Origin of the sequence: Methylobacterium durans (genome assembly GCF_003173715.1) — a bacterium.
GTDB lineage: Bacteria > Pseudomonadota > Alphaproteobacteria > Rhizobiales > Beijerinckiaceae > Methylobacterium > Methylobacterium durans.
In genome coordinates this window covers 4276997-4389627 of the sequence record NZ_CP029550.1, presented here as the reverse complement: position 1 = coordinate 4389627, position 112631 = coordinate 4276997, and the positions used below count along the sequence as shown (strand labels likewise).

Annotated in this window: 107 protein-coding genes, 2 tRNA genes and 4 pseudogenes (1 of these 113 cut by a window edge); 55 read left to right on the top strand and 58 right to left on the bottom strand. The window is 67.7% G+C overall.

Annotation, left to right across the window (positions count from 1 at the left end; all coding sequences use genetic code 11):
* A pseudogene (dxs, locus tag DK389_RS20120) lies at nt 1-353 on the top strand (1-deoxy-D-xylulose-5-phosphate synthase); it begins 1626 nt to the left of the window's first position.
* A 7-nt stretch (nt 354-360) separates the two neighbouring features.
* Here the strand turns inward: dxs and DK389_RS20115 are convergent.
* Entirely contained in the window at nt 361-2205 is a 1845-nt protein-coding gene (locus DK389_RS20115) for a chloride channel protein (protein ID WP_109892202.1), read from the bottom strand.
* 205 nt (nt 2206-2410) lie between these two features.
* Here DK389_RS20115 and DK389_RS20110 point away from each other — a divergent pair.
* A tRNA-His gene (locus DK389_RS20110) sits at nt 2411-2487 on the top strand.
* A gap of 291 nt (nt 2488-2778) precedes the next feature.
* Here the strand turns inward: DK389_RS20110 and DK389_RS20105 are convergent.
* On the bottom strand, nt 2779-3045 hold the full coding sequence (locus DK389_RS20105; RefSeq protein WP_109892200.1) for a hypothetical protein: 267 nt from the start codon (nt 3043-3045) through the stop codon (nt 2779-2781).
* A gap of 23 nt (nt 3046-3068) precedes the next feature.
* Nucleotides 3069-3824, bottom strand: a complete 756-nt coding sequence (locus tag DK389_RS20100; RefSeq protein ID WP_109892198.1) for a Crp/Fnr family transcriptional regulator — start codon at nt 3822-3824, stop codon at nt 3069-3071.
* A gap of 175 nt (nt 3825-3999) precedes the next feature.
* On the opposite strand from DK389_RS20100, the gene DK389_RS32640 reads away from it, so the two are divergent.
* Complete coding sequence (locus DK389_RS32640) at nt 4000-4533, top strand: DUF6894 family protein (RefSeq protein WP_162560739.1); 534 nt, start codon at nt 4000-4002, stop codon at nt 4531-4533.
* Here the strand turns inward: DK389_RS32640 and DK389_RS20090 are convergent.
* The gene (locus DK389_RS20090) at nt 4451-4690 is read right to left on the bottom strand and encodes a DUF6894 family protein (RefSeq protein ID WP_109892194.1); all 240 of its coding nucleotides are present in this window, start codon (nt 4688-4690) and stop codon (nt 4451-4453) included. The two genes, DK389_RS32640 and DK389_RS20090, sit on opposite strands and share 83 nt — an antisense overlap.
* A 176-nt stretch (nt 4691-4866) precedes the next feature.
* Nucleotides 4867-5478, bottom strand: coding sequence for a chemotaxis protein CheB (locus DK389_RS20085; RefSeq protein WP_109892192.1), 612 nt, complete (start codon nt 5476-5478; stop codon nt 4867-4869).
* 346 nt (nt 5479-5824) lie between these two features.
* On the opposite strand from DK389_RS20085, the gene DK389_RS20080 reads away from it, so the two are divergent.
* The 3 genes from DK389_RS20080 to DK389_RS32635 all read left to right on the top strand — a co-directional run bounded on the left by DK389_RS20080 (nt 5825) and on the right by DK389_RS32635 (nt 6814).
* Nucleotides 5825-6052 (top strand): hypothetical protein, encoded by a 228-nt coding sequence (locus DK389_RS20080; RefSeq protein WP_109892190.1) that lies wholly within the window; start codon nt 5825-5827, stop codon nt 6050-6052.
* A gap of 93 nt (nt 6053-6145) precedes the next feature.
* Nucleotides 6146-6328 carry a hypothetical protein gene (locus tag DK389_RS20075; protein WP_109892188.1) on the top strand — a complete coding sequence of 61 codons (183 nt, stop codon included), beginning with the start codon at nt 6146-6148 and terminating at the stop codon, nt 6326-6328.
* Nucleotides 6329-6649: 321 nt separating this feature from the next.
* Nucleotides 6650-6814, top strand: a complete 165-nt coding sequence (locus DK389_RS32635) for a hypothetical protein (RefSeq protein WP_162560738.1) — start codon at nt 6650-6652, stop codon at nt 6812-6814.
* Between the two features lie 66 nt (nt 6815-6880).
* On the opposite strand, the gene DK389_RS20070 is transcribed toward DK389_RS32635, so the two are convergent.
* On the bottom strand, nt 6881-8221 hold the full coding sequence (locus DK389_RS20070; protein ID WP_109892186.1) for a dicarboxylate/amino acid:cation symporter: 1341 nt from the start codon (nt 8219-8221) through the stop codon (nt 6881-6883).
* A 286-nt stretch (nt 8222-8507) separates the two neighbouring features.
* Between DK389_RS20070 and DK389_RS20065 the strand changes: the two genes are divergently transcribed.
* The 7 genes from DK389_RS20065 to DK389_RS20035 all read left to right on the top strand — a co-directional run bounded on the left by DK389_RS20065 (nt 8508) and on the right by DK389_RS20035 (nt 16495).
* Nucleotides 8508-10367 carry a sensor histidine kinase gene (locus DK389_RS20065; protein ID WP_236960192.1) on the top strand — a complete coding sequence of 620 codons (1860 nt, stop codon included), beginning with the start codon at nt 8508-8510 and terminating at the stop codon, nt 10365-10367.
* The gene (locus DK389_RS20060; RefSeq protein WP_418291956.1) at nt 10364-11716 is read left to right on the top strand and encodes a sigma-54-dependent transcriptional regulator; all 1353 of its coding nucleotides are present in this window, start codon (nt 10364-10366) and stop codon (nt 11714-11716) included. The genes DK389_RS20065 and DK389_RS20060 overlap by 4 nt, the downstream gene beginning before the upstream one ends.
* A gap of 141 nt (nt 11717-11857) precedes the next feature.
* Nucleotides 11858-13009 carry a transglycosylase SLT domain-containing protein gene (locus DK389_RS20055; RefSeq protein ID WP_109892184.1) on the top strand — a complete coding sequence of 384 codons (1152 nt, stop codon included), beginning with the start codon at nt 11858-11860 and terminating at the stop codon, nt 13007-13009.
* Between the two features lie 210 nt (nt 13010-13219).
* Nucleotides 13220-13762 (top strand): response regulator, encoded by a 543-nt coding sequence (locus tag DK389_RS20050; RefSeq protein WP_109896632.1) that lies wholly within the window; start codon nt 13220-13222, stop codon nt 13760-13762.
* Nucleotides 13763-13840: 78 nt separating this feature from the next.
* A complete protein-coding gene (locus DK389_RS20045) occupies nt 13841-14773 on the top strand; it encodes a transglutaminase family protein (RefSeq protein WP_109892182.1) in 933 nt (310 codons plus the stop codon).
* A gap of 71 nt (nt 14774-14844) precedes the next feature.
* On the top strand, nt 14845-15663 hold the full coding sequence (locus tag DK389_RS20040) for a transglutaminase-like domain-containing protein (RefSeq protein WP_109892180.1): 819 nt from the start codon (nt 14845-14847) through the stop codon (nt 15661-15663).
* 157 nt (nt 15664-15820) lie between these two features.
* On the top strand, nt 15821-16495 hold the full coding sequence (locus tag DK389_RS20035) for a L,D-transpeptidase (protein WP_109892178.1): 675 nt from the start codon (nt 15821-15823) through the stop codon (nt 16493-16495).
* 239 nt (nt 16496-16734) lie between these two features.
* Here the strand turns inward: DK389_RS20035 and DK389_RS34390 are convergent, their stop codons facing one another.
* Entirely contained in the window at nt 16735-16935 is a 201-nt protein-coding gene (locus DK389_RS34390) for a hypothetical protein (protein ID WP_162560414.1), read from the bottom strand.
* A gap of 158 nt (nt 16936-17093) precedes the next feature.
* A complete protein-coding gene (locus DK389_RS20025) occupies nt 17094-17582 on the bottom strand; it encodes a phasin (protein WP_109892174.1) in 489 nt (162 codons plus the stop codon).
* A 217-nt stretch (nt 17583-17799) separates the two neighbouring features.
* Here DK389_RS20025 and DK389_RS32625 point away from each other — a divergent pair, with 217 nt between their 5' ends.
* The 5 genes from DK389_RS32625 to DK389_RS20005 all read left to right on the top strand — a co-directional run bounded on the left by DK389_RS32625 (nt 17800) and on the right by DK389_RS20005 (nt 25233).
* On the top strand, nt 17800-19077 hold the full coding sequence (locus DK389_RS32625; protein WP_162560737.1) for a hypothetical protein: 1278 nt from the start codon (nt 17800-17802) through the stop codon (nt 19075-19077).
* A complete protein-coding gene (locus tag DK389_RS20020) occupies nt 19077-20564 on the top strand; it encodes a PAS domain-containing sensor histidine kinase (RefSeq protein WP_236961014.1) in 1488 nt (495 codons plus the stop codon). The genes DK389_RS32625 and DK389_RS20020 overlap by 1 nt, the downstream gene beginning before the upstream one ends.
* A 411-nt stretch (nt 20565-20975) precedes the next feature.
* The gene (acs, locus tag DK389_RS20015; protein WP_109892170.1) at nt 20976-22925 is read left to right on the top strand and encodes an acetate--CoA ligase; all 1950 of its coding nucleotides are present in this window, start codon (nt 20976-20978) and stop codon (nt 22923-22925) included.
* A gap of 209 nt (nt 22926-23134) precedes the next feature.
* The gene (locus DK389_RS20010) at nt 23135-23512 is read left to right on the top strand and encodes a DUF485 domain-containing protein (RefSeq protein WP_109892168.1); all 378 of its coding nucleotides are present in this window, start codon (nt 23135-23137) and stop codon (nt 23510-23512) included.
* On the top strand, nt 23509-25233 hold the full coding sequence (locus tag DK389_RS20005; protein WP_236960191.1) for a cation acetate symporter: 1725 nt from the start codon (nt 23509-23511) through the stop codon (nt 25231-25233). The genes DK389_RS20010 and DK389_RS20005 overlap by 4 nt, the downstream gene beginning before the upstream one ends.
* Nucleotides 25234-25378: 145 nt before the next feature.
* On the opposite strand, the gene DK389_RS32620 is transcribed toward DK389_RS20005, so the two are convergent.
* On the bottom strand, nt 25379-25630 hold the full coding sequence (locus tag DK389_RS32620) for a hypothetical protein (protein WP_162560412.1): 252 nt from the start codon (nt 25628-25630) through the stop codon (nt 25379-25381).
* On the opposite strand from DK389_RS32620, the gene DK389_RS20000 reads away from it, so the two are divergent.
* Nucleotides 25557-27293 carry an MFS transporter gene (locus DK389_RS20000; protein ID WP_109896628.1) on the top strand — a complete coding sequence of 579 codons (1737 nt, stop codon included), beginning with the start codon at nt 25557-25559 and terminating at the stop codon, nt 27291-27293. The genes DK389_RS32620 and DK389_RS20000 overlap by 74 nt on opposite strands.
* 217 nt (nt 27294-27510) lie before the next feature.
* Here the strand turns inward: DK389_RS20000 and purH are convergent, their stop codons facing one another.
* Nucleotides 27511-29109 carry a bifunctional phosphoribosylaminoimidazolecarboxamide formyltransferase/IMP cyclohydrolase gene (gene purH, locus DK389_RS19995; protein ID WP_109892166.1) on the bottom strand — a complete coding sequence of 533 codons (1599 nt, stop codon included), beginning with the start codon at nt 29107-29109 and terminating at the stop codon, nt 27511-27513.
* A gap of 73 nt (nt 29110-29182) precedes the next feature.
* Nucleotides 29183-30904 (bottom strand): heparinase II/III family protein, encoded by a 1722-nt coding sequence (locus DK389_RS19990; protein WP_109892164.1) that lies wholly within the window; start codon nt 30902-30904, stop codon nt 29183-29185.
* A gap of 183 nt (nt 30905-31087) precedes the next feature.
* Between DK389_RS19990 and DK389_RS19985 the strand changes: the two genes are divergently transcribed.
* On the top strand, nt 31088-31363 hold the full coding sequence (locus tag DK389_RS19985; RefSeq protein WP_109892162.1) for a hypothetical protein: 276 nt from the start codon (nt 31088-31090) through the stop codon (nt 31361-31363).
* 135 nt (nt 31364-31498) lie between these two features.
* On the opposite strand, the gene DK389_RS19980 is transcribed toward DK389_RS19985, so the two are convergent.
* Entirely contained in the window at nt 31499-31777 is a 279-nt protein-coding gene (locus tag DK389_RS19980) for a hypothetical protein (protein ID WP_109892160.1), read from the bottom strand.
* A 266-nt stretch (nt 31778-32043) separates the two neighbouring features.
* Here DK389_RS19980 and DK389_RS19975 point away from each other — a divergent pair, with 266 nt between their 5' ends.
* Nucleotides 32044-32271, top strand: coding sequence for a hypothetical protein (locus DK389_RS19975; RefSeq protein ID WP_109892158.1), 228 nt, complete (start codon nt 32044-32046; stop codon nt 32269-32271).
* Nucleotides 32272-32291: 20 nt separating this feature from the next.
* On the opposite strand, the gene DK389_RS19970 is transcribed toward DK389_RS19975, so the two are convergent.
* Nucleotides 32292-33674, bottom strand: coding sequence for an RsmB/NOP family class I SAM-dependent RNA methyltransferase (locus DK389_RS19970; RefSeq protein WP_109892156.1), 1383 nt, complete (start codon nt 33672-33674; stop codon nt 32292-32294).
* 74 nt (nt 33675-33748) lie between these two features.
* Here DK389_RS19970 and DK389_RS19965 point away from each other — a divergent pair, with 74 nt between their 5' ends.
* A complete protein-coding gene (locus DK389_RS19965; protein ID WP_236960190.1) occupies nt 33749-34012 on the top strand; it encodes a DUF1674 domain-containing protein in 264 nt (87 codons plus the stop codon).
* Nucleotides 34013-34100: 88 nt separating this feature from the next.
* Nucleotides 34101-34409, top strand: coding sequence for a cupin domain-containing protein (locus DK389_RS19960; protein ID WP_109896626.1), 309 nt, complete (start codon nt 34101-34103; stop codon nt 34407-34409).
* Between the two features lie 21 nt (nt 34410-34430).
* Here the strand turns inward: DK389_RS19960 and DK389_RS19955 are convergent, their stop codons facing one another.
* Nucleotides 34431-34958 carry a L,D-transpeptidase gene (locus tag DK389_RS19955; protein ID WP_109892152.1) on the bottom strand — a complete coding sequence of 176 codons (528 nt, stop codon included), beginning with the start codon at nt 34956-34958 and terminating at the stop codon, nt 34431-34433.
* A gap of 186 nt (nt 34959-35144) precedes the next feature.
* Complete coding sequence (bluB, locus tag DK389_RS19950; RefSeq protein ID WP_109892150.1) at nt 35145-35777, bottom strand: 5,6-dimethylbenzimidazole synthase; 633 nt, start codon at nt 35775-35777, stop codon at nt 35145-35147.
* A 383-nt stretch (nt 35778-36160) separates the two neighbouring features.
* On the opposite strand from bluB, the gene DK389_RS19945 reads away from it, so the two are divergent.
* The gene (locus DK389_RS19945) at nt 36161-36547 is read left to right on the top strand and encodes a DUF2794 domain-containing protein (protein ID WP_109892148.1); all 387 of its coding nucleotides are present in this window, start codon (nt 36161-36163) and stop codon (nt 36545-36547) included.
* A gap of 180 nt (nt 36548-36727) precedes the next feature.
* Here the strand turns inward: DK389_RS19945 and DK389_RS19940 are convergent, their stop codons facing one another.
* The 3 genes from DK389_RS19940 to DK389_RS19930 form a co-directional block, all read right to left on the bottom strand.
* The gene (locus DK389_RS19940) at nt 36728-37846 is read right to left on the bottom strand and encodes an NADH:flavin oxidoreductase/NADH oxidase (RefSeq protein ID WP_109892146.1); all 1119 of its coding nucleotides are present in this window, start codon (nt 37844-37846) and stop codon (nt 36728-36730) included.
* Nucleotides 37847-37908: 62 nt separating this feature from the next.
* On the bottom strand, nt 37909-39843 hold the full coding sequence (locus tag DK389_RS19935; RefSeq protein WP_109892144.1) for a propionyl-CoA synthetase: 1935 nt from the start codon (nt 39841-39843) through the stop codon (nt 37909-37911).
* 165 nt (nt 39844-40008) lie between these two features.
* Entirely contained in the window at nt 40009-40194 is a 186-nt protein-coding gene (locus DK389_RS19930) for a YdcH family protein (protein WP_109892142.1), read from the bottom strand.
* Nucleotides 40195-40418: 224 nt separating this feature from the next.
* On the opposite strand from DK389_RS19930, the gene DK389_RS19925 reads away from it, so the two are divergent.
* From DK389_RS19925 to DK389_RS19910, 4 genes are all read left to right on the top strand, one after another.
* Nucleotides 40419-40637 carry a YdcH family protein gene (locus DK389_RS19925; protein ID WP_109892140.1) on the top strand — a complete coding sequence of 73 codons (219 nt, stop codon included), beginning with the start codon at nt 40419-40421 and terminating at the stop codon, nt 40635-40637.
* A 126-nt stretch (nt 40638-40763) separates the two neighbouring features.
* On the top strand, nt 40764-41264 hold the full coding sequence (gene purE / locus DK389_RS19920; RefSeq protein WP_109892138.1) for a 5-(carboxyamino)imidazole ribonucleotide mutase: 501 nt from the start codon (nt 40764-40766) through the stop codon (nt 41262-41264).
* Complete coding sequence (locus DK389_RS19915) at nt 41261-42358, top strand: 5-(carboxyamino)imidazole ribonucleotide synthase (RefSeq protein WP_109892136.1); 1098 nt, start codon at nt 41261-41263, stop codon at nt 42356-42358. The genes purE and DK389_RS19915 overlap by 4 nt, the downstream gene beginning before the upstream one ends.
* Before the next feature lie 308 nt (nt 42359-42666).
* On the top strand, nt 42667-43539 hold the full coding sequence (locus DK389_RS19910) for a tetratricopeptide repeat protein (RefSeq protein ID WP_109892134.1): 873 nt from the start codon (nt 42667-42669) through the stop codon (nt 43537-43539).
* Between the two features lie 91 nt (nt 43540-43630).
* On the opposite strand, the gene glpX is transcribed toward DK389_RS19910, so the two are convergent.
* From glpX to DK389_RS19895, 3 genes are all read right to left on the bottom strand, one after another.
* Complete coding sequence (gene glpX, locus DK389_RS19905) at nt 43631-44623, bottom strand: class II fructose-bisphosphatase (protein ID WP_109892132.1); 993 nt, start codon at nt 44621-44623, stop codon at nt 43631-43633.
* 159 nt (nt 44624-44782) lie between these two features.
* Entirely contained in the window at nt 44783-46105 is a 1323-nt protein-coding gene (locus DK389_RS19900; protein WP_109892130.1) for a homoserine dehydrogenase, read from the bottom strand.
* 158 nt (nt 46106-46263) lie between these two features.
* The gene (locus tag DK389_RS19895) at nt 46264-46995 is read right to left on the bottom strand and encodes a ceramidase domain-containing protein (protein WP_109892128.1); all 732 of its coding nucleotides are present in this window, start codon (nt 46993-46995) and stop codon (nt 46264-46266) included.
* Nucleotides 46996-47087: 92 nt separating this feature from the next.
* On the opposite strand from DK389_RS19895, the gene xth reads away from it, so the two are divergent.
* Nucleotides 47088-47882: an exodeoxyribonuclease III gene (xth, locus tag DK389_RS19890; protein ID WP_109892126.1), complete on the top strand. Its 795-nt coding sequence runs from the start codon at nt 47088-47090 to the stop codon at nt 47880-47882.
* A gap of 13 nt (nt 47883-47895) precedes the next feature.
* Here xth and DK389_RS19885 read toward each other — a convergent pair whose 3' ends face one another.
* From DK389_RS19885 to DK389_RS19830, 12 genes are all read right to left on the bottom strand, one after another.
* Nucleotides 47896-48840: a tetratricopeptide repeat protein gene (locus DK389_RS19885; RefSeq protein WP_109892124.1), complete on the bottom strand. Its 945-nt coding sequence runs from the start codon at nt 48838-48840 to the stop codon at nt 47896-47898.
* Nucleotides 48827-50557 (bottom strand): dihydroxy-acid dehydratase, encoded by a 1731-nt coding sequence (gene ilvD / locus DK389_RS19880; RefSeq protein WP_109892122.1) that lies wholly within the window; start codon nt 50555-50557, stop codon nt 48827-48829. The genes DK389_RS19885 and ilvD overlap by 14 nt, the downstream gene beginning before the upstream one ends.
* 399 nt (nt 50558-50956) lie before the next feature.
* Entirely contained in the window at nt 50957-51742 is a 786-nt protein-coding gene (gene eutC / locus DK389_RS19875) for an ethanolamine ammonia-lyase subunit EutC (protein ID WP_109892120.1), read from the bottom strand.
* On the bottom strand, nt 51739-53121 hold the full coding sequence (locus DK389_RS19870; RefSeq protein WP_109892118.1) for an ethanolamine ammonia-lyase subunit EutB: 1383 nt from the start codon (nt 53119-53121) through the stop codon (nt 51739-51741). Before DK389_RS19870 ends, eutC begins: the two co-directional genes overlap by 4 nt.
* An 89-nt stretch (nt 53122-53210) precedes the next feature.
* Nucleotides 53211-54071, bottom strand: a complete 861-nt coding sequence (locus tag DK389_RS19865) for a transglutaminase-like domain-containing protein (protein ID WP_109896624.1) — start codon at nt 54069-54071, stop codon at nt 53211-53213.
* 117 nt (nt 54072-54188) lie between these two features.
* Nucleotides 54189-54782, bottom strand: coding sequence for a LutC/YkgG family protein (locus DK389_RS19860; RefSeq protein WP_109892116.1), 594 nt, complete (start codon nt 54780-54782; stop codon nt 54189-54191).
* Nucleotides 54779-56389, bottom strand: coding sequence for a lactate utilization protein B (locus DK389_RS19855; protein ID WP_109892114.1), 1611 nt, complete (start codon nt 56387-56389; stop codon nt 54779-54781). Before DK389_RS19855 ends, DK389_RS19860 begins: the two co-directional genes overlap by 4 nt.
* Nucleotides 56386-57129, bottom strand: coding sequence for a (Fe-S)-binding protein (locus tag DK389_RS19850; protein ID WP_109892112.1), 744 nt, complete (start codon nt 57127-57129; stop codon nt 56386-56388). Before DK389_RS19850 ends, DK389_RS19855 begins: the two co-directional genes overlap by 4 nt.
* Nucleotides 57130-57289: 160 nt before the next feature.
* Nucleotides 57290-59023 carry a ubiquinone-dependent pyruvate dehydrogenase gene (gene poxB, locus DK389_RS19845; RefSeq protein WP_109892110.1) on the bottom strand — a complete coding sequence of 578 codons (1734 nt, stop codon included), beginning with the start codon at nt 59021-59023 and terminating at the stop codon, nt 57290-57292.
* A gap of 87 nt (nt 59024-59110) precedes the next feature.
* Nucleotides 59111-59710 (bottom strand): cysteine hydrolase family protein, encoded by a 600-nt coding sequence (locus DK389_RS19840; protein ID WP_109892108.1) that lies wholly within the window; start codon nt 59708-59710, stop codon nt 59111-59113.
* Between the two features lie 330 nt (nt 59711-60040).
* Nucleotides 60041-60109: transfer RNA gene (locus tag DK389_RS19835), tRNA-Ser, on the bottom strand.
* A complete protein-coding gene (locus DK389_RS19830) occupies nt 60103-61446 on the bottom strand; it encodes a tyrosine-type recombinase/integrase (RefSeq protein WP_162560735.1) in 1344 nt (447 codons plus the stop codon). The genes DK389_RS19835 and DK389_RS19830 overlap by 7 nt, the downstream gene beginning before the upstream one ends.
* Before the next feature lie 142 nt (nt 61447-61588).
* On the opposite strand from DK389_RS19830, the gene DK389_RS32615 reads away from it, so the two are divergent.
* A complete protein-coding gene (locus DK389_RS32615) occupies nt 61589-62212 on the top strand; it encodes a hypothetical protein (protein ID WP_162560734.1) in 624 nt (207 codons plus the stop codon).
* Nucleotides 62213-62246: 34 nt separating this feature from the next.
* Here DK389_RS32615 and DK389_RS19825 read toward each other — a convergent pair whose 3' ends face one another.
* Nucleotides 62247-63908 carry an IS1182 family transposase gene (locus DK389_RS19825; RefSeq protein WP_109892104.1) on the bottom strand — a complete coding sequence of 554 codons (1662 nt, stop codon included), beginning with the start codon at nt 63906-63908 and terminating at the stop codon, nt 62247-62249.
* A gap of 320 nt (nt 63909-64228) precedes the next feature.
* On the opposite strand from DK389_RS19825, the gene DK389_RS32610 reads away from it, so the two are divergent.
* The 4 genes from DK389_RS32610 to DK389_RS19815 all read left to right on the top strand — a co-directional run bounded on the left by DK389_RS32610 (nt 64229) and on the right by DK389_RS19815 (nt 66773).
* Entirely contained in the window at nt 64229-64666 is a 438-nt protein-coding gene (locus DK389_RS32610; RefSeq protein WP_162560733.1) for a hypothetical protein, read from the top strand.
* On the top strand, nt 64663-64917 hold the full coding sequence (locus DK389_RS35705; RefSeq protein WP_418291955.1) for a DUF6074 family protein: 255 nt from the start codon (nt 64663-64665) through the stop codon (nt 64915-64917). The genes DK389_RS32610 and DK389_RS35705 overlap by 4 nt, the downstream gene beginning before the upstream one ends.
* Nucleotides 64918-65741: 824 nt before the next feature.
* A complete protein-coding gene (locus DK389_RS32605) occupies nt 65742-66170 on the top strand; it encodes a hypothetical protein (protein WP_162560732.1) in 429 nt (142 codons plus the stop codon).
* 204 nt (nt 66171-66374) lie between these two features.
* Nucleotides 66375-66773, top strand: a complete 399-nt coding sequence (locus DK389_RS19815; protein WP_109892102.1) for a transcription initiation factor IIE subunit beta family protein — start codon at nt 66375-66377, stop codon at nt 66771-66773.
* A 2043-nt stretch (nt 66774-68816) separates the two neighbouring features.
* Here the strand turns inward: DK389_RS19815 and DK389_RS19810 are convergent.
* The gene (locus tag DK389_RS19810; protein ID WP_109896622.1) at nt 68817-69830 is read right to left on the bottom strand and encodes a SphA family protein; all 1014 of its coding nucleotides are present in this window, start codon (nt 69828-69830) and stop codon (nt 68817-68819) included.
* Between the two features lie 421 nt (nt 69831-70251).
* Between DK389_RS19810 and DK389_RS32600 the strand changes: the two genes are divergently transcribed.
* Complete coding sequence (locus tag DK389_RS32600) at nt 70252-70539, top strand: hypothetical protein (protein ID WP_162560731.1); 288 nt, start codon at nt 70252-70254, stop codon at nt 70537-70539.
* Nucleotides 70540-70637: 98 nt separating this feature from the next.
* Entirely contained in the window at nt 70638-71744 is a 1107-nt protein-coding gene (locus tag DK389_RS19805) for an AraC family transcriptional regulator (protein ID WP_162560730.1), read from the top strand.
* 52 nt (nt 71745-71796) lie between these two features.
* Here DK389_RS19805 and DK389_RS19800 read toward each other — a convergent pair whose 3' ends face one another.
* Nucleotides 71797-72027, bottom strand: coding sequence for a hypothetical protein (locus tag DK389_RS19800; protein ID WP_109892098.1), 231 nt, complete (start codon nt 72025-72027; stop codon nt 71797-71799).
* A gap of 130 nt (nt 72028-72157) precedes the next feature.
* On the opposite strand from DK389_RS19800, the gene DK389_RS19795 reads away from it, so the two are divergent.
* From DK389_RS19795 to DK389_RS19765, 7 genes are all read left to right on the top strand, one after another.
* On the top strand, nt 72158-73075 hold the full coding sequence (locus DK389_RS19795; protein WP_162560994.1) for a formylglycine-generating enzyme family protein: 918 nt from the start codon (nt 72158-72160) through the stop codon (nt 73073-73075).
* 32 nt (nt 73076-73107) lie between these two features.
* Nucleotides 73108-74934 (top strand): arylsulfatase, encoded by a 1827-nt coding sequence (locus DK389_RS19790; protein ID WP_109896620.1) that lies wholly within the window; start codon nt 73108-73110, stop codon nt 74932-74934.
* Between the two features lie 208 nt (nt 74935-75142).
* Entirely contained in the window at nt 75143-76897 is a 1755-nt protein-coding gene (locus tag DK389_RS19785) for a di-heme-cytochrome C peroxidase (protein ID WP_162560729.1), read from the top strand.
* Between the two features lie 75 nt (nt 76898-76972).
* Nucleotides 76973-77359 carry a DUF4331 domain-containing protein gene (locus tag DK389_RS32595; RefSeq protein WP_162560410.1) on the top strand — a complete coding sequence of 129 codons (387 nt, stop codon included), beginning with the start codon at nt 76973-76975 and terminating at the stop codon, nt 77357-77359.
* Nucleotides 77360-77406: 47 nt separating this feature from the next.
* Nucleotides 77407-78963 carry an arylsulfatase gene (locus DK389_RS19780; protein WP_236961008.1) on the top strand — a complete coding sequence of 519 codons (1557 nt, stop codon included), beginning with the start codon at nt 77407-77409 and terminating at the stop codon, nt 78961-78963.
* Between the two features lie 33 nt (nt 78964-78996).
* Nucleotides 78997-80040, top strand: a complete 1044-nt coding sequence (locus tag DK389_RS19775; protein WP_109892090.1) for an HAD family hydrolase — start codon at nt 78997-78999, stop codon at nt 80038-80040.
* A 963-nt stretch (nt 80041-81003) separates the two neighbouring features.
* The gene (locus DK389_RS19765; RefSeq protein ID WP_236960189.1) at nt 81004-81420 is read left to right on the top strand and encodes a hypothetical protein; all 417 of its coding nucleotides are present in this window, start codon (nt 81004-81006) and stop codon (nt 81418-81420) included.
* Between the two features lie 179 nt (nt 81421-81599).
* On the opposite strand, the gene DK389_RS19760 is transcribed toward DK389_RS19765, so the two are convergent.
* On the bottom strand, nt 81600-81836 hold the full coding sequence (locus tag DK389_RS19760; protein WP_109892086.1) for a hypothetical protein: 237 nt from the start codon (nt 81834-81836) through the stop codon (nt 81600-81602).
* 152 nt (nt 81837-81988) lie between these two features.
* Entirely contained in the window at nt 81989-82384 is a 396-nt protein-coding gene (locus tag DK389_RS19755; protein ID WP_162560728.1) for a hypothetical protein, read from the bottom strand.
* Between the two features lie 547 nt (nt 82385-82931).
* Between DK389_RS19755 and DK389_RS33620 the strand changes: the two genes are divergently transcribed.
* Nucleotides 82932-83327, top strand: coding sequence for a pseudouridine-5'-phosphate glycosidase (locus DK389_RS33620; protein WP_210206694.1), 396 nt, complete (start codon nt 82932-82934; stop codon nt 83325-83327).
* A 13-nt stretch (nt 83328-83340) separates the two neighbouring features.
* Here DK389_RS33620 and DK389_RS32590 read toward each other — a convergent pair whose 3' ends face one another.
* From DK389_RS32590 to DK389_RS19730, 5 genes are all read right to left on the bottom strand, one after another.
* Complete coding sequence (locus tag DK389_RS32590) at nt 83341-83511, bottom strand: hypothetical protein (RefSeq protein ID WP_162560727.1); 171 nt, start codon at nt 83509-83511, stop codon at nt 83341-83343.
* Between the two features lie 667 nt (nt 83512-84178).
* Nucleotides 84179-85051 (bottom strand): outer membrane protein, encoded by an 873-nt coding sequence (locus DK389_RS19745; protein WP_109892080.1) that lies wholly within the window; start codon nt 85049-85051, stop codon nt 84179-84181.
* Between the two features lie 667 nt (nt 85052-85718).
* Nucleotides 85719-88091, bottom strand: a complete 2373-nt coding sequence (locus DK389_RS19740) for an efflux RND transporter permease subunit (RefSeq protein WP_109892078.1) — start codon at nt 88089-88091, stop codon at nt 85719-85721.
* An 85-nt stretch (nt 88092-88176) separates the two neighbouring features.
* Nucleotides 88177-88752, bottom strand: a complete 576-nt coding sequence (locus DK389_RS19735; protein ID WP_162560726.1) for a hypothetical protein — start codon at nt 88750-88752, stop codon at nt 88177-88179.
* 55 nt (nt 88753-88807) lie between these two features.
* Entirely contained in the window at nt 88808-89203 is a 396-nt protein-coding gene (locus DK389_RS19730) for a hypothetical protein (RefSeq protein ID WP_109892074.1), read from the bottom strand.
* A 556-nt stretch (nt 89204-89759) separates the two neighbouring features.
* Between DK389_RS19730 and DK389_RS32585 the strand changes: the two genes are divergently transcribed.
* From DK389_RS32585 to DK389_RS19720, 3 genes are all read left to right on the top strand, one after another.
* Nucleotides 89760-90215 carry a hypothetical protein gene (locus DK389_RS32585; protein WP_162560725.1) on the top strand — a complete coding sequence of 152 codons (456 nt, stop codon included), beginning with the start codon at nt 89760-89762 and terminating at the stop codon, nt 90213-90215.
* 636 nt (nt 90216-90851) lie between these two features.
* Complete coding sequence (locus DK389_RS19725) at nt 90852-91658, top strand: GAF domain-containing protein (protein WP_109892072.1); 807 nt, start codon at nt 90852-90854, stop codon at nt 91656-91658.
* Nucleotides 91659-91801: 143 nt separating this feature from the next.
* On the top strand, nt 91802-93499 hold the full coding sequence (locus tag DK389_RS19720; RefSeq protein WP_109892070.1) for a methyl-accepting chemotaxis protein: 1698 nt from the start codon (nt 91802-91804) through the stop codon (nt 93497-93499).
* Between the two features lie 9 nt (nt 93500-93508).
* Here DK389_RS19720 and DK389_RS34385 read toward each other — a convergent pair.
* From DK389_RS34385 to DK389_RS19705, 4 genes and pseudogenes are all read right to left on the bottom strand, one after another.
* A pseudogene (locus DK389_RS34385) lies at nt 93509-93745 on the bottom strand (hybrid sensor histidine kinase/response regulator); the annotation flags it as partial.
* A 419-nt stretch (nt 93746-94164) separates the two neighbouring features.
* Complete coding sequence (locus DK389_RS19715; protein WP_109892068.1) at nt 94165-94668, bottom strand: hypothetical protein; 504 nt, start codon at nt 94666-94668, stop codon at nt 94165-94167.
* Between the two features lie 120 nt (nt 94669-94788).
* The gene (locus DK389_RS19710) at nt 94789-95790 is read right to left on the bottom strand and encodes an SDR family oxidoreductase (RefSeq protein WP_109892066.1); all 1002 of its coding nucleotides are present in this window, start codon (nt 95788-95790) and stop codon (nt 94789-94791) included.
* Between the two features lie 550 nt (nt 95791-96340).
* The gene (locus DK389_RS19705; protein ID WP_109892064.1) at nt 96341-96544 is read right to left on the bottom strand and encodes a hypothetical protein; all 204 of its coding nucleotides are present in this window, start codon (nt 96542-96544) and stop codon (nt 96341-96343) included.
* Between the two features lie 128 nt (nt 96545-96672).
* Between DK389_RS19705 and DK389_RS19700 the strand changes: the two genes are divergently transcribed.
* From DK389_RS19700 to DK389_RS19675, 5 genes and pseudogenes are all read left to right on the top strand, one after another.
* A complete protein-coding gene (locus DK389_RS19700) occupies nt 96673-96924 on the top strand; it encodes a hypothetical protein (protein ID WP_109892062.1) in 252 nt (83 codons plus the stop codon).
* A gap of 256 nt (nt 96925-97180) precedes the next feature.
* Nucleotides 97181-98083 carry a cobalamin B12-binding domain-containing protein gene (locus tag DK389_RS19695; protein ID WP_109892060.1) on the top strand — a complete coding sequence of 301 codons (903 nt, stop codon included), beginning with the start codon at nt 97181-97183 and terminating at the stop codon, nt 98081-98083.
* A 509-nt stretch (nt 98084-98592) separates the two neighbouring features.
* The gene (locus DK389_RS19690) at nt 98593-99477 is read left to right on the top strand and encodes a LysR substrate-binding domain-containing protein (protein ID WP_109892058.1); all 885 of its coding nucleotides are present in this window, start codon (nt 98593-98595) and stop codon (nt 99475-99477) included.
* 91 nt (nt 99478-99568) lie between these two features.
* A pseudogene (locus DK389_RS35700) lies at nt 99569-100755 on the top strand (sodium-dependent bicarbonate transport family permease).
* A protein-coding gene (locus DK389_RS19675; protein WP_109892052.1) for an IS3 family transposase occupies nt 100671-101845 on the top strand; the annotation gives its coding sequence in 2 pieces (ribosomal slippage) (nt 100671-100935 and nt 100935-101845; 1176 coding nt in all). The pseudogene DK389_RS35700 and the gene DK389_RS19675 overlap by 85 nt, the downstream one beginning before the upstream one ends.
* A 12-nt stretch (nt 101846-101857) precedes the next feature.
* Here DK389_RS19675 and DK389_RS19670 read toward each other — a convergent pair.
* The 7 genes and pseudogenes from DK389_RS19670 to DK389_RS19640 all read right to left on the bottom strand — a co-directional run.
* Nucleotides 101858-102013 (bottom strand): annotated as a pseudogene (locus tag DK389_RS19670) (SDR family NAD(P)-dependent oxidoreductase); the annotation flags it as partial.
* Nucleotides 102014-102055: 42 nt separating this feature from the next.
* Nucleotides 102056-102262, bottom strand: a complete 207-nt coding sequence (locus DK389_RS19665) for a hypothetical protein (protein WP_109892050.1) — start codon at nt 102260-102262, stop codon at nt 102056-102058.
* Nucleotides 102259-102474, bottom strand: coding sequence for a hypothetical protein (locus tag DK389_RS19660; protein WP_109892047.1), 216 nt, complete (start codon nt 102472-102474; stop codon nt 102259-102261). Before DK389_RS19660 ends, DK389_RS19665 begins: the two co-directional genes overlap by 4 nt.
* A gap of 464 nt (nt 102475-102938) precedes the next feature.
* On the bottom strand, nt 102939-103934 hold the full coding sequence (locus DK389_RS19655; RefSeq protein WP_109892045.1) for a catalase family peroxidase: 996 nt from the start codon (nt 103932-103934) through the stop codon (nt 102939-102941).
* 217 nt (nt 103935-104151) lie between these two features.
* The gene (locus DK389_RS19650) at nt 104152-105336 is read right to left on the bottom strand and encodes a cupin domain-containing protein (RefSeq protein WP_109892043.1); all 1185 of its coding nucleotides are present in this window, start codon (nt 105334-105336) and stop codon (nt 104152-104154) included.
* A gap of 184 nt (nt 105337-105520) precedes the next feature.
* Complete coding sequence (locus tag DK389_RS19645; RefSeq protein WP_109892041.1) at nt 105521-105994, bottom strand: hypothetical protein; 474 nt, start codon at nt 105992-105994, stop codon at nt 105521-105523.
* A gap of 163 nt (nt 105995-106157) precedes the next feature.
* Complete coding sequence (locus DK389_RS19640) at nt 106158-107027, bottom strand: alpha/beta fold hydrolase (protein WP_236961006.1); 870 nt, start codon at nt 107025-107027, stop codon at nt 106158-106160.
* A gap of 122 nt (nt 107028-107149) precedes the next feature.
* Here DK389_RS19640 and DK389_RS19635 point away from each other — a divergent pair, with 122 nt between their 5' ends.
* Nucleotides 107150-108127 carry a LysR family transcriptional regulator gene (locus DK389_RS19635; RefSeq protein WP_109896616.1) on the top strand — a complete coding sequence of 326 codons (978 nt, stop codon included), beginning with the start codon at nt 107150-107152 and terminating at the stop codon, nt 108125-108127.
* On the opposite strand, the gene DK389_RS33615 is transcribed toward DK389_RS19635, so the two are convergent.
* Nucleotides 108096-108560, bottom strand: a complete 465-nt coding sequence (locus DK389_RS33615; RefSeq protein WP_210206686.1) for an aldehyde dehydrogenase family protein — start codon at nt 108558-108560, stop codon at nt 108096-108098. The genes DK389_RS19635 and DK389_RS33615 overlap by 32 nt on opposite strands.
* A complete protein-coding gene (locus tag DK389_RS19630; RefSeq protein ID WP_210206684.1) occupies nt 108560-109600 on the bottom strand; it encodes an aldehyde dehydrogenase family protein in 1041 nt (346 codons plus the stop codon). Before DK389_RS19630 ends, DK389_RS33615 begins: the two co-directional genes overlap by 1 nt.
* Nucleotides 109601-109904: 304 nt before the next feature.
* On the opposite strand from DK389_RS19630, the gene DK389_RS19625 reads away from it, so the two are divergent.
* Complete coding sequence (locus DK389_RS19625) at nt 109905-110210, top strand: hypothetical protein (RefSeq protein ID WP_109892037.1); 306 nt, start codon at nt 109905-109907, stop codon at nt 110208-110210.
* A 172-nt stretch (nt 110211-110382) separates the two neighbouring features.
* Here DK389_RS19625 and DK389_RS19620 read toward each other — a convergent pair whose 3' ends face one another.
* Complete coding sequence (locus DK389_RS19620; RefSeq protein ID WP_109892035.1) at nt 110383-110907, bottom strand: cytochrome P460 family protein; 525 nt, start codon at nt 110905-110907, stop codon at nt 110383-110385.
* Between the two features lie 210 nt (nt 110908-111117).
* Here DK389_RS19620 and DK389_RS19615 point away from each other — a divergent pair, with 210 nt between their 5' ends.
* Nucleotides 111118-111462, top strand: coding sequence for a hypothetical protein (locus DK389_RS19615; protein ID WP_109892033.1), 345 nt, complete (start codon nt 111118-111120; stop codon nt 111460-111462).
* Here DK389_RS19615 and DK389_RS19610 read toward each other — a convergent pair.
* Complete coding sequence (locus DK389_RS19610; RefSeq protein WP_236960187.1) at nt 111453-112550, bottom strand: OprO/OprP family phosphate-selective porin; 1098 nt, start codon at nt 112548-112550, stop codon at nt 111453-111455. The genes DK389_RS19615 and DK389_RS19610 overlap by 10 nt on opposite strands.
* Nucleotides 112551-112631 lie beyond the last annotated feature (81 nt).

Genomic DNA, 112631 nt, shown 5'->3' with positions numbered 1-112631 from the left:
GGATCGGTGTGAGCGTGGCGGATGCGCGGTTTGCCAAGCCGCTGGACGAGGCGCTTCTGCTGGATCTGGCGGGCACGCACGAGGTTGTGGTGACGCTGGAGGAGGGGTCGGTCGGCGGGTTCGGTGCGATGGTGCTGCATCTTCTGTCGGCGCGGGGCGTGCTGGACACGGGCCGGGTGCGGGTTCGGACGATGACGCTGCCGGACGCTTATCAGGACCACGACGCGCCGGACCGGATGTACGCGGAGGCCGGCCTCGACGCCGCCGCCATCGTCACCCTCGTCCAGAACACAATCCCCGAACGACAGGTCCGCGAGGGCAACGTCGTCAGCGTCGGTCGCCGCCCGCGCTGAGCCGTGATCAGACCGCCTCGCCCACCATGGCGAGGCGTTGCCGGTCGAGTTCCTCGCTGTAGCGCTTGAGGGTGTGGCTCTCGGTCAGCAGGCCGATCACCCGCCGCTCCGCCTCGCCGTCGACGACGGCGAGCGCCTCGCTCTCCGCCCGGTCGAATGTGGCAGATGCCTGCTTGGCGTTCATCTCGGGCGTGAGGAAGTCCTGCGGATAGCGCAGCACGTCGGTGAGCGTCGGCTCCCCGCCTTCCGCTTCGCGCGCGGCAGCGTGCGCCTCCGGCACGTTGACGATCCCCGCATAGCGCCCCTGCCCGTCCACCACGATGACCCGTGACGGCGAGCCCAGCGGGTGCGCGCGCAGGAAGCTCGCCATCGGCGTTTCGAGGGGCACGGGCCGCACGTCCTTGCGCATCAGCCGGCCCACCGTGAGCGAGCGGATCCAGCCGACATCGTGGGCACTGCGGATGCTCTCGCCGCGCAGGTGGAAGCGCCAGGTGGCGAAGGAATAGCCGAAGGTCTTTCGGACCGTCAGCGACGAGGCGATGACCGCGACGAGCACGAGCCCCGCGATCGGGAAGCTGCTGGTCAGTTCCAGGGCCAGGAAGGTCATCGTGAGTGGGCCGCCGATCACCGCGACGGCGAGCGAACTCATGCCGATCACCGCATAGGCGAGCGGCGTCAGCCCGAAGGCGGCGAGGCCCGGCACCACCTCCGGCGCGATGAGGGCGAAGATCTTGCCGGCGACGGCGCCGAGGAACAGCGAGGCGAAGAACAGGCCGCCGCGAAACCCCGAGCCGATCGAGATCGCTGTCGCAGTGGCTTTGCCCGCGAACAGGATCGCCAGTGCGAGGAGGCCGGGACCGTGCGCTTCGGCGAGATGGAGGTGGAGCGCCCCATGGCCTCCCGACAGGACCTGCGGGCTGATCGCGACGGCGAGCAGTCCGACGCAGAGCCCGCCGACTGCGGGCCCGGCGATCGGCGGCAGGCGCGTGGCGCGCACGCCCTGCTCCACCAGCGTGACACCCCGCATGATCAGGATGGCGAGACCCGCGCAGAGGAGGCCCAGCGCGAGGCTCGGCAGGGTATCTGCCGTGGTGAGCGGCCGGGTGGTGATCGCTTCGATCCCGGAGATGGCGACGAGGGGCGGGCTCGGCAGGAGCGTGCGCGCCACGACGCTTCCGCAGAGCGCCGCGACCACGACGGGCGTCAACGTCGCGATCGAGTAGGTGCCGATGATGAGTTCGAAGGCGTAGAACGCGCCGGTGAGCGGCGCCCCGAAGGCGGCGGCGATCGCCGCCGCCGAGCCGCAGCCGACGAGGGTGCGCAGGTCGCCCCGCCGCATCTCGAAGGAGAGGCCGAGGCGCGAGGCGATGCCGGCGCAGATCTGCGTGTAGCCGGCTTCCAGCCCCACCGACGCGCCGCTGCCGTTCGAGATGACGTTCTGCAGGGCGACGTAGACGGAGTCGCGCAGGGACATCCGGCCCCCGTGGAGCGCGTTCGCCTCGATCGGGTCGATCACGGTCCGCTTCCGCCCCCCGCGCCAGCGCCCGACCGCGAAGATGAGGAGGCCGAGCAGCGCCCCGCCGAAGGTCGGGCCGAGCAGAAGTGCAAGGGGATCGACCTCGCCGGCCGCGCTGAGCCGCAGGCCCGCGGGCAGGTCGTAGAGGCGCTCCCGCAGGCTCTGGGTCGCGACGTTCATCGCCGAGACGACGACCCCCGCGACGCAACCGGTAATTGCCGCTAGGCCAATCAGGCCGGCCTCGCTCGCGCGCACCAGGGCGCGGAGGCGTCCGGGCGCCTGGATCAGCAGCCGGCCTCCGGGCAGGCGGCGCGGCTTGGCGCGGTGGGCGGACATCGCGGGCTTCGGATCCGTGCGCGGACCGGTGGCCGCAGCCTGAGGGGATGGGGACATGCTCTCTAACGAACGTCGCCCCTATCGGAGCCGCGGCCAAGCCCATGCCGCCTCCGGCAGCCCTGCCGTCGGCGCGATCCACAAGCAGCGGACGCGCATCACGCGGCGCTTGAAAAGCCCGCACGCCCGCGATACACCCCGCGCCAGTGCCGCCGTAGCTCAGTTGGTTAGAGCACCAGATTGTGGATCTGGGGGTCCCCCGTTCGAGCCGGGGCGGTGGTACCATCGATTTTCCGCAAGGACCTGAAGGGATTGGCGTAGCGCCGGCCCCTTTTTCGTTCGCGAGTGGCGCCCTGAGAATCGCGGTCGGGAACCAGAATTGCGGCCGACTTGCGAGGCCGTGTTACGGACGGCATCTTCGAAGCGGACGATCTGGGGCTCGCACGCCGGCGAGGCCGGACCGATCTCGAAGCCATCGCAGGCCACCGATCGGAGATCCTGAGCGCGGGCGCGCCGGCGGGACACGACCGTTCCGGCTTCGGTGTCACGGCGTGTCACCGGCTGCGGACTTCAGGATCAACGGGAGAGGCTCAGGGCTTCCAGGATGAGTTGCTGATGCCGGCGCCCCTCCTCCAGCGTGCGCTGCATCGTTTCCAGCAGGGCCTCGGCGAGTGCGGTGTCGTAGCCCTTCGCCCGCAGATCCTCGACGATGATCATCTGATCGAGGACGCGTCGTTTCCAGTCGGCCAAGAGCTGATTGGCCTGCACGAGATGCTCGTGCTCGCGCTCCAGCCAGACGCGCCGGGCATGGGCCTGTTCCGGATCGGGCGTCGTTATCGGCATGGCATCGGGGACCCATCGGGCATTCACGCCGAGTGCGGTACCGGGCCGTTCGCGTCGAAGCGGCGGCCCTCGCGGTCGAGATGCAGATAGTTGACGTTGAACAACGATACGCGCTGGAGCGCCTCAAGGTCCGGAATCGTCAGGCGTTTCCCCTTCAGCACGATCAGCCCGTTCATGCGCAATTCCTGCAGCACGCGGTTGACGTGGACATTCGACAGGCCCGTCGCGTCGCCGAGATCGATCTGCGTGACCGGCAGGAGGCAGCTGTTCTCGTCCGTCAGCCCGACCCCGCGCAGGTGGATGAACAGCTCGCAGAGGATATGCCCGATCCGCTCCAGGCCCATGCGCTGGCCGATGTTGACCGTCCATTCTCGCTGCACCGCCACCGTGACCAGCATCTCCCACCACAGCGCCTTGGTGATCCGCGGATATCGATCGGTAAGATCCGAGAGGGTCTCGGCCGGGATCTCGGCGAGGCGCACCGGCGTGATGGTCCCGATTGAGTGGTCCATCTCGCGCAGCACGAAGATGTGCGGGTCGCACAGGTCGCCCGGCAGGAAGAACGAGAGGATCTGCCGGCGCCCGTCCTCCAGCTGCTTGTAGCGGCAGGCCCAGCCCTCCAGGATCAGGTTGACATGCTCCGGGCTGTCGCCCTCGCTGATGATGTCCTGATGCGGGCCGACGAGGCGCACCTTCCGGCTCGCGGCTTCCAGCGCCAGCTTGTCCTCGGGCGAGAGCTGGACGAACTGCTCCAGCTTGCGGATGAGGTGCTGGGGCATGCCGGTCTCCGGGGCGTGCCGGCAGCCTAGGAGTGTTCGGCCGGCAGAGATTTCACCTGTGTGAATGATGGCGGCGGCAGCGGCGGCGCAAGCTCGGGCCCTCGAAGCGCAGGCTGCGGAGGCCGATCCAACGGCGTCCCCTGCGTTGTCGATCAGGATCCGCCGAGGCCGCCACATGCCGCGCTACTACTTCCATCTGCGCACGCTCGACGGCCTGCAATGGGATCCGGAAGGTGTCGCCTTCGACAACTTGGAGGACGCCTACCTCGACGTGTGTCAGGGCATCACGACGATCGCAGCCGATCTGGCGCATGCCGGGGCGAGCCGGACCGACCTGATGCACTCCGCCTTCGAGATCTCGGACGCGGCGGGCCGGTTCCTGTTGGAGGTGCCGTTCGCGGAGGTTCTCGCCCCGGATCGCAAGCCGCGCCGGCCGTCGCCCGTGCTGGACCAGAAGGCGCGGGCCGAGATCGAGCGGACCCGGCGCCTGATCGTCGCGGTGGGTCAGGAACGGGACGCGCTCCACGCGACCCTGTCGCAGACCCATGTCCTTCTGGCGCGCCTGCGCGCGCTCGACATGGGCCGGCGCGGCGAGCACCCGCCCCGTAGCGGGCGACCGCGACGGGCTACCGCTGCAACCGGATGCCCGCGTAGGTCAGCGTCGCCGAGTAGACGGGCTGGCCGTTCTCGTCCTTCACCAGAACGGTGAAGGTGCGATGGTCGCCGTTCCGGGGGATCTCTTCCCGGGCGATGTCCGGCAGGAGAGACCTGGCCTTCGCATAGGACTCGTCCGGGCCGGCAAGCTCGGTCCCGGTGTCGTCGAATTCGGGACCGCCGTCGTGGACGTCGAAGAAGTAGCGCGGCATAGGGCTCTCCGCAGACGTTAGGCGGGAGCACACGGGTCTCACAGCCGCCGGCGCCCGAGATCTAAGCCAGCGATGCTCGATCTCTGCACCGATCGCGCCGGCGCGGCCACAACGTGTGTGAACGCCTCGCCCGCGCGTTGGCAGCGGCATTTGAAGCGGGCCCGCTCGATCAAGCCTCAGCAGGGCCGCGCTGCTTCTCGCGCGCGTTCGGTGATCTTGGCCGCAATCGCCTCGGGCGATCCGATGAAGTCGATGGGCCCGTCGTACCGGATCGCGTTCTCGGGCATCCCCATCGCGGGTGCGGGTTGCGGCGTCAGAACCATCGTCATGCCGCCCGCTTCGTGAATCGCTGCCAGCCCGCGCGCGCCGTCATCCAGCCCACCCGACAGGACGACACCGATGAAGCGACCGGGGGCGTGCTCGGCGATCGACCGGAAGAGGACGTCCACCGTGCGGTTCCGGTGGAGGTTCTCGGGATCGGCGATCAGGCCGCATAACCCTCGTTCCGCGAGGCAGAGATGCGCGTCCGGCTCCCCGATGTAGCCGCGGCCGCTGAGGAGGCGCTCGCAATCCTGTGCGAGATGGATCGGAAGCGGCGAGTGCCGCTGCAGGATCTCCCGCAGGTGGCTGACCTTGTCGAACGGCCGGTGAACGCAGATCAGCACGGCGGCGGGCAGATCGCGCGGCAGGCGGGCGAGCAGGCGCTGGATGTCGTCGAGACCCTTCGGGCCCGATGCGCCGATGGCGACGTACAGCCCCGGTTCGCCGTCCGGTTCGGATCGCGGCATTAACATGCATCAGCATGACGCAAGCGATCGCGGAGCGCCAGCCGTTTTCAGGGCGAGGATCTCGCGGGGGACGCCTCGATGCGCGGCGCCACCGCCTGGCGTGCAGGCCGGCAGGGAGGAATATCCAGATGCGCCGGGCCGCTCGTGAAACTTTCGTGAGTTTACATGCGTAGGCGGATGGACGAGGGGAGTGCTCACTGACTGATCAGGAGCCTCGATGCGCGTTTCTAGTCTAGTAGCCGTACTGTCCTGTACAATGGCGTCATCCGTCCTAGCCCAAGGCAAACCTCAGCCGCGGCCGGACAAACCGCCCTCCGATCTCACAAGCGAGCAGAAGGCCGCCGAGGTGAAGCGCGCCATCGAACTCGGGCAGAGGCGGCAGCGGGACGTCGACGCGCGCAACACCCGCATCTGGCGCCGGTGGGACTACGCGGTCTGCATCGGATGCGGGCCGATGCCGAAGCGGTTCCGGGTCGTCTACACGACGCCGGCGCGCGTCCTGGCGGGCCATATCGCGGCCGACGACGACGATCGCATGCGGCCTCCGCACCGGCCGGCAGCGATCATCCGCTGACACCGCGGACGTTGATCGCGATCATGGTCCGCGCCTCGTCTTCAGACGGCGCGTCTGTTAGGCTTGCGGCAACGAGGCCGACCGGGAGCGACGATGCCCACTGAGGTTCAGTTCACGGATCTGATGGGCGTGGCCATCATCGCCCTGGCGCTGATCGCCGCCTGCCTCGCCAACGCCCGTTGGATCTCGAGGATGTCCGACGAGGAGAAGGAACTTCTCGCGGGCGGCTCCCTGCTCCTCGCCATCCTCGGCACCATCTTCGTGGCGTCGGAATAGGCAGGCGCCGCGCGGGCGCCGGGCTGCCTTTTGATGGAGATTTCGGCGTCGCGGGCGCGCACACTTCCCCGAAGCCGGGAGGCCGCCATGCAGATGAAGACGCCCATCCATAAGCCGATGATCAACGAGGCGCAGGGCACGATCGCGGGCGGCGCCGTGGTCCTGCTGCTGCTCGCCGGCATCTCGCTGGGCTGGCTCTGAGCCGAGCGCGGGGGCACGTCCCGGGACGGTCTGCGTCCCGCGTCCACGCGCGCGCTGAACCCGGCCGCGCAGCATGAATTTTGCATTCCCTCCGGTCTCCAGCCACGGGAGACCGACCGCGTGTGGCCCTTCAGCCCGCTCCGTCACCACGTCCTCTACTGGCTCGCCAAGCGCGACGTCACCGCCGCCGACCGCGCCCTCGCGGCGGGCGATGCGGACCTCTCGGCGAAGCTCCTCGCCCGGGCGGACGCGCGCCTGCGCAGGGCCTGCGGCCTCGCGGCCTGAGGGCCGGACACGGCAAGGCCGCGCCCGCCAATGCGGCGGGCGCGGCCCCGAGCCTCGCTGCGACGATTACTCGGCCGGCTGCAGCACCGGTGCCGGCGCGGGCGGGCGGCCCTTGCCGCCCAGCGCCTCGTGCAGGCGCGCCTCGTCGACCTCGCCCTCCCAGCGGGCGACGACGATGCAGGCGACCGCGTTGCCGACGAAGTTCGTCAGCGCGCGGCATTCCGACATGAAGCGGTCGATGCCGAGGATCAGCGCCATGCCGACGACGGGCACCGAGGGTACCACGGCGAGCGTCGCGGCGAGGGTGATGAACCCGGAGCCGGTGACGCCGGCCGCCCCCTTCGAGGAGAGCATGGCCACGAGGAGCAGGAGCGCCTGCTCGCCGAGCGAGAGCGGCGTGTCGGTGGCCTGCGCGATGAAGAGCGCCGCCATCGTCATGTAGATGTTGGTGCCGTCGAGGTTGAACGAGTAGCCGGTGGGGACCACGAGGCCGACGACGGGCCGCGAGCAGCCCGCCCGCTCCATCTTGTCGATGAGGGACGGCAGCGCGGATTCCGAGGAGGAGGTGCCGAGGACGAGGAGCAACTCCTCCTTGATGTAGCGGATGAGGCGGATGATCGAGAAGCCGTTGTAGCGGGCGACCGCGCCGAGCACGAGGAACACGAAGATCGCCGAGGTCAGGTAGAAGGCGCCGACGAGGTAGGCGAGGTTGGCGAGCGAGGCGATGCCGTACTTGCCGATGGTGAAGGCCATCGCGCCGAAGGCGCCGATCGGCGCGACCTTCATGATGATGTTGACGACGCCGAAGATCGCCTCGGACATCACCTTGATGATGTCGAGGACCGGCTTGCCGCGCTCGCCCAGGAAGGCGAGGCCGAAGCCGAACAGCACCGAGAAGAACAGCACCTGCAGGATCTCGCCGCCCGAGAACGCGCCGACCGCGGTGGCCGGGATGATGTTCATCAGGAAGTCGACGATGCTCTGCTCCTTCGCCTTGCCGGCGTAGGTGGCGACCGCCTTCGGATCGAGCGACTTCGGGTCGATGTGCAGGCCGTGGCCCGGCTGGAGGACGTTGGCCACGATGAGGCCGACGATCAGCGCCAGCGTCGAGAAGGTGAGGAAGTAGATCAGCGCCTTGCCGCCGACCCGGCCGACCTTCTCGAGGTTCGTCATGCCGGCGATGCCGGAGACCACGGTGAGGAAGATCACCGGCGCGATGATCATCTTCACGAGCTTGATGAAGGCGTCGCCGAGCGGCTTCATCTCGGAGCCGAGCTGCGGGTAGAAATGCCCGAGCAGGATGCCGATCGCCACCGCCACCAGCACCTGGAAGTACAGGGTGCGGTAGATCGGCTTCGGCGCGGGCGGGGCGTGGGGCGCGGTGAGCGGTGACGGCACGGCGGCCATGGGGCGTTCTCCTCCGGTTCGACGGTTTCGGGGTGAGTCGGCTCGCGCGCGGCGTCCGCTCTTGCTTTTGGCCTCTGGGCTTGCAGTCATGCCGACGGGGCAGGGCTGCGATACGCGGACGGAATGGCAACCGCCGTGCCAGCCGGACGGCCCGGTGAAGATTTTGTTAAATTATTGAGATGAGAAGGATTTTTCTGGTCGTTCGGGGCGGCGGCGGAGCGCCCGTTGCGGGCTTCCGCACGGGCCGGCCCGGACCTGTCCGGAAATCCGCACCGGGCGGGCAAGCGTGACCGAAGCTGGCCAACCCGCACCTGAGCCGCCGGCATCATCCTTCCGCAGCGCCCGCCCTTGGCTCTGGCTCGCGGCGCTGGCCGCCATGCTCGCCGCGGCTTGGGCGGGCGCGCGGGTGGCCGAGCGCTCGGCGCTCGCCGATCTCGGGCGGGCGGCGCAATCGACCCTGGCGCTGCAGGTCGGCGCGCTGCGGGCGGAGATGCAGCGCCAGACCGCCCTGCCCCGGGCGCTGGCGGCGGATCCCGAGATCGCCGCGATCCTGCGGCCGGAGGCCGACCCCGCCCTCCTCGCCCGCGTCAACGCGCGCCTCGCCGAGGTCGCGGCGGCAACGGGCGCCGCCGTGATCTACGCGGTGCGGGCCGACGGCGTGACGGTGGCGGCGAGCAATGCGGGCGCCGCGCGCAGCTTCATCGGCCAGAATTACGCCTTCCGCCCCTATTTCCGCCGCGCCATGGCGGAGGGTGCGGGCTCCCAGTTCGCCCTCGGCACTGTGAGCGGGCGCCCCGGCTTCTACCTCGCGCGGCGCCTCGCGGACGGGAGCGGGGTCGTCGTCGTCAAGATCGAGTTCGACGCGGTCGAGGCTGGCTGGCGGGAGACCGGGGAGAGCCTCTTCATGGCGGACGGCCGCGGCATCGTGCTCGTCGCGAGCGAGCCGGACTGGCGCTTCCGTGCGCTGCGGCCGGTCCCGCCGGAGGAGCAGGCGCGGATCCGCGAGAGCCTGGAATTCGGCGGCGCACCCCTCGACGCCCTGCCGCTCCACCCCGTCGCGGGGGAGGCGGACGTGGTGCGGGTCGGCGGCGGCGGGCTGCCCGCGTGGCGCGCCCTCCTGCACGACGCGGCCGTGCCCGACACCGAGTGGCGGCTCCACGCGCTCACCCCGGTCGGGCCCGCGATCGGGCGGGAGCGGCTCCAGGGCGCGGTGATCGCGCTCCTCGCCACGGGGCTGGCCGGGCTCGGCCTCGCCACCCTGCTCGGCCGGCGCGCGCGGACGCGGGCGCGGCTGCGCGAGGCGGCGGCCCGGCGCGCGGAACTGGAGGCGCGGGTCGCCGAGCGCACGCGCGCCCTGAGCGAGGCGAACCGGCGCTTGCGCGCCGAGGCCGAGGAGCGGGCGCGCGCGGAGGCCGAGCGCGAGCGCCTCGGCCGGGAACTCGCCCAGGCCGGGCGGCTCGCCGCCCTCGGCCAGTTCGCGGCGAGCATGGCCCACGAGATCAACCAGCCCCTCGCGGCGATCCGCTCCTACGCCGACAACACCGCGATCCTGGTCCGCCGGGGCCGCGTCGAGGACGCCGCCGAGAATGTCGGCGCCATCGGCCGCCTCACCGACCGGATCGGGACGCTCACCCGCCAGCTCAAGGGCTTCGCCCGCCGCGCCTCCGGCCGCCGCGAGCCGGTGGCGCTGGCCGAGATCGTCCGCAACAGCCTCGAACTGGTGGAGGGCCGCGCCGCCGCCTCGGGCATCGCGCTGGCAGTCGGGACGCCCCCCGCGGACCTCGCGGTGCTCGGCGACGGGCCGCGCCTGGAGCAGGTTCTCGTCAACCTCCTCCAGAACGCCCTCGACGCCGTGGCGGCGTGCCCGGAGCCGCGCGTCGCCTTCGCGATCCGCGAGGAGGGAGGCCGGGTCGCGGTCGAGGTGGCGGATAACGGTTGCGGCATCCCGGAGGCGCAGCGCGCGCAGGTCTTCGACGCCTTCTTCACGACGAAGTCGGACGGGCTCGGCCTCGGCCTCGCCATCGCCCGCGGGATCGTCGAGGATTGCGGCGGCACCCTGACGGCCCGCGGGAACGAGCCCGCCGGCACGATCTTCCGGATGGAGCTCGCCCGCGCAACCGCGCAGGCGGCGGAGAGCGCGGCGTGAGCGAGACGATCCCTGACCGTTCGGAGCGGATCGTCTTCGTGGACGACGAGGCGGACGTGCGCCGGGCGAACCGCCAGAGCCTCGAACTCGACGGCTTCGCGGTCGAGGTGTTCGACGCCGCCGAGCCCGCGCTCGCGGCGATCCTGGCCGACCCGCCGGGCGTCGTGGTCAGCGACGTGCGGCTGCCCGGCCTCGACGGGCGCGGCCTGTTCGCGGCGCTCCGCGCGGCCGACCCGGACCTGCCCGTCATCCTGATCACCGGCCACGGCGACATCTCGATGGCGGTCGGCGCCATGCGGGAGGGGGCCTACGATTTCCTCGCCAAGCCCTACCCGGCCGAGGCGTTGATCGCCTCCGTCCGCCGCGCCCTCGACCGGCGCCGCCTGACGCTGGAGAACCGCCGCCTTCGGGCGCGGCTCGAGGAGGCGGTGGAGGCCGACCCCGCCTTCCTCGGCGTCTCGCCCGAGATCGTGCGCCTGCGCCGGCTCGTGCGAGACGTGGCCGGCGCCGATGTCGACGTGCTCGTGCTCGGCGAGACCGGGTCCGGCAAGGAGGTGGTGGCGAGCGCGCTCCATCGCTGGAGCCGGCGCGCCCCGAAGAACTTCGTGGCCATGAATTGCGGCGCGCTGCCCGACACCGTGGTCGAGAGCGAGCTGTTCGGCCACGAGGCCGGCGCCTTCACGGGCGCCCTCAAGCGCCGCGTCGGCCGGATCGAGCACGCGCACGGGGGCACGCTCTTCCTCGACGAGATCGAGAGCATGCCGCTCAACCTGCAAGTGAAGCTCCTGCGCGTCCTGCAGGAGCGCACGGTCGAGCCGCTCGGCACCAACGAGATCCGGCCCGTCGACATGCGGGTCGTGGCCGCGACCAAGGTCGATCTCGGGCAGGCGGCGGCGCAGGGAACCTTCCGCGACGACCTGTTCCACCGCCTCAACGTCATCACGATCCCGATCCCGCCGCTGCGCGAGCGGCGGGAGGACGTGCTGCTGCTGTTCCAGCACTTCCTGGCCCGCGCCGCCGCCCGCTTCAACCGGGAGCCGCCCGCGATCGACGCGGCGATCCGCGAGCACCTCCTCGGCCATTCCTGGCCGGGCAACGTGCGCGAGCTCGGCCATTACGCGGAGCGGTGCGCGCTGGGACTCGCCGGAACGCCGGAGGCGGCGGCGGAGAGTGCCGCGGGCCGGACGCTCGCCGAGCAGGTCGACCGCTTCGAGCGGGACCTGATCCGCGACGAGCTGATCATGGCCGGTGGCGACGTCCGCGTCGCGGCCGAGCACCTCGGGACGCCCCGGAAGACCCTCTACGACAAGATCGCCCGGCACGGCCTGACGCCGACCGATTATCGGTGAGGCGCCGGGCGCCGCCCGGATGTTGCCCACACCCGCCACGCGCTCGCCACAACCTCGGCCGTGTTGTCGCCACATCTGTCAACGTAGATCCCCTTAACGGGCGTCGTTAACGGCGCGTTTCAGAGGGACTGAGTCGCACAGATGCGGGGTCGCACGGTCGGATCGTCACGAACCACCTCCCCCAAGCCGCGTTTCGGCGCGGGCCCCGCCGCCCCGTCCGACGCCCTTACCCTGATCCCGCAGGTCGCCCGCGACCACGGCAGCCGCCCCGCCCTCACCCGCTCCGTCCTCACGGTCGCGCTCTTCGCGGGCGGCATCTCGGCGGTGCTGTTCGGCTCGGGGACCGAGCTGGCCAAGATCGGCCTGCAGCAGGCCCTGCCCTCGGCCCAGGCCGCCACCGAGCTGGTGATGCCGCGCCCGCGCGTCCAGACGAGCGCGGTGCCGATCCTCGATCCGCCGCCGGCCGTGCTCACGGCATCGGCCGCCTTCGCGCCGGTCCACGACCTCGACACCGAGCTCGGCTCGAACGCGGTCGACCGGGTCTCCTACGATTACCTCCTGTCCGAGAGCGCGGTCGGCGACCCGAACGACATCCTCGAATTCGGACCGATGCGGATCCGCCGCCACCTGGTCCAGAAGATCGTGCGCGCGGCCCAGACCGTGCAGACGGACCCGGTGCTGCTGATGGCGGTGGCCGACAAGGAATCGAGCTTCATCACCGCTGTCCAGGCCAAGACCTCCTCGGCCACCGGCCTCTACCAGTTCATCGAGCGCACCTGGCTCGGCGTGGTCCGCGATTTCGGGCCCAAATACGGTCTCGCCCAGGAGGCCGGCCTCATCGTGCAGGAGGGCAACGAGAAGCCCTCCGTGAGCGACCCGGCCGAGCGCGCCCGCATCCTCGAACTGCGCCGCGACCCCTACCTCTCCGCGCTGATGGCCGGCGAGATGCTGAAGCGCGACGCCGCCCGCATCAGCCTGCGGATCGGCCGCGAGCTCTCCCTCGGCGAGGTCTACCTTGCCCACTTCCTCGGCCCGGACGATGCCGAGGAGTTCCTGGCCAACGTCGTCGACAAGCCGAAGGCCGCCGCCGCCAAGCTCCTGCCCGGCCCGGCGCGGGCGAACCGCTCGATCTTCTTCGCGTCCGGCTCCGGACGCCGCCGCAAGCCCGTCAGCCTCTCGGTGTCGCAGGTGCACGAGAAGTTCGAGGCGATGATGAGCAGCCGCGGCGAGCGCTACCGCGACGTCCGCGCCGTCTCCGGCGTGATGGCCTACGCGGACACCGCCGCGGAGTGAGCGGAGGCGCGCCGAGAGGTCTCGGCTGGCCCGCCGATTCGGCGTAGCGTCGCAACTTGCGGCCGCTTCCCGACTTTTCCCCACGGGAGGCCGCGCGACCGCGTCGAGCTGCGGCAAACTGAGCGGGGGAGCGGCGTGACGAGAACGAAGCACTCGGAATCGGTGAGCGGGAGCCGTCCGCGGCGGCCCGTCGAGACTCTGACGCCCGGCATCCCCCTCGACCAGATCGGCCAGACGCTCGCCTCGTTCTACGACACGCTGGTGGCCGAGGGCGTGCCGGAGCACCTCGCCGTGCTGGTGCGCCGCGTCCGCCAATCCGAGAGCCCCTCCGAGCCCGGGACGGACGATGCCCAGGAGGCGCGCGCCGGTGCCCGCAGCGCCCACCTCGCTCTCGTCGTCGAGGACGAGCCCGAGGTGCGGGCCCTCGCCGAGGCGCTGCTGGAGGAGACCGAACTCAGCGTCATCGGCTGCGACAGCGCGGAGGCCGCCCTCGCCGTGCTCCAGGCCCGCGGCGGCGAGGTGGCCCTGGTCTTCGCCGACGTGCGGCTCGCCGGCGAGATGGACGGGCTGCAGCTCGCCCGCGCGGTCGCCACCCTGTGGCCGCGGGCGCGCCTCGTCATCACCTCCGGCTGCGCCGTGGCGCGACCCGACGTGCCGGAGCAGGCCGTCTTCATCCCGAAGCCCTGGCGGCCCCTCGACGTGCTCGTCGAGGCCGAGCGCGCCTCGAGCGCCCCGCCGCCGCCCCTGACCTGAGCCGCCCCGCGGCAGCCGGCGGGCGCACCTCTTGCATCGCTGCGCCCCGGGCCGTGATGCCCGCGGAGCCGTCCCGCCTTGCCGATCCTCGCCGTCCGCCACGTCACGACCTACCGCTACCGCCAGCCCGTCGCGTTCGGAGAGCACCGGATCATGTTCCGCCCCCGCGACAGCTACGATCAGCGGCTCATCGCGGCGAGCCTCGCCATCGAGCCGGAGCCCTGCGCCCTGCGCTGGATGTTCGACGTGTTCGGCAATTGCGTCGCCGTGGCGACCTTCGCGGGACGGGCGCGGACGCTCCGCTTCACCTGCGGCATCACCCTGGAGCACACGCCCGAGCACGCCCCGGTCTTCCCCCTGGCGCCGCACGCGACGCATTATCCGTTCGGCTACGGGGCCGAGGACATGCCGGACCTGATCCGCTCGATCGAGCGCCACCACCCGGATCCCGGGCACGCGATCGACGCCTTCGCCCGCAGCTTCATCCCGGCCGAGGGGCGCATCCCGACGCAGGATCTGCTGGCGGCGATGACGCGGAGCGTGCGGCAGAACTTCACCTATCTCGCCCGCGCCGAGCAGGGCGTGCAGGACCCGGTCCAGACTCTGCGGACGAAGCGCGGCAGCTGCCGCGACTTCGCGCTCCTGATGATGGAGGCGGTGCGGGCGCTCGGCATGGCGGCCCGCTTCGTGTCCGGCTACCTGTACAATCCCCGCGGCGACCGGGAGCGGCACGTGGGCGGCGGTTCGACCCATGCGTGGCTTCAGGTCTACCTGCCTGGTGCCGGCTGGGTGGAGTTCGACCCGACGAACGGCATCGTCGGCAACCGCGACCTGATCCGCGTCGCCGTCGCCCGCGATCCCCGGCAGGCGGTGCCGCTGCACGGGTCCTTCTTCGGCTTCCCTGCGGACGATCTCGGCATGAGCGTCGAGGTCGACGTCGCGGAGATCGACGGGGTCGCGGACACGGGGCACGCGGTCCTGCCGGTCCTGCAGACCTCCGCGTCCCGCTGATCGCGGGGTCTCCCGCGCGCGGCTTTCCGAGGACGCGCCGACCTAACCCGGCAAGGCGAGGGGGCTGTGCCATGAAGATCAGGACCGGATTCGACATCGCCTTCGAGGCGAGCCAGCCGACGCCGATGCTGCTGATGCTGAGCGTCCACCCGACCCGCCTGCCGGATCTCCTGACGCCGCACGCGATCCGCTTCGACCCGCCGATCCCGAGCCGCGACTACGCCGACATGTTCGGCAACACCTGCACGCGCATCCTCGCCCCGCCCGGGCGCCTGACGATCTCGGCGGATCTCACGCTCTCGGATGATGGGCTGAAGGACGTCGTCGCCGCCGACGCGCGGCAGATCCCGGTGCAGGACCTGTCCGACGACGTGCTGATCTACCTGCTTGGCTCCCGCTACTGCGACACCGACAAGCTGACCGAGACCGCGTGGTCGCTGTTCGGCACCGCGCCGGAGGGCTGGGCCCGGGTCCAGGCCATCGTCGACTACGTGCACGAGCGCATCCGCTTCGACTACCAGCAGGCGGACGCGACCCGCACCGCTTGGGACGGCTTCATGCAGCGGCAGGGCGTCTGCCGCGACTTCGCGCATCTGGCGATCACGCTCTGCCGCTGCATGAACATCCCGGCACGCTACGCCACGGGGTATCTCGGCGACATCGGGGTGCCTCCGGTGCCGGACCCGATGGATTTCTCGGCCTGGTTCGAGGTCCATCTGCAGGGGCCGGAGGGCCCGCGCTGGTACACGTTCGACGCGCGCCACAACACCCCGCGCATCGGCCGCATCCTGATGGCGCGGGGGCGGGATGCCACCGACGTCGCGATCACGACGCAGTTCGGGTTCGCGCAGCTCGTGCGCTTCGACGTTCATACCGAAGAGGTAGCGTAATGCCCCTTTCGGGGCGCGCGCCCGCACAGGTCAGACCAGAGAAGGCCCCCTGCACGACTGCGAAAGCGGCGCGTGTAGGAAATCTTCACTCCTCCACGGAACCTACGGCAACGCTTGCGCTTGTATAGCAAAGGTTACTGCACAGGTAGGCTCCACCATGAAGACCCTTGCCAGCGCATTCGCGGGACTCCTCGGCGTCTGTGTTCTTGCCGCCGGACCGGCCGCCGCGTTCTCGTCGTACGATCCCTACGGGGGCGACGCGGACGACTACTACGCCGAGCAGTCGGACATTTTCGGCGGCGGCGCGCGGCGCCAGCAGGCGCCGGGCTACTCCTACGGCCAGCCCGGCTACGGGCAGGGCGTACAGGCCGCGCCGCAGGCGCAGGTCCAGCCGATCCCGCGGGAGCTCGTCGCCTTCAACGGAGCCTACAAGCCCGGTACGATCGTGGTCTCGACCCAGGAGCGCCGGCTCTATCTCGTGATGCCGAACGGCGAGGCGATCCGCTACGGCGTCGGCGTCGGCCGCCCCGGCTTCACCTGGTCGGGCACGAAGACGATCACGGCCAAGCGCGAATGGCCGTCCTGGACGCCGCCCGCCGCGATGCTCGCCCGCCGCCCCGACCTGCCGCGCTACATGGCCGGCGGCATCGAGAACCCCCTCGGCGCCCGCGCCATGTACATCGGCAACACCGAGTACCGGATCCACGGCTCCAACGAGCCGGACACGATCGGCCAGGCCGTCTCCTCGGGCTGCATCCGCATGACGAACGAGGACGTCACCGACCTCTACGAGCGTGTGAAGGTCGGCGCGAAAGTCGTTGTCCTGAACTGAGTTTCGGCCTCAGCCGGCTCGGGCCGGGCGGGCTGATCCCAATCCTGAAGGAGCCGCGCCATCGTCTTGATGGCGCGGCCCTTTTCGTCTCAAGCGGGCGCTACGCCTGTCCGGTCAGGGCGCGACCCGGCCGACCGCCGTCTGAGGCGTGCTGAACGAGGCGATCGGCATGTCGCAGAAGCAGCGGGCCCCGAGCGGGCGCGGGCCGGGCAGCGGGCAGGAATAGGGCTGCGGGCCGCTCAACCCCTGCTGGACGGCATCGCAATTGTAGCCGACCGGGCCCCGCGCGGGCCGGGACCGGAGAGGCGCTCCTCCCGGTAGGGACGGCGGGGCGGCGGCGGGCCGTAGCCGTCGTCGTAGTACTGGGCCTCGGCGATCTGCGCTCCGAGGAGGCCGGCGAGCAGGCCGGCGGCGAGGCCGAGACGGTGGGCGGGTCGCATGGCGGTGATCCTCTGTCGGTCGGGCACGCCCCGCTGAGGCGGCATGATGCCCCCTCCCCCGCAATGCGGGCAAAAACGAGACGGCCCGCCCCGCTGGTGTGCGGGACGGGCCGTCGGGTCGTCGGGTCGCGGACCTCACATCCGCGGGTCGGTCTCGATCAGGACGTCGCCTTGCGGGTCGCGGTCTCCGCGTCCTTCACGTTCTGCTGGGCTGTCTCAGCGCCCTGCTCCATCGCCTTGCGAGCGTGGTCGGCGCCCTCCTGCATGGCCGCCTTTGCCTTCTCGGCACCTTCCTGGAAGGCGCTCTGGGCGAGGCCGCCGAATTCCTTCGCCTGCGCCTGGATCGCGGCGAACTGGCTGCGGACGAACTCGGCCTGATGTTGCATCGCCTCCTGGACGTCGCGCGAGCGGACGAGCTTCTGGGCGAGGTCGAAGGCGGCGTTCACGTTCTGCTCGGCGTACTCGAAGCCGCGGCTCGAGATGTCCTGGGCGTTGGTGCGTGCCGTCTCGGCGGAGCCCTGCACGGTATCGGCCGTACGCCGGGCGGCGCCGATGAAGCTGTCGAACGCCTTGCGGGCCTGGTCGACGCTCTTCTCCGCGAAGTCGCGCATCTCGGTCGGCACTTCGTAGTTCGGCGTGTTGCTCATTCTCGTCTCCTCTCCGAATCAGCGGGGCATCATTGTGCGGTGCACAATAACATGCCCGCTCGTCCATGGCATCCGCTCTGCCCGCCTTCAGCCGCGGGCATTAAGGTTGACATGAGGTAAACGTGTGACGCCCGCTTGAAGTGTCCACCGTCCCGGGGCAGTTCAACATACAAATGAGGGTGCGGTAACGCAGATTTTTCCAGCCAGACAGGTCCGCATGACCGACGACGGGTCCGATCCGGAACACAGTCTCGCGAACGATCAGGTCGTTCCCGCCCTCGCGGCTTGGGCGCGGGACGGGCGCCTCACCCCTCACCTGGAGGGCGGGAGCGCGGCCTTCTGCGTGCTCGACGCCGAGGGCGGCCGCCTCATCCGCGCCTCGGAGACGGCCGAGGCCTGGGCGTCGACCCTGTTCGGGCCGGACGGCCTCGCGCTGCCGCGCCTCGCCCTGCCCGACCAGATCCGCCGGAGCGCCCTTCCCGAGGACGGCTCCCGCCTCGTCCGCCTGCGCCTCGATCCCCGCCGGATCGCGCCGCCGAGCGCCTGCCTGCTCGCCCGCGGCCGTCTCGGAACCGGCGAGGCCGCGCTCCTCCTCGTCCCAACGGGGCCGGTGCCGGCGGCCCGCCGCCCCGCGACGGCGCCCGAGGCGCCCGCGCTCACACTGTCCCCGTCCGAGGCCGAGAACCCGCCGGCCTCTGCCGGGGACCCGCCCGAGCCCGAGATCCGCGCGCCTGCGCCGGAGATCGTCGCGGAGCCGCCCCCGGCTCCGCGGCCCGGCGACCGCTTCCTCTGGAGGAGCGACGCGAGCGACGTCGTCACCGAGATTTCGGGCGGCCCGCGGGCGGCCCTTGCGCCGCACCTCGTCGGACGATCCTGGGCGACGCACGCGCAGGCTGGGCGGTTGCGCGCCGCCGAGGCCCTGCTCGCCGCGCTCGCCGGGCGGGAGACGTTCCGCGGCGTGCCGGCCGAGATCGTGCTCGACTGGGCGCCGGAGCCGGTCGGCGTCGAGCTTTCCGGCGCGCCGGTCGCGCGGAACGGGCACCCCTTCGCCGGCTATGGCGGCTTCGGCCTGATCCGCGCCCCAGGTCTGCGGGCGGACCTCCCGGCCGCGCCGGATCTGCCGGCCGAGGCGCCCTCCGAGAACCCTCCGGTCCCGTCGGCGGCGGTGGCGGAGGCGGCTCCGCTCGCGGCGAGCTTCGTGCCGGCCGCGGCGACCCTCGCTGCCCTGTCGCTGGCGGCGCTGGTGCCGGTCGCCCGGTTCGGCCGGGTTTGGACCGGCCGCGAGCGCGCGGCCCTCTCGGGCCCGGCCGCTTGCTTGTCCGGGCCGGAGCGGGCCGCCCCGAGCCCGTCGCGCCGCCGCCCGCCCCCGACGAGCGGTCGCTCTCGGTCTCCGAGCATGCCGCCTTTCGGGAGATCGCCCGAGCCCTCGGCGCGCGCTTTGCCGGCGACGAGGCGCCGACCGAGCCCGCCCGACCCCACGAGGGCGCCGCCGTGATGCCGTTTCCCGCCTCGCGCCTCGCCGAGAGCCGGCAGGCGGAGGCCGACCTGGCGGATTCGAGTCTCGGCGAGGCCCGCGCGCTCCTCGACGGGTTGCCGGCGGCGATCCTGATCCGCCGGGACGACAGCCTCCTCCACGCGAACACCGCCTTTCTCGCCCTTGCCGGCTTCCCGGACGTCGCCGCCTTCGCGATCTCGGGTGGCCTCGCGCGCCTGATCCTCCGGTCGGGCGAGGCGGATGCGCCGGCCGGAGGAACGACCGGCGGAGACCGGCTGATCACCCGCGAGGACGGGGTGCGGGCTATCGAGGTCGCGCGCGGGCAGCTGCCCTGGCAGGGCGTCCCCGCCGAGGCCCTCGTCGTGCGGGTCCGGGACGCGGAGGCGTCGGCGCCCGCGAGCCCGGTTCCGGCGCGGCGCGGCGAGGCCGTCGCCTTCGACCTCGACGCGTTCGAGGACGGAATCCTCACGCTCGACGGGGAGGATCGCGTCCTCGGCCTGAACCGCTCGGCCGCCGGGATGTTCGGCCGCGATGCGGCCTTCGCGATCGGGCAGCCGATCCTCGCCCTGTTCGCGCCCGAGAGCGCAATGCACCTGCGCGCAGCGCTCCACGCGCCCGGCGCACCGGCGCGCGAGGTCGCGATCCGCGGCCGCGCGCCGGTCTCGTTCCGGCTCGCGCGGCCGCTCGCCGACGGACGTCGCATCGCGATCCTGCGCGATCTCGCCGACGTGAAGCGGCTGCTCGCGGCCGCCGAGCGCGCCCGCGCCGAGGTCGAGGCCATGGAGGCCTGGAAGGAGAGTTTCCTCGCCAAGGTCAGCCACGAGATCCGCACGCCGATGAACGGCATTCTCGGCTTCGCCGACGTGATGCTGAACGGGCAGTTCGGCCCCGTGCCGGAGCGCTACCGGGACTACCTGCGCGACATCCACGCGTCCGGCGAGCACGTGCTCGGCCTCGTCAACGACCTCGTCGACCTCGCCCGAATCGAGTCCGGCAGCCTCGACCTCGCCTTCGGGCCGGTCCCGCTCAACGAACTCGTGTCGAGCTGCGTCTCGCTGCTGCAGCCGCAGGCGGCGCGCGACCGCATCGTGCTGCGCACGAGCTTCTCCTCGGACCTCACCACCCTGGTGGCCGACGAGCGCTCGATGCGCCAGGCGGCCCTCAACGTGATCGCCAACGCGATCCGCTTCACCGAGGCCGGCGGCCAGGTCATCGTCTCGACGACCGTGGCCGAGCGCGGCGAGATCGCGCTCCGCGTGCGCGACACCGGTGTCGGCATGAGCCCGGACGAGATCGCCTGCGCGCTCGAGCCCTTCCGCACGGCCGCGATCGCGGGGCCTCGAAGGGGCGGCGGCACCGGGCTCGGCCTGCCGCTGACGAAGGCGCTCGTCGAGGCGAACCACGGCCATTTCCGGATCACCAGCCGCAAGGACGAGGGGACGCTCGTCGAGATGCTGTTCCCGTCGCGCGAAGCGATGAGCGCCTGAGGCGGCCGGGGCCGGAAGTCCGGTCCCGAGGCTGCGTCCCTGCCCGGAGCGGCAGGCGCGTGGCCAAGCGGGGCCGCGGGGGGCAACAAACCACGCCCGATGTCATCACCGCGCGCGGTGTACGCGATGGAGCCTTGGCAGCGGGCTCGGCGTTGTACGTCTTCGTGCGGCTTCCGCCGCCGGCCGAAAACGGGCCCGGTCAGGCCCTTTCGCGGTGCGCAATCGGACTTTCACCCAGCTTGACAGGCCGGAACCCGGCCGCATAGCAGAGTTGTATTGTGTCCAACCTATTCTGCGGGTCGGTTGAGCGCTTGCGGCAGGTCTCTGTCGAGCATTAAGACAAGTCTTGGAAGTCCCGGCTGCGCGGAAGGATCCGCGATACGATCGGGCGCCACTCAGGGAAGAGACGCGATGGACGAGAAGCTGGTCGAGGTCCGCGATAGCTGGCGCGAGGGCGCCCATGTCGACAATGCCAAGTACCTTGAGATGTACCAGGCGTCGGTCGAGAACCCAGACGCGTTCTGGGGCGAGCACGGCAAGCGCATCGACTGGTCGAAGCTCTTCACCCGCGTGAAGAACACGAGCTTCGAGCCGGGCAACATCTCGATCAAATGGTTCGAGGACGGCACGACGAACGTCGCGCACAATTGCATCGACCGTCATCTCGCGACCCGCGGCGACCAGACCGCCATCATCTGGGAAGGCGACGACCCGAACGAGTCGAAGCACATCACCTACCGCGAGTTGCATGCTCAGGTCTGCCGGATGGCCAACGTCCTGCGCAACCGTGGCGTGGAGAAGGGCGACCGCGTCACGATCTACCTGCCGATGATCCCCGAGGCTGCCTACGCGATGCTGGCCTGCGCCCGGCTCGGGGCGATCCACTCGGTGGTGTTCGGCGGCTTCTCGCCGGATTCGCTCGCCGGCCGCATCGAGGGCTGCGCCTCGAAGGTCGTGATCACGGCGGACGAGGGCCTGCGCGGCGGCCGCAAGGTGCCTCTCAAGGCCAATGTCGACGCCGCCATCCAGCGCCTCGGCTCGGAGATCGTCGACCACGTCATCGTGGTGCGCCGCACGGGCTCCGACGTCGCCATGGAGCCGGGCCGCGACGTCTACTACCACGAGGCCGCCGAGCAGGTGACCGACGAATGCCCGGCGGAAGCCGTCGAGGCCGAGCACCCGCTCTTCATCCTCTACACCTCGGGCTCGACGGGCCAGCCCAAGGGTGTCGTGCACACCACGGGCGGCTACCTCGTCTACGCCTCGATGACCCACAAATACGTCTTCGATTACCGCGACGGCGAGGTCTATTGGTGCACGGCCGATGTCGGCTGGGTCACCGGCCATAGCTACATCCTGTACGGGCCGCTCGCCAACGGCGCCACGACGCTGATGTTCGAGGGCATCCCGACCTACCCGTCGAACGCGCGTTTCTGGGAGGTCGTCGACAAGCACAAGGTCAACATCTTCTACACGGCGCCGACCGCGATCCGCTCGCTCATGGGCGGCGGCGAGGGCCCGGTGAAGAAGACCTCCCGCGAGACCCTGCGGGTGCTCGGATCCGTCGGCGAGCCGATCAACCCGGAAGCCTGGGAGTGGTACTACCGCGTCGTCGGCGACAGCCGCTGCCCCATCGTCGACACGTGGTGGCAGACCGAGACCGGCGGCATCCTGATCTCGCCGCTGCCGGGTGCCACCAACCTGAAGCCGGGCTCCGCGACGCGCCCCTTCTTCGGCGTGCAGCCGATCATGGTCGACGCCGAGGGCAAGGTCCTCGACGGGCCTTGCGAGGGCAACCTCTGCATCAAGGATTCCTGGCCCGGCCAGATGCGCACGGTCTACGGCGATCACGAGCGCTTCGAGCAGACCTACTTCTCGACCTATCCGGGCAATTACTTCACCGGTGACGGGGCGCGGCGCGACGCCGATGGCTATTACTGGATCACAGGCCGGGTCGACGACGTCATCAACGTCTCGGGCCACCGCATGGGCACGGCGGAGGTCGAATCCTCTCTCGTGGCGCATCCGAAGGTCGCCGAGGCCGCGGTGGTAGGCTACCCCCACACCCTGAAGGGCCAGGGCATCTACGCCTACGTCACCCTCAACGAGGGCGAGGAGGGCGACGACGGGCTGCGCAAGGAACTCGTCGCCTGGGTCCGCAAGGACATCGGCCCGATCGCCTCGCCGGACCTGATCCAGTTCGCCCCCGGCCTGCCGAAGACCCGTTCCGGCAAGATCATGCGCCGCATCCTGCGCAAGATCGCCGAGGACGAGTTCTCCTCCCTCGGCGACACCTCGACGCTGGCCGAGCCGGCGGTCGTCGACGACCTCATCGAGAACCGGCAGAACCGGACCCGCTGAGCCGAGACCGGTCCGGGCGGCGCCGCGCCGCCCGGCTCTTCGCATCGATCCGACACGAGTAGTCTCCCGCGAGAGAGCACCTCCGCCATCGGCGGCGGAGGGCGGCGCCTTCGTCATGGGCGCGTTGCGGGCTGGCCGGCGTTCCCGTCGATCAGTGTCCGGAGGCAGACGGATCCGCCAGAGATCCAGTCTCCGGCGGAGGAAATTCCATGAGCACATCCACGGCTTCGGGGATCGTCGATCCCCGCCTGCACGGCAAACCCGCGGTCCCAGGCATCGAGACCGATCCCCAGTACGAACGGATCGTCCGCAACCCCACCTTCCAGACCCTCGTCCACGAGCGCACGCGCTTCGGCTGGATCCTGACCGGGCTGATGCTGGTGGTCTATTTCGGCTTCATCGGCCTCATCGCCTTCGACAAGGCCCTGCTCGCCACCAAAGTCGGCGGCGGCACCGCCTCGCTCGGCCTGTTCCTCGGCGTCGGCGTCATCGTCTTCGCCTTCATCCTCACGGGCATCTACGTTGTGCGCGCCAACGGGCGCTACGACGCGCTGACCGCCGAACTCGAGCGGAGCCTCGGCCGATGACCCGCCTCTCCGCCCTCCTCATCACGGCCTCGCTCCCGCTCGCCGCCACGGCCGCGCTCGCCGCCACGGCCGCGCTCGCCGCCACGGCCGCGCTCGCGGCCGGTCCCGATCTCGGCGCCGTCCAGCAGCAGGCCACGAACTGGCCGGCCATCGGCATGTTCCTGTTCTTCGTGCTGTTCACGCTGGGCATCACGTACCGTGCCGCTAAGGGCACCAAGTCGGCGGCCGATTTCTACGCGGCCGGCGGCGGCATCTCGGCGGGCACCAACTCGCTGGCGATCGCCGGCGACTACATGTCGGCCGCCTCGTTCCTCGGCATCTCCGGTCTCGTCTACACCTCGGGCTTCGACGGGCTGATCTACTCCACCGGCTTCCTCGTCGGCTGGCCGATCGTGCTGTTCCTGATCGCGGAGCGCCTGCGCAACCTCGGCAAGTTCACCTTCGCGGATGTCGCGAGCTTCCGCCTCGACCAGACCGCGATCCGCATCATCTCGGCCACCGGCACGCTCGTGGTGGTGGCTTTCTACCTGATCGCCCAGATGGTCGGCGCGGGGAAGCTGATCCAACTCCTGTTCGGCCTGCCCTATCTCTACGCGGTGGTGATCGTCGGCGCCCTGATGATCATCTACGTCGCCTTCGGCGGCATGAAGGCGACGACCTGGGTGCAGGTCATCAAGGCCTGCCTTTTGCTCGGCGGCGCGAGCTTCATGGCGGGCGCCGTGCTCTACAAATACGGCTTCAACCCCGAGGCCCTGTTCGCGGCGGCCGTTCAGACCCACCCGAAGGGCGACGCGATCATGGCGCCCGGCGGCCTCGTGTCGAACCCGATCGACTCGATCTCCCTCGGCGTCGGCCTGATGTTCGGCACGGCGGGCCTTCCGCACATCCTGATGCGCTTCTTCACGGTCTCGGACGCGCAGGCCGCACGGAAGTCGGTGTTCTACGCCACCGGCCTGATCGGCTATTTCTATATCCTGACCTTCATCATCGGCTTCGGCGGCATCGCCCTGCTGATGTCGGACCCGAGCTACTTCAAGCTCGGCGCTGGTGGCTCCTTCGACAAGCTCAAGGACATGGTCGGCGGCACCAACATGGTCGCCGTCAATCTCGCCAACGCGGTCGGCGGCCCGTACTTCCTCGGCTTCATCTCGGCGGTGGCCTTCGCGACCATCCTCGCGGTGGTGGCGGGCCTGACGCTGGCCGGCGCCTCGGCGGTGAGCCACGATCTCTATGCGCAGGTCATCGCCCGCGGACGCACCACCGAGAAGCACGAGGTGAACCTCTCGAAGATCTCGGCGGTCGCGATCGGCATCGTGGCGATCGTGCTCGGCTACATCTTCGAGAACCAGAACGTCGCCTTCATGGTCGGGCTCGCCTTCTCCGTGGCGGCAAGCTGCAACTTCCCCGTGCTCGCCATGTCGATCCTGTGGCGGGGCACGACGACCTGGGGTGCACTGACCGGGGGCCTCGTCGGCCTCGTCGCGGCGGTGGTGATGGTGGTGCTCTCGGACGCGGTCTGGGTGAAGACGTTCGGCCAGCCGGCCGCGCTCTTCCCTTACGCCAACCCGGCCCTGTTCTCGATGCCGCTCGCCTTCGTCACGATCTGGCTCGTCTCGAAGCTCGACAACACGGCGCGCGCCCGCCGCGAGCGGGCCGCCTTCGATGCCCAATACGTGCGCTCGGAGACCGGTATCGGCGCGGCGCTGGCGCACGCGCACTGAGACGGGGCGCGGCCGTCCGGGCCCGGCTCGATGAGGGGGCGTGGCGCAAGTCACGCCCTTTTTCTTGGTGGGCACCCGCGAAAACCGGTTACAGGCGCCCGCAATCCTTGTTGCTAAGGCGCGATCGGTAATCCTTTCGCTCCGTTCATCTATTGGGCAAGGCTGTGGCTTGCGCTATCGTCTGGTTCGGACGGGCGAATGGCTGCATCTTGCAGTTGAATTGTCGGCCGGCCTTGTGCAGCGCCACGGGCGGCCGCGTGCCGTCCCAATCCGGACCGCCGGCAAAGGCGGAATCCGAAGTCACCATGGATGGAGGGGCCGAGATGGCTGTGGGAACCGCAGTACCGCGGGCGGACGAAGCAACAAGACCGATGACCGCGGGCGAGAAGAAGGTCATCCTGGCCTCCTCGCTCGGCACCGTCTTCGAGTGGTACGACTTCTACCTGTATGGCTCGCTCGCCGCGATCATCGGCGCGCAGTTCTTCTCCGCCTACCCGGAAGCGACGCGCAACATCTTCGCGCTGCTCGCCTTCGCGGCAGGCTTCCTGGTGCGCCCGTTCGGCGCCCTCGTCTTCGGCCGCCTCGGCGACATGGTCGGCCGCAAGTACACCTTCCTCGTCACCATCCTGATCATGGGCATCTCGACCTTCTGCGTCGGTCTGCTGCCCTCCTACGCGACGCTGAACAGCTACGGCGTCGGCTGGATCGCCCCCGTCACGCTGCTGGCGCTCCGCATGCTCCAGGGCCTCGCGCTGGGCGGCGAGTACGGCGGCGCCGCGGTCTACGTCGCCGAGCACGCCCCGCGCGGGCGCCGCGGCTTCTACACCGCCTTCATCCAGACGACGGCGACGCTCGGCCTGCTGCTCTCGCTGATCATCATCCTCTCGACGCAGGGCTACGTGAACAACGCCTACGCGCCGACCGTGGTGACGAACGCCGACGGCACGACGACGACGCTCACCGCCTTCCAGGTCTGGGGCTGGCGCATCCCGTTCCTCGTCTCGGTGGCCCTGCTCGCCATCTCGGTCTGGATCCGGCTTCAGATGAACGAGAGCCCGGCCTTCCAGAAGATGAAGGCCGAGGGCACGCACTCGAAGGCTCCGCTCTCGGAGGCGTTCGGCCAGTGGAAGAACGCCAAGTGGGCGCTGCTCGCGCTGCTGGGCCTCACCGCGGGCCAGGCCGTGGTCTGGTACACGGGCCAGTTCTACGCGCTGTTCTTCCTGCAGAGCATCCTGAAGGTCGACCAGTTCACGGCCAACGTGATGATCGCGTGGTCGCTGATCCTGGCCACAGGCGGGTTCCTGTTCTTCGGCGCGCTCTCCGACAAGATCGGCCGCAAGCCGATCATCCTCGGCGGCTGCCTCATCGCGGCGCTCACCTACTTCCCGCTGTTCCACCAGCTCACCGCGAACGCCAACCCGGCGCTCTACGCGGCGCAGTCGAACGTGCCGGTGGTGGTGAAGACGAACCCGGCCGATTGCTCGTTCCAGTTCAACCCGGTCGGCACGGCCAAGTTCACGAAGGAGTGCGACGTCGCCAAGGCGCTGCTCGCCCGCAGCGCCGTGAGCTACACCACCGAGGCGCAGCCCGCGGGCACGCCGACGGTGGTGAGCATCAACGGCAAGGACTTCCCCGTGGCGGATCCGAACTTCGCCAAGGCGGTCCCGGCGGCGCTGACGGAGGCGGGCTACCCGTCGGCCACCAACAACCCGACCGTGATCAAGGCCGGAAACCCGCTCGACGTGTTCACCGGTCAGAAGCTGATGGTGATCGGCATCCTGACGATCCTCGTCTTCTACGTGACGATGGTCTACGGGCCGATCGCGGCGGCGCTGGTGGAACTCTTCCCGACGCGCATCCGCTACACCTCGATGTCCCTGCCGTACCACATCGGCAACGGCTGGTTCGGCGGCCTCCTGCCCGCCACCGCCTTCGCGATGGTGGCCCAGACCGGCGACATCTATTACGGCCTCTGGTACCCGATCGTGATCGCGCTGTTCACCTTCGTGATCGGCCTGCTCTTCATCCCGGAGACCAAGGACCGCGACATCCTCGCCTGAGGCAGGATCCGCGGACCGCGATACGCGAAGGCCCCGCCGCGAGGCGGGGCCTTTCTCGTTTCGCGCCGTCCCACCTCTCCCGTCCGGGAGAGGTCGAGTCGGAGGAGGCCGAGCGGGTCAGGGATCAGGTCTATCCGGAGAGGTCGCACCCCTCACCCTGTCCCTCTCGGAACGAGAGGGAACCCGCGCTCGACAGGCTCGCGGCGCAGGTGGCAGCTCAGTGGCGGAAGTGGCGGTGCCCAGTGAACACCATGGCGAGCCCCGCCGCGTCGGCCGCCGCGATCACCTCCGCGTCTCGCATCGAGCCGCCGGGCTGGATCACCGCGGTGGCGCCCGCCTCGGCCGCCGCCAGCAACCCGTCCGCGAACGGGAAGAAGGCGTCCGAGGCGACGACGGCGCCCTTGGCGAGGCTCTCGGCGAGGCCGAGGTTCCGGGCCCCCTCGGCGGCCTTCCAGGCCGCGATGCGGGAGGAATCGATCCGCGACATCTGCCCCGCGCCGATCCCGACCGTGGCACCGCCCCGGGCGTAGACGATGGCGTTCGACTTCACGTGCTTGGCGACCCGATAGGCGAAGCGGAGATCGGCGGATTCGGCCTCGGTCGGCGCCCGCTTCGTGACGATGGAGAGCGGCATGTCGTCGACGACGGCGTTGTCCCGGCCCTGGACGAGGAGGCCGCCCGAGAGGCTGCGCACGGTCTCGCCGGGCGCGCGCGGATCCGGCAGGCCCCCGGCCAGCAACAACCGCAGGTTCTTCTTGGCCGCGACGATCGCGATCGCCTCCTCCGTGGCGTCGGGGGCGATGATCACCTCCGTGAAGATCTCGACGATCTTCCGCGCGGCCTCCGCGTCGAGCGTGCGGTTCAGCGCCACGATGCCGCCGAAGGCGGAGGTCGGATCACAGGCGAGGGCCCGCTCGTAGGCCGCGAGCAGGCTCTCCCCCTCGGCGACGCCGCAGGGATTGGCGTGCTTGATGATGGCGACCGCCGCGATGCGGGCCGGGTCGAACTCGGCGACACACTCGTAGGCCGCATCCGTGTCGTTGAAGTTGTTGTAGGAGAGTTCTTTTCCCTGAAGCTGGCGGGCGCTCGCGACGCCTGCCCGCACGATCCCGGGCGCCCGGTAGAAGGACGCCGCCTGATGCGGGTTCTCGCCGTAGCGCAGACCCTGCGCGAGGCTGCCGCCGAAGGCGCGGAAGGCGGGTGTCGTCTGTGCCTCGACCTGCCCGGCGAGCCAGTTCGCGATCGCCGCATCGTAGGCGGCGGTGCGGGCATAGGCCTTCTGCGCGAGCCGGCGCCGGGTGGCGGCGCTCAGGGCGCCCGCGCCCGCCTGAACCTCGGCGAGGAGGTCGGCGTAATCCGAAACGTCGGTGACCACGGCGACGTCGGCGTGGTTCTTCGCGGCCGCCCGGATCATGGCAGGGCCACCGACATCGATGTTCTCGATGCAATCGTCGTAGCCGCGCCCCGCCGCGATCGTCGCCTCGAAGGGATAGAGATTCACGACCAAGAGGTCGATCGCTCCGATGCCGTGGGCAGCGAGCGCGGCCTGATGCTCGGGGTTGTCGCGCACGGCGAGCAGGCCACCGTGGACGGCCGGGTGCAGCGTCTTCACGCGCCCGTCCATCATCTCGGGGAAGCCCGTCAGGTCGGCGACCTCGGTGACGGGCAGGCCCGCTTCGCTCAGGGCCCGGTGGGTGCCGCCGGTGGAGACGAGATCGACGCCGCGCTCGCTGAGCGCGCGGGCGAAATCGACGAGACCCGTCTTGTCGGAGACGGAGAGGAGCGCGCGGGTGATCCGCACCTGGTCATGCGACATCGGAAACTCGTACAGGCAGTCAGGCGATCTCGCGGCGCGGTAGCACGAATCCGGCCGCACGGGCCAGCATGCCTCACGCAGCGGGATCGGCCGCGCGGCGGCTGAAGGACCAGCTCACCCGGGCCCCGTCGCCGACCCGCAGGTGCAGGACGATCTGGTCGGTGCGCCGGGCGCCCGACAGGCCCGCGAAGTAGACGCTCTCCTCGATGGCGACCTCGGCGCCCTCCGCCCGGAAATCCCAGACCTCGCCGAGGGGAAGGGCCAGGGCGAGGCCGCCCTCCGGACCGGGGCTGATCACGATCGAGGGATGCAGGTGGAAGCGGATCGCCACCTCCTCCGGCCGGTGGCGATTGCCCGCGCGCAGGAAGGCGTCCTCGCCCTCGAGGCGCCCCTCGGCGCCGATGAGGCGCCAGCGCCGCTCGTGGACGATGCCGTGATCGCGCACGTAGCCGTCGTGGCGGGCGGCGAGCACCTCGGCGCCCCCGTCCGTGAAACGCTCGGACTTCACTTCGGACGGGCCGTGCAGGAGGATCGGCCCGAGCCGGCGGGAGACCCAGTCGGCGGCGGCGCGCTCGCCCCACCAGCCGGTCCCGGCGAGGACGTGGCTCGACGAGGCGTCGGCGACCGAGGCCGTCGAGTGGGCCGGCGTGCTGCGGGCGAGGCGCCGGAGTTCGGCCCCGCTCTCCGGCAGGCCGCAATTCACCACGATGCGCTGCGGGCCGCTGGACATCTCGAAGGACAGGGTGCCGGCGCAGGCGTTGCGCGAGTAGGCGAGCGGCGGCGGCGCCCCGACATCGGCCACCACGACGAGGCGGCCGCCCTCCAGGCGCTCGTAGCCCGAGAGCGGCGCGTGCATCAGCGGCTGGGCGAGCGTCCCGTCGTAGACGAGGAGCGTCGCGAGATGGTCGGCGGCGGTAGCGCCCATGCCGTTGAAGTGGCTGAGCGAGGCGTCGGCGTGGCGCAGGAGCCGCAGCAGTGGCAGCATCCGGTCGATCGCCCGGAGCAGGGCCTCGGGCGGATCGACGCTGCGGCTGAGATAGCTCTGCCGCAGAGGCAGCAGGTCGAGCAGGAGTTCCATCGCGAAGCGCGGATCGCGCGAGCGGTGGCCGCCATCGGCCATGATCTGGCGGTCGAGCTCCCGCGACAGGATGCGGGTCGCCCGCTTGAGGATCGGCTGGATGCCGTCGCAGCACAGCCCCGCGTAGCAGAGGGCGACGGCGGCCAGCAGCCGCCATTGCGGCGGCACGCCTTGGCGCAGGTCGTGCTCCAGCTCGCGGGCGGACTTCGCGAGGTTGCGCAGGAAGTTCTGGTAGAAGGTCCGGTCGGCCCCCTCCAGAACCAGTGGCGACTGGCTGAGGAAGGAGATCAGGCGGCGGGCGGCCACCGGCGTCGGGCGCGCCAGCGCCGGGTCGCCGCGGCCGGCGATGAAATCGGCGACGAAGGCGCGGGCATTGGCGCGGGCGAGCGCCGTGTCGGCGGCGCGCAGGTGCCGCAGCCAGCCGAACCCGTAGAGCACCTCCGCCCATTCCGGCGAGGGCGGCGTGTAATCGAAAGGCGAGCCGCCGCTCACCGCGAGCGACCGCCCCGCGAACACGAAAAGGCCCGCGTAAATGTCGTCGGCGAAGGTGGCGTCGCTGGTGCGCAGGTCGTGGGGCGCGATGATGAGGCCCGTGACGCGGACGCGGGCGAGGATGTCCGGCGGCGCCGTCAGCCGCGCCGAGGCGGCCCGCACCGAGCGCGCGATCTCGCGCCCGACAAGCCGATAGAAGCGCCAGCGATCAGGCCCCCCGAGCACGCGTTCTCCTCACCGGGCGGCGAAGCGCAGCATGCGCCCGGCCGGGTCTCACCGACGGATGAAGCTAGAGGCGGCCTCTTAACCATCCGTTTACGCTGTGTCATGCGGGAACGATGCGGCGTTCGATCCGGGGCCTCTGGCCGTGCGAGCGAACCCGCGCTGGCGTCCCGGGGCAGGACAGGCATGGCGGCACTCGTCTACACGCGGCTGCAGGACCACCCGCGCGAGACCTATTTCGCGACGAGCGGCGCCCTGATCGTGGGGCGGATCGACTGCATCAGTGCCGATCCGGCGACCGAGCAATGGGGCTGGGGCATGAGCCTCGACATCGGCGCCCTGCCCTTCCGCCGCGGCGGCGTCGCCGGTTCGCGCAGCGAGGCCGCCGCTTGCCTCGACGAAGCCTGGGAGCAGTGGAAGCACTGGGCCGGGCTACGCGACCTCGACGTGATCGAGCCCTGACCCGGATCACGCACCGCCGGGCGTCGGCTGTCCGGCGAAGCGGCGGCACATGGTGACGAGGCTCGCAGCGACGGGATGTCGTTCGTGAGGCTGCGAGCCTCCGTGTCCTGGAACCTGACGGGACGTCTCGGGCCCTTACTGGCCGCCGCCCGATCCGCCGCTGCTGCCGGCGCTGCCCTGCGGCACGGCGCGGGACGGCTGGCCGGCATTTCCGCCCGCTGCGGAATTGGTCGTCGCGGTCTCCGCGCCGGTGGCGCCCGGCGCCACGATGACGTCGCGGCTGTTGCCGGTGGTGTTCGGCTGCTGCGTGACGACGGTGCCCGACGTGCCCGGCGGCGGCACCGCCCGCTCCTGGGCGAGGGCGGCCGTCGAGGTGGTGAGCGCGAGAGCGCCGATGAGGATCAGCTTGTTCATGAAGTCTCCTTGCCGAAGGTGATTCGGCGTGAGGGCTTCCAACCGCTGGTCGGATCAAAGGTTGCAAATGCGGAGCCCGCCCACCCATCGGCGGGTCGGGCGGACCGGCTCTGCTGCATTGCGGGATGTGGACAGCGTTGATTGCGGGGACAACGAGCCTGAATCGATGATGTCGCGCCGGCTAAGCCTTGATCGGCCTAAGATATTTACCCGTCGAGACTTTTTCTGCGGTATCCCTGGGGCTGTCCCCGAGGCGGACCGGTGCGATGCGTTTCGACATCTCCGAGGATTCGAGTGGTCTCTGGTTCTGGACTCTGATCGACGATCGGTCCGGCGCTGTCATCTGCTCGCCGGTTCGGTTCAGGACGCAGGTCCAGGCCTACGCCGACATCGCCGCCTTCAAGGCCTCCGTCTCGGGCGCCGGGATCCTCGTCGGTCCGACGCCCCGCCGCGGCGGTTCTGGCGGACCGAGCGGACAACTCGGCCTGCTGTAGGTCTCGTTCCCGCGCCGGACTCAGTCCCTGCGGCGCAGGCGGCTGGCGAAGAAGCCGTCGATCCCGCCTAAACCGGCCGGGTCAGCGCCGCCGAGATGGGCCGGCAGCGTCCGCAGATCGCCCTCCGCCCCGATCAAGTCCGGCAGCCCGCCGACTTCGCCCGGCTCGACGGGCACGCGCTCGTAGGCCGCGTGGCGGGCGAGGAAGGCCGCGACCTGCGCCTCGCCCTCCTCCGGCTCCAGCGAGCAGGTGCAGTAGACGAGCCGTCCGCCGGGCCGGACGAGCGAGGCCGCTCTGTCGAGGAGTCGCGCCTGCAGCGCCGTCAGCTTCGCGAGATCCGCCCCGGTCTTGGTCCAGGCCACGTCCGGATGGCGCCGGATGGTGCCGGTTGCCGAACAGGGCGCATCGAGGAGGACGGCGTCGAACGCGTCCGTCTCCGGCATATCCACGGCATCGCCCGTCCGCACCTCGGCCTCGAGGCCGAGGCGGGCGAGGTTCTGGCGCAGGCGCTCCAGGCGCGGTGCCGAGCGGTCCACCGCGGTGACCCGGGCGCCGGCGGCCGCGAGCTGGGCCGTCTTGCCGCCGGGCGCCGCGCACAGATCCGCGATCCGCTCGTTCGCCCGCGGCGCGAGGAGCCGCGCGGGGATCGCCGCGGCCGCATCCTGGACCCACCACGCCCCCTCGCCGTAGCCGGACAGCTCCGCGACCGGTGCCCGCACGTCCGTCAACCGGAGCGATCCCGTCGGCAGCACGACGGCGCCGAGGCGCTCGGCCCAGATGTCGAGGGAGTTTTCGGGGGTGGCCCGGATCGTGAGGTCGATCGCGGCCCCGCGCAGATGGGCGGCAGCGATCGCGGCCGCCCGCTCCTCGCCGTAGGCCGCGCGCCAGCGCGAGGCGAGCCAGTCCGGCGTGTTGTGCCGGAGCGGTGCGTCCGCGTCCGCCAGGATCGCGTCGCGCTCGCGCACGACCCGCCGCAGGACCGCATTCACGAGCCCGGCGAGGTGCTGGAGCGCCCGGTCGCCCTTGGCGAGGCGCACCGAGAGATCGACCGCGGCATGGTCGGGCACGTTGAGATCGAGGATCTGCGCGGCGCCGGTGGCGAGGAGGGACAGGAGGCGGGGCTCGTTTCGGGGCAGGCCCTGCGCCATCCGTGCCCCGAGGGCCCGCTCGAGGTATCCGAGGCGCCGGAACGTCGCCGTGGCGATGGCGCGGGCGAGTCCCGCGTCGGCCGCATCGAGACCGGCAGTGCGCGCGCCCTGCGCGAGGGCATCCTCCAGGGCCTGCCCACGGCCCTTGCCGAGAAGATCGGCGACTACGCCCTGCGCCACGCGCCGGGCGGCGAGCCCCGCGGCCTCCCTGTCCCCAGTCTCGGCCGGAGCGTCCGCGTTGCGGCGTGGCGCCATGAAACCTAACTTCCCGTCATCGCATGCCGGCCCCCGAGGCCGGAATGCCTCGCCCTCCCACCAGAGCGGACGCGATGCAAGAGACAATGCAAGGGACACGGCAAGGGATACGGCAAGGGACACGCGATACGGACGCGTCGGGCCCCGCCGAGGCGGCGTCGCCGAAGCGGCTGACGCCCGCGGCCGAGCGGGCGCTCTCCGAGGCGGCCGAGCGTCGCGCGGCCATCGATGCCCGAGCCGCCGAGATCGCGGCCCGGCGGGAGAGGCAGGGACGCGGCGGCCTGGAGCCCGTGCGCTACGACGATTGGGAGGTGAAGGGCATCGCCGTCGATTTCTGAGCGGCCCGAGCCTCGGAACGTCCGTCGCGCCGTGGCCGTTGGCCCGATGGCGCGCTCAAGCGCGCGGATCGAGGACGGGAGGGACGCGATGGCGACCAAGGTTTCGAGCCGGAACGCGCCGGAAGGCGCCCACGGCGAGGTGAGCCTCGCGCGCGGCGAGCGCCTGTCCATGCGGATGTGGCGCGACGAGCCGCCGACCGACGACAAACCCGCGGCGAGCCGCCCCTACGAGACCGTCGGCTTCGTCGTATCGGGCCGTGCCGAACTCGTCCTGAAGGGCGAGACGGTCAGCCTGGAGGCCGGCGATTCCTGGGTCGTGCCGGCGGGTACGGAACACACCTACCGGATCCTCGAACCCTTCACCGCCGTCGAGGCGACGGCCCCGCCCGCAGGCTGAGCCGCGCTCCGGCGCCTCGGCTCAGCGGGTCATGTAGACCTGCGTGCCGACGGTCACGCGGTCGTAGAGATCGACCACGTCCTGATTGTACATCCGCACGCAGCCGTAGGAGGCGAAGGTGCCGACCGAACTCGGCCGGTTGGTGCCGTGGATGGCGTACTGGCCGCCCGCCAGCGTCATCGCGGCCGCGCCCATCGGGTTGCGCGGCGAGCCGCCGGCGATGAGGTTCGGCAGGCGCGGGTTGTCGCGCTTCACCTCGGCCGGGGGCGACCACGCGGGCGCGACGTACTTGCCGTCGATCTGCGTGGCGCCGAGCCACTGCTTGCCCGGCCTGCCGACCGCGACGGGATAGCGGATCGCCGTGCCGTCCCCGTTCACGAGATAGAGCCGGCGCTGCGAGATGCTGATCACGACGGAGCCCGGCGCGACCATCGGGTCCCCGAACGGGATCACCTCGCGCGCCTGCGCCGGCATCGCCGTGCCCGCCCCCATCGCTGCCGCCACGAGCGTGCCGAACGCGGCCGCACGCCATACCGACTTCCCGAACATCGCCTTACGTCCTTGCAAGCGTGACCATACGCAGGACCATAATTCGGTGCCCGATCCTTCCGTTCCGGTTGTAGCTTGCTCTTTTGCTCCGCTTGTGAACGCGTATCGATTCGCGCGGTGAAAGCCCGGTGTCCGCGATGCGCGAAAGGCCGCGTTCCGGGGAAATATTCCCTTAGGGATGCCGCCTCAGCGCTCGATCAGGCGGCCGGCATCGTCGTCCCGCCCCTGCCAGCCCGACCGGACGAGTTCGGGGTCGAGATGCTCCTCGATCGGATAGCCGACGCAGAGATAGGCGACGAGGTGCCAGGAGGCCGGCACGTCGAGGCAGCGGCTGACGTGGCAGGGATCGAGGATCGAAACCCAGCCGACCCCGAGCCCGAATGCCCGCGCCGCGAGCCAGAAGCCCTGCACGGCGCCGACCACGGAGTAGCGCAGCATCTCGGGCATCGTCGCCCGCCCGAGCCCGTGGCCGGTCCCGGTGGCGTCGTCGCAGAGGACGGCGAGGTGGACCGGCGCCTCTCTCAACCCCGCGAGCTTGAGGCGCCGGTAGAGCGCGGCCCGCTCGTCCGCGTAGGTCTCGGCGGCGGCGGCATTGCAGGCCTCGAAGCTCGCGACCACCGCCGCGCGGCGGCCCGGATCGGCGACGCGCACGAAGCGCCAGGGCTGACTGTTGCCGACGGAGGGGCTGAGCCGCGCGAGGTCGAGGCAGGCGCGCAGGTCCGCCTCCGGGACGGGCTCGCTCCGGAAGCGGCGCACGTCGCGCCGCCACGCGAACAGGTCGGCCAGCGTCTCGCGGAAGGTTTCGTCGAAGGCGGGCACGTCTTTCCAGCCACAGGTCTGCGCCGCGGTCGCCCGCGATCGCCCTCATAGCGTAGTTCCGGAATGGCGCGCAGAAAAAAGGCCGCCGGGGGGCGGCCTGAAGTCCTTGGGTCTCGAAACCTCTGGAGTGCCGGGCGTGGGATCCGGGAGCGACGACCGAGGGCTGGGGAGCTCGGGTTTCGGGCGTCGCGCCGGGCACGGTCCGGCGAGGTTCGATCGGCGTTGTGCGCGTGCAACAAGGCTCACGAAAGGCGCGAAGGCGGCGAAAACGTGACGCTTTGTTTCCCGTGCGTGGCTTCGCGGCAACGTTCGCTCGCCCTTGCGGGCCGCAACGCGGCGGCCCATCATCCGGCTAACCGAACCGGCCCGAGAACGGAGCGACGATGAGCGAGCGGACGAGCGCCGAGCCCCGACCGAACGACATTGCAGCCGCCACCACCGCCCACGTGGTCCCCTTCCCCGCCCCCTCGACCGCCCCTCAGATCGCGTTCAACCGCGACGAGCTGCGCATCCTGTTCAACCTGTACGGACGCATGGTCGCGGACGGCGAGTGGCGCGACTACGCCCTCGATTTTCGCCGCGACAAGGCGGTGTTCTCGATCTACCGCCGCACCTCCGAGATGCCGCTCTACCGGATCGAGAAGGATCCGAAGCTCGCCCGCCGCCAGGGTACCTATGCCGTCGTCGCCGCGAGCGGACGCGTGATGAAGCGCGGCACCGACCTCGCGCGGGTCCTGTCCGTTCTGGAGAAGCCGCTGCGGGTGGTGTGACGCGAGCGATGCTCGCGCCCGCACCGGTTCGAGGGAGGCGCGGCGCGCGCCCTCGCCCGTTCGGGAGAGGGTTGCGGTGAGAGGGATAGGTCTCTCCGGGTAGGTCGCACGCCTCACCCGGTCCGCGTCCCGCGCACTCGACCGCTCCCGAACAGGAGAGGTGGGAGGTGCGCCCTCGCGTCAGCGCTGTCCGAACTTCGTGCTCTTGAACAGGTCCTTGAATTCGCGGGGCTGCGAGCGCCAGTACTGCTTCGGGGCCCGCACCTGTGCGCCGAGTTCGGCCGCCGCGTGCCAGGGCCAGCGCGGATCGTAGAGCATGGCGCGGGCGAGCGAGATCGCGTCCGCGCGGCCCTCCCGCAGGATCGCCTCGGCCTGGGACGGAGCGGTGATGAGCCCGACCGCGATCGTGGTCAGCCCCGTCGCCGCCTTGATCCGTTCCGCGTGGGGCACTTGGTAGCCCGGCCCGAGGCGGATCGCCTGCCGGGTCGAGAGGCCGCCGGTCGAGACGTGGATCGCCGCCGCGCCCCGCTCCTTCAGGGCCTGGGCGAGTTCCACGGTCTCGTCGAGATCCCAGCCCTCCTCCACCCAATCGGTGGCCGAGACGCGCATCCAGACCGGCTTGCCGGAGGGCACCACCTCGCGGACGGCGTCGAACACCTCGAGCGGGAAGCGCATCCGATTGGCGAGGCTGCCGCCGTACCGGTCCGTGCGCTCGTTCGAGAGCGGCGACAGGAACTGGTGCAGCAGGTAGCCGTGCGCCCCGTGCAGTTCGACCGCGTCGATCCCGAGACGCATGGCCCTGCGGGTGGTGGACACGAACTCGCACAGGATGCGGCGCATGTCGGTAGCGTCGAGGGCGTGCGGGGCCACCTCGCCGTCGCCGTGCGGGATCGCCGAGGGCGCCACCGTGCGCCAGCCGTGCGGCGATTCGGGCGGGATTTGCGCGCCTCCCATCCAGGGCGCCTCGCTCGACGCCTTGCGGCCGGCATGGGCGATCTGGATGCAGACGGGGATCGGGGCGTATTCCCGCACAGCGCCGAGGACGCGGGCCAGGGCCCGCTCGGTGGCGTCGTCGTAGAGGCCGAGGTCCCAGTCGGTGATGCGGGCCTCGGGCGAGACGGCGGTCGCCTCGAGGGTCAGCAGGCCCGCGCCCGACATGGCAAGGTGACCGAGATGCATCATGTGCCAGTCCGAGGCCTCGCCGGCCCGTGCCGAGTACTGGCACATCGGCGCGATCAGGATGCGGTTCTCGAGCGTCAGCTCGTCGAGCTGCAGGGGTTCGAACAGGCGCGCGGTCATGCGGGTCTCCGGAGCAGAGTGGAGGCGATGTGGCGCGGCCGGCCCGGTTGACCAGCCTCCGGTCAGGTGCCGATCCCTCGCGCCCGCAGGCTCTCGCCGATCTCGTCGAGGGCGCCGGCATCGTCGATCGTCGGCGGCATGGTCCAGGGCTCGTGGTCGGCGATGCGCTTCATGGTGCCGCGCAGGATCTTGCCGGAGCGGGTCTTCGGCAGCCGCGGGACGGTGAGCGCCAGCTTGAAGGCCGCCACGGGACCGATGCGTTTGCGCACCAGCGCGACCAGCTCGCGCTCGATCTCGGCCGGGTCGCGCTCCACCTGCGCCTTCAGCACCACGAAGCCGCAGGGCGCCTCGCCCTTGAGCGCGTCGCGGATGCCGATGACGGCGCATTCGGCCACATCCGGGTGGGAGGCCAGCACCGCCTCCATGCCGCCGGTCGAGAGCCGGTGGCCGGCCACGTTGATGATGTCGTCGGTTCGCCCGAGCACCGTGACGTAGCCGTCCGCGTCGCGGATCCCCGCATCGGAGGTGTCGTAGTAGCCGGGGAAGGTGGTGAGGTAGCTGCGGCGCATGCGCTCCTCGGAGCCCCACAGCGTCGGCAGGCAGCCGGGCGGCAGCGGGAGGCGGATCGCGATCGTGCCCATGATGTCGGGGCCGAGCGGCCGTCCGCCCTCGTCGAGCACCCGCACGTCGTAGCCCGGCATCGGCACGCAGGCGCTGCCGTGCTTGACCGGAAGCTGGCCGAGGCCGACCGGGTTGCCGGAGATGGCCCAGCCCGTCTCCGTCTGCCACCAATGGTCGATCACGGGGCGTTCGAGCGTGCGTTCGGCCCAGGCGACGGAATCCGGGTCCGCCCGCTCGCCCGCGAGGAACAGGGTGCGGAAGCGCGAAAGGTCGTAGCCCGCGACGCGCTCGCCGCGCGGATCCTCTTTCTTGATGGCGCGCAGAGCCGTCGGTGCCGTGAAGAGGCAGGCGACGCCGTGCTCGGAGGCGACGCGCCAGAAGGCGCCGGCATCCGGCGTGCCGACCGGCTTGCCCTCGTAGAGGACGGTGGTGCAGCCGTGCACGAGGGGCGCGTAGACGATGTAGGAATGGCCGACGACCCAGCCGATGTCGGAGGCGCAGAAATAGACCTCGCCGGGGGCCACGTCGTAGAGGTTGGCCATCGACCACGCGAGAGCCACGAGATAGCCGCCCGTGTCGCGCACCACGCCCTTGGGCTTCCCCGTCGTGCCGGACGTATAGAGGATGTAGAGCGGGTCGGTCGCCGCCACCGTGACGCACTCCGCCCGCCGGCCCGCGGCCCTGGCGGCCTGCACCGTCTCCGCCCAGTCCCGGTCCCGGCCGGCGACGAGGCTGGCCTCGCATTGCGGGCGCTGCAGGATCAGGCAGGAATCGGGTTTGTGCTCCGAAGCCTCGATCGCGGCGTCGAGAAGCGGCTTGTAGGCGACGACCCGGCTCGGCTCGACGCCGCAGGAGGCGGCGAGCACCACCTTCGGGCTCGCGTCCTCGATCCGCACGGCGAGCTCGTTCGCGGCGAAGCCGCCGAACACCACCGAGTGCACCGCCCCGAGGCGAGCGCAGGCGAACATGCCGACAAGGGCCTCGGGCACCATCGGCATGTAGAGGACGACGCGGTCCCCCTTGCCGACCCCGAGGTCCGAGAGCACGGCGGCGAGCGTCGCGACCTCCTCTTGCAACTCGGCGTAGGTGATCCGCCGCTTCGTGCCGGTGACGGGGGAATCGTGGATGATGGCGGCCTGCCCGCCGCGCCCCGCCGCGACGTGGCGGTCGATCGCGTTGTGGCAGGCGTTGAGGCGCGCGTCCGGGAACCAGCGGCCGTAGCTGCCGGCCTCGGCGTCGAAGGCCCGGCTAGGCGCGGTCTCCCAGTCGACGGCGCGGGCGGCGGCGAGCCAGAAGGTCTCGGGATCGGCGAGCGAGTCGGCGTAGACCTCCGCGTAGCGTCCGGGGAGGGCCGGCGGGACGGGCGTGGCGCTCATGGGATGTCCTCGGGCGTCCGCTCGCGGCCGCTCGCCGGGCTGACAGGCTCCGGATTGTAGCAGAGCCGGCCGCCCTGTCGGTGCGGACGGCTCAAACAAAACCGCCGCGCTGTCGGCCCAGCGCGGCGGCTACGAACTCAGAACGGGAAATCTGGGGCAGGACGGTCAGTGCACCGTTTCGTCTGAGGTGGCCTGAAGGCGGTTGATCTCGTCCTTGAGGTGGAGCTTGCGTCGCTTGAGTTCGGCAATGTGCAGATCGTCCTCGGAGGGACTGAGGATCGCTTCCTGAATCTCACGCTCGAGGGCTTCATGCTTCCGGGTGAGCTGGCTCAGATGCGTCTGCAGCGACATGAGTCGTATCTCCTGTCATCGTTCCGACTCGGGTAGACTGACACAGGATGAGCCGGCTGTCGAAGCGATTCGGGCCCGCATGCCTCACGAAATCTTGCGTCCTCGCGCCGGACTTGAGAGGCTGATCGAGGCTCCTGAGGAGAGGCCCTGCGGCACCCCTTGCCGCAAGCGCGGCCGTGACGCATGGTCTCGCGGCGAGCGCATCCCGGGAATTGCAAGCGACGATGGCGGTTGAGTTGGTCGAGGATGGGCAGGTCGATCTCGCTGGCGAGCTGGCGCGGCTCAAGGAGGAGCACCGCGACCTCGACAGCGCGATCGACGCGCTGGAGCGGAACGTCGCCGGCGACCAGCTCCAGATCCAGCGGCTGAAGAAGCGCAAGCTGACGCTGCGCGACCGGATCTCCTACCTCGAAGATCAGATCACCCCCGACATCATCGCCTGAACGCTGTCCCGTGCCGATCGCCGCCCCGCGCTTGCCGGGCCGGCGGCGCGCCTGTATTCGGCGGGATCGCGCCTGAAGGCCCGCCAGCGGGCCCGCGGCGCCCTCTCGCAGCACGGATGGGAGACGATGGCGGCAGCGCGCCCGGTCGCGATCATCATGGGGAGCCAGTCCGACTGGGCGACCATGCGGCACGCGGCCGAAACCCTCGACGCCCTCGGCGTTCCTCACGAGACGCGCATCGTCTCGGCCCATCGCACGCCGGACCGGCTCTACGCCTTCGCCAAGGGTGCCCGGGCTGCCGGCCACAAGGTGGTGATCGCGGGGGCGGGCGGGGCCGCCCATCTGCCCGGCATGACGGCGGCGCTCACGAGCCTGCCAGTCTTCGGCGTGCCGGTGGAATCGAAGGCGCTCTCAGGCCAGGACAGCCTGCTCTCGATCGTGCAGATGCCGGCCGGCATCCCGGTCGGAACGCTGGCGATCGGCAGGGCCGGCGCGGTGAACGCCGCCCTGCTCGCGGCCGCGGTGCTGGCACTGACGGACGAAGGGCTCGCCGAGCGCCTCGAGGCGTGGCGGCAGGCGCAGAGCGAGGCCGTGGCGGAGCGGCCGGAGACAGAGACCAGCCCGTGATCGCGCGTATCCTGACACCCGGTTCCACCCTCGGCATCGTCGGGGGCGGCCAGCTCGGCCGCATGATCGCGCTCGCGGCGGCGAATTACGGCCTGAAGGTGCACGTCTTCGCCCCCGACGCGGACAGCCCCGCCTTCGACGTCGCCGCGCAGACGACGATCGCAGCCTATGACGACGCGGCCGCGCTGAGAGCCTTCGTGGGAAGCGTCGACGTCGTCACCTATGAGTTCGAGAACATCCCGCGCGAGACCGCGGAGATCCTGGCCGCCGGCGCGCCGCTACACCCGAGCGCGCACGCGCTGGCGACCACGCAGGATCGCCTCGCCGAGAAGACCTTCATCAACGACCTCGGCATCCCGACCGCGCCGTTCCGCGCCGTCGACAGCGGCGACGACCTCGACCGCGCCATCGCCGCCATCGGCCGCCCGGCGGTGCTGAAGACCCGCCGCTTCGGCTACGACGGCAAGGGCCAGCGCATGATCCGGGCGGAAGGCCCCGTCGACCGCTCGGCGATCATGGCGGAGTTCGGCGGCGCGCCGCTGATCCTCGAAGGCTTCGTGCGATTCGAGCGCGAGGTCTCCGTCGTGGCCGCCCGCTCGGCGGACGGGTCCTTCGCCGCCTTCGACCTCTGCGAGAACGAGCACCGCGACCACATCCTGGCGGTCACCCGCGTGCCCGCGGCCGGCATCGCCCCGGAGACGGCCCGGAGCGCGATCGACATCGCGCGGCGCATCGCCGAGGCGCTCGACTATGTCGGCGTCCTCGCGGTCGAGATGTTCCTGGTGCGGGAGGGCGGATCCGAGCGGGTCGTCGTCAACGAGATCGCGCCGCGGGTCCACAATTCCGGGCACTGGACAATAGAGGGGGCGCTGACCTCCCAATTCGCCCAGCACGTGCGCGCCGTCTGCGGCTGGCCCCTCGGGGACGCCGCGCGCACGGGCGGCATGGCGGTCGAGATGCACAACCTGATCGGCGCGGAGGCCGACGGCTGGGCCGAACTCCTCGCCCGGCCGGGCGCCCACCTGCACCTCTACGGCAAGGGCGAGGCGCGACCCGGCCGCAAGATGGGACACGTCACGCGCCTGATTCCCTGAACCAGGCGGCGGGCCCGATCAGCCCGCAATCTGGGTCCTTCCCGCCACACCGTCCCGCCGCATGCGGCTGGCGGAGCGCGATTTCCCGGGGCTGCCCGAGGGGGCCATACCTTCGCCACATCCAGCCGCTTCAGCGGAAACATTCCTCGACCTTAAGCGGGCGTTCACCGCGATCGGGGAGAGTGCCCCGGCCTTTCGCCCGCAGGACGAGACCGGGGGCGAGCCGGACGCCGCGGGCGTGCCGGCACGGAGCGGATGGACGAGGGCCTGACGCGCGGGTGGCGCGGGGGCTCAAGGAGAGCGGGGCGATGACGTCATTGAGCTTGGCGGGACGGAAGGCCGGGCTGGTTGCAGCCGTGGCGCTGGCTGCCGCGGCGCTGGCCGGTTGCGAGACGGTCGGCAGTGCCGCCGGCCCGAAGCAATACGCGGTGCTGGAGACGGACGCGACGGGCGCGACGAACGTCAACATCGCCTCCCTGTCCGAGGTGATCCAGCGCAACCCGAACGACGCTTCGGCCTACAACACCCGCGGCGCGGCCTATGCCCGCGCCGGCCAGTTCGGCGAGGCGATCACCGACTTCACCAAGGCGGTTCAGATCGATCCGAACTCGGCTTCGGCCTTCAACAACCGGGCGCTGGCCTACCGCCAGACCGGCCGCAACGACGCGGCCCTGCAGGATTTCTCCAAGGCGATCTCGGCCGATCCGAATTACGGCCCCGCCTATATCGGCCGTGCCAACGTTCTGCGGGCGCAGGGCGACCTCGACGGCGCCCTCAACGACCTCAACATGGCGATCCGGATGCTGCCGGAATCGGCCGAGGCCTACCATGCCCGCGGCCTCGTCCGGCAGAAGCAGGGTCAGAACCAGCAGGCTATCGCCGATTTCGACGCGGCGATCGACCGGAACCCCTTCGTGAGCGCGCCCTACGCCGCCCGCGGCCAGAGCCTGATCGCCACGAACCAGTACGACAAGGCGATCGAGGACTACAACGCGGCGCTCAACGTGAACAACAAGGACGCCACCTCCTGGGCCTATCGCGGCCTCGCCTACGAGAAGTCGAACCGCAAGAAGGAGGCGGCGGAGAGCTACCAGCGCGCCGCTCAGATCGAGCCGGGCAACGCCATCGCCAAGCAGGGCCTCGGCCGTGTGCAGGGCGGGGTCAGCTCGCTGTTCAACTGATCGGCCGAGCCGGATCGGATGTTCGGGGCGGGTGCCGAGAGGCGCCCGCCCCTTTTCGTGGACGCCCGGACCTTCGCGACGCCGGCGCGTCCTACCCCTCGAAGCGCTGGGCTCGGTGCTCGCCCAGGATGCGGCGGACGGTTCCGGTCGACGAGCGGTAGACGACCGTCTCGGTCTCGATCACGCCGGGCTTGAAGCGCACGCCCTTGAGGAGCGCCCCGTCGGTGACGCCGGTTGCCGCCACGATCACGTCGCCGCGGGCGAGGTCGGTGAGTTCGTACTTCCGGTTCGGGTCCGCGATGCCCATGCGCGCGGCCCGCTCGCGCTTGTCTGCGCTGTCGAGGATGAGCCGGCCCTGCATCTGGCCGCCGATGCAGCGCAGCGCCCCCGCCGCAATCACCCCCTCGGGAGCCGCGCCGGTGCCGAGATAGATGTCGACGCCCGTCTCCTCGGGGCTTGTCGTGAAGATGATGCCGGCGATGTCGCCGTCCGAGATCAGGCGGATGCCCGCCCCCGTCGCCCGCACGGCGCTGACGAGGTTCATGTGGCGCGGCCGGTCGAGGATGATCGCGGTGATCTGCGAGGGATGAACGCCCTTGGCCCTGGCCAGAGCCGCGATGTTGTCGGCCGGGCTCGCGTCGAGGTCGACGAGACCGGGCGGGTAGCCGGGGCCGATCGCGATCTTCTGCATGTAGACGTCTGGCGCGGCGAGCAGCGAGCCGCGCTCGGCCATCGCCATCACGGAGATGGCGCCCGGCATGTCCTTGGCGCAGAGCGTGGTGCCCTCCAGCGGATCGACGGCGAGGTCGACCTCCGCGCCCCCGCCCCGGCCGATGCGCTCGCCGATGTAGAGCATCGGCGCCTCATCGCGCTCACCCTCGCCGATCACCACGGTCCCGTCCACGGGGAGCAGGTTCAGCTCGCGGCGCATGGCGTCGACGGCGGCTTGGTCGGCCTCCTTCTCGTTGCCCTGGCCGCGCAGGCGGGCGGCAGCGATGGCCGCGCGCTCGGTCACGCGGGCGAGTTCGAGGGTGAGCGTGCGTACGACGCCGCCCTGCGCCGCCTCCGGGTTCGCTTCGGTCATGCCTTCCTCGCCCACGTGCGGCCGCTTTGTCGGCCTGGCGCTTCCCGAGACTCCTGCCCGGTGCGCCTGTTGCCGTGTTGTAGCGCGTTTCCTCGCCGCGGAGTCGTTCCGTGTAAGAATATCCTCACTCGACCTGCGGGCTCGCGCGCAGTCGCGCGCTCACTCGCGCTCAATCCGGATGAGTTGCGGCGCCTCGGCGAGGAGCCCGTCCGCGGCGATGGCTTCGAGTGCCGCGCGGATCGTGCCCTCGGTCGCCGCGTAGGTGATCAGCACGAGCGGCACCGGGCGGCCCGAGCGCCCGCGCGGGTCCTGCGAGGCCGCGCTCTCGGTGCGGCGCTGCAGGATGCTCTCGAGCGAGATATCCCGCTCGGCCATGCGAGTGGCGACGCCCGCCGCGACGCCGGGGCGGTCGTGCACGGTCAGGCGGATGTAGTAGCCGCCCTCGTGGCGCTGCATCTCGACCCGGGAGGCGGGACGCAGGCGCGTCGTCGGGCGACCGAAGGTCGGGCGCACGATGCGGGCGGCCACGTCCGCGATGTCGGCGACCACCGCCGAGGCGGTCGCCTCGCCGCCGGCGCCGGGACCGATCAGGGTCAGCTCGCCCACCGCGTCGGCGTCGATCGTCACTGCGTTCGTCACGCCCATCACCTGCGCGATGGAGGAGGATTTCGGCACCATGGTCGGGTGCACGCGCTGCTCGACCCCGCCGTCCGAGAGCTGCGCGACGCCGAGCAGCTTGATTCGGTAGCCGAGTTCCTTGGCCATGGTCAGGTCGAGGGGCTGGATGGCCGAGATGCCCTCGACCGAGACGCCGTCCGCGTCGATCTCGGTGCCGAAGGCGAGGCTCGTCAGGATCGCGAGCTTGTGGGCCGTGTCGAAGCCCTCGATATCGAAGGTCGGATCGGCCTCGGCGTAGCCGAGCGCCTGGGCGTCCTTGAGGCAATCCTCGAAGGTCAGCCCCTCGAGTTCCATCCGGGTCAGGATATAGTTGCAGGTGCCGTTGAGGATTCCGTAGACGCGCGAGACCGCGTTGCCGGGCAATCCCTCGCGCAGCGCCTTGACGACGGGGATGCCGCCCGCGGCCGACGCCTCGAAGGCCAGCGCGACGCCGCGTTCCTCGGCGGCCTTGGCGAGCGCCGCGCCGTGGCGGGCGAGCAGCGCCTTGTTCGCCGTGACGACGTGCTTGCCGGCCGCGATCGCCGCCTCGACGACCGCCTTCGCCGCGCCCTCGGAGCCCCCGATCAGTTCGACGACGCAATCCACCTCGCCGGAGCCCGCGAGCGCCACGGGATCGTCGAACCAGGTCACGCCCGCCATGTCGAGGCCACGGTCGCGAGTGCGGTCGCGCGAGGAGACGGCGGTGACGCGGATCTCGCGTCCGGTGGCGGCGGCGAGAGCCTCCGCCCGGCGGGCGATCATGCGGACGACGGCGGCGCCGACGGTGCCGAGACCGGCGACGCCGAGGCGGAAGCTCTGTGTCATGATCTGTTCCCCGGCCTATCCCACGCGGTTCGCATCGCGGGCCCGTCGACGGCTCGATCCGCGGCTCGGGCACGAGATCCGGCCTCGCCGGCCCGCGCGCGGCGGGCTCTTCTGCAACGATTTCCGGAGGGGCGCAAGGAACGGGCCGCGCCGCGCCGTCACTTCGCGGAAGGCCCCGCCGCGCGGACATGCAGCGCGGCCAGGATCAGCGCGTAGAGCACGCAGGCGTTGAGGAGATGCCAGAGGAAATGAGTGCCCGTCGGTAGGCCCGGGCAGGCCGCCCGGTCGGCGGTGCGGAAGGCGAGCGAGACGAGGAAGAGGGCCGCCACCGCGAGGATCCGCCGCCCCGCCTCGCGGCGCGCGGTGCCGCGGGCGGAGGCGAGGAGCGCGCCGCCGACGCCGATGAGGGCGAGGAGGGCCGGCACGTAGTCGATCGAGCCGTTCGTCGCCGTGCCGAGGTCGCGCTCGGCGATGAGGCTCAAGGTCGGCTCGAGGGCGAAGCTCGCGCCCGCGAAGCAGAGCGTCGCGGTGGTCGCCTGAGCTACGCCGAGGCCGAGGAAGCGGCGCATGGCGAGGAGGAAGTAAGCGTAGATGAACAGCGCGATCGGGATCACGTCCGCGAGCATCGACCAGCGCAGCGCCACGGTGTGGAACAGGAACGATCCGACCCCGACGCAGGCGGCGAGCAGCGAGAGGGCGAGCGCGGCCGGGTCGAAGACCGGGGCCCGCGCCGCGTGTCCGCTCCCGAATCCGTGGACCGCCCGCCAGCCCGCCAGCGCCGCCGCGATCAGGAACGCGGCGTTCGTCGCGGCGTTCAGCGGCTCCGCCCAGAATCCCGGATCCGTGCGCTCGCAATAGGCCCGGACCGGCTCGAACCATTCGCCCGCCATCCGCCCCCCGTCCCGTCCCGATCTCGGTAGCCCGACTTGTCAGGCCGGCGCGAAGGCCCGATGACGGTCGCGCCTCCTCGGGAACGGATTCCATGCGGATCACCACCTGGAACGTCAATTCGATCAAGCAGCGGGTCGGCCATCTCCTCGGCTTCCTCGACGAGGCGAAGCCCGACGTCGTCTGCCTGCAGGAACTGAAGTGCCAGGACGATGCCTTCCCCCGCGCCGAGATCGAGGCGGCCGGCTACGCGGTCGAGGCGCACGGGCAGAAGGCCTATAACGGCGTCGCGCTTCTGGTGCGGGCCCCCTTCACGCTGAGCGACGTGCGCCGCGGTCTGCCCGGCGACCCCGAGGACGAGCAGGCCCGCTACATCGAGGGGCTCGTCACGGGCGAGGACGTCGCGCCCGTCCGGGTGGCCTCGATCTACCTGCCGAACGGCAACCCGGTGGCAAGCCCGAAATACCCCTACAAGCTCGCCTTCCTGGAGCGGCTGCGCCGCCATGCCCGCGGTCTGATGGAGGCGGAGACGGCCCTCGTCCTCGCGGGCGACTACAACGTCATTCCCGATCCCGAGGACGCGGCGGACCCCTCAGCCTGGGCGAGCGACGCCCTGTTCCTGCCCCAGTCCCGCGCCGCCTTCCGGACCCTGCTCGCCGAGGGACTGACCGACGCCCTGCGCGCCTGCGACCCCCGCGACGGGATCTACACGTTCTGGGACTATCAGGCGGGCGCCTGGCCGCGGAATTTCGGCATCCGCATCGACCACCTGCTGCTCTCGCCGCAGGGCGCGGACCGGCTGGTCTCGGCCTCCGTGCAGAAGCACCTGCGGGGCCTCGACAAGCCCTCGGACCACGTGCCCGTGACGGTGGAACTCGCGAACGGGTGAGAGCCGGCGCCGCTCAGCGGCGGCGCCGTCCTATTCCCGAGGTCTGCACCTCGCTCTGGGCCAGGGCGCGGTCATCCTCGTTGGCCGCCGCCCAGTTCTTCTCGTAGAGGGCGACGATCCAGTCGTCCTTGCGCCCCTCCGCACCCTGGCGGGCGAGCGAGAGCCACATCAGGCCGCGCGGCCGCTGCACCGGTACGCCGCCCAGGCCGTTGACGAGGAGGTCGCCAAGGAGCGCCTGCGCCGGCCGGTGGCCCTTCTCGGCCGCGAGGTTGAACCAGCGGGCGGCCTGGCGCGCATCGGCCTCGACGCCGGTGCCTTCGAGGTATAGCCGGGCGAGGTTGTACTGCGCGTTCGGGTCTCCGAAATAGGAGGCCGCGTAGTTGAACATGTCGTAGGCCCGCTCCGGGTTCGCGCGCACGTAGGTGCCCTTGATCCCGTCGAGGAAATAGCTCCCCAAGGCCGTGAAGGCGCTCGCGACCACGCCCGAATTCGGCGCGTCCGGCCCGTCGTCGCTGCTGTCGTCGGCGATGCGCGAGAAGTACTCGAACGCCTTGAGATCGTCGTGGGGCACGCCGTCCCCATCCGCGTACATGCGCCCGAGCTTCCACAGGGCCAGCGCGTGCCCCTGGCCGGCGGCGTATTCGAGGGCGCGGGCGGCGCCCTCCTTGTCGCCGGCATTGTACTCGCGCATGCCGGTGCGCAGGGCGTCCTTGGCCGAGCGATAGCTCTTCTCCGCCACCGGCGTCCGGATCGCGGCGTCGAGGGCCTCGACGGGCGCCGTTCCCGGCAGCGCGAGGATGAACAGCAGGCCCGCCAGCGGGACGGCAGCCGACAGCCCGCCCCCGAACAACCCGCGCGCGAACCGTCGCGCGCGCGCGCGCGAGGCGACCGGCCGATCCGGATCGGCCCCGGCCGGCCGCGGATGCGGCCGGCAAAGGTCAGTCCTAGATGTCCGCATAGGTCTGCGTCTCCTTGGCGCCGCCCGGATGGGTGACGGCGCCGTTGACCGCCGGTCCGACGGTCTGCGCGTATTTCCAGAGATAGCCTGAGGTCGCCGCGTTGCCGCGCGGTGCCCAGGCCTTGCGGCGCTCGGCGAGTTCCGCGTCGGTGAGCGCCACCTCGAGGGTGCCGTTGATGGCGTCGAGGGTGATGACGTCGCCGTCCCTGAGGAGGCCGATCGGGCCGCCGATGGCGGCTTCGGGGCCGACATGGCCGACGCAGAAGCCGCGGGTCGCGCCCGAGAACCGCCCGTCGGTGATGAGCGCGACCTTGTCGCCCATGCCCTGTCCGTAGAGCGCGGCCGTGGTCGAGAGCATCTCGCGCATGCCGGGCCCTCCCTTCGGGCCCTCGTAGCGGATCACGAGGACGTCGCCGGGCTGGTAGGCGCGGGTCTGCACGGCCTCGAAACAGGCCTCCTCGTTGTCGAAGACGCGGGCGGGCCCGGTGAAGACCTGCTTGTCGAGGGGCATGCCCGCGACCTTCACGATCGCACCCTCGGGGGCGAGGTTGCCCTTGAGGCCGACGACGCCGCCGGTCGGAGTGATCGGAGCATTGGCCGGGCGGACGACGTCCTGGTCCGCGTTCCAGCCGACCTTCTCCATGTTCTCGGCCATGGTCCGGCCGGTCACGGTCAGGCAGTCGCCGTGCATGAAGCCGTGGTCGAGCAGGGTCTTCATCAGGAGCGGGATGCCGCCGACCTCGAACAGGTCCTTGGCCACGTAACGGCCGCCAGGCTTCAGGTCCGCGATGTAGGGCGTGCGCCGGAAGATCTCGGCCACGTCGAACAGCGAGAACTCGATGCCGCACTCGTGCGCGATGGCCGGCAGGTGCAGCGCGGCGTTCGTCGAGCCGCCAGAGGCCGCAACCACGGTCGCGGCGTTCTCCAGGGCCTTGCGGGTGACGATGTCACGCGGGCGGATGTTCTTGGCGATCAGCTCCATCACCTTCTCGCCGGCGGCGGCGCAGAACTTGTCGCGGATCTCGTAAGGCGCCGGCGCGCCCGCCGAGTAGGGCAGCGCGAGCCCGATCGCCTCGGAGACGGTCGCCATGGTGTTGGCGGTGAACTGGGCACCGCAGGCCCCGGCCGAGGGGCAGGCTACCTGCTCCAGCTCGTCGAGGTCCTCGAGGCTCATGTCGCCGACGGCGTGCTTGCCGACCGCCTCGAACAGGTCCTGCACGGTGACGGGCTTGCCGCGGAAGGTGCCCGGCAGGATCGAGCCGCCGTAGATGAAGATCGACGGAACGTTGAGCCGCACCATCGCCATCATCATGCCGGGCAGGGATTTGTCGCAGCCGGCGAGGCCCACGAGGGCATCGTAGGAATGGCCGCGGATGGTGAGTTCGACGGAATCGGCGATGACTTCGCGGGAGGGTAGCGACGCTTTCATGCCGCCATGGCCCATGGCGATGCCGTCGGTGACCGTGATGGTGCAGAACTCGCGCGGGGTCCCGTTCGCGGCCGCTACGCCCTTCTTCACCGCCTGGGCCTGGCGCATCAGCGAGATGTTGCAGGGGGCGGCCTCGTTCCAGCAGGAGGCGACGCCGACGAGGGGCTGGTGGATCTGCTCGCGGGTCAGGCCCATCGCGTAGAGGTAGGAGCGGTGCGGCGCCCGCTCGGGCCCCTCCGTGACGTGGCGGCTCGGCAGTTTCGACTTGTCGTTCAAACGCGCGTCCATAACCCGTATCCCGCGACTTGGAATCCCGATCCCGCACCCTCTGCCGAACAACGCTCGACACGGCCTCTCGCACCGCCTCGAAACGAGGCGCGACGGAAGGCTGTCTGCGCTCTCGGAAAGAACTCGGAACGAGACGGTAAATCGTTGTGGGAACTGCCCTTTACCGCCGATCCTGAGGTGGTCTCGGTTTATGGCGGGATCGCGGCGGATGAGGGCGTGTCTCGGGGCAAACTCGGGATGGTTTTACGGTGTTGCGACCCCGCCACAGCCACGCTTCGCGGCGGAGGCCCAGACCTCCATCAGCGGCTCGCGGGCCGCGAACTTTACGGTGCGGGCTCTCTTCCGCCGTCGGGTCAGGAAGCCGGCCCGGCGCCGTTCGCCGCGATGCGCCGAGCGGCGTCAGCGCGCTTCGCCGGGCGGCAATTCCGATGTCTCACCCGTTTCCAGCGCCCGGTCGCTCTCGTCCTTCAGGCTCACGCCGGTCAGGCCGCGGACGAGTGCTTGGCGGAGGAGCCAGCTCAGCCGGAACGCGGCCTCCGCGTGCGTGAGCCCCGCGGCGCGCACGTTCGAGATGCAGTTGCGCTCCGCATCCGAGCGTCCGGGCCGCGGGTCGAAGGTCAGGTAGATCCCGAGGCTGTCCGGGGAGGACAGGCCGGGGCGCTCGCCGATCAGCACCGCGACCGCGCGCGTCCGCAGAGCGGCGCCGATCGCGTCGCCGAGCGCCACCCGGGCCTGTTCCGCAACGATCACCGGCGCGAGGCGCCAGCCCGCCTTCTCCGCGTGGGCGAGGAAGGCGCCGATCAGGCGGGCGGCGTTCTCGTGCACGGCGCGCGCCGAGAGGCCGTCCGCCACGACGAGGGCGAGATCTGCCTGCGCCGCCGCGACGCTGGCCAGAGCCGTCGCCCCCTCCTCCGACAGGCGCCGGCCGTAATCCGGCCTGCGCAGGTAGGTGGCGCGGTCGGGCGCTCGGGAGGCGACCCTGAGGCAATCGAGCCCGAGCGCCGCGATCGCGCCCGCGACGGCGTCGGAATCCATCGGCGTATGGACGGCGTCCCGGGCCTGGGCGTGGGCGAGGCCGAAGCGCAGAACCTCCCGCGTCGGCAGGCCGTTGCCGGCCCGGCCGAGACCGATCCGCGCGGGCGTGAGGGCCGAGAGGCGGCTCCAGACATCGTCCGCCCCGCTCATGCGGCGAGGCCCGGTGCCGCCGCGATGAGGCGCGGCCCTCCGTCGCCGGGCAGCAGCGCTCCGTCCGCGTCCGCGAGCCCGATCCGAGCGAGCCAAGCCTCGAATTCGGGCGCGCGTCGAAGCCCCAGCACCTCGCGCAGGTAGAGGGCATCGTGAAAGGAGGTGGATTGGTAGTTCAGCATCACGTCGTCGGCGCCGGGCACCCCCATGATGTAGGTGCAGCCGGCCGCCCCGAGCAGGGTCAGGAGCGTGTCCATGTCGTCCTGGTCGGCCTCGGCGTGGTTCGTGTAGCAGACGTCGACGCCGAGCGGCACGCCCATCAGCTTGCCGCAGAAATGGTCCTCCAGGCCGGCCCGGATGATCTCCTTGCCGTCGTAGAGGTATTCGGGCCCGATGAAGCCCACCACGGTGTTGACGAGGAGCGGCTCGTAGGCGCGGGCGACCGCATAGGCGCGGGCCTCCAGGGTCTGCTGGTCGATGCCATGATGGGCGTCCGCCGACAGGGCCGAGCCCTGCCCGGTCTCGAAGTACATCACGTTCTGCCCGAGCGTGCCGCGCTTCAGCGCGATCGCCGCCTCCCGCGCCTCCCTCAGCATCGCAAGGGAGACGCCGAAGCTCGCATTGGCGGCTTGCGTGCCCGCGATCGACTGGAACGGGAGGTCGACCGGCCAGCCCCGGTTCATCGCCTCGATCGTCGTTGTGACGTGGGTGAGCACGCACCCTTGCGTCGGGATGTCGAGGCGGCGGATCACGTCGTCGAGGAGGTGCAGGAGCTTGCCCAGCGCGTGCAGCGAATCCGAGGCCGGGTTGATGCCGATCACGGCGTCGCCGCAGCCGAGGCTGAGCCCGTCGAGGATCGAGGCAGTGATGCCGGCCGGATCGTCGGTCGGGTGGTTCGGCTGCAGCCGGACGGCGAGCGTGCCGGGCAGGCCGATCGTGTTGCGGAAGCGGGTGACGACGCGGGCCTTGCGGGCGACCAGGATCAGATCCTGGTTGCGCATGATCTTCGAGACGGCCGCCGCGATCTCCGGCGTGATCGAAGGTGCGATGCGCGTCAGCGTCTCGGGTGGGGCGGCGAGCAGGAACTCGCGGAAATCGCCGACGGTGAGATGCCCGATCTCGGAGAACGCCTGTGCGTCGTGGGTATCGAGGATGAGCCGGGTGACGTCGTCCTGCTCGTAAGCGATCAGCGGGCGGGCGAGGATTTCCGAGAGCGGCACCTCGGCGAGGCACCAGCGGGCGGCCACGCATTCCTCGGCCGATTCTGCGGCGATGCCGGCAAGGCGGTCGCCCGAGCGCGGAGGCGTCGCCTTGGCCATCAGGCTCGCGAGATCGGCGAAGGCCCAGGTCCGCTGCCCGACGACGTGGCGATAGGCCATTGCGCGCAATCTCCTCGGGTCGAGCGCCCATCGTCGAGGATGCGTGCCCGGACGCCGATGTCAAAGGGTCCCGCGATCCTGTGATCCCGTCAGGCCGCGCCCGCGTGCGGGGCGGGCTCCTCCGTCGAGATCGCGTCGACCGTGCGCGGACCGGTTTCCGCCTGCCCGTCCGCGCGGTCGATGCGGATCTCCATGCCGGTCGGCTTCATGGCGCCGTAGGGTGTCGAGAAGGCGATCTCGGCGGCATCCCGGCCGACGCCGATGCGCACGAGGCCGTCGAGATTGGCTTGCCGCGTCGCGTCGAACAGCCACCAGCGCCCGTCGAGATAGGCCTCGAAGACGGCGTGGAAGTCGCACGGCACGAGGCCGTAGGCGTAGCAGGAGACGAAGCGGGCCGGGATGCCGAGAGCCCGGCAGAAGGCAGTGCCGAGATGCGCGAAATCCCGGCAGACGCCCGCGCGGGCGAGCAGGGTCTCGTCGGCGGTGGTCTCCTCGTCGCTGGCGCCCCGCACGTAGGCGATGTGATCATGGATCCAGTTGCAGATCGCGTTCACCCGGCGGTGCCCCTGGGGCAGATCGCCGAACTCGGCCTGGGCGAACGGCGTCAGCCGGTCGGACGAGACGAACCGGCTCGGCAGCAAGAAGGGCAGGATGTCGAGAGGCAGTTCGGCCACCGGCGTCTCGCCGATCGTCTCCGGATCGGCCCGAGTGACGGTGAGATCGACCTCAGCGGCGTATTCGAGCGAGAAGGCGCCGGCCGGCACGTTGACGCCGAGATAGCGATTCCGGACGTCCGGCGCGACGTAGGTCCGCCGCGCCGGATCCGGCGAGAGGACGAGGCTTTCGCTGATGATCCGGAGGCTCTTCAGGCGTGCGACTTCGAGATTGAAGATGAACAGCGTGTCCGAGAGGATCTCGTAGGAGAGGCTGCAGCCCAGGGTGTATCGCACCGGCGGCTCCTTGTCGGGGATGGGCAGGGCGCGGTGCAAGGTCCGCGCCTGCGGGCACGGGCGTCGCCGCCTCTCGAGCTCGCGCGGGTCTCCGCTCCCCCAGGAGGCGGCGCTCGCTCAGCCCCGCGGCATCAGCACCACGGTGAGCGAGCGTACGCCCTGCGCACCGTGGATCAGCACGCCCTCGATGTCGGCAGTGGCCGAGGGGCCGGTGTGGAGCACCGCGTAGGCGGCGCGCGCGAAGTCGGGCCGGCGATAGGCCGCCTGGATGTTGATCAGGATGTCCCGGAGATCGAGCAGCACGATCAGGTGCTGCGCGAGATAGGCCACCGCGTTCACGCGCAATTCGTCCTGTGTGAACAGAACGGAGCCGGTCTCCGCGACGCCGAAAACCGCACGAACCACCGCGACGTCGACGTCGGCGAGGTCGCCCGGGTTCGCCACCTGCGCGAGATCCCGGTTTCCGGCCACCTCGGGCACTGCCGAGGCCACGACCTTGGCCGTCGCGAGGCGCTCGCGCACCGGCGCCAGCGGATCGCCGCCGGGCACGGCCTCGGCGACGCGACCGCCCATGCGCTTCAGGCGGTCCGCGAACTCGGCGACGAGATCCGGGCCCACGAGGGGCTCAAAATCCGGCAGGGGCGGCAGGGCGTAGCTGCCGGCTGGGCGGTTCTGCCGGATCGCTCCGAGGATGGCCTCGCGCGAACTCACGCCTCGCCTCCCGACTTGTCCGTCTTCATGCGATTCTGCCGGTACCAGGCGTGGAAGCTCTGGCGCGGGGTGTGGGGCATCTCGCGGCCCTTCCCCCAGGTGTTGACCGGGTTGTAGACGGCGAAGCGGGGCAGCACGCGGAGCGCCGAATCCGCCGCGCCGATCGCGGCCCTGTAGGCGGCCGGACGGCTCAGTACCTGGCCCGCGGCCTTCATCATGCCCTTCTTGACCAGTGGGATCTCGTGCTCCTCGGCCAGAACCTTTCGCCAGGCGAAGATCTGCTCGTGGATGTTGATCTTGACCGGGCAGACATTGGTGCAGGAGCCGTTCATCGTCGAGGAGAAGGGCAACGTCGAGTATTTCCGCTTGTTGAAGGTCGGGTCGATGATGAGCCCGATCGGTCCCGAATAGGTCGCCCCGTAGGAGAGGCCGCCCGAGCGCCGGTAGACCGGGCAGGTGTTCATGCAGGCCCCGCAGCGGATGCATTTCAGCGAGGTCCAGAACTCCTCCATGCCGAGCCGGGCCGAGCGGCCGTTGTCGACCAGCACCATGTGCATCTCGGTGCCCTTGCGGGGCCCGCGGAAATGCGAGGTGTACTGGGTGATCGGCGAGCCCAGCGCCGAGCGCGAGAGGAGTCGGATGAACACGCCGAGATGCTCGATCCGCGGGATCAGCTTCTCGATGCCGATCGAGTGGATCTGCAGCTTCGGCACGTTGCCGGAGAGATCAGCGTTGCCCTCGTTGGTGCAGGTTACCACCGTGCCGGTCTCGGCGATGGCGAAGTTGCAGCCCGTCATGCCGGCATCGGCCGTGAGGATGTGCGGGCGCGTCGTCTCGCGCTGGCTCTCGGCGAGGTAGTGGATGTCGTCGTTCTCGGGGTCGGTGCCCAGCGTTCGGGCGAAGACCTCGGCGACGTCGAGGCGCGTCTTGTGGACCGCCGGGCAGACGACGTGGCTCGGATCCTCGTTGTCGAGCTGCTGGATGCGCTCGCCGAGATCGGTCTCGATGATCTCGATGCCCTGGGCTGCCATGTAATGGCGGAAGCCGCACTCCTCGGTGAGCATCGACTTCGACTTGATCAGCGTCCGGGCGCCGTGATCCTTCAGGATGGCGTGGACGATGCGGTTGTGCTCCGCCCCGTCCGCCGCCCAATGGACGTGGACGCCGTTGGCCTTGGCGTTGGCCTCGAACTCCTCGAGGTAGCGGTCGAGGTTCGAGAGGGTGTGCGCCTTGATCTGCGAGGCGAGCTCGCGCAGCGCCTCCCATTCGGGGATGCCGTGGGCGACGGTGTCGCGCTTCTTGCGCAGGTCCCACAGACGCTCGTCGTGGGCCTTCAGGTGCAGGGGCGCCGCGATGAAGCGCTCGGCGGCCTCGGCCTGATCGATCGGCCGGTTGCCCTTGACCTTGGCCCCGCGGGGCTGCGGCTCGCGGGTGCGGGCGGCCTTCGGGGCGGCGCTGATCGGCTGGGAGGCGGCTTCCGCGTGCTGGAGGCGGCCGCCATCCTGGCCGCGCTCGCTCTCGTCGGTGGGCTGTCGCACGTCCGGATGGATCAGGCCGCCGCGCTGGCTCGCGCCGTCGTGGACGCGGAGATCGTCTGGCTCGCTCATGCGGCAGCTCCGTTCAGGACCTGGGCGATGTGGATGAACTTAAGCGGCACGCCGAGGCGCTCGGCGCAGCCCTTCTGGTGCATCATGCAGGAGGAATCTGCCGAGACCACGTATTCCGCGCCGGCCCGGGCATGGTCGCTCACCTTGTCGTAGCCCATCTTGGCCGACACGGCGGGCTCGAACACCGAGAAGGTGCCGCCGAAGCCGCAGCACTCGTCCGGCCGCGCGATCTCGACGACCTCCAACCCCTTCACCTTGGCGAGGAGATCCAGCGGCTTCGAGAAGAAGGGCGCGTTGATCTCGCTCGGACGGGCGTGGCCGATGCCGCGCAGCGCATTGCAGTTCGAGTGGTAGCTCACCCTGTGGGGGAACGCGGCCCAGGGAAACGCCTCGACCTTGAGCACGTCGTGCAGGAACTCGACGAGTTCGTAGGTGTTCGCCCGGACGTGCCGGACCTCGTCCGTCTGCGGGATCGCGGTGAGATGGGCGCGGACCTGATGGGCGCAGCTGCCCGAGGGCACGACGATGTGGTCGAAGCCGGAGAAATTCTTCACGAAGAGCGCTTCGGTCGCGGCGGCCTCGGCGTGGCAGCCGGTATTCGTCATCGGCTGACCGCAGCAGGTCTGGTCGTAGGGATAGACGACGTCGAGGCCGAGGCGCTCCAGGAGTTCGAGCGTTGCGATGCCCACCTCTGGCTCGAAGGCATCGACGTAGCACGGCACGAACAATCCGACGCGCATGGGAAGGGCTCATCGCTGTCAGGCGGGCGAATATCGCGCCAGACTGGAACTCTTAAAAGGTCAGGCTGCCGGTCTACGCAGAACCGCGCCGCTCGGCCACCCCAAACCGCCCCAATCGCCTGAGAGGCGGCCCCGTTCGTAACGCCGCGGGCTAGGCCGCTCAGCGGATCAGGTTCGTCTTGGCGAGGTCGAGGACGGAATCGCCCCGTCCGCTCATCACCGCCCGCAGCACGTAGAGGCTGAAGCCCTTGACCTGCTGGCCGTCGATCTTCGGCGGGATCGAGAGTTCCTGGCGGTTGACCACGACGTCGAGGAGCGCCGGGCCGTCATGGGCGAAGACGTCCCGCGCTGCGCCCTCCAACTCGCCCGGGTCCTCGACCCGCAGGGCGTGGATGCCGGCGGCGCGGGCCACGGCCGCGAAATCCGGATTCTCGAGTTCGACGCCTGTCTCGAGATAGCCCGCGGCCTTCATCTCCATCTCGACGAAGCCGAGCGTGCCGTTGTTGAAGACGACGACCTTCACCGGCAGCTTCTCCTGGCGCAGCGTGAGAAGGTCTCCGAGCAGCATCGCGAAGCCGCCGTCGCCGGACAGGGAAACGACCTGCCGCGTCCGGTCCGGGGCCTGCGCGCCGAGCCCCTGTGCCATGGCGTTCGCCATCGAGCCGTGCACCCAGGAGCCGAGGAGCCGGCGGCGTCCGTTCATCCGGAGGTAGCGCGCAGCCCAGATTGTCGGGGTGCCGACATCGGCGGTGAAGATCGCGTCCTCCGCGGCGGCGTCGCTCACCACCTTGGCGAGATATTGCGGGTGGATCGGCTTGCGGCCGGGCCGGCCGGTGGCGAGTTCGTCTAAGCCCTCGCGCGCCTTGGCGTAGTGCTTCAGGCTCGCGTCGAGGTAGCTCCGGTCGCTCTTCACTTGGAGTTTCGGCAGCAGCGCCTCGATCGTCGTCGCGACGTCGCCAACCATTCCGAGATCGAGCTTGCAGCGCCGGCCGAGCTGCTGCGGCCTGAGATCGACCTGCGCCACCTTCGCGTCGGAGGGATAGAATTGCTTGTAGGGGAAGTCGGTGCCGAGCATCAGCAGCATCTCGCAGGCGTGCATCGCCGCGTAGCCCGACGAGAAGCCGATCAGCCCCGTCATGCCGACATCGTAGGGATTGTCGTGCTCGACGAATTCCTTGCCGCCGAGCGCGTGTACGATCGGGCTCTTCAGTGTTTCGGCAAGCCGGAGAAGCTCCGCGTGCGCCCCAGCGCAGCCGCGCCCGCACAGGAGCGTGATGCGCTTCAAACCGTTGAGAAGGTTTGCGAGCGCGTCGAGTTCCGCCTCGGCCGGCCGTACGATGGGCGTCGGCGGGACGAGGCCGCGCACGGGCCCGACCGCGCGGACGGGCGAATCCTTCACCGCGACGTCGCCCGGGATGATGACGACGGCCACGCCTCGCTGGCCGATTGCGGCCCGCAGCGCGTTCTCAAGGACGAAGGGAAGCTGGGCGGGATCCGAGACCGTCTCGCAATAATGCGAGCATTCGCGAAACAGGTGCTTCGGATCCGTTTCCTGGAAATAGCCGGAGCCGATCTCGGGCGACGGGATGTGCGCCGCGATGGCGAGCACCGGCGTGCGCGTCCGATGGCAATCGTAGAGGCCGTTGATCAGGTGGACGTGGCCAGGACCGCAGGAACCGGCGCAGACGGCGAGCCGGCCCGTGATCTGGCTCTCCGCGCCCGCCGCGAACGCTCCGGCCTCCTCATGGCGGACATGGATCCATTCGATCTTGCCGCGGGACCGGATCGCCTCGGTGATCGCGTTGAGGCTGTCGCCGACGACGCCGTAGATGCGGGCGACCCCGATGTCCTGCAGGGTCTCGACGACGAGATCGGCGACGTTGCGGATGGTCATGGTCCGGCTCCCGGCTCGGCACGCGCTCCTGTGCGAACCGCCGAAGCGGGGCCGTGTTCCGCTGCGCCGCGCGACGTGCGCCGGCGCTCAGTCCTTCAGGTCGGCGGCGCGTGGTGCCACGACCGCAAAGAGATCGGCGAGCGCGGCGAGGCTCGCGGCCTGAAGCTGCGCTGCGGGCACGACGCTGCCGTCGGGCGCGGGCAGGTCCCGGGTCGCGGTGGCGGCGGCCACGACGGTCGGGCGGAAGCCGAGATTGAAGGCGCTGCGGGCGGTCGAGTTCACGCACATATGCGTCATGAAGCCGGCCAGCACCACGTCTTTGACGCCGGCCGCTTCGAGCCGTGCCTGAAGATCGGTGCCGACGAACGAGCTCGGGTAGGATTTGGTGTTCACGGGCTCATCGCCCTGCGGTGCCACCTCGTCGCTGATCTGGCCGATCGGCGCCGTGACGTCGTAGGGCGAGCCCGGCCCTGCATCGTGGCGGACATGCAGGACCGGGATGCCCGCCGCCCGGGCTCGGTCCAGGAGCCCCCTCGCCTCACGGATCGCCTCCTCGACGCCCGCGAGCCGCATCACCCCCTCGCGATAGGTGTTCTGAAGGTCGATCATCACGAGGGCCGAGCCCGTGAGGGCGGCGGGGCTCGGGCTGAGCCCCGAGAGATCGCGCAACGTCGTCAGATCGGTCATGTGGAGCGCCTCCCGAGCGGTTCTTCGGGACCGATGAGGAGCCCGCTTTCGGCCCGCTCGTCAATGTGACCTTGGTCTGCCGCGTTGACCTCCTGGCAATGCCGCGACGTCCCGCGCCGTGACCGGCTCGCCCGAACGCTCGCCGTCTTCGAGGGCCGACCGACATCGTGGCCCCCGGGCTGGACGACGCGAATTGGACAGAGCGCGCTAGCAGCGCGCTGTCCGTATTGCGTGGGGCCCGGCGCGAGATGCCACCGCCCGGGTGGGCACCCGAAGGCACCGCCGGAGGAGAATAACCGGTTGGTCGAAAGCTTTCGCGGACGCCGAGCGTGGCGACCCCGGTAGGGCTCGAACCTACGACCTGCCGCTTAGAAGGCGACCTGGGCCATGCACTAAGCCATTACCGGCGTTGCCGAAACTACTTCGTTGTCATTCTCGTGTTGCGTTGGTGTTGCCGGCTGTGCGTCGCCAAGCACCGAAAGCTCCCCTGCAGTAGCAGCGCGCCGGTCCGTCCGTCCAGAGTTGAACAGGTGGCCATAGACCCTTTGCGTGAACTCCGGCGACTCGTGTCCGGCCCACTCCGCCACCTGCTTGATGTTGGCGCCCTCATCGATCCAGAGGCTCACAGCAAAGTGCCGAAAGCTGTGCGCTGTCCACCTCGGCGAGCCATCTGCGCTGACGATGCCGAGGGCGACCTGTAGCGGCGCGATCTGCCGGTTTACAATGTTCGGATAGCCGAGCGGAGTACCGGTCTCGGACGGAAAGACCAACCCATCCGTCCGCCCGCTCACCGCCTGCCAATTCGCTAGGATTGCGGCGAGCTGCGGACCGATCGGAATGCTTCGCAGCCCGGCAACCGTCTTCACTGCCTCCCGGACATTGTAGCGGTCGACCGCTTCGCGTACCTCAAGATGCTCCGCGCGAACTCGGTGCCACCCGAGCCCTCTCGCCTCTCCGATCCGAAGCCCTGCTAGGGCCATCGTCGCCAACATGGGCCGAAGCCAAGGTGGTGGCCGAAAGGCCTCGGTCTCTGCTTCCGGATGCTCGGCCCTAAACGCCCTCAGCGCCGAGATCGGATGCTGCGCTGACGTGCGACGCACGTCGATGGTCTGGAGGCCCGCTGCCGTGCGCGCGCGGGCGATTAGAAAGAGCGCATCAAAATCGGCAGCAGCGGCGAGCATGGCGCGTACAGCATCACGTTCTGGGATCCGCACCCTCTCTTCTGCATCGCGAATCTCGGCTCGGCGCGTGCGCCGCCGACTGCGCAGGGAGCGGACGGGATTGCTGTAGGCGAGGCGCCGGCGAATCGCTTCGTCGAAGATTGCACCGAGCACGATGCGAGCTCGCCGGCAGGTGTCGTCGGTCCGGCCCTCCGCCCTCAGCTTCTCAAGCCAATCGCCGACGTCTGCCGGATGCACCTTCGGTAGCAAGCGCGAGCCGAGGAATGGCTGCACGTGGCCGCGGTAGTACACGCGGTAATTGTGCAGCGTGGCGCCGGCCGCTTTGTCGATCTCGAGGGCGCTGATCAACAGCGCATAGCCCTGGTCCACGGTGCTGGCAGCGCGGTCCGGCACGTGGTTGCCGGCTGCGACTTCGCTCCGAGCTCGCGTCAAAAACGTGTCCGCCTCCCGCTTGGTAGGAAATTGCTTGAAGCGGCGCGCCCCTCCGCCGTCGGTGTATCCCGCCAGCCAAACGACCTTACCGCTTGGAAGCGTTCGCTTTCGGATCGTTGCCATTCTTCCTCACAAAGCTGCTTACAAAAATTGCTGCAGCTTCGTATGAAGCTACATCAGACGAGGCTTGACGCAAGAAATTTCGTTCGATACAACATCATACGAGAGGTGCCGATCCGTGGCGGTAATTAGCGATCTCGTCCGCGTGGTGGCCAAGGTTGAAGGCCTCGAAGAGAACTTCGTCAGCGTTTACGCTCGCGCGGCCCGTGAAGCGGGCCTTATCAGTCATCATGGAAGAGGCCGTAATGCAGCGAGGATGACGCCGATCGATGCTGCAAATCTCCTCATCGCGGTGAACGCTAGTAGTTTGGCTAAAAATGTTCCGAAGACAATACAGAAATATTCCGAACTCCGAAGAGCGCGAGATGGAGGGCATTACCTTGGTGCTTGCGATGTCGCTGACAGAATTAGTGCGAAGGGCGTGTCGTTTGCGGAAGCTCTCGCACAGCTAATGGAGACAGAGGACGAACGCAGCAACGTGGAGGTGCTGTTGGAGGCTGCAAAAGATCCTTCGTTCTCGAAGCTGCAGCCGCACATGAGATCGGGCTTGAAAGTCGAATTTGAGGGGCCGTATCCAGCCGGAAGAATAGTAATCAAAGCACTTTCGGAAGTCGGTGTGGCGCAGACCCCAAGGCTAATTAATAAGGCTGATTTTTTATATATTCGGCAGGCAGAGCGTCCTTTAGGCGAGATATTTGGTGATCGTGTGCAAACTACTTCAATTAGCGGCTTGACGCTTCGGGCGGTGGCTCAAGTTCTTCGTACTTAAAATAGGAGTCGGACACTGTTGGCGAATTCGACAGCTATGCCGTGAGGGCCTTGAAGCGTGAGGTGCGCGTGGGTGCCAGCGGACGCAGCGAGAGCCAGGCAGCGAGGCGATCGACGTTGAGAGCGGCTGCCGTCGCCACGCTCTGCAAGGTCGTCTTCGCCAGCCCGCGGTAGCGTGCCCGGCGCAGGCCGAAGCTGCGTACGCCTTGCGCGATCGTCGCCTCGATGCCTTGCCGCTGCCCGTAGAGCCGCCGGCCTTCCTCGCTCTCCTGCCGCTGCCGCGCAGCCGCCAACGCCTCGTGCTCGGCGCGCGGATGCAGGCTGAGGCGGCGGCTCGCCGCCCGGGTACAACGCGGCTTGGCAGGGCATAGGCGGCAGACGGCGGGCTTGAAGCCCGCGCGGATGAATGGGCGTCCGCTCGCCTTGTCCCGGTAGGCGCCCCAACTCGTGCTCTCGTGCCCCTCGGGGCAGCGCACGCGGTGGCGCTCCCAGTCGACCGCGAAGTCGGTGACCTGGAACGCATCCTCCTCACGCATCTGCCAACTCTGGTTCGGCCGCGTCGGGCCGATCAGGGCGATGCCATGCCGCTCGCGGGCCGTGACCAGATGCTCGGCGCTCACGTAGGCAGCGTCGACCAGGTGCTCGCAAGGGAGCAGTCCCGAGCTGGCCAGGGCGGCATGGATCGCGGCGGTGCGCATCGCCTCGTGCACGTTGGCTGGCGTCGTGTCGGTGTGAACGACCAGCCGAGGCAGGTCGGGGTCGCAGGTCTCAGTCAGGTGGACCATGTAGCCGGTCCAGTCGGTTCCGGACTTGGCCCGGAACCGAGCATCGACGTCGTAGGGCGACTCGATCCGGTCACCGGGTCCACGCCCCTGCACCGGGCGCAATCGGATGCCGGCCCCAGCAAGTGGGCTGCCGTCACCTGCGCGCGCGAAGTGCCGCGCCCACACCCGGCGCAGCACGGCGACGGATGGCAAGGCGACAGCGAGTGGCGGGGCGTCCGCGCCATCCAGCGCGTCGAGCAGGCGGCAGCCGTCGGCCCCGACCTGGAGCACGTAAACCTCGCGTTTGAGGCCGGTCGTGGGCAGGCGCGCATCCTCGATCCGGCGATCGTAGCGCTCGTGCCAGTCGGATGGGACGACCCGGCGCAGCCAGTCGGGGACAAGGGCTGCGACCGCGTTGAGAGCCGCGCGCAGCGTCTCGGCCAGCAGTTCGATCCGGTTGAGGTCGCGCACCGCGGCGAGCACGTGGGTGCTGTCGGTGCGTTGGCGCCCGCGCCCCTTGAGCACGCCCTGGTCGCGTGCGGCGTCGAGGATGCGGGCCAGCAGCCGTCCGGTGGCATCGTGCTGCAGCAGCCGGCCGCGGAACTCGCACAAGACACTGTAGTCGAAGCCTGGATCGGTGAGGTCGAGGGCGAGCAGGTACTTCCAGTCGATGCGAGCACGGACTGCCTCGGCGGCCTGGCGGTCGCTCAGTCCTTCCCGGAACTGCAGGAGCGTGACGAGGGCCAGACGCCAGGGTGCGTAGGCGGGCTGGCCGCGCGCGGGATAGAGGTCGGCGAACTCAGTGTCGGCGAAGATGGTGCCGAGGCGGGTGCGCAGGAGCAGATAGGGATTGCCGCGTCGGAACGCGATCTGGGCGACGCGAGCGGTATCTTCAGGCACAGGTGGGAGCGGTGATTGCAACCGGAGCGACATGGGCGACCTCCGAGCGGGACGCTCAGCCTACGCCCAGCACCCTACCTTCCGGAATTCGCCAACAGTGTCGGAGTCGTTTATGAACGATGTTTCGACGCGCCCCTTGGGTGCGAACGGGAGCGGCTTGCCGCTCGCTGAGGATCTAATGACCGGGGCGGATGCGATCGCCGAATTTATGTTCGGCGATACGTCCGGGACCAACCGGCGCCGGGTCTATCATGCGGCTGATAAGCTCGGCCTCCCGACCTTTAAGCTGGGGGAACGATTTGCGCTCGGCGCAGCACTATTCTGCAGTGGATTGAGCGACAGGAGAACGTGGCGTGAGCAACCTAGTCTCCCCCATCTATATCGGGACGCTAAACGGCAGGCCACTCCGCTTCTTCAAGGCGCCGCTGCCCGAGCCCCACTTGGTCTGGCACGCATGGGATGACTTGGTCGCCTGTTCAGATTTGCCTCGCGATCGGCGTAGAGCGTTAAAAAACTCTCTTCAGCACGATCATGGAGAGAAAATCAGAACAGTTGCCACGCTCAGCGGAATTGTAACTATCGCTCCGCATTTCATGGCTCAAGGCTTTATCGGCTCGATGGTAGAAAATGGCTTCATGCCCGCATCTGCTGACATGAGCTACACCATCCAGTCCGTTGATGCCTGGAATGTAATGATGAGCTGCGTTGCGGAACCACAGAGCAGAAAGCTTTTTCTCGAAGCATTCTGCAATACAAATCAGATCGGCTCCTGCAAGGCAGGTGCACCGTGAGTGCGACCGTCCTCCCGTTCCCTCGGTCTCGCCATCGGCGGTTCATCCACCGACACGCTGGGCACATGGCGGCCGCGGTGACCACAGCGAAAGCCGAAGCGCATCTGCAGCGACAATTGCAAGTTCAGCGCGAGACCCTTCAGCGCCGCGGCGTGGCGCCGGAATCCATTTCGGCTGAGCTCACCGCGATTGAGGGTAACATCCGCGCTGCGTGCTGGTCCCTTCTTTTGGCCCCTGGGGGCGCGGCGTGACAGACCACCTCACGCGGCGAAGAGCCGATGCGACCGGGCGCTCAACGGGCAAACTCGCAGACCCCAAGTTTCGCAAGTTGAACTCTCCACCTCCTAACGAGGCGTGGATCTGGCTCACGCAATCGATCCTTGAGAGCTACGCTTGGCGAGCTTTGTCGGGGGCTGGGCAGAAAGCTGTCTGCCGGATCGCTCTCGAGCATATGGCGCATGGCGGATCCCAGAACGGTGATTTACCGGTTCCGTGGTCGGATTTCGAGGCTTATGGGATCGGATCGGCCTCGGTTCTGCCTGCGCTGAAGGAAGCGATTGCTGTAGGCCTGATCCAGCGCACGGATCCTGGCCACAAAGCCTGGGGCGGCTTCAGGGGACGCGCCGCGCGGTATCGACTCTGCTGGCTGCCTACCCATGATGGGCAGCCACCGCTCGAGAGTTGGCGGCGGTTCGAGTCACTCGCGCAAGCCAGGAAGACTGCTTCCGCCGCGCGCCGATCGGTCGAGTCGGATCGCAGACAGGTCAGTGAGGCCGCAGACACAGGAATGCTGAGGAGGAGATTTGGGCGCGCGCAATAGGCGAGCAGAGCTTTCGACCACCTCTGAATCCGAAGCGCTTCCACCCCTAATCTGAAGCTAAATCCCCCTCCCCCACCCCTATATCAGAGGTGGAAATGAGCCAGGTCTCCACCCTTAATTTGTGGGGACTCTAAATATCTTGGCCGGGTATGCGCGCAGGCAGCGCATCGGCCACGGTCACCGATCCATCTACCTTTCAAGAACACCGCCCATGGCGGCTGTGTGCCCTCGCGCTGTCGAGGAGAGGAGAGAGCTATGCCTTCTATTCAAATTGAAACCGTCCGCCCCGATCCGGCAGGCGAAGCCGTGCGCAACGTGCTTCTCCTTCTGGAAAAGATTCGAATTGGGCGCGACGAAGAATCTCCCACGGGACCGACTCGCGACCCTTCCGTGCCCCCTGTTAATTTTACTGAGCTCCGAGTTCGCTACCTCATTGTGCTCGCACTGCATCTAGCATCCAAGGCCATCCTCGCGGAGCAAGGTCCTGGTCAATCCGAAGCTCAAGATATGCGGGAACTACTCGATGCGCGTTATCATCATCTTTGGTGGGCATTCCTAAACGAAGAGGATATGCGCCTCGCGTTCTCCTTGGGCTTCGCGCCGACCAGCAGCACGACAGCCATGCAGGTGATCAGATTCTTGGAGGCGAACAGCCCCGGATATCGCGATCCTGCATGCGTCTAAGCGAACTGGCCGAGGAGGTGGTGCATGCCGCCTCCTCAGCCAGAACTGTCCCTGCTCGGGTTGAGACAGTCACGTCGTTCGAGGGGCAGAGTAGCCCAGACGCCGGCCTTGCTGGTCACGGCATAGTGTCTGTCGAACATCGTCACGTCGCCTGCCTCATGTGGCGCACTGTGCAACCCCCTTCCCCGGTTTGGAGCCGTTCAGATGTCCGATCTCAATCCCATCCTGCCTTCAGCCTCTCGATCCAGCAAACCGCCGCAGGCGATCGGCGGCGGCTACTTCATCCTTCGCCGCGCCAAGAAGGGCCGGCGTCTGACGCTGATCGGGAGATGTCCTTACGAGCATGGCAGCCTTGAGGAGGCAGAGGCGCAGGCAGAGGTTCTCGCAGTGCGGACTGGCAGCGAATTCGCGGTGTTCCGGCAGGTCGGCACGGTGATGCCTCCAGCCTCTTCGGAGATCGAGCAAGTCGCGGCTGTGCCTTTGACTGCCGACTTCATCTCCCAAGCACCTGAGCCGGTGTTCAAACCTGCCCTGATCGTGGAACGCCGCCGGAAGCGTGCCACCAGCCCGCACCGGACATTCAGGCAGGGTGGGCACGTCTAATGAGCCATCGTGGGGTTCGATCAGGCGCTTGAGGGCACAGAGGACCGCCCGTTAGTTCTCCAGATCGGCATCGAGTGCACGACGCCTTTGGCTCAGTGCCGACTCCAATCGTGAATTTCTGCGATCGAGTCGTTCGGGCGGACCCATCCAGTTCATCCTCAGAATGAGGCCGCCACGGTCGTTCAATAAATCCGTTCATCGCGCTGATCAGGCCGGCTGATCTGGCCAGCGTGGTGTCCACTGCCCCTAAGGGCTCCGCCGTTCCGCGCTTCGCCATTCAGCATAGTCCCAATTTCGCAACTTCTAATCGAGCAGAAACATGTCTCGGCAGACCACGTCGATGCGCCGCCGGCAGGAGAAGCAGCGCCTCTCTGATGCGATTTTCCGCGAAGCACACCCGTGGTGCGCGCGGTGCCAAGGCGAAGGCCGCAACATACCATCGGTGTTCTGCACGCCGGTGGGTCACCAGCCTCGAGAAGCCCTGTGCCGACGCCATCACGCGGGAGTGACCAGATCGGTGACCTCAGAGTCGCCCGGGCACCCCGGGGGTAGGAAAAGTCTGAGGAATTCAGGGGCCGAACCGCACTAGGTGTCAGCCGCACAGAATTTTTCCTGAGCCAGAAAATCTCGAAATCAAGATGGTAGCTCAATGGCTAACTCGCACGGCGGTCGTCGACCTGGAGCCGGACGGAAACGACGACCGCTCGTGGCGCCTAAGCCGGCCTTCATAGTGCGTGATCAGATCGAAACTCTGCCCGATAGCGAATTCGGTCGGCAGAGGCGGTGCGTTCTCGCGCTGGCCGCTTATGGTGCACGCGACGATGAAATTGGCGCCGCTGTCGGCTTGGATCCTGACACGCTAGTCGAATGCCATGCGGAGGATCTCAGACAAGGTCGCTTGATGCTCGGCGTCAATATCCGGCTCGAACTGCTCCGCGCCGCAATGGGTGACGGACGCCCATGGAGCCTGAGCGCAGCGATCTATGCGCTTCGGCACTTCCTCAGCACTCCATCAGCACCACGCGGTCGTCGCGGTTGAGGGTGGTCCGCCAATAGCCCAGTACGGAAAGCTCTCTGGGGTCGGAGCGATGCGCCACAAGCGAATTGCAGCGTGTCGGAAGCAGACCTTCCGCTTTGCGCCCATCTCAGCCATTCAACCGGCTCAGACGCCCTGTCCAAAGCGGTGATTCGCGGACTGAGCGTTACGGAACCGGAATAGTTCCGTAGGTTGGACTCCTCCGCACTTGGTGGATCCGCGCTGAGACAGTGGTGCTGATAACTGAAATAGCTCACCATCAGTGTCGAGATTGCGTCCGAGCGATGCCTCCTTTTGGAGGACAAACTCCGCCAGGTAAGGCTCAGTCACTATCCGGATCTGAACGGCCTCGATGCAGGGGGCATATTTTCCTTAGCCAGATTGCTTCGCGATCAGTGCGGCAGCATCTGGGACATCATTGCGGCCCGGCGACGGGCGCTCCGCGGTAAAGCATCCACACACGGTCTCGCGGGGGCCCAGCCCAGCGAGCGCGGGCTAGCAGCTAAAAAAGCAAGTTTTTGCTCGCGGTCTCAGACGTGTGAATGCACGGCTCGACCGCTTTCGCCTCGACCAGCGGCGCGAGGAGGCATGGGCCAACCTGGCTATCGCCCTGAAGCGCAAAGGCTCGCGCGGGCGAAATCCTCCTATGTCGGGGCGTACTCCAGGCATCGCATGCGCCCGGCTGAGAGCGAGCGCGCGAACGTCCCGCTTGAGCGGAACGAGGTCGGCCGTGTCTCGCAAGCTGGGAAGGAAGCCCAAGCCGGACGCGTTACTTGGGGGTCTGGCCGACCACAGCCGGCCAACGCCCACTGCTCGGCGAGTAGGGGAACTGAAGCGTCATCGTGGCTCACCTGAGTGGATGCCAAGCTCAAGATGCGTTGGGCATGCACACTCCTCGCTCTCGTCTGGATCGCATGAGCGCAGACCCCGCCCACGTTCGTCGGTTCACGTGGATTTTGCCTGTCATCACTGCAGGTTGTTGGGGTCCACGGCCTTTTCGGCGCCCCTCAGTACTTCGTGACGAGCGGCTTGGCCTCGGCCACTGGCTTCGGCGGGGCAACCCAGAGCGGGGCCGAGATCGAAAGGTAAGTCGCCGTGCCGGTGAAGCGGTTCCTGACGTCGAACTCGCGGAAGAACCGAACGTTCGTCGAGACCGGGATCTCGCCGACCTTGAAGGTGTAGCCGATCTGGCCGCCGAGCGAGGTGACCCGTCCCTTGAACGGCCCGATCCGGTTGCCAGCGCCGCTGTCGCCGGTCAGCTGATCGTAGTAGTAGCCAACGAGACCGATCGACAGCTCCTTGCTCAGATACTTCGAGGCCGACCATTCCAGATGGAACTCAGTGCCGGTCAGGTACTGGGTCGCCGGGTTGATCCAGTTGAAGGTGATGCCCGGCACCACCGAGAGCTCGTAGCCGAGGACTGGATCGAGGTAGGTGAGCGCGCCGCTGAGATCGAGCGCCGGGCGGTTGAGCGCGATGTTGGACAGCTGGCCGTTCTGGAAGGAGCCGGATGGCACGACGCCTAGCAGCGTGCCGCTCCAGTGCCAGTTGCCGGAATGCCAGCCGACGAACGAGGCAAGATATATGTCGCCGACGTTGAAGACGGCGTCATGCTCGCGCCCGGCGATGACGCGGTCGATGCGCGGTGAGGCGAGCACTGCCCCGGCGCTGATGTTGGGCGTGCCGAACGGGATGGTCAGGGAGAAGCCGAGGTTGCCGCCGAGGATCTCGACGGGGGTGACCCAGATCGGCGTGGCGAAGTTCGCGCTCGTGTCATTCTTGACGCGCGCGGCGACGACGCCACCGCCCTGGAAGACACGGCCGCCGCCGAGATCGCCCGAGTAGTAGTAGGTCTCGCTCTCGAAGTAGAAGCCCGGCGGCGGCGTCACGCCCGCGAGGGGACCGCGGTTGCCCAGCACGTAGATGCCTTGCGCATATTCGGCCGCCTGCGCGTCCGGCGTGGCCTGCAGCGCTGCGGCGCACAGAAACGCGAAGCAAACCGACCGCCAAGATTTCGGCATGATCACGCCCTCCGCGAACTCAGACCTTACGGCCAAGGTTTCAGAGCCGCGAAAAGCTTACAAGGATTAACCTCGTACGGCGGCGCACCGCTCGCGGCGTTGTTGCAAAATTGTGTCTCGATCCGCTCGTCGGCACGCCCAGGGCAGCCGCCTGCATCTGACATCGGGAGAGCCGGAGGCAGCGGCTTGCATCCAAGCAGGACCGGTTGGTGCGATCAAAACGGAGGCGTCTGTCCAAAGGCGTCTGTCCCATAGGGTCAAGCAGGATCTCTCGGCGGCCATACGGTGACGCTGCTGAGCTCGCCTGGACCTTGCAGGCGGGATCACGGAATCCATCGCGGGCGCTGTGCTGCTCCCGGTGCGCCGAGCCCATCGCAGGCTCCGCCAACGTGGTGGGTCAGGCCGTGTCAGGAGCCATCCGATGTTTTGCTTCGCTGGCATCGCTCTCGTGGTTCTGGCCACCTCGGCTGCCTGGGGCCGCGAGCTCCCGCGCTACGACATCGAGGCAACCTGCCGCGCCGCCCCGACCCTCCAGGGCGCCGCCGGAAACACGGACCGCAACTGCCTCAGGGACGAAGCGCAAGCCCGCGCGCAGCTGGGACAGCAATGGGCCGGGTTCGACGCGCGACGCCGGGACGAGTGCGTCCAAGAGGCGAGCCTCGGCGGGTCGCCGAGCTACGTCGCCCTGCTGACGTGCCTGCAGATGTGACACGGCGGAGGTGCGTCAGGGCGGCAGAGAATCCGTCCGACCGATCCCGCCGGCCACCACACGAATGGGACACGAACCTGATCGTTCGGAGTGCACCCATGGCGCCCCATCCCTGCTTCGCGACGCACGCCGCGATCGTCCCCGATGGGCTCCATCCTCCGGCGTGGCGGATCGGCATCGGCGCCACTGACCCGCTGCATGACGCCTCGGGTTCGATCCAAGCGGCTCTTGCGCAGGAAGCCGCCTCCCTGTTGAGGCACCTCGGCGCCGATCCCGACCCCGTCATCCGGGCCGCAGGTCTGGATCCTGTCATGTTGACCGACCCGAACGCGATCATCCCGCTGGCGGCGTTCTGCGAACTCATTGCCCGCTCCGGCGCCTGCACTGGCTGCCCGCATTTCGGGCTGCTCCTCGGCCGGAGGGTGCGGCTGTCCTCTCTCGGGCTCATCGGATCCCTCATGCTGCAGTCGGAGACGGTCGGCGATGCCCTGCGCAGCCTCATCCGGCATGTCGAGATGCATTGCGTCGGCGCCACGACGGCGCTGACCGCCAAAGACGGGACGGCCGTCTGGAACTGCGTCGTCTACGAGCCCGGCACGGAATGCGCCGACCAGATCGCCGATGCCGCCGCGGCGGCGGGCACCAACGTGCTGCGGGGCCTGTGCGGCGCGGACTGGTCCCCGGAGGAGGTGCTCCTTCCACGGGCAGTACCAACGGATGAGCTAACCTATCGCGCCGTCTTCAAGGCGCCTGTCCGGTTCAACCGCGAGACGGCGGCTCTGGTCTTCCCGGCGTCTCAGCTCGACCAACCGATCCCAGGCGCCGATCCCGCGCTCCTGCAGACCCTGCGGGAGAGACTGGCGGAGCAATCGCGCAGGTCCTCTCCTGACTTCACCGCGCGGCTCCGTCACCTGCTCCGGACCGAGCTGATGCATGGCGACTGCTCCGCTGAGAGGATCGCAGGGCTCCTCTCCATGCATCGCAGAACCTTGGCCCGGCGCCTGAGAGCGGAGGGGACGGCGTTCAGCGTGGTGGCGGACGAGGGGCGCTTCGAGGTCGCCCGGCAGTTGATCGACCACACCGACATCCCCCTCGCGCAGATCGCGGCGGCGCTCGGCTTCTCCGAGGCCAGCGCCTTCACGCGGGCCTTCCGGCGCTGGTCCGGGGAGAGCCCGAGCGCCTGGCGCGCGGGGCATCGGAGATGAGGCGAGCGTCTAGATCTCCTAAGGCCCGCTTCAGCAAAGCTGGTGGGTTGTCTCAAATCATCAACGCATCGGCAAAGAAGATCATGGCCACGACGCCAAAAAGCAAATTGATGTCCCAAACTGTCAAGCGCGGTTCCGCCAATCGGTTATCGTGATGAGCGTCGGTGACCTGCGCGGCTCCTGTCAGCGCGCGGGCCGCCGCCTCGTGGAGAGACCAGCCGAGGTACGTCCCGATCGTCGTCGCGCGGCCAGCCTGCTTGGCCCCCCTCCCAACGGTGATCATGCGGCGCCGCTGAACGGCGGCCGACGATATTGAGGGACGTGCCGAAGGGGCCAAGCGAAGGGGCCAAGCCATGACGTCTGGGCTCGTCGATGTTGCCGTTCGCGCGCCGGAGCCCGCCGCTCCCCCCAGCATGCGCTGGATCCCGGGCGGGACCTTCCGGATGGGCTCGGACCGACACTATCCCGAGGAAGCCCCGGTCCATCGGGTCACGGTGGACGGCTTCTGGATGGATGAGAGCCCGGTCACGAACCGGCAGTTCAGACGGTTCGTTCACGCCACCGGCTACCGCACCGTCGCCGAGATCCCGCCCGATCCGAAGGACTATCCAGGCGCGCTGCCGCACCTGCTCTTTGCCGGGTCGCTCGTCTTCGTGCCCCCGCAAGGGCCTGTCGATCTGTCGCACTGCAGCCGGTGGTGGAGGTTCCTCGCAGGAGCGGACTGGCGCCATCCCTATGGACCGGGCAGCTCGATCAAGGGGCTCGACGATCATCCCGTCGTGCATGTCGCGTTCAAGGACGTCGCGGCCTACGCCGATTGGGCCGGGAAGGCGCTGCCGACCGAGGCCGAGTGGGAATTCGCCGCCCGCGGCGGCTTGGACGGGGCGGAGTTCGCCTGGGGTGACGAGTTTGCGCCGGGCGGTCGCCCGATGGCCAACACTTGGCAAGGAGACTTTCCCTACCTGAACACCGCTGACGGCTCATTCCGGCGGACGACTCCGGTCGGCGCCTTCCCACCGAACGGCTACGGCCTCCTCGACATGATCGGCAACGTCTGGGAGTGGACGGCCGACTGGTACGCACAGCGGCATCAGGCTGATGCCGCGAAGGTCTGCTGCATCCCCCAGAACCCGCGCGGCGGGCGCGAGGCGGACAGCCTCGATCCCCGTGATCCGCAGAGCCTGATCCCGCGCAAGGTCGTGAAGGGCGGCTCGCATCTCTGTGCGCCGAACTACTGCCGGCGCTACCGGCCGGCGGCCCGCCACCCCCAGCCCATCGACACGTCCATGAGCCATGTCGGCTTTCGGACCATCATCAGGGAGAGGAACTGATCATGAGCCACGGCGCCCCACGCGAGGCTTCGATGTCCTCACTCTCCGAGGATGCACCGGTATCCCTGCGGGAAGCGGAAACTGTGCTTCCGTGCGAGGTGCGCATCCGCTCGGAGGAGCCGCACAGGGCCGTTCGCCCGGCGTTCCGGCGGACCTGCACGGCGCTCGCTGGCGGCGTCCTGCTGGCCGCAACCGCCCTGACGCCCGCATTGTCGCAGGCGCCTCAGCAGCCGTCATCGAAGCCCAACATCCTGTTCATCATGGGAGACGACATCGGCTGGATGCAGCCCAGCATCTATCACCGCGGCCTGATGGTCGGTGACACGCCGAACATCGACCGCATCGGCCGCGAAGGGGCGATGTTCACGGATTACTACGCCGAGCAAAGCTGCACGGCCGGCCGGAACGCGTTCTTCACCGGGATGCACCCCCTGCGCACGGGGATGATCCCGCCCCAGCTTCCGGGAAGCCCGTCATACCTGCGGCCGGGCACGCCGGCGCTCGCCAAGTTCCTGCGCGACCTTGATTACAACACCGGCGAGTTCGGAAAAAACCATCTAGGCGACCACACGGACGCGCTGCCCACCGCTCACGGCTTCCAGGAGTTCTGGGGCTATCTCTACCACCTCGACGCCATGCAGGGCGTGAGCTTCCCCGACATCAACAAGAGCGCGTCCGAGCAGACCATCGCGCCGCCCTGTAGGAACACGCCGGTCCCCGGTCTGCCCGACACGCCCGGCGCCGTCGATCAGAAGACGACCCTCTGCCTGATGCCGCCGCGCCCGATGATCGCCTGCACCTCGTCCGACGGGACGGCCGCGAACCAGACCTGCAAGGACGAGGGGCCGCTGACGCTCGACCGCTCGCGGACGGTCGACGAGGAAATTTCGGCCAAGGTCGTCGACTACCTCGACCGAAACGATCCGAAGAAGACGAACAAGCCGTTCTTCGTCTGGTACAACCCGGCCCGGATGCACGTCACGACGATGCTGTCGCCGAAGTACGAGGCGATGCTGGGGGAGAAGGGCGGAAAGGACTGGGGCATCAACGAGGTCGGCATGAAGCAGCTCGACGACAACATCGGCGTCGTTCTCAAGAAGCTCGAGGAGATGGGCCAGCTGGACAACACGATCGTCGTCTTCACAACCGACAACGGGGCGGAGGTCATCACCTTTCCCGATGGCGGCACGACCCCGTTCAAGGGCGGCAAGCTGACCACCTGGGAGGGCGGCATGCGGGCGCCGCTCGTCGTCCGCTGGCCGGGTCACATCGCTCCGGGAACGGTCAAGACGGAGATGATGGCGGCGCTCGACTGGGTGCCGACGCTGGTCAACATCGCGGGCGGCGAGAAGGGAGACGGGCTGAAGAAGCGGATCGAGAGCGGCAGCTATCCAGGCATCGCCAAGACGACCCTCGACGGGGTCGATCAGCGCGACTTCCTCGAAGGCAAGGCCAAGTCGGCCCGGGACACGTTCTTCTACTATACAGGACCCGTCCCGTCGGCGGTGCGGTACAAGAACTGGAAGCTCTACTTTGCCATGGCGGGCGCGGACGCGACGGGTGGTCTGCTCGGCCCCCAGACCTTCCACTGGACCCAGATCGCCAACATCAAGCGCGACCCCTTCGAGATCACCGTGGTCGACAACAAGTCGCTTGCAGCGATGGGTGGCGTACTCGCCGCACCCAGCACGGCTTACCTCTACGACTGGAACATCCTGCCCATCGGTCAGGCCCTCTGGCTGAGGGAACTCGAAACCTATCAGGCGTACCCGCCCATGCAGGATCCGGCCAGCTACAACCTCAGCCAGGTCTTGGATCAGATCAAGAAAGCCAAGACCTCCAGCCATGCTGGCGAATAGAGGCCGGAGCTGAATCTCAGTGGTCGCCGGAATCGGCGACCACACCTGAGCAATTCAAGGTCGGCAAGTATAGCGGGCAAGGCCGGAAACGGGCTCGCAGCCAATGCGCGTCACGATCAGCCGGCTGCCGTGAGGCACGTCATCTCGCATCCGGACGGCCGTCAGCATCTCAAACTCGCTGCGACCGCTGTAGTCCAGGAGCACTCCGATGAGAATGTCGGCACGAATGTTCAGTGTTGGGGCGATCCTCGCGCTGTCCGCGGTGGTGCCGACGAGCGCGCAACAAAAGCCACCGGACCAGGCTGTCATCCTCCTCGATCAAGCCTGGTCCCAGGAGGACCGGGATTGGTACGACCACTTTTCGCAAGGCTCGGCGGTCCTCTCCTACGACCTGTTCCTGAATCTGGAAGCCGCCGACAGCCAAGATCTCTTCCGGTCCGGCCTGGATGGCCCGCGCTACGGCCTTGTCTCGGCGGCCGCGGGCCCGAATAATCCGGATGGATTGCCCATCGGGATCAGCAAGACGAATGTTGCCACGCCCATCAAAGGTTGGCCGCCGGGCGACTACGCCGGCGTCACCTGCGCGGCGTGCCACCAAGGGCGCCTGCGGTACAAGGGTCAGGTCATCCGGATCGAAGGTGGCATTTCGAACACGGTGGATTTCCAGGGTTTGGTTCGAGGCCTCGACGACACGCTTCGCGTGACCCTGACCGACGCGGCCAAGTTCGACCGCTTGGCGGCGCGCCTCGGGGCAACGACCCCGGAGGCGAAGGACAACCTGCGCAAGCGCGCCGAGAGCGAGGCCCATCGGGTGCACGCGTATGCCGCCCGCACCTCGGTCACACCGCACCCGTGGGGCCCCGGCCGCATGGACGCCTTCACGATGATCGTCGACCGCACCAACGCTACGTTGGCGGATATTCCCGAGAACTGGTCCGCAGGGACCGCGCCGGTCAAGCCGCCCTTCCTCTGGAATGCGCCGCAGGGATTGTGGACGCAGTGGGCCGCCCTGGTGCAGGATCCGATCTTCCGCAATTTCGGGGAGACGATGGGCGTTTTTCTGCCCGTCGATCTGAGCTCCAAAAACCCCGCCGAAGGGCTGTTCCAGTCTAACGCGGCCTTGCTTGAGCTCCAGCGGGTCGAGAGCCTGTTGGAGCGTCTGGCTCCCCCGAGCTGGCCAGAGGACGTGCTCGGCAAGATCGACCGTGCCAAGGCGAAGGCAGGCAAGGCGCTCTTCGTGGAGAATTGCGCAAACTGTCACAACATGTGGCCGTACCGGATGACCGAACCGAACAGGTACGGGAAACAGTTCGTCGTCGTCGGATTGACGCCCCAGTCCTACGTGGGAACCGACAGGACACAATCTGAGGCTCTCAGGCCCCTCGCGATCACGGGTGAACTCAGCAAGTTCATGCCGCCGGAGTTCCGTGGCAAACCGCTGCTGCCGTCGCTCGTGTTCAGCTTCATGCTGACCGACGGGGCTCTCGCGATGGCAGAGCGGAAGCTCAAGCTGAACGAGGCTGACGCGGCGAATCTTCACGGCTATCGCGAACTGCCGACGCCGCTGCCACCGGACAGCGTCTACAAGGCGGCCCCGCGGGACGGCGTCTGGGCGACCGCGCCGTTCCTGCACAACGGGTCGGTGCCCAACCTCTACGAGATGCTGGTCCCGGCCGCTGAGCGCACGAAGAAGTTCTTCCTCGGCGGCGACTTTGATCCGGTCAGAGTCGGGCTCGACATCGAGGCGACGTCGGGTGCTTTCCTGCTCGACACGACCCTGCCAGGGAACTCGAACGCCGGTCACTCCTTCCAGGATGGTCCACGTGGCAACGGCATTATCGGTCCCTTGCTGACCGAGGAGCAACGCTGGGCCCTCGTCGAGTACTTGAAGTCCATTCCCGAGGTGCCCGCGCGGGTCACGCCGTTCGGACGTCCGCCGGAGAAACGCGCGGCCCAGGATTAGCCGAGATCGCATGCCGGGCGTGCCCCCCTCGATGGGTCACGCTTCCACTGAGGCGACCAGCGACGGAGCCGAGGGATGTCCGATCATATCGACGGGCCGAGGCAGATCGGTCACTCCTCGATCGGCCCGACCGACCTATTCACCTTCACGAGCCCCGAGAACCTGTCGCGGACGGTGCTGGCCGCGAAAGTCTTTCCGGCGTGCGGCGTCGACGCGAACTTCTCGAACGCAATCAACCACGCGATCGTCGTTCGCCGCGCAGGTGGCTGGGGCCGACGAGGCTGCCAGGTCCAAGACGATCGACCCGAAGATCCACCTCTTCTGCCGGCCCGATGCGCTGAAGTCTGGCGCGGCGGACGGCTGGCCGATCGAGCGCGGGCCGTGGACCCTGCCCGATGGGCGACGCTTCGCATTCTCGTGAGCGACGAGAACGGAGCCTCGACACCACACACCCTGCATTGAGGAGGTCGACGATGAACAGGCTCCGCACGACCGGGCTCGGCCTCCTGATGTCGCTCGCTCCCCTGATGGCTACGCCCGCGTCGGCCCAGCCGAAACCGAAGCCCAACATCCTCGTCATCATGGGCGACGACATCGGCTACTGGAACATCAGCGCCTACAATCGTGGCATGATGGGCTACCGCACCCCCAACATCGATCGGATTGCCAACGAGGGCGCGCTCTTCACGGACTACTACGGCCAGCAATCCTGCACGGCTGGCCGCTCAGCCTTCATCACCGGTCAGAGTCCGCTGCGAACCGGCCTTCTCAAGGTGGGTCTGCCAGGGGCAAAGGAAGGCCTGTCGGAGAAGGACCCGACCATCGCCGAACTGCTCAAGCCACAGGGCTACTCGACCGGTCAGTTCGGCAAGAACCATCTCGGCGACCGCAATGAGTTCCTGCCGACGGTGCATGGTTTCGACGTGTTCTTCGGCAACCTCTATCACCTGAATGCCGAGGACGAGCCGGAGCACCCGGACTACCCGAAGAACCCCGCCTTCCGAGCGCAGTTCGGCCCGCGCGGCGTCCTGAAGTGCACGGCGACGACGACCGACACGCCCGGCGGCGAGCCACGCTTCGGTCCCTGGGGCAAGCAGACCTGTGAGGACACCGGGCCGCTCACCAAGAAACGCATGGAGACCATCGACGCGGAATTCCTGGCGGCCACGAACGACTTCATCGACCAGGCGAACCGGGACAAGAAGCCCTTCTTCGCCTGGTTCAACTCCAGCCGCATGCACATCTGGACCCGGCTCAAGGCCGAGGCGGAGGGCAAGACTGGGCTCGGCATCTATCCGGATGGCATGGTCGAGCATGACGGACAGGTCGGCCAGCTTCTCAAGAAGCTCGATGACCTTGGCATCGCCGACAACACCATCGTGATCTACACCACCGACAACGGTGCCGAGACGTTCACGTGGCCGGATGGCGGCACGACGCCGTTCCGCGGCGAGAAGAATACGAACTGGGAAGGCGGCTATCGCGTGCCCGCCATGGTGCGCTGGCTCGGCCTGGTGCCGGCACGTACCGAGATCAACGAACTCTTCTCGGCCGAGGACTGGACGACGACGCTGGTCTCCGCGGCTGGCGAGCCCGATATCAAGAACAAGCTCCTGCAGGGCTACGAGGCGGCCGGCAAGACCTTCAAGGTTCACCTCGACGGCTATGACCAGCGCGAGCTTCTCGCCCGCAGCGGTCCGGACAAGCGTCGCGAGTTCTTCTACTGGACGGACGACGGCAACCTGGCCGGCCTTCGCTACGACCAGTGGAAGGCGGTATTTCTGGAACAGAAGGCGGAAGGCCTCGATGTTTGGGCCCAGCCTATGGTGCAGCTGCGCCTGCCGATGCTGTTCAACCTGCGCTCCGATCCCTTTGAACGGGCCCAGCACGAGTCGGGCGACTTTGTGCGCTGGTTCATCGAGCACGCCTTCGTGCTTGTCCCGGCTCAGGCGCTGGTCGCTCAGCATTTGGGAAGCTTCCAGCAGTTCCCTCCACGTCAGCGCCCCGGCAGCTTCTCGATCGAACAGGCCATGGAGAAGCTCAGGCTGCCGCCCTCCAGCAATTAGCCCCAGCATAGTGCAGTTCCGGGAGTGGGAAACATGAAGACGCCCATTGCCTCAGGCCATCTCAACCGTCGGACCGCGCTCGCGGCCTTGGCCGGGCTTCCGGCCCTTGCTGGATGCCTGTCAGCGTCGGCCGAGGCGCCGACGTCTCCCGTTGCGGCTCCCTTGGCCTCGTGGAACGAATCTGCGTCGAAGCAGGCGATCACAGACTTCCTCGGTCGCGTCACCCGGGAAGGCGGATCCGACTACGTCGAGCCGGCCGAGCGGATCGCGGTGTTCGACAACGACGGCACCCTGTGGACGGAACACCCGATGTACGTCCAGCTCGCTTTCGTGCTCGACCGCGTGAAGGCGCTGGCGCCCATGCACCCCGAGTGGAAGAACAAGCAGCCGTTTCAGGCTGTGCTCGACGGTGACATGACAGCCCTGGCCGCGTCCGGCGAGCGGGGCATGATGGAGCTGGTCATGGTGACCCATGCCGGCATGACGAGCGCGGAATTTGCCGCGATCGTCTCGCAGTGGTTGGCAACCGCCCGGCACCCGCGCTTCAAGCGGCCCTACATCGAATTGGTCTACCAGCCGATGATCGAGCTGCTCGGCTACCTGCGCGCAAACGGCTTCAAGACGTTCATCGTCTCCGGCGGCGGCGTCGAGTTCATGCGCCCCTGGACCAACCGCGTCTACGGGGTCCCGCCCGAGCAGGTTGTCGGGTCTTCGATCAAGACGAGGTTCGAGATGCGCGATGGACGTCCTGAGCTGTTACGCCTGGCGCAGATGAACTTCATCGATGACAAGGCTGGCAAGCCCGTCGGCATCAACGAGTACATCGGCCGCAGGCCGATCGCGGCGTTCGGCAACTCCGACGGCGATCTTGAGATGCTGCAGTGGACGACGATGAGCGCCGGCGCGCGCCTGGGCCTGATCGTCCATCACACGGACGCCGAGCGGGAATACGCTTACGACCGGAACACCATCTTCGGACGTCTCGACAAGGCTTTGGACGCTGCAGTGGCCAACAACTGGGCGATCATGGACATGAAGAGGGACTGGAAAGTGATCTTTCCTTTCGAGTTGGGCTGAACGTTCATCGATGCCTGGTTTGAGGCGTAGACTGCAGCCAAAGGACTTCTTGTGAGACAAACGAGCCCGCCCTGGAGAAGCAACGAAATCTATCACCAAGCTTGACAAAAGAATACGCAGCGCCTCCGGAGAGGCTGCATGTAGATTTGTTGACCTGGAATTGTGTGCCTTGCAAGTATGGGGACACAGCGTGATCGTCTGATCAAGTCGCTTCCTGACCGAAACGATCAAGCAGCCTTGCGCACCTTCGTTATGCTGATGCGTGGCGGCTGAGGTGCTGTCGTCCACAGCGTCGCTGAGGACTGGGCATGACCCGCTCTCCGACGGTCCTCGCTCTCACCGGGTCGGCCTGCGCTGATGATGTGTATCGAGCCAGCTGCGCCGACCCGCTGTGGGTCGTGGGGCATCGGTGGTGCGAGTACATCCACCCGCCGCAGAGAAGCGAAGACCGAGCTGACCTCGACCACGCAAGAGAGCGGTTCGTCGAGGAGACCCGGATGGGTGCGGGATGACATCCTTCTGCTGCTTGAGGAGACCCGACATGAGCTCCACGAGATTGTACGCCACGCTCCTCGCTGCCGCTCTTCTCGCGAGCGCCTGTGAAGACGGCTTTGCTCAGTCCGCTAGCCCGTGGGAGGTCGTGAGAGCGCCGCGACCAAGCAGCGGTCACAGCGGCGGCCCGGCTACCAGTTCCGGTAATCCACTGGGTCCCAACAGATATGGCTGGGGTGCTGCTGTGGTGCCCCTCACCGATCCGGCAACGACGGGCACGATCGGGAGCGATGCGGATGTGTACGACACCCCTTACCGGACTGGGCCAGCGCTGAGCCGCTAACCGGCCGCGGAGGAGTGAGCGCTGAGTTTCGACCGCATCCTTCGAGCCCGTGCTGCGAGCCCATGCTGTATGTCACCCGACGCAGCAGCCCCCTGGTTCACCGGGTACACTGCCTGATGGAGCGCAGCATGTCACTCATCGAGGAGCTTCTCGCGAGCCCCCACAACTTATCCCCGGTGTCCAAGTACACGGCGATGAATGGCGTGCTGTACCTCGCGGCTGGAGCGCTGCTCATTGCCTGCCCAGGCGCGACGCAGGCGCTTTTCAGGGAGCGGGCCTTCGTGGGGGATGAGCAGGGTCTCATCCGCGCCTTGGGGATGGCGGTTGCCGTCATCGGATGGCTCTACCTGTTCGGAGGACGCTCGGGCGCACGGCAGATCGTTGCCGCGACAGTGGTCAACCGGCTGACGTTCGTTCCAGCGGTTCTCTTGCCTCTGGCCGCTTCCGGTGTGTTCCCCAACCTGCTGGTGACGTTTGCCATTCTCGACGCGGCGCTTGCCGTCGGTACCCGGGCGCTGATGGCTCGGAGGACGGCCTCAACGTGAGCGGCTCGCGCGAGGCGTGCGCGACCGGAGGCCGGTCAAGGAGACCGGCGTTCTTCAGTCAGTTGTTCCGCCCCTGTCAGGCCGGCTGTGATGGACGGCTTGCCAGACGGAGCAGCGCACGTGTTTGCCAAGCATGTCCCGAATGGAGTCCTATGCGCCGCTCGGCAGAGCACGCTTGGCTACCATCCCCCTGCGCTCAGGCGGCAGTACCCGCCCATGTTCTGATATCCGGCCGGACAACGGCGAACGCATGCGCCGGCCGCGAACTTGAGCGGCGGAGGACATGCGTTCTTGAAGCGCGGCTGCCGGTATTCAAAAGACTGGTCTGGGTTCTGTGCGCCGGCCGGGCCGGCCATGCCGGCCAGCAGTGTGCCGGCGGTCAGGAGAAGCGTGGCACAGGTGAAGCGAGAACGCATCAGGCTCTCCTCTCGAAATGGGCAGTTCGCGGTCACTCACCGGACTGAATTCGGCGCCGGTGAGCGACCCGTCAAATTTGTTCAAGGCATCTCCGCCGGATGAGATGCGAGCCCCGCAGCGAAGATGCGAACGGTCCTCCGTAATGCCGCCGTCATGGACGGATGACGCGCACGATCCTGCGGGAGCCGAGGTCGAGGATGACGGCCTTGTCATCCGGGGAGATAAAGTAGCCGTAGTATCCGACGGGGTTCAGGCCAGGGACGGCGACGTTCTGGAACGAGCCGACCTGGACCCAGTCCGGCACAGAACTACCGACGCCCACCCTGCGCCCGCGCCCATTGGCTTCGGTGTAGCGCGGGCCGGCATCGAACAGGGTCCGGATTGTGGCGGGGTGGTTGCCGGACATGAGGATGCCCTCGTCGGCGAGGCGCGGATTGACCCGGATCGCCAGCGGCTGGGCCAGCGCCACGGAGCCGGTCAGTACACTGGCCGCCAATATACTAGCACCGCAGAACACACGTGTATTTGACGCTACAGTGAACGGCATTGCTCCCTCCTGTCGTCGACTGCACGAGCGGAAACATTCCGCAATCGAAGATGATAGAGAATGCTCCGGGCTCTGCTTGACCGTTAGTGACAGATTTCGGGCGAACCGGGGCCGTGTGTAGCCGATGCTTGGGCGGCGTCCGGCCCCAGCGCTGCGGGGCAGACGCGGGAAGCCGCCTCGAGGTCACCGCACCCGACCTGACGTTTGCGGCCTCGCCCTGGCCTGCCGCCTGAAACAGGCGCCCGCACGAATGCAGGCAGAGCAAAGCGCGATCTCAGAACCAAAGCTCGACGCGCTCAGGAAGCGGACGTTCCGGCTGCAGTACGGCCGGCGAAGTGCCGCTGCTACGCCATCCGCCTCCATTAGCGCAACGCTACTCCCTTGTGGTCGAACAGGAAGACGGTCGACGAGTGGTGAGGTTCTCACGACGACTGCAGCAAACCCCGCTACCTCATCCGGACTGTCTCCGCGGAGCTACCGCCATGCCTCACCCGTTCATCGAGCTCGCCCCGGATGCGCGCGCGGCCTTCGACGCCGGCGCCCCGTCATGGCGCTCGAATCGATGATCATCACGCACCTCATGCCCTATCCGCACAACGTCGCGACCGCGCCGGACGTCGAGGCGGCGGCGCGCGAGAACGGGGCGGTGCCGGCCACTGTCGCGGTCATCGACGGCCGCAGCCGCGTCGGCCTGCCCGATGAGGTTCTGACCTGGCTCGGCACGGCAACGGACATCCTGAAGCTGAGCCGGGCCGATCTACCCTACGCCGTGGCGGTTAAGAGGCAGGGTTCTACTACAGTCGCCGCCCGCATGATCTGCGCTCACCTGGCCGGTATCCAGGTTCTTGCCACGGGCGGCGTCCACCGCGGCGTTGCGGCGACGCTCGACATCTCGGCAGACCTCGACGAGCTCGCCCGCCTTCAGGATGGCAATCTTCCATAGTCGGCAGTGATGCTCAGGATGAGCAGTAGACGTTCGTCGAGGTAATGGTGTTTCCGCCGCGCTCCTGCGAGTTCCAGGCTCCCGGAGACACGGGCGCATTTGGTGGAGCGGCGAAGTAGTAGTTCCTCACGTCGAAACCCTGCGAGCCGTCCCGCTTGGTGTAGGTCCGGAACAGCTGAAGCATACATCTGTAATATGGCTTGTTGTCTGGATTTATCACCAGTAGCGGGTAGAACGGTGTCGGCGATGGCAGGTACCACACAAAGTAGGGCGCCGCCTGTGCCGGAATGCTTAACGCAGAGGCGTGAAATATTGCCATGCAGAAGCAGAAGATCTTGGCAAGCATGCACGCCCCTATTTCAATAGGTGTTGGAGGGCCAAGTCGGACCGCGACGCGCGGCAGTATATCGTGGCTGAGAAAGGCAGCTTGACCGAACGGGACAGCGGCACGATTCCGGCACGGAAGTGCACCGTATGTCTGACGTTCCGATGGGGCTTGCCGTAACGGAGCGTTCCGCGAGCAGACTTGCATTGTTCCAAATATGTCGCTCAGCCTTCTGGAAGGTAGACGCGCCAGCACTCCCACACCCATTTGGAACATCAATCGCGCTGGCCTGCCCAAGGAAGACACTGGCCGAAATGGGACGTCGAAAGAACCGGTCCGCGTGGTACCCCGCTCGTTCTACGAGGGAGCATGGCCGAGAAGACCGCTCCGGGTTGAGCCCTCGTGCGAAGCTTGGGTGTCCGGGGCACAAAAAAGCGCCTCGGGATCTCTCCCGAGGCGCCGTTTGACGAAGCGGCCAGGTGATCGGACGCTGGGGACGCTCGGCCAAACTGCGTCGTTGTCGAGATCAGTAGCTGCCGAACTTGTAGTTCACGCCAGCCCGCACCACCGCGAACTCAAGCGGGTTGTTGCGCGCGATGATGCCGGGCGCCAGGACGGCGGGCGCACCGGTCACAGTGTTGACCGCGAACACACCGTTGTTGCGGTTGTTGCGCTCCAGGTTCACGTACAGACCTTCCACCCGGAACGTCACGGCGGAAGCGCGGAAGAAGTTCAGCCAGCTGTCGGCCGACAGCGCGTACTCGACGCCGCCGCCGGCGGTCCAGCCGGTGCGGAAGTCGTCGTTGCCGCGGAAGCCGCCGAAGCGGGTCTCGTCGCTGCCCGAGCCGTAGGCGAAGCCGCCGGTGCCGTAGATCAGCGTGCGATCCCAGGCATAGCCGAGGCGGCCGCGCACCGTGCCGAAGAAGTCGAGGCTGGCCAAGCCGATCGGGTTGACAAACGCGATGTTGGGAGCCGGTACGAAGCCGGGGGTCAGCAGGAAGCGGTTGCGGTTGCGGCCGAAGTCGACGTACTGCGCGTCAGCCTCAATGCCGACCACTGCGCCCGAGCCTGGCGTGAACTGGTAATTGTAGCCGATCTGGCCACCACCCGAGAAGCCGTCGAGGGAGTTGCGGCCGCCGAACACGACCTGCGAGGGGGCAAGCGGCCCGACGACCAGCGGGCTGCCGGCGGGCAGGTTCACGATGAAGGGGCCGTTTCTGCGCGAGCTGGCGTCGAAGGCGTAGCCTGCGTTGAAACCGGCGTAGAAGCCCGTCCAAGTGAAGACCGGGACTGGCGTGAACACCGGCGGGGGAGCTTCGCGGCGGGGAAGGTCGGCGGCGGCGGCTGCACCTGTCAGGGCTGCCGTAGCTGTGCTGGTGAGAAGCAATTTTCTGATCATGTGGTCCTCGCTTCCTAGTTGGAAGTCTGGTCAGCCTTCCGAGGCGCGCACTGCCTGCCTAGTGCCGCGGCGCAACCCACCGCCTTTGGTAGAACGCGTACGATCGCTCAAGCAGAGGCGCACCTCCCTCTCAGTCGCGAAAGAATAGCGGTCGAATCGCAAGCCCGCGCCACGAAAAAGCCCTGCGAGCCGCAGAGCTCGCAGGGCAAGATTGCTATCAGCAATCCAGAGGACCAGTCGGGAAAGCTTAGGGCCACACCCTGCACAGCACGGAGTCGGTCGTCAAGTCTGCCCGATGCGGTGACATTGCGTCGGAAATTCTTAAGAGTGGACCTGCGACGTTCGCGCATCAAAAAAGCGCCGGAATACTTCAGGCAACAGCAAAAGCACACCGGCCGGAGACATAGCTGGGATAGACCTCCGGCCGGCAATCTGAGCGAGAACGATCGGGAAGGCATGATGCTCGCCCACGAACTGCGTGATGTCGAAATCGGGCGGAGACGTGGCAGCAGAAGAACCGGTCTGAAACCGCACCGGTGCGCTCGGGCTAGGCAAGGAAATCCCCAGCTGAAGCCATGGCGGGCGCTCTCGTGCGTTCTGCGCCAGAGTTCGCGACAGGCCCCACAGTGCTAGCAAAGGCTAGGCGCTCTCCTCCGGGCCACATGGATCATACGGCGTGAGGCTGCGTTCGCAGCCTTCTCGCGAGGGAAAGGCGCCACCGACCGAGAAGCGTAATCGTCGGCCGCAGGATCAACAGGTCAGCAACCAGGGCTGCCAACATCGCCAAAGCGCTCACCCAGCCGAAGATCCGGAGCGAGGGCAGATCTGACAGGACTGTCACGCCCAATCCGCAGGCGAGCACCAGCGAGGTCAGGATCAACGCCGGGCCGACGAGGACGGTCGCCCGCTCGACCCCGAGGGCAGGATCCTCGCCGATGCCGCTGACGAGCCGAAGGCGGTTCAGGAAGTGAATGGTCGCGCTGAGGCCGAGGCCGTACGCGACGGTGAGCGCGACGATGCTCGCGAACTGGAGCCCATCGCCGCGCAGCCACAGGACCGTGCCGGAGACCAGGACCGGAAAGATCCCCGGCAGGATGCTGGCAAGCCCGACCACGACCGAGCGGAACGCCAGGCCGATAAAGAGCGCCATGAAGACGATCTCAACCGTCAGACTCCGGTTCAGCCGTCCGATCATGCTGGCCGAGTTGCGGGCGGCAACGGCGGACAGGCCCGTCACTGAGATCCGGTAGCCGGGGTGGCGGGCTTGGACGCTGGCGAGATCCTCCTCGAGTTCTTGAGTCACCGGAAGAAGGTGATCGATCTCGACGTCCGGCACCCGGCCCGTCACGACTGTCGCGTCCTGCTCGGCCGGAATGAAGCGCCGCACGAGATAGGGCGGCAGCAGCTCGGCGTATCGTCTCAGGACAGCGGGATCTGACCGCCCGCCCGCTGCAAGCCAGCGGCGCAGCGTCTCCAGCGACCAGACGTTCCCGACACCGCGCTGATCCTCCATGGCGCCATGCACCTCGGCGATGGTCGCCAGCGTCTCCGGGGCGTAGAGGGACGAGCCAGCCGGGAATTCGATGAGTACGTCGATGGGATTTGCTCCCGTGAGTTGCGCGTCCAGCCGGCCATTTGCCGCCACCGTCTGGTGCTTGTCCGGAACTTGGTCCGCGAGGCGGTAGCGCGGCTCCAAGCGGGCGTAGGCTACTGCCAGGAGCGTGACGACAGCGAGGCACAGGAGGCTGTAGACCCCCGGACGGCGCGTCATGCGGGCGGCAATCCAGGCGCAGACTGCGCGAAGGGCGTCGACCCCCGGATCGGCCCTGCGATTCCGGTCCGCTGCTCTCGGCTCGGGCCGCGTCAGCAAGACGCCGAGCAGCGGCACCAGCGTCAGCACCGCGAGGAGCGCGATCAGGGTCGAGAGAAGACCAGCCTGACCGAAGGTCCGGATCAGGTCTGATTCCGAGAACATCAGGGCAGCGAACGAGAAGCCCGCGGCCGCATGGGTGAGCACGCAGGCGGGTCCGACGACGAGGACCGCGTTGCGGAAAGCGTCATGCTTCGTCTCGCCGGCGATGAGCCGGTCGCGCGCCGCGAAGGTCAGCTGCATCGAGTCCGAGAAGCTGATCACCATGATCAGCGGGGTCATCATGTTGAGGAACATGTTGAGGCGGAAGCCAAGCCAGCCGAGCGCGCCGAGCGCCAGCAGAATGGCGATGAGCGGCGGCCCTGCGGCAACAACCATGAAGGAGAGGCGCTGGAAGAACAGGATCGCGATCAGACTGCCCGCGGCAAACCCGAGCCCATTGTAGAGGAGCCGGTCGCGCTCGACCGCTTCTCGGATCTCCAACTGCATGACCGGCACGCCTGACAGCTGCACCGTCAGTCCCGTCTCGCCGAGGTCCCGCGACGCGACCTTCCGGATCTCGCCCACCACCTCGGACAACCGCGGCGTTCCAGCGACGGCGGGATCGAGAGCGAGGACCACGAGGGCCAGATGCCCGTCCTCGGACAGGAGCTTGCCTCGTAAGATCGCATTCGCCCGAACCCGCGCTATCAGGTCGTCGTAGGCTCCACCCTCCGGCAACTCCTCCGGAAACAAAGCAGCGGGAACACGACCTCTCTCCGGTGGCGCTCGGGCAGAGAACAGGGAAATAACCCCTCTCGTGCCCTCGATGAGCTGCAGGTCGGTAACCAGGTCGCGCAGCCCCTCTAGGGAGGCGCGCTCCAGCAGGTTCTGGCCCTCGACCACGAGGAGGACGTCGAATTCGCTCGACGGGAAGCGCCGCGACAGGGTCTCGTACTCCCGGAACTCGGGCGTGTCTGCGCGGAACAGTTGGCTGAGGGAATCATCGACCTTCAGGCGCATCACGCCGAAGGTCGCGCCGACGCAGAGCGCCAGCAGAACGAGAACCGCGGTTGTTGGGAAGCGTAGGGCGACGAGGCCCAGGCGTTCGATGCCGAAGGCGAGGCGGTCCGGTTGCGGTACGGCGCCCGGCAGAGGCCTACCTTCAAGCTTGCCCTCCTGAACGGTCATCGGCCCTCGCATGGTGGCCCCGGACTGGGTTCTCCAGTCTGGTTGGTGGCGCAGGACGGTCGGGGTCCTGCGCCCGATCGAGCCGTCACTCGCGATTGAGGGTCACCGAGGCACCGGCGAGGTCGGTCCCTTCGGACCGGATCGTCACGACCTGGCGGCGACCGCGTGTCGAGAGGGAGAGGTCGGCTACGAAGCCGGGAGCACTTGCGCGTGCCGAGAGCTGGCCGACGTCGGCAAAGCCTGACAGTGTGCCGGAGACGCCGCGGGTCGTCTCGCTCCAGGTTCCACGGATTGCACCGGCGCCGTAGTTGATCTGGCTGGCGAGCTGGAACTGATAGCTGTCGCTTGCGCAGCGAAGATTGCTCTGGACGGCGGTCCCATCGCCGCCGACCTGATGGGTCGAGCGGCAGCGGATGCGCTCTCGCCCACCGCCTGACAGAGAGATTGTCCCACTGCCGGACCAGGTTCCTGCAAGGCCGGCAAGCGGGGTTTCAGCCAACCATCTTTGTGCTTCGGCACCGACGACGGCACACTGCAAGAGGGCGATGACGGCAACGATGCCTGAGAAGCGCTGCGGCGCTCTCTTTTGCGCGTGAACGCGGTGCGAAGGCTGACGGTCTACCCGAGATCGAACATCCGGCAACGCCACAACAATTGCCACCCTCGCCTCCCTAGCCCGATCAGATCAGTGCCAACGCCGGTGTGCCTCCAATAAGTCAACGGGGAATGATGCGCACGATTCGGCGCGAGCCTAGGTCAAGGATGACGGCCTTGTCATCCGGGGAGATGAAGTAGCCGTAGTATCCGACGGGGTTCAGGCCAGGGACCGAGACGTTCTGGAACGAGCCGATCTGGACCCAGTCCGGCACGACGCTGCCGTTGCCAACCCAGTGCCCGCGTCCGTTCGCCTCGGTGTAGCGGGAACCTGCATCAAACAGGGTTTGGACCGATGCTCGCTCATTGCCGGACATGAGGACCGCCTCGTCGGCACGGTGCGGGTTGACACGGATCGCCAGCGGCTGTGCCACTGCCGCGGAACACGCCAGCACGACCGCCGTCGTGAGGCCGATGCCGCCGGCCTGATACGTCTTATGGAGTACATAAGGCGACATTGGTGCCTCCCATGCCTCATCTTGCAGGCAGAGACATGCCCGCAGAGCAGCCGCTATCACCGCCTCCCCTCAACTTGCTTGATCAGTCGGGACGGGCTTTCGCAGCAAATATAGGCAATGGGCCTGAATGGGGCAGGCAAATCGGTTTATAGCGGCGCGCAACCCAGGGGGCGCAACAGCCCGATAAATGACGGCACAGCCTAGGTTTTCTAGCGCGACGCCCAGTCGTGCGTCCGCTGCGCCAAGGGCAACCGGCCTTTCCAGGTTTGAAACCGTACTCAAGGGCCTGCTCGTCTGCATCGTCCCGATGTTCCGCGGTCCCAGCAGCGGAATTATGGAGAGCTATCGCGTTCCGATAGAGCGAGTCGTGAGCCGAGGAGATCGAGCTAGGTTAGCTGGCTCGGTCTCCCAGAATCCTGCACCGAAGCAGCACCAGAAGCTTGCCGTCCCAATTCAGCCCAATTAAAGCCGTGGGCGCAGTGTCGTACACATTCTGTCATATTGCTGCGGTTCTTGCTATATTTCCAGACTTGAGATCAGTGGCTGGAGGTTTGCCATGCTTTCAGGCCTTCAGAAGGTTGCCGCTGTGGGCGCCGTTGCAGCGGGTATCAACGCGAGCGCCAACATTCCCGCGCACGCCGCTCCGCTTCCCGCTTCCTCGGTTGAACAAGTTGCTGGCGGAAAGCTCACGGAGCCGGCGTACTGGTATGGCTGGGGACCAGGCTGGGGCGCAGCCCTGGCCACCGGAGCGATTGTCGGCGGCGCTCTGGGTCTGGCGGCGGCCGCAACGGCACCGATCAATCCTTACTGGTACGGGTACCCGGCCTATTACCCAGCCTACTATCCCTATCCTCCCTACTACCGCCGCTACCGGCGGGCTTACTGGGGGCCGTATGGCTGGCGGGGCTACTACGCCTACCCTGCCTATTACGGCGGGTATCGCCGCGCTTACTGGCGCCCCTACCGGTGGGGGTACCCTCGGGCCTTCTACCGACGAGGCTACTGGTACTGAGGCGTGTTGGCTCCCGGCTGACGATCCGCAGTGGCCATAGCCTATGGGCGCACCTGCTGCCTTGCTCCCGAGTTGGCGAGGCAGAGCCCCAAGGACGAGGCAGGGGGCACCAAGAAGGCCAGCAGCGGCCACGAAGATGGTTTCAGAACTGAGCATCCACGGGCAGTAAGCGGAGCCGCCACCCACACGGATGCGACCGCCTGTCCTGCAGCGCGGCGCGACCAAGGCTGCGCTTGCCGTCGTTTCTGAAGCCCTAAACGTCACTCACATGGGCCGGATCGCCGAGGTCCGCTTCTCCCAGCGGCCAGCCCGAAAACCGCCGTTCCGCATTCGGCCAAGTGCGGACCTGCGGCTTTTGGGCAAGCCATCGGGCTTAGCAGACGTCCCAGATCGGCCCGCCTCGTTCCCGACCGCGTCCTCGCGAGCATCGTTCCAACAGGGGCTGCAACGTCGCTGAAACGTCAGCGCAACCCCGGTTCCAAAACGCGCGATGATGTGTGCGGAACGAGGTGCGCCGGCACGCGGAACGTTTCGCTAGGACAAGCCCTGTCGGAACAGGGGCAGCATTGTGCGCTAGGCGCACCGGTTTCAGCGTGGCGGGTAGCCAGAGAGCGGGCGGCTGTGCTGAAAGGCAGCATGCCTGTCACCGCTACCAACGAGACCGCCCGGCTTGCAGCCCTGCGCCGCCTCCAGGTGCTCGACACCCCGCCTGAGCCAAGCTTCGATCGCCTCGTCGAGATCGCGCGGAGCGTGTTCGGCGTGCCGATCGCCTTGGTGTCCCTCATCGACAGCGATCGTCAGTGGTTCAAGGCCAAGTGCGGCCTTGCTGTGAGCGAGACACATAGAGACCTCGCCTTCTGCAACTACACCATCTTGCACGACACGGTCCTGGCCGTTCCGGACGCGCGGCGCGATCCCACCTTCGCCAACAACCCACTCGTGACCGGAGAACCGCACATCCGCTTCTACGCTGGTGCGCCCTTGATCACGGCTCCCGGCATTCGCCTCGGTTCATTGTGCGTCATCGATACGAAGCCTCGCGAGTTCGATGCCGCCGACGCGCGTGTCCTCGCAGGTTTAGCGAAGATCGCCGTGGACGAGATTTGGCTGCGTGACCTGCTGCGGGGCGACATCCCTCATCCGCAGATCCGGCAGGATGATTTCTCTGGAGGTAGCCTAGATCTTGGCGAGGCATCCATTCTGACCGGCGCTCAAGTCCGGGCCGCTCGTGCACTGCTAGACTGGTCAATCAGTCAGCTCTCATCAGCCTCAGGTGTGTCACAGAACACGATCAAGCGCGTCGAAGCGGAGGGTGGCAACCTTAGCGTGCGCCCGTCAACAGTCGAGGCTCTCACAAGAACTTTCTCCGACAACGGCGTTGCTTTTACCGGTCGCAATCGCGCTGCGGCCGGCGTGTGCTTCGCGCAAAATAATCCAGGTTAACGCTTCAATTACTGGGCGCTTAAGCTCCGGTTAAATGTTTGTGGGCTATTTCGTCCATCGACACCCAGGCGGCCCGAGCGCACTGCGCTCCGGCCCGAAGCGGGCGGGGTGTTCCACGATAGCCGCTTGAGGAACGCCCCACGATGATCTTCTCGCGCAGCGATACATCCGCAAAGCTTGAGGCACTCGACCGCTCGCAGGCGGTCATCGAGTTCAAGCCCGATGGCACGATCCTGGCTGCCAATCAGAACTTCCTCAGCAGCGTCGGGTACGAGCTGAGCGAGATCGTGGGTCGGCACCATAGCCTGTTCGTCGATCCCGCAGAGAAAGATGGGTCAGCCTATCGGGAGTTCTGGGCAGCCCTTGCAGGCGGCGAGTTCCAGCAGGCTGAGTTCAAGCGCATCGCGAAGGATGGCCGCGAGATCTGGCTGCAGGCCAGCTACAATCCCGTGTTGGACCGCACGGGTAAGTCCATCAAGGTCGTCAAGCTTGCCACCGACGTCACGGAGCAGAAGCTCCAGAGCATGGATCACCAGGGTAAGATCGAAGCGATCAACCGGTCGCGCAGTTCGATTGAGTTCAAGCTCGACGGCACCATCATCACCGCGAACGAAAGCTTCCTGGACACCGTGGGCTATACGCTGGCCGAGATCCAGGGCCGGCACCACAGCCTGTTCGTTGATCATGTCGAGCGGGAAGGGCAAGCCTATCGGGAGTTCTGGGCAGCCCTTGCACGCGGCGAGTTCCATCGGGGTGAGTTCAAGCGCCTAGGCAAAGGTGGTCACGAGATCTGGCTACAGGCGATCTACAATCCCATCCTCGATCTCAGCGGCAAGCCGTTCAAGGTCGTGAAGTACGCCACCGATGTCACGGCCGAGAAGCTGCGCATGGCCGACATCATGGGCCAGATCGCCGCCATCAACCGCTCGCAGGGCGTAATCCACTTCGACCTCGATGGTACGGTGCTGGACGCCAACGAGAACTTCCTCAAGGTCGTGGGCTACGACCTCGACGAGATCCGGGGCAGGCATCACCGGACCTTCGTCGAGCCGGGTCACGCTGAGACGGCCGAGTACCGGCAGCTGTGGGAGAGCCTGCGTGCGGGCAAGTACCGGTCTGACGTGTTCAGGCGGGTTGGCAAAGGTGGCCGAGAGGTCTGGATCCAAGCCTCTTACAATCCAGTCCTCGACATGAACGGCAAGCCGTTCAAGGTCGTGAAGTTCGCCACCGACGTCACGGCCAAGATGGCCGCGCAACTTGGAGTGACGTGCGCCTCCGGGCAGACGCTGGAGAGCGTGCAGAGTGCCGCTTCCGCTGCTGAGGAACTCAGCGGTTCGATCAACGAGATCGCCCGGAGCTTGGTGCAGTCCCGGGGCGAGGTGGATGCCATTCACGAGCGCGCCCAAGTAGCCGATGCTTCCACGGCACAGCTGAACGGAGCTGCGGCCTCGATGACGGGGGTCGTCCAGCTGATCCAGGGTGTGGGCGAGCAGATCAACCTCCTGGCCCTGAACGCCACGATCGAAGCGGCCCGTGCTGGCGAGGCCGGACGCGGGTTTGCGGTCGTTGCAGGCGAGGTGAAGAACCTGTCGGGCCAGGTGACCCGGGCTACCGGCCGCATCGCGCAAGACATTCAGGCGATGCAGGCTATCTCCGGAGACGTAGCGTCCTCGCTGGGTGCGATTGCGCGGTCGATCACGTCGGTGCGTGAGGCCGTGACGAGCGTGGCCTCAGCGGTCGAGGAGCAGAGCGCGGCCATGCGGGAGATCTCGGCGAGCATGCACACAGCTGCGCAAGGTGTGACAGGCATCAACCACAACCTTCAGGCCCTTACCGGCTGAAGCAGCACTCAGAAGCGGCTCAAGGTCACCCCAAAGTTCGGTCCAGCTCTCGACCGCGGGGCGACCGAGCGCGCTTGGATGCTTTCCGCCGATAGTGGGTGCGTAGGCGTCGTTGTAGAGGGCGACATAGTCCGGTCCCCAGAAGAGCACAATCTGCGCCCTTGCGGGCAGCATCAGGCTAACCGTTGTCTTGAGACTCTGCGACCAAGTCTCCGGCGCGCCGAGCGGCGTCCGTGAGGCGTCCAAGGCCGCGATCAGACGCCCTGTCTTGCTCGCCAGTGAGATGAAAGCTGGCGTTTGCGACGGGACCACATCAATCGCCAAGCTTCGATCCTTCGCGTGCTGGGATTGATCTGGTGCGAGCAGGTGCTCTTACCGAAGTTGGTTTGCTCCGTCACCAGCGTCCGATCGCAACGACGTTGAACGGCCATCAAGGCGTTCGCGGACGTCTCTCGCACACCAGCAACGGCTTCAGCGCTATCCGGGACCGACCGTTGTGCCTGGATGGTTTGTATACGATGGTTGACGATCGGACTGGGTGTGAAGCGTCCAGCCCGAGATGGCCGAGAGCGGAGCAGCAGCTTCAAGCAGGCTCCTAGGTGAAGCGGAGTTGTGGTTCGGCCAGTGTGCTTACCGCCCGCGACGGCTGACGAAGGTGAGCGCTGCTACCAGGCGGGCGGGTCGTCATGGCTGCTTTCGCCGAGTGGCTTCCGCCTCTGCGGCATGGCGTTCTGGACAAATGCCACGGCCAGTCCGGCAGCCACGACGTCTTCCGTCAGCCCGCGTGCCATGCCGGAGGTGGAGCGCGTCGTGCCCCCGCGCGCGGCGCGGCCCAGCAAAGTGCTGGCGATGGCACCCGCCATCCCGGCAAGGGCAGCATTGCGCCTCAAGGCTCTCGGTTCGGCCAACGCTACACCGCCTGCGGCTCCGATAGCGAGCCGTGCCGCGAAGGAGGGCGGAATGCGCCGGTCCGGTGCAAAGGGCATCTTGTCGCCGGCCATCTCAGCCAAGGCGAGCGCCGTGATCAGGCCGCGTGCTCCGGGGTTATCGGGGATCCAGGTGACGCGTGTCCGCCGCTGCGAGGCGGCCCAGCTCAAGGCAGCACACGCCGTCATGCTGCGCAGGCCGGCAACGAAACCGATACCGAACGATGGTCCGAGCCTTTGCATCCTGCCTCCTCTCCGAGCATGATGGGGTCTCTGCCGCCTGCTCTGCGTGGGGCTGCCTGGTAGCCACCTGCGCAGACCCTGAACATCGTGGAACGGCTACTCGCCGGCCGGCCTGCAGCCTCAGGCTCGGCTTCTGCGGCGCGGCCTTGGAGAGAGCAGCAAGGCAGCTGTTGCAGCCAGACCGGCAACGACACCAGCTGTCGCCAGCGGATGCAGGGTCGCCCGGGTGTAGGCGCTGGTGCGCATCACATAGACTGGCGGGTCGCCGCGCTCGCTGCCAGCCTTCTGCGGAACGTGCAGCGCACCCTGCGGATCCCTCGGTCGCTCAGAACGCTTCTGCAGCGCGATGATCGCGGGTGCGAGTTCGTCGTAAGCGCCGGGCGCAAACTCCTTGCCCATCACGAACAGCTTGCCAGCTCCACCCACGAAGATATCGCGCTGCGGGTGCACGGCGGCGTGCAGGATGGCGTTGGCCACCTCGTCTGGCGGGTAGATCGGCGGCGGCAGCGTCGGCTCGCGATCCATGTAGTTGCGGGCGCGCTGCGGCAGCGGCGTGTCGATGGAAGTAGGCTTTACCAGCGTCACGGAGACCGGGGCGCCTTCCGCGATCAGCTCCATGCGCAGGGTGTCGGTGAAGCCCTTCACGGCGTGCTTGGAGGTGGCGTACAGGCCCTGGAAGGGGAAGGCGAGGTCGGAAGCGACACTGCCGACGTTGATCAGCGCGCCGCCGCGCTTCCGCAGGTGCTCCACAGCCACGAGCGAGCCGTTCACCGTGCCCCAGAGATTGGTCTGGATGAGGCGCTCATGGTCCTCGTAGGCGATCTCGCGCAAGGGACCGTAGACGGTCAGGCCGGCAACGTTGACCCAGGTGTCGAAGCCGCCGAACGTCGCGATGGCTTTGTCGGAGATGGCTTGCACGTCCTCACACCGGCCGACGTCGGCCCGCACGTAGGCGATGCGGTCACCGAGCTCGTCAGCCAGCTTAGCGAGTACGTTCTCGCTGCGGGCGGCGAGCACCACCCGGGCGCCACGCTCCACGGCCATGCGGGCGGTTGCCAAGCCGATGCCGCTTGATGCGCCGGTGATCACGATGATCTGCTCGCGCAGAGGCTTGTGCTTCATGTCCGGCAGCTCCCTGTCGCTCGCCAACTCAGAGCGACGCCAAGGCTACGCATGAAGTGCCGAAGCGTTGCGGCCTGCGCGGTTTTCTCGCGCGCAGGCACTGAACTTTCCTTGCACTGTGCATCAGCTCGCGCCCTGACATTGCTGCAGATTGGGGATGCCGCCGTTTGATTGCAGCGCAGAGGAGACCGCCAGGCCGACCCCGCAAAGTAGTGAGGTCATACATTCTCTCGGGGCTCGGTCGCGCCGCGCTACCGGTGAGCGACAAAAGCGTCTGTCAGGAACTTCGCCGGGCGCCTTCCAATTGCATCTGAAATCCTCAGACTTGGGCTACCAGCATGAACAATGAGGTCTTGATCATCGTGCTCGCCGTGGCCACGCTGGCACTCGTCATCGGCGCCGCACTCTGGATGCGCGGCCGCGTCGCGCAGTCCAAAGGTGACTCGTAGCGCTCTGCCTTCACCCAGCAGCACGGCGAAGCACCTCGGCCGAACCGGCCCGGCACCGAGCACTAGGCTTCACCACTCACATGGGCGGCAGGGCGTTTTCCTCAGAGTCTCTGACGCTCGATCAGGTCCAGGATGAACAGGCCCAGCTGCCCAGCAGCCGAAGCCAGGGCGACGAACAGGGCGATCAGCAGGATCACCGGCGGATTGACCCTATCGAGCACTCCGGCCCCGATCAGGCCGACAACGGCGGCCAGCGTGAACCCCACCGTGCTGCCTAGCCAGACATTGAACTGCTTGTCGCTCATGGCCTCGGTAGAACCCGTACATTGAGCGCTCACGGCGAGACCGTAGCCGCAGCACTATTGAGGGAGCAGGAGCGGGTTCTATCCTTCCTCGCTGACGCGCGGGCAGTGCGGCACGTGAGGGTGAGGCGATGGCGTTCTTTCTCGGCATCGGTGGACCTTGGATCGTCCTGATGATCCTGGACCTGTTCTGGACCAAGCAGAGCCTGGAACTCTCGCACTCTGAGCGGTCCCGTGGCTGGCAGCAGCGCTTGGAGCGCCTGCTGCGGAAACGAGAGGGGCGACCGGTTCCGGTCCCTGTACGAGAGCCGCTGCCGCGGAGCGAGGACGGCGACGCGCAGACCTCACGCTCCGAGAGCTACCTCTTCCGCAAACCGGCTTAGGTGGCTCAATCCCGTTCACCAGATCTCCTCGGCCGGCCGCGAGGCCAAGGGCTCCTATCGCGTCGGTGGGCACGCGATCTGAGCGAAGCTGAGTTCTCGGCAGCGGCATCCGGCGGCTGAGCGACACACAGCCGCGCTCACGCCACTAAGGTCGAACTTTACACGCTGCTTGTTCCCAACTCTCATACGCAAAACAGCTGCGCAGTGCTCGGCCGGCCGCAGCGTTGCCGGCAACAATAATGCGGGATGGGGGGCGATGCGGAACCTCGATTTCCCTGCCTCTGGGCTGGCCGGACTGCTGACGCCGGAGCCGCCAGAGGCCGCAGACATTCGCCGAGCCTACGCGCAAAAGCGCGCCGCTCAAGAGGCGCGCGAGCGGCACCTTGCCTTGAGCGACCTGGTCCGGACCGAGATCATCCCTCGGTTGCGCCTGCGTCACCCAACACTCGAGCAGGTGGTGCCGAGGCCCGCACCCAAACTCGAGACAGAGACAGTCGCTAAGTTCACCGCGCACATCCTCGCTCAGGATCCGCTGCCAGCCTTCAGCACATTCTCAGAGCTGCTGGCTGACGGCTACGCAGCCGATGACCTGTTTCTTGACCTCCTCGCTCCCTCTGCCGCCCTGCTCGGCCGCCTGTGGGAAGAGGATCTCTGCGACTTCATCGAGGTGACCGCAGGAGCGGCTCGCCTTCAGCTACTTTTGGCGGCCTTCCGGATCGATGGTGCCACGGTCGCCACAGAGGAGCAGCGCCGCGTCCTATTGATCGGCGCTCCTGGTGAGCAGCACAGGTTTGGCATCGCCCTGGTCGAGCAGTTCCTGCGCAAAGCCGGCTGGGAGGTCACCAGCGGCTTGGATCTGGAGCCGCAGCAGATTGCTGCGCTCGTTCAGTTGCAGTGGTTTGGCGTGGCGGGCCTGACGCTCAGCTGCGAGACGCACGTGGACCTACTGACCGCCGTCATCCAGGATGTGCGCCGCGCCTCCCGCAACAGAGCGATCGGCATCATGGTGGGTGGTCCGGTCTTTCTGGCGAAGCCCGAGCTAGTCGCTCAGGTTGGGGCAGATGCCTCAGCTGCCGATGCACCGACAGCCGTTCTACTGGCACAACGGCTGCTCGATCTTGCCGCTCAGACAATCCCGCCAGATGCGCAGCCGGTTTGATCAGTGGTCGTGCTGACTCCGGCCGGATCCGAATTTGGTCAGAGTGGCTTGGGCTTGCGCATACGCAGCAGATCGAGCACGGCGAGTGCGAGATAGGGGCCCACGAAGGCGAGAAAGAGAAAGAAGCTCATTGTTGTTCTCCGACCCTGAGGCGGCACGAACTTGCGGTTGGTCCAACCGCGTTAAAGCGCGACTGGGCAGGTAGGTTGCCTCACCTCCGCGCATTCTGCACCCCGGCATGTGCAAGGGAAGAGCGCATAGCAACTCGCCTTCTCGAGTTTGAAGGTCACCGACGTCCCATGAGGCTCGTTCGAGCTGCGGCCTTTCTCCGCCGCGCTGTTCGGAGAGACCATCGCGGCGCCTGACGCACCCCAATGCACAAACAGCAAGATGCGCTCGTGAGCTAGCTTTGTAGATTCATTGGATATCTGAATTCAGCGGCATCTCAATTTTTGAGCTCCCGCAGCAGTGCTCTTGTGTCGAATCATAGATTATCAGATAACTATCCGATGCCGCTGCCGCGCCTGCCCTTCGATTTAGACCTACTGCGCACTCTTGTGGCAATCGTCGATAACGGTAGCTTCACGCGTGCTGCGAGGCGGATGGGACTGACGCAGTCCACCGTGTCGCTTCAGATCAAGCGGCTGGAAGATGGCCTGGGGCAGCGTCTCTTCGATCGCGACGGCCGCGATGTTCGGCTGACGCCGGAAGGAGAGATCCTGCTCAACTATGCGCGTCAGATCCTCCGGCTGGGCAGTGAGGCGCGCTCGCGCATCATGGAGCCTGACGTGACGGGTGTCGTCCGCCTCGGCACGCCAGAAGACTTCGCAACGACCCACCTCGCCGAGATTTTAGCTCGCTTTGCCAGATCTCACCCGCAGGTCGCGCTTGAGGTCAACTGTGATTACACCGTCAACTTGATCGACGACTTCTCCAAAGGACATTACGATCTAATCTTGTTCAAGCGCGAACCGCAGGGTCCTGGTGGTGGCATTCAGGTCTGGCGAGAAGTGCTCGATTGGGCAGCATCGCCGCGCCTTCTCTTGACCGAACACGACAAAGTGCCGTTGGTCTTAGCTCCAGCACCAGACGTATACCGGAAACGAGCTCTGTCGGCGCTCGACGTCGCGCAGCGTCTATGGCGCATCGTCTACACCAGTCCCAGCCTCGCCGGCCTCCAAGCTGCTGTGCAGGCAGGCCTCGGTGTAACGGTTCTGCCGACCGAGATGGTGCCTGCCGGGCTCATATCGGTCAGCACACGTCTGCATCTGCCAAAGCTGCCCGATACCGAGATCGTACTCTATCGGGCACCCGGCTCCCTCTCACCAGCTGCCGAATTGCTGGCTCTGACGATTGTCGCTTCGTTGGAGCAGCACAGATGTGCCTCGCGATGAGCATTTCGCGAGGTGCTGCTGCTAGGAAAGGGCTCCTCAACAAAGGGTCCGTTCGAACCAGAGGCGCCCGCGCCGTCCATTGATTTTCTCAATGAGTTTAATAGGGCTGCTGCTATTTACGTTGGGCGCCAGCTTTATATTGTTCTGGCTGAGTAGAGGCCGAAAGATCTTGTGCGTCCAGAGGTCCATTGACGGACCAGGGCAGCTTCTCCCTTGTCCGATGTCAAATCCAGATTGGAAAGCGATCAGTATGACAGCTCTTGAACTCGCCCAAGCGAATCTTCTATCGCCGGCTGTCCTTTGCTTCGCCCTTGGCGCTGTCGCCGCCATTGCGCGATCTGATCTCCGACTGCCCGAAGGCGTCTTCGCTGCTCTTTCGATGTACTTGATGGTCTCAATTGGCCTGCGTGGCGGTGCGGAGTTGCGGGATGCGGATCTTGCTCAGGTCGTCGTCCCAATGGTCGGTGCCCTCGGCCTTTGTTGTTTGATCCCGCTCTGGAGCTACGCGGCTTTGCGCCGTTTTGGCGGTCTCTCGGTCGAGAACGCTGCCGCCCTTGCGGCTCATTATGGTTCGGTCTCAGCTGTGACCTTCGCTGCCGTCACCACGATGCTGGACCGGCAGGCGATCCCCTACGAGGGTTACGCTGCAGCGCTTCTCGCAACGATGGAGGTGCCAGCAATCGTGGTCGCCATCGCCCTGGTACGCCTAGCACAGGCTGCTGCAACCCACAGTGTTATGGTGGGCCAGAGCGGCGCCTTAACAGTCGGAGGATTCCCTTTCAGGCCAAACGCCGATCAGCCCTCGGTTCTTGCCGAAGTCCTCTCATCAAAAAGCATTGTTCTGCTCGCTGGCGGGCTTGCGATCGGTGCCCTTGTCGGGCCGGCTGGGCTCACAAAGGTGAAGCCATTCTTTGCGGATCTCTTCCCGGGCGCGCTTTGCCTGTTCCTGCTTGAGCTCGGCCGTCAGGCCGCAAGCCGGTGGGGGCATTTCGATCGGTCGGGCCCGTTCTGATCGGTTTCGCGCTGCTGACCCCCTTGTTGCATGCAGCTCTCGGTCTTGGCTTAGCCCACGCTGTCGGCATGTCTCTCGGCGGTGCCATCATCCTTGCGACCTTGGCCGCCAGTGCATCTGATCCGCCCCCACCGGAATGGTCCGCCCTTTGGTATGGCTTTTCAGCCTGGAGGACGGATCGATGTCGAGGAAGCGACCCAAGCCTGAGGAGATCGTTGCCAAGCTGCGGCAGGCGGACGTGCTGGTCGGCCAAGGTCACAGCGTAGCGGAGGCGGTCCGCGCGATCGGCGTGACCGAAGTGACGTACTATCGCTGGCGGCGTGAGTACGGGGGCCTGAAGACGGATCAGGTCCGACGCATGAAGGATCTCGAGACCGAGAACCAGCGGCTGCGGAAGGCGGTGGCCGAACTCACCCTGGACAAGCTGATCCTGCAGGAGGCGGCTCGGGGAAACTGACCAGCCCCGCGCGCCGGCGCGCCTGTGTCGAGCACGTGATGGACGTCCTGCACGTCTCCGAGCGCCGCGCCTGCCGTGCGCTCGGGCAGCATCGCTCGACACAGCGCAAGGTGCCGCGGGGCCGCGATGACGAGGCGGCGCTGACAGCCGACCTCATCGAGTTGGCGCGCCGGTATGGGCGCTATGGCTACCGCAAGATCGGAGCCCTGCTGAAGGCCGCCGGCTGGCTCGTCAACGACAAGCGGGTGGAGCGGATCTGGCGACGCGAGGGGCTGAAGGTGCCGACCAAGCAGCCCAAGCGCGGGCGGCTGTGGGAGAGTGACGGCTCCTGCATCCGGCTGCGGCCTGAGCACCGCAACCACGTCTGGTCCTACGACTTCGTCGAGGCGCGAACTCATGAGGGGCGCAAGTTCCGGATGCTCAACGTCATCGACGAGTTCAGCCGGGAGTGCCTGGCGATCCGGGTTGAGCGCAAGCTCAGGGCGGACGACGTCGTCGCGGTGCTCTGCGATCTGTTCAGCTTGCGCGGGGTGCCCGCTCACATCCGTTCAGACAATGGCCCGGAGTTCGTCGCCAAGTCTGTGCAGAGCTGGATTGCGACCGCGGGAAGCAAAACAGCCTACATCACACCGGGCTCGCCATGGGAGAATGGCTATGTTGAAAGCTTTAACGCACAGGTCCGTGACGAACTCTTGGATGGCGAGATCTTCTACACGCTCAAGGAGGCGCAGATCATGATCGAGGACTGGCGACGCCACTACAACACCATCAGACCCCACGGTGCGTTGGGCTATCGGCCGCCAGCCCCAGAGGTGTTCGTACCAGCCTCGACCGCTTGGAAGGCTGTGTTGGACCAACCCAACAAGCACCTCGTAGAGAAAACGCCAACTCTGCACTAACTTTCAGCCCGGACCACCCCATGGGGGCCGATCAGCGTCGAGCTCCGCTTGACGTCTTCCCGTCATGAACACGCGTGCGCCTTCCTGTGCGAACCGCCTTGCGGTCGCGAGCCCAATTCCGCTGTTCGCGCCGGTCACGACGGCGACCTGTCCTTGAAGTCTACCCATGTTGGTTCTCCTCGAATGAGTGATGGAAGCCCGTCTGCGAGCCTACGGATGGGTCCCGCACGTTGCGGGCGGCCGGGCACGATGCCCGTGCTTGCGGACATCGAACGCTGCCTGGATCAGGCGGGCAGCCAGGAACTCAGCCATGTCGGCATCGAGCGTCAGGACCACAGCCTCGGAGCGATCCGGCCGACTGACATCGATCTCGATCATGGAGCCGAGAACGGTGACGGAGGCGATCTCGTCGATCATATCCTGGCTCCGTCGTCGGTCGGCGGCTTGCCGCAGCGCCACCGGTCCACGCGCCACCCGGGATGGCGGCTCTGCCAATCGGCCATCTGCGGTTGGGCGACCACGAGGCAGCCCATCGGCGTCGTCACGCTCTCGTCAAAGATGTGAACCCGCTGCTCGCAGTGGACGGGACCGGCCACGAGGCACGCCATGAAGTAGAGCCCATAGAGCATGATCGTCTCCTTCGGTCGTCTGTACCAGGGATCGCTGCAACACCCGGCTGCAGGCCGAAGTACAGATCGTCCAAACAGATTGCGCTGTGCTTTGACAATCTGACAACTGGGCTATGAAGTATCAACTATACCTGAGTATGACCATACTCAGGTATGGCGAATGGATGTTTTGTTCCGTGCAGACTTTTTCAGCGAACTGGAGCCGAATTCGACGTTGGTTCGCGACGTTGCAGGTTCGGCAATCACTTCTGCCGGAGCGGTGAGTAGGGCTGCTGTGCGTTGCGCTGCATTGCGGGACGATGCGGACCGTTACAGCAAGCTGGAGCTGACCCGGTTCATCAGGGCGCACGGCTTGCAGACGAGTTGATCGAATACTCGGCGGAGGCTCAGCGCCGGCATGGATGCGACGATTGCGGGAACGGGTCCGATCGAGATCTGACACCTGCGCGCGAAGCCGGTCAGCTCTACTGCGTCCGGCGCCCGAACGAGACCGCGTAGGCCTGGACGCGGGCGTCGATCAGCGGGTCGTCGGACACCTCGATCCCGTCGGTCAGCGCGTTCGGCATGAACAGAAGCGCCTTCTCGGCACTCGCGCTGTCGGGCACGAGGCGCGTCACCGTCAGGGTGCCGAGATCGACCGTGCGGCGGTCGTCCGGCCAGGGCTTCGTGGCGTCGCTCGTCGGGTCGCCGTCCTGCGCGAGCTGGGCGAGCACCCGGAACTCGGCGGGCCCCTTGGCGAGGCGCGGGCCGATCTCCTCGGTCAGGTAGTTCGGGGCGCGCGCCTTCGCCTCGTCCTCGCTCAGGATCTCCTCGCCCTGCACGGGCATGAAGCGGTAGCGGAAGGGCTGGCGCTTGCCGTCCTTGTCCACGAAGACGAAGGCGTTGACGCCGTTGTAGGTCTGGCGGGCGAAGCTCGTCGGGCTCTTGGCCGTGCCGCCGGCCGCGGCCGCGGCCGGGTGGCTCTTCGCGAAGGTCTCCAGCGGCGTCGGGTGCGGCGCGTCGGGCCCGCTCCTGGCGGCGGCGATCAGGAGGTCGCGGAACTCCTCGCCCGTGGCGACGGGGAAGAACTTCAGCGCGTTCACGACGACGTCCATCTCCGAGCCGTCGGCGAGCTTGAACTTCAGGGCCATGCCGTGCGGGTTGGCCTGGACCGAGCCGTCGGGGATGGTCGGCAGGCCGGTGGCGTCCGAGAAGCGGACGGTGACGGGCACCGCGGGCCCCGCGAAGACGGACGCCTTGCTGAGCTTGGCGCTCTCGGGCGAGGGCGTGAAGCTGCCCTCCGCCACGACGCCCTTGGCGTGGTTGGCGCGGAAGCCCGGATGCTTGCCGAACAGCGTGTTCAGGGTGTCGACCGTCTGCTCGGCGATCAGAGCCGGTTCGTCGGCCCGTGCAGGCGATCCGAGGAAGAGGGCGACAACGCTGGCAGTCACGGCGAGATGGGCGCGCGAACGGTGCGACATTTTTCAGCTCCAATCCGGCTCGATGCCGACTATGGACATCCGGCCAATCGACCGGCGAGGGACGCAGGAACTTCCCGCGGCGCCGATGGCTATCCGCGGAAGGTCCGTCTTGCTTTCCGCATCTGCGCTCGTCCCGGCAATCCTGGCTCGAAACCGAAATGCTGCCGGCTTTGGCCTAGCAGGGTCATCGCGCCTCGCGGGCATCGGCAGACCACGATCAGGCTTGGCCGAGCTTCCGGATTGTCTCCTGCGGCACGCCTGCGAAGTTGTTGCCCAGCAGATAGCGCGGGCTCGACTGCACCCACTTGTTCAGGTCGATCTCTTCGAACTTACCGTCGTCCCAGGTCTGGACAATCTCCAGATCCTCGTCGCCTACGTTCCGGATCGCATGACCGAAGCCCTGCGGGATGTAGGCGACATCGCCCGGCTTGAACTCGGCCACCTTGCCCCGTCCGCCCGAACCGAACATCGCGACCTGCCCTCTGCCGCGCAGGTAGTAGTGCCACTCGTTTGCGTTCACGTTCCAGTGCAGGTTGCGCATGGCGCCGGGCTTGATCGTCATCACGCCCCCCGACATCGACTTCGAGATTGGCCACTCGTCGACCGATGCGAGGCGGAACGTGCCACCCTCGAACTCGCGCACGGCTCTCGGATCGCGTAGCAGACGGAACTTGTGGGTGGACTCGCGGGGCCACGGCGCCTCCACGGCATCGGAGACTGGGACGACAGGCCCGGCTTGGATGTAGACCTCGCCTTTCGGGAACGCGTCGAACAGGTCCTTAGGCAGACCGAAGTCGAGAGCGAGCAGGTCCTTGGGTGTCACGTCGATCCAGTCGGTGATCGAGAAGGTGCCATGTTCCGAGAAGGCGCCGTTGTTGAACGACAGGATGAAGTGGCAGGGCTTGTCGCCGATGGTCTGGATCGAGTGGCCGTGACCCTTGGGGAAGAACCACAGGTCGCCCGGCTCGTAGTTGTTGATCTCGCTTGCACCGGACGGATCGAGGACCACGGTCTGGCAGCGCCCGTCGATGACGAAGGCCCACTCGGCCGCGATCGCGTGCCAGTGCAATTCGCGCGAGGCACCTGGCTCCAGGAACATGTGGACGCCGGCAAGGCCTTTGCTGATCGGGAACTGGTGGACGGTCGCCTCCTTGGCCCAGCCGCCGGAAGTGACCTTCGGACGCGATCCGTCGAGCGAGTATCGGAAATCCGGCAGATCACCCACATCCTTCGGGTCGTGATAGGCGACCGCGGCTCCGGGCGGTAGCGAGACGGATGCGCGTCCGAAGCCGCCTTCGCCCGGGCTGCCCTTGTCGCGGTCGAGTGCAGCGGCGCTGCCGGCCATCATTCCGCCGACGCCGATAGCAGCAGCTCCGAGGAAGGCACGTCTATTGGCATCCATGTGTCACGCTCCCAAGAATGAAGGTAGGTGGACGGCCGGCTACGCTGCCGGAACTTTCCCCGCCCCAGATCGGCCTCCGACGAAGATCGGTCTCTCATGGATCGCCCGGGGCAGCTGGCGGTGAGTTGAAGCAGCTAGGCGGAGGACCGCTCATCTCGTGATGGTCCTCCGCGCTCGAGCATCGTCAGTCGCGCGGTAGATCGTTGGCCGGGCCGCCCGCGTGGGAGCCGGCGTAGCGGTAGGCCGGAGCGCGCCACTGTTTCTCGACCGGCTTGGGCGAACCGTCAGGGATCAGCGCGTCCGCCGGCCCGCCTGCGTGCTGACCCGAGTACCGGTAGGCCGGCGCGCCGGCGTGGTGTTCGACGGGCCGCGGCGTGCCGCCAGGGATCAGAGCGTCGGCGGGACCACCGGCATGCTGGCCGGAGTAGCGGTAGGCGAGCGACGCGGTCTCCGTGGCGCGCCGGCTGCTGCTCCACTGGATTGGAGCGACGTAGCTCCCGACGGCACGATCGGCGCCGGATGCAAGGGTGCCAACGGGGGCCTGCCCGGCGGGGACATCGAAGCGGGCTCCCCAGGCATTGATGGTTCCCGTTTCCGCAGCCAGGGCCGAGCCCGTCATGGCGGCGAACGCGGCGGCGATCAACAGAGTGCGGGTCATGGCAATTTTCTCCATCGGGCTCAGGCCGCATCGTGCGGCCTGTCGATGGACTGAAATCTATCGTGCAGGGTTGGCTTCTGAATTCAGACGCTCGTGTGCATGATTACAGCATCGATATGCCGGACTCATACGAACGTATGGGGCTTCGTCTGCTCGATGGCCATCAACGACTGCCGACAGACCGATCGAGGAAAGCTCTGATCAACGGTGCGATCTCGTCGAGCTTGTCTTCGAGCGCGAAGTGGCCGGTGTCGAACAGGTGCAACTCGGCATCGGGCAGATCGCGCAGGTAGGGATGCGCGCCATCGGCCGGGAAGATCGTGTCGTTCTCGCCCCAGACGATCAGGGTCGGCGGCCTGCGCTCGCGGAAGAAGGCCTGGAATTGCGGGTAGAGCGGCACGTTGCTGCCGTAGTCGCGGAACAGGTCGAGCTGTATGTCCCTGTTGCCCGGCCGATCGAGCAGCACCTGGTCGTGCAGCCAGTTGTCCGGATCGATCCGGGAGACGTCGGACACGCCGTCGACGTACTGGAACTTCGTCGTCTCCGGCTGGACGAGGAAGCCCAGGGCTTCGCGCCGCTCCGGCGTGTCCTCGCGCCAGTACGCCTTGATCGGATCCCAGAACGCCTTCAACCCCTCCTCGTAGGCGTTGCCGTTCTGGATGACGAGCGCGCTGACGCGTTCGGGATGCTTCAGTGCCAGCCGGTAGCCGACCGGAGCACCGTAATCCATCACGTACATCGCGTAGCGCTCAACCCTGAGCTGGGTGAGAAGGCCATCCACGATCTCTGCATAGTGCGCGAAGGTGTAGGCGAAGCTCCTGTGGTCGGGAGCATCGCTCTGGCCGAAGCCCGGATAGTCGGGCGCGATGACACGGTACCGGTCGGCCAGGAGAGGGATGAGGTTGCGGAACATGTGCGACGAGGTCGGGAAACCGTGCAGCAGCAGCACGACCGGCGCGTCCGCAGGGCCCGCCTCCCGATAGAAGACGCCCACGTCCTCGACCTTGACAGTACGGTAATGAGTAACCGGGATGCCGACGGAACTAGTCACGGTCACCCTCCTCGCCTCTAGCTAGTTGCCGAAAGTTAAGGCATCGAATGCGGGAGCAGAACGCCTAGTGTACGGGAGGCTAGGTTTCGCGAGGCGGAACAATGATCGATCGTCTCGACGCGATGCGGGTGTTCGTCGCCGCTCTGGACGAGGGCAGCCTCGCGCGCGCGGGTCGGCGCCTGGGCCGCTCGCCGGCTGCCGTGACGCGAGCCATTGCCGCTCTCGAAAGTCATGTCGGGGCCCAGCTCCTGCACCGGACGACGCGGCGCCTGCAGTTGACCGAGGCCGGCGAGCGGTACGCCGCCGTCTGCCGCCGCGTCCTCACGGACCTGGAGGAAGCCGACCTCTCGATGGCGGGAGACAAGGCCGCCCCGCGCGGCGTCCTGACGGTCACCGCTCCGGTGATGTTCGGGACACGGGTGCTGCGCCCGATCGTGGGCGAGTTCTTGAGGATGCATCCCGCGGTGCAGGTCCGCTTCCTGCTGCTGAACCGGATGACGAATTTCATCGACGAGGGCATCGACGTCGCACTCCGGATCGCTCCGCTCCAAGACTCCAGCTTGATTGCGGTCCGCATCGGCGAGGTGCGCCGTGTCCTTTGCGCGTCGCCGAAGTATCTGGAATGCCGGCCGAAGATCGAGTCCCTGTCCGATCTGGCCCGGCACGACTGCATCGGGATCGAACCCACGAGCCCCACCGATATCTGGAGCTTCCCGCCCGCTGTCGGGGGCCGGATCGCGCGGACGGTTCGGATCAAGCCCCGCCTCATGGTCAACACCGACGAGGCTGCCGTCAGTGCGGCCATCGACGGCGAGGGTATCGTCAGGATGTTCTCCTACAAGATCCAGCATGAGGTCGCGGGCGGCAGCTTGGTCGTTCTGCTCCCGGAAAGCGAGCCTCCGCCCGTGCCCGTGCATCTGGTCACCTCGTCCGAGCGGCTGGCGCTCGCCAAGGTCCGGGCCTTCATGGATTTCGCCGCCTCCCGTTTGAGGGCCGACTTCGACCGGATGACGCCGCACCGCTCTCCGGATCTGCTGGTGGTAAATCAGGTCACCGCCGCAGCCGTGGGTCGGCTTGCGTGACGCGGCTGCGCACCGTGAAGACGCCGCCGCCCGACAGGATGGCGCTGCGGGCGAGCAGACGGCCGTTCTCCCAGTTGGAGAGACCGAGCTCGGGTTGGTTCAGGGCGTACTGCCCATCCACCCAGCGAGTGAATCCGTCGCCTACGAAGGGCGCGTTCACCGTGTCGTAGAAGCGCCGATATGCCGCCGGATGCCGGCTGATCAGCGAGGCCACGAATTGCGGGCTGTAGCGGTTGAACAGCGCTACTGCATGATCGAGATCGTCCACGATCTTCAGGCTGACCTCGGGCGTGTCCTCCCACTCCCATTCGCGGCCGAGATCATGCTCCGGCTGGATTTCCGTCAGCGGCTCGACGCGTTCGCCCTCGGCCCGCCGAACCCAGACGGTGGCGGCCTGCCACGCGGACGGTAGAACGGCCTCGTCACCGGCCACTACGTGGAGCTTGCAGCCGTGCCCCGAGATCGCCCGGCAGCCTCCAGCGCCGCCAGAAAGACCGGCACGAGATCGGACACCCGCGCCCGATGGATGCAGCAGACGTTCAGGGTGTTGCAGACCTTCCGGTCCAGCGAGGCCTCGACCGCCGCGGCGAAGCGCTCCGGATCCGCATCGTGGTCCGCCACCATCCACGCTCCGCCCGTCCCATGCAGGCTGACGGCGGTTCCGGCCTGCCGGGCGACACTTCCGAGCTGGGCTACGGCCTGTCCCGAACCGCGCGCCACCGCCAGGGAGAGGCGCCGATCCGCGAAGAGCGCCCAGCCAGCCGAGCGCTCGGGACTCTCGACGAGGGAGATGGCTCCGGGCGGAAGTCCGGCCTCCAGCAGAGCCGGAGCGAGGGCATGCCGCATGATGGCCTGCGCCGTGCCGAGCGCGTCGCTGCCGATGCGGAAGACGGCCGTGTTGCCGGTGCGCAGGACCCCGGCTGCATCGGAGAGGACGTTCGGACGTCCCTCGAAGACGAAGCCGACCACACCGAGCGGCGCAGCTACCTGCTCGATCGTCCATCCGGGATGAACGATGCGTTCCACGACGCAGCCGCGCGTCGTCCCAAGATCTCGCCACGCGCGCAGGCCAGCGATCATGTCCTGCCGCATCCGCTCGGTTGCGACGAGGCGCGTAATCGAGCGGCCGCTGCTCTGCGCGCGCTCCGCGTCGAGCCGGTTGGCCTCTGCAATCACGCTCCAGATCGAAGAATCCTCCAGGAACGCGGCGAAGCGGTCGAAGAACCGGTCGATCGCCTGATCCGGGACGGCCGACATTGCCCGAAAGGCGGCGTGGGCCCGATCCACTGCGGTGGTCGCCAGGGCCATCTGAGCCGCTGGGATATGCAGGAGATTGCCGGTCTCCTGTAGAACGAGCAGGTGATCTCCTTTCCGGAAGCGCTCCGCGAGCTCCGGCGTGATCACGGCTGCACGTGTGCCACCGAAGGGCACGAGAGACCCGGGAATGAGGCGGTCGAGGGTGACGATCGTCATGGGAGCAGGCGCATATGGCAATCCGGTCCCACATGCCAGTTGCGGTCGCCGTCGTGCCGGCGATGCAGGGAAGGAGTTCGGATGGATAGCCGGACGTCATTTCGGGGTCGGCGGCCTTCGGGGACACGGGATAGCTCAGCTGGTGATAGGCTGCCGGCCGACGGGAAAAAACCTTTGTATGATCTCGTCGCACCCAAGTACTCCAAATAAAGCCGGACGTACAAGTTACGGATGTGGGGCAGATCTATAAATTCATCTCCATCGGCGACCGGCCTTGGCGCCGCCAACTCGATGGAGATCTACCATGACCCGCAATCTCGTTTTCGCTCTCGCCCTGCTCGCCGGCACCGCCGGTCCGGCTCTCGCCGAAGGCACCCACACGATCAACGCCTGGGGAGCCCGCTTCGAGGTCCCGAACGCTCCCGTCAGTGGCCCTGCCATCGGTGCGCCGTCCTCCTACGACAATCTGGTTCCGGTGGCCCGCAGCGTGCCCCGCGCCTATAGCTCCGTGAACGGCAACGTCTCGGTAGCTCAGCCCTCCGCGTCTGTCTCTGCGCCCACCCGCCAGATCAACGTGTGGGGCGCCCACTTCGACGTGCCGGCCTACTGATGGTCGACGCATCCTGCGGCTTCGATCGGAGGCGGCCGAGCATGCTCAGCCGTCCCCGCTCGTTCCCGCCCGTTCTCCAGGGACAGACTGGCCGATGTCGGGTCTTCGTTTCCGGCATCGGCAACGCGTCCTGCAGGCATTCGCAGCGCTTGTTCGATCTGCCGCCGGTGCCTCAGGGTGCGTAACGCGTGAAGACGAAATCGTCCGGCTTGTTCACGCGGGCATGACAGGGGAAGCAGGTGTTCATTAGTGCCTCGCTGCGGTTCGGCTTGCCATCCTCGAACTGGCCGTAGCCCCAACCGCCCGTCTCGGCGTACTTCTTCGAGTCCTTGACGCTGAACTGGATGTTCGTGGCAGGTCCGGGAACGAACGACTGGACTTGGCCGAAGATCGCGTTGTTCTCGTCCGACGCCACATACTTCCAGGCCAACCTTGCGATGATCGCACCGTCCGGGAAAGGACGCGTCCCCTCCCGGTAGGCTTTGACCGCGATCTCGTTACCGAGAATGGCGCGCAGATCGTTGAGATTGCCGGCTTCGTGGGCCACGCTGATCAGCTGCCAGTCGCGATATCCCGCCGGAAGCTTGACGCCGAAGATCGGAGAGCCGTCGTCGTCGGCGCTTCCCGCCGCGACAGGCAACAAGGCGACGACACACGCCGCCGCGAACACAGCCGACGATAGGGACGTCTGCTTCATCGACCCACCCTCTCTACCGCCCCACATGGCCGCCACAATTTCTCGGCGAAATCAAATATTACTTGGCACGGTACGACTCGGCAGGTTGCCAGTAAAGTGTCGGAGTTTGGTCGGCAGGAGACGAGACATGGAACTGCTGAGGAAAATCGATGCCGCACCTGGCGATTATTTCGACTACGAGCAGATAATGATGCGGCCGCTAAGGAGGTCATGGCAGCCGTGGAGCGGTACAGGGGGAGCTTGGAGACGGACGTCCTGTCCACCGGTCGGGATCTCCTCGCCGTTAAGGCGAGGGCCGAGCACGGCCTCTTTCTGAGGTGGGTTCGGGCTGAGATGGGCTTCTTGGTCCGGACGGCCCAGCGGTACATGCACGCAGCAGCGCAGCTCTGGCTCGAGCGCGAGAGCGTCGCGCATCTGGCACCGACCGGGTTCCACGCGATCGCGTCGCCGTCACGCATCGCTCCGCAAGGCGACCGCGGCGCGTATCGAGACCGGCAAGCCCGTCGCGCTCGAGGCGCTGGGAAAGCGACCTCGCTCTTCCGGGACTACCAATAGAGCTGCAGCCGAAACTCGGCGATGTCCGCCTCGATGTCCCTGCGGTCGACGGCGGGTGAGCCCTTCGCACTCGCGTAAATGTAGTTGGCCATCAAGCGAATGTTCCTGTCAGGGTACCAGTTCAGACCCGCCGTCCAGTTGCGCTCGACGCCACCCCGAATCCCGCCGTCCTTGAGGTCGAGGAAGCTGAAGCGGCCGGCGAGCTCGAATACGCCGATGCCGCCCCGGGTCAGCCGCTGCTCCTCACCGACCTGTACGCCCTTGAAGATTGCGAGATCGGCTCCGTAGTTGGTCTTCAGCTGATAGGGCCGGCCCTTGCCGTTGATGACCCAGGCCCCCTCGACATAACCTCCTTCGAAGGTGGCACCCGGCAGCAGACCGTCGCGCCCAACCCGGGCGAGGATGTACTCGCCCTGCACGCGGAACGGGCCGTTCTGGTAGGCCGCCTCGATACCGAGGCGGGCGAGATCAGCCGCGTTCCGGATGGGGCCGGTGTTGATGAGGCTGGTCTGGAAGACGAACGCCTCCGGCTTGGAGGAGAAGGCGAGGCTGCGGTCGTTCTGGTCGTAGGAGCGGAAGCTGCCGGCGATGCCGAGATGCAGTACCTCGGTCTCGCTCAGGATCGGGGCGTAGGTGGCGCGCACCGTTCCGGCGATGCCGCCGAGCTCGACGCCGGTGTTAATGTTGCCACCGAACACGCCGCCCGTCAGCGTCCAGCGACTACCATAGGTTGCGCTCGAGAAACCGGTGTTGCGGGCCGGCACGAGAGCATCCGGCAAAGCACGCTCGACGAAGGTGGTGTTGTTGTCGCTGATCAGCTGTTGGAGGCTGAACGGCTCCTTGTAGTTGCCGAAGGAGACGACGAGCCCCTCGACGCCGCGATAGGCGGCGGCCGCATCCTGGATCGGCGTCCGGTCGGTGTTCACGTCGTACTGGAAGGCGAGCTCGATCGCGTTGTCGATCGTCAGGTAGGTCTCGATCCAGGCGCGCCGGACCTCGATGTTCGATCCGAACCCGTTGGGGATCCGTGGGCTGGTGCCGCCGAAGGCGGGATCGAGCTGCAGGCGGCCTCCGATCCGGAACTTCACCACCTCGTCCGCCGACGTGACTGTTATGCCCCGCTCGTCGAGGGTGACGCCTGGGATGCCAATATCCGATTGGACGAAGCG

Coding starts and splice junctions, on each gene's coding strand:
- DK389_RS20085 (WP_109892192.1), bottom strand. CDS start 5,478: ATGCCGCGATCCGAACCGGACGGCGAACCGGGGCTGTACGTCGCCATC.
- DK389_RS20090 (WP_109892194.1), bottom strand. CDS start 4,690: ATGCCGCGCTACTTCTTCGACGTCCACGACGGCGGTCCCGAATTCGAC.
- DK389_RS19725 (WP_109892072.1), top strand. CDS start 90,852: ATGCCTGTCACCGCTACCAACGAGACCGCCCGGCTTGCAGCCCTGCGC.
- acs (WP_109892170.1), top strand. CDS start 20,976: ATGGACGAGAAGCTGGTCGAGGTCCGCGATAGCTGGCGCGAGGGCGCC.
- DK389_RS19650 (WP_109892043.1), bottom strand. CDS start 105,336: ATGGATGCCAATAGACGTGCCTTCCTCGGAGCTGCTGCTATCGGCGTC.
- DK389_RS19655 (WP_109892045.1), bottom strand. CDS start 103,934: ATGTCGCACCGTTCGCGCGCCCATCTCGCCGTGACTGCCAGCGTTGTC.
- DK389_RS20055 (WP_109892184.1), top strand. CDS start 11,858: ATGCGGGGTCGCACGGTCGGATCGTCACGAACCACCTCCCCCAAGCCG.
- DK389_RS20070 (WP_109892186.1), bottom strand. CDS start 8,221: ATGGCCGCCGTGCCGTCACCGCTCACCGCGCCCCACGCCCCGCCCGCG.
- DK389_RS20075 (WP_109892188.1), top strand. CDS start 6,146: ATGCCCACTGAGGTTCAGTTCACGGATCTGATGGGCGTGGCCATCATC.
- DK389_RS33620 (WP_210206694.1), top strand. CDS start 82,932: ATGGCGCTCGAATCGATGATCATCACGCACCTCATGCCCTATCCGCAC.
- DK389_RS19690 (WP_109892058.1), top strand. CDS start 98,593: ATGCCGCTGCCGCGCCTGCCCTTCGATTTAGACCTACTGCGCACTCTT.
- DK389_RS19615 (WP_109892033.1), top strand. CDS start 111,118: ATGGCAGCCGTGGAGCGGTACAGGGGGAGCTTGGAGACGGACGTCCTG.
- xth (WP_109892126.1), top strand. CDS start 47,088: ATGCGGATCACCACCTGGAACGTCAATTCGATCAAGCAGCGGGTCGGC.
- DK389_RS19645 (WP_109892041.1), bottom strand. CDS start 105,994: ATGACCCGCACTCTGTTGATCGCCGCCGCGTTCGCCGCCATGACGGGC.
- DK389_RS19785 (WP_162560729.1), top strand. CDS start 75,143: ATGAGAATGTCGGCACGAATGTTCAGTGTTGGGGCGATCCTCGCGCTG.
- DK389_RS34390 (WP_162560414.1), bottom strand. CDS start 16,935: ATGCGACCCGCCCACCGTCTCGGCCTCGCCGCCGGCCTGCTCGCCGGC.
- DK389_RS19965 (WP_236960190.1), top strand. CDS start 33,749: ATGCAAGAGACAATGCAAGGGACACGGCAAGGGATACGGCAAGGGACA.
- DK389_RS32595 (WP_162560410.1), top strand. CDS start 76,973: ATGTCCGATCATATCGACGGGCCGAGGCAGATCGGTCACTCCTCGATC.
- DK389_RS19660 (WP_109892047.1), bottom strand. CDS start 102,474: ATGCTCTATGGGCTCTACTTCATGGCGTGCCTCGTGGCCGGTCCCGTC.
- DK389_RS19925 (WP_109892140.1), top strand. CDS start 40,419: ATGGCGGTTGAGTTGGTCGAGGATGGGCAGGTCGATCTCGCTGGCGAG.
- DK389_RS19955 (WP_109892152.1), bottom strand. CDS start 34,958: ATGTTCGGGAAGTCGGTATGGCGTGCGGCCGCGTTCGGCACGCTCGTG.
- DK389_RS32585 (WP_162560725.1), top strand. CDS start 89,760: ATGCTTTCAGGCCTTCAGAAGGTTGCCGCTGTGGGCGCCGTTGCAGCG.
- DK389_RS20010 (WP_109892168.1), top strand. CDS start 23,135: ATGAGCACATCCACGGCTTCGGGGATCGTCGATCCCCGCCTGCACGGC.
- DK389_RS19760 (WP_109892086.1), bottom strand. CDS start 81,836: ATGCGTTCTCGCTTCACCTGTGCCACGCTTCTCCTGACCGCCGGCACA.
- DK389_RS32605 (WP_162560732.1), top strand. CDS start 65,742: ATGCCTTCTATTCAAATTGAAACCGTCCGCCCCGATCCGGCAGGCGAA.
- ilvD (WP_109892122.1), bottom strand. CDS start 50,557: ATGGACGCGCGTTTGAACGACAAGTCGAAACTGCCGAGCCGCCACGTC.
- DK389_RS19975 (WP_109892158.1), top strand. CDS start 32,044: ATGCGTTTCGACATCTCCGAGGATTCGAGTGGTCTCTGGTTCTGGACT.
- DK389_RS19840 (WP_109892108.1), bottom strand. CDS start 59,710: ATGACCGATCTGACGACGTTGCGCGATCTCTCGGGGCTCAGCCCGAGC.
- DK389_RS19790 (WP_109896620.1), top strand. CDS start 73,108: ATGTCCTCACTCTCCGAGGATGCACCGGTATCCCTGCGGGAAGCGGAA.
- DK389_RS20005 (WP_236960191.1), top strand. CDS start 23,509: ATGACCCGCCTCTCCGCCCTCCTCATCACGGCCTCGCTCCCGCTCGCC.
- purH (WP_109892166.1), bottom strand. CDS start 29,109: ATGTCGCATGACCAGGTGCGGATCACCCGCGCGCTCCTCTCCGTCTCC.
- poxB (WP_109892110.1), bottom strand. CDS start 59,023: ATGACCATCCGCAACGTCGCCGATCTCGTCGTCGAGACCCTGCAGGAC.
- DK389_RS20020 (WP_236961014.1), top strand. CDS start 19,077: ATGCCGTTTCCCGCCTCGCGCCTCGCCGAGAGCCGGCAGGCGGAGGCC.
- DK389_RS19960 (WP_109896626.1), top strand. CDS start 34,101: ATGGCGACCAAGGTTTCGAGCCGGAACGCGCCGGAAGGCGCCCACGGC.
- DK389_RS19945 (WP_109892148.1), top strand. CDS start 36,161: ATGAGCGAGCGGACGAGCGCCGAGCCCCGACCGAACGACATTGCAGCC.
- purE (WP_109892138.1), top strand. CDS start 40,764: ATGGCGGCAGCGCGCCCGGTCGCGATCATCATGGGGAGCCAGTCCGAC.
- DK389_RS19795 (WP_162560994.1), top strand. CDS start 72,158: ATGCGCTGGATCCCGGGCGGGACCTTCCGGATGGGCTCGGACCGACAC.
- DK389_RS20025 (WP_109892174.1), bottom strand. CDS start 17,582: ATGAGCAACACGCCGAACTACGAAGTGCCGACCGAGATGCGCGACTTC.
- DK389_RS19940 (WP_109892146.1), bottom strand. CDS start 37,846: ATGACCGCGCGCCTGTTCGAACCCCTGCAGCTCGACGAGCTGACGCTC.
- glpX (WP_109892132.1), bottom strand. CDS start 44,623: ATGACCGAAGCGAACCCGGAGGCGGCGCAGGGCGGCGTCGTACGCACG.
- DK389_RS19855 (WP_109892114.1), bottom strand. CDS start 56,389: ATGAGCGAGCCAGACGATCTCCGCGTCCACGACGGCGCGAGCCAGCGC.
- DK389_RS20000 (WP_109896628.1), top strand. CDS start 25,557: ATGGCTGTGGGAACCGCAGTACCGCGGGCGGACGAAGCAACAAGACCG.
- DK389_RS19765 (WP_236960189.1), top strand. CDS start 81,004: ATGTCACTCATCGAGGAGCTTCTCGCGAGCCCCCACAACTTATCCCCG.
- DK389_RS19710 (WP_109892066.1), bottom strand. CDS start 95,790: ATGAAGCACAAGCCTCTGCGCGAGCAGATCATCGTGATCACCGGCGCA.
- DK389_RS19985 (WP_109892162.1), top strand. CDS start 31,088: ATGGCGGCACTCGTCTACACGCGGCTGCAGGACCACCCGCGCGAGACC.
- DK389_RS20105 (WP_109892200.1), bottom strand. CDS start 3,045: ATGCCGATAACGACGCCCGATCCGGAACAGGCCCATGCCCGGCGCGTC.
- DK389_RS19775 (WP_109892090.1), top strand. CDS start 78,997: ATGAAGACGCCCATTGCCTCAGGCCATCTCAACCGTCGGACCGCGCTC.
- DK389_RS19895 (WP_109892128.1), bottom strand. CDS start 46,995: ATGGCGGGCGAATGGTTCGAGCCGGTCCGGGCCTATTGCGAGCGCACG.
- DK389_RS19705 (WP_109892064.1), bottom strand. CDS start 96,544: ATGAGCGACAAGCAGTTCAATGTCTGGCTAGGCAGCACGGTGGGGTTC.
- DK389_RS19620 (WP_109892035.1), bottom strand. CDS start 110,907: ATGAAGCAGACGTCCCTATCGTCGGCTGTGTTCGCGGCGGCGTGTGTC.
- DK389_RS19810 (WP_109896622.1), bottom strand. CDS start 69,830: ATGCCGAAATCTTGGCGGTCGGTTTGCTTCGCGTTTCTGTGCGCCGCA.
- DK389_RS19825 (WP_109892104.1), bottom strand. CDS start 63,908: ATGTCGCTCCGGTTGCAATCACCGCTCCCACCTGTGCCTGAAGATACC.
- DK389_RS20100 (WP_109892198.1), bottom strand. CDS start 3,824: ATGCCCCAGCACCTCATCCGCAAGCTGGAGCAGTTCGTCCAGCTCTCG.
- DK389_RS19900 (WP_109892130.1), bottom strand. CDS start 46,105: ATGACACAGAGCTTCCGCCTCGGCGTCGCCGGTCTCGGCACCGTCGGC.
- DK389_RS20115 (WP_109892202.1), bottom strand. CDS start 2,205: ATGTCCGCCCACCGCGCCAAGCCGCGCCGCCTGCCCGGAGGCCGGCTG.
- DK389_RS19700 (WP_109892062.1), top strand. CDS start 96,673: ATGGCGTTCTTTCTCGGCATCGGTGGACCTTGGATCGTCCTGATGATC.
- DK389_RS19630 (WP_210206684.1), bottom strand. CDS start 109,600: ATGACGATCGTCACCCTCGACCGCCTCATTCCCGGGTCTCTCGTGCCC.
- DK389_RS19730 (WP_109892074.1), bottom strand. CDS start 89,203: ATGTCGCCTTATGTACTCCATAAGACGTATCAGGCCGGCGGCATCGGC.
- DK389_RS19830 (WP_162560735.1), bottom strand. CDS start 61,446: ATGGCAACGATCCGAAAGCGAACGCTTCCAAGCGGTAAGGTCGTTTGG.
- DK389_RS32625 (WP_162560737.1), top strand. CDS start 17,800: ATGACCGACGACGGGTCCGATCCGGAACACAGTCTCGCGAACGATCAG.
- DK389_RS19715 (WP_109892068.1), bottom strand. CDS start 94,668: ATGCAAAGGCTCGGACCATCGTTCGGTATCGGTTTCGTTGCCGGCCTG.
- DK389_RS20035 (WP_109892178.1), top strand. CDS start 15,821: ATGAAGACCCTTGCCAGCGCATTCGCGGGACTCCTCGGCGTCTGTGTT.
- DK389_RS19625 (WP_109892037.1), top strand. CDS start 109,905: ATGACCCGCAATCTCGTTTTCGCTCTCGCCCTGCTCGCCGGCACCGCC.
- eutC (WP_109892120.1), bottom strand. CDS start 51,742: ATGAGCGGGGCGGACGATGTCTGGAGCCGCCTCTCGGCCCTCACGCCC.
- DK389_RS19850 (WP_109892112.1), bottom strand. CDS start 57,129: ATGCGCGTCGGATTGTTCGTGCCGTGCTACGTCGATGCCTTCGAGCCA.
- DK389_RS32620 (WP_162560412.1), bottom strand. CDS start 25,630: ATGACCTTCTTCTCGCCCGCGGTCATCGGTCTTGTTGCTTCGTCCGCC.
- DK389_RS20040 (WP_109892180.1), top strand. CDS start 14,845: ATGAAGATCAGGACCGGATTCGACATCGCCTTCGAGGCGAGCCAGCCG.
- DK389_RS19720 (WP_109892070.1), top strand. CDS start 91,802: ATGATCTTCTCGCGCAGCGATACATCCGCAAAGCTTGAGGCACTCGAC.
- DK389_RS19930 (WP_109892142.1), bottom strand. CDS start 40,194: ATGTCGCTGCAGACGCATCTGAGCCAGCTCACCCGGAAGCATGAAGCC.
- DK389_RS32600 (WP_162560731.1), top strand. CDS start 70,252: ATGTTTTGCTTCGCTGGCATCGCTCTCGTGGTTCTGGCCACCTCGGCT.
- DK389_RS19980 (WP_109892160.1), bottom strand. CDS start 31,777: ATGAACAAGCTGATCCTCATCGGCGCTCTCGCGCTCACCACCTCGACG.
- DK389_RS19910 (WP_109892134.1), top strand. CDS start 42,667: ATGACGTCATTGAGCTTGGCGGGACGGAAGGCCGGGCTGGTTGCAGCC.
- DK389_RS19885 (WP_109892124.1), bottom strand. CDS start 48,840: ATGCGGACATCTAGGACTGACCTTTGCCGGCCGCATCCGCGGCCGGCC.
- DK389_RS19695 (WP_109892060.1), top strand. CDS start 97,181: ATGCGGAACCTCGATTTCCCTGCCTCTGGGCTGGCCGGACTGCTGACG.
- DK389_RS19800 (WP_109892098.1), bottom strand. CDS start 72,027: ATGATCACCGTTGGGAGGGGGGCCAAGCAGGCTGGCCGCGCGACGACG.
- DK389_RS19665 (WP_109892050.1), bottom strand. CDS start 102,262: ATGATCGACGAGATCGCCTCCGTCACCGTTCTCGGCTCCATGATCGAG.
- DK389_RS19815 (WP_109892102.1), top strand. CDS start 66,375: ATGTCCGATCTCAATCCCATCCTGCCTTCAGCCTCTCGATCCAGCAAA.
- DK389_RS19970 (WP_109892156.1), bottom strand. CDS start 33,674: ATGGCGCCACGCCGCAACGCGGACGCTCCGGCCGAGACTGGGGACAGG.
- DK389_RS19805 (WP_162560730.1), top strand. CDS start 70,638: ATGGCGCCCCATCCCTGCTTCGCGACGCACGCCGCGATCGTCCCCGAT.
- DK389_RS19870 (WP_109892118.1), bottom strand. CDS start 53,121: ATGGCCTATCGCCACGTCGTCGGGCAGCGGACCTGGGCCTTCGCCGAT.
- DK389_RS19740 (WP_109892078.1), bottom strand. CDS start 88,091: ATGACCGTTCAGGAGGGCAAGCTTGAAGGTAGGCCTCTGCCGGGCGCC.
- DK389_RS32590 (WP_162560727.1), bottom strand. CDS start 83,511: ATGCTTCAGCTGTTCCGGACCTACACCAAGCGGGACGGCTCGCAGGGT.
- DK389_RS32640 (WP_162560739.1), top strand. CDS start 4,000: ATGCCGCGCTACTACTTCCATCTGCGCACGCTCGACGGCCTGCAATGG.
- DK389_RS19780 (WP_236961008.1), top strand. CDS start 77,407: ATGTCGCTCGCTCCCCTGATGGCTACGCCCGCGTCGGCCCAGCCGAAA.
- DK389_RS19755 (WP_162560728.1), bottom strand. CDS start 82,384: ATGCCGTTCACTGTAGCGTCAAATACACGTGTGTTCTGCGGTGCTAGT.
- DK389_RS19935 (WP_109892144.1), bottom strand. CDS start 39,843: ATGAGCGCCACGCCCGTCCCGCCGGCCCTCCCCGGACGCTACGCGGAG.
- DK389_RS19745 (WP_109892080.1), bottom strand. CDS start 85,051: ATGATCAGAAAATTGCTTCTCACCAGCACAGCTACGGCAGCCCTGACA.